General features: G+C 58.0%; 102 protein-coding genes, 3 tRNA genes, 1 pseudogene and 1 riboswitch (2 of these 107 only partly in view). Of the genes and pseudogenes, 36 read left to right on the top strand and 70 right to left on the bottom strand.

The annotated features are described in order from the left end of the window. From ACLIBF_RS14715 to hutI, 4 genes are all read right to left on the bottom strand, one after another. Positions 1-605: the 5' portion of an ABC transporter permease gene (locus ACLIBF_RS14715; RefSeq protein ID WP_279809404.1), read on the bottom strand. The gene continues 115 nt to the left of window position 1, outside the view; only the first 605 of its 720 coding nucleotides appear in the window; its start codon is at positions 603-605; its stop codon lies off the left edge, out of view. 12 nt (positions 606-617) lie between these two features. After that, positions 618-1,466 (bottom strand): transporter substrate-binding domain-containing protein, encoded by an 849-nt coding sequence (locus ACLIBF_RS14720; protein WP_069728076.1) that lies wholly within the window; start codon positions 1,464-1,466, stop codon positions 618-620. A 309-nt stretch (positions 1,467-1,775) separates the two neighbouring features. Beyond that, positions 1,776-2,564, bottom strand: a complete 789-nt coding sequence (gene hutG / locus ACLIBF_RS14725; protein WP_279809405.1) for an N-formylglutamate deformylase — start codon at positions 2,562-2,564, stop codon at positions 1,776-1,778. Beyond that, on the bottom strand, positions 2,561-3,778 hold the full coding sequence (hutI, locus tag ACLIBF_RS14730) for an imidazolonepropionase (protein WP_069728074.1): 1,218 nt from the start codon (positions 3,776-3,778) through the stop codon (positions 2,561-2,563). Before hutI ends, hutG begins: the two co-directional genes overlap by 4 nt. A gap of 81 nt (positions 3,779-3,859) precedes the next feature. On the opposite strand from hutI, the gene ACLIBF_RS14735 reads away from it, so the two are divergent. After that, entirely contained in the window at positions 3,860-5,215 is a 1,356-nt protein-coding gene (locus ACLIBF_RS14735) for a formimidoylglutamate deiminase (protein WP_279809406.1), read from the top strand. Continuing rightward, positions 5,212-5,754, top strand: coding sequence for a HutD/Ves family protein (locus ACLIBF_RS14740; protein ID WP_046288431.1), 543 nt, complete (start codon positions 5,212-5,214; stop codon positions 5,752-5,754). The genes ACLIBF_RS14735 and ACLIBF_RS14740 overlap by 4 nt, the downstream gene beginning before the upstream one ends. On the opposite strand, the gene hutC is transcribed toward ACLIBF_RS14740, so the two are convergent. Continuing rightward, a complete protein-coding gene (gene hutC, locus ACLIBF_RS14745; protein WP_031378058.1) occupies positions 5,738-6,493 on the bottom strand; it encodes a histidine utilization repressor in 756 nt (251 codons plus the stop codon). The two genes, ACLIBF_RS14740 and hutC, sit on opposite strands and share 17 nt — an antisense overlap. A 306-nt stretch (positions 6,494-6,799) precedes the next feature. Here hutC and hutH point away from each other — a divergent pair, with 306 nt between their 5' ends. The 3 genes from hutH to ACLIBF_RS14760 all read left to right on the top strand — a co-directional run bounded on the left by hutH (position 6,800) and on the right by ACLIBF_RS14760 (position 11,407). Beyond that, a complete protein-coding gene (hutH, locus tag ACLIBF_RS14750; RefSeq protein ID WP_046288432.1) occupies positions 6,800-8,359 on the top strand; it encodes a histidine ammonia-lyase in 1,560 nt (519 codons plus the stop codon). Between the two features lie 10 nt (positions 8,360-8,369). After that, complete coding sequence (gene hutU / locus ACLIBF_RS14755) at positions 8,370-10,058, top strand: urocanate hydratase (protein ID WP_069728072.1); 1,689 nt, start codon at positions 8,370-8,372, stop codon at positions 10,056-10,058. A gap of 191 nt (positions 10,059-10,249) precedes the next feature. Beyond that, positions 10,250-11,407, top strand: a complete 1,158-nt coding sequence (locus ACLIBF_RS14760; protein ID WP_031378060.1) for a M20 aminoacylase family protein — start codon at positions 10,250-10,252, stop codon at positions 11,405-11,407. A gap of 1 nt (position 11,408) precedes the next feature. Here ACLIBF_RS14760 and ybiB read toward each other — a convergent pair whose 3' ends face one another. From ybiB to ACLIBF_RS14780, 4 genes and pseudogenes are all read right to left on the bottom strand, one after another. Continuing rightward, positions 11,409-12,377, bottom strand: a complete 969-nt coding sequence (gene ybiB, locus ACLIBF_RS14765) for a DNA-binding protein YbiB (protein ID WP_046288433.1) — start codon at positions 12,375-12,377, stop codon at positions 11,409-11,411. Positions 12,378-12,406: 29 nt separating this feature from the next. Then, positions 12,407-14,575, bottom strand: coding sequence for an ATP-dependent DNA helicase DinG (gene dinG / locus ACLIBF_RS14770; protein WP_089561186.1), 2,169 nt, complete (start codon positions 14,573-14,575; stop codon positions 12,407-12,409). Positions 14,576-14,716: 141 nt separating this feature from the next. Continuing rightward, positions 14,717-15,234, bottom strand: a pseudogene (locus ACLIBF_RS14775) (GNAT family N-acetyltransferase). Next, positions 15,231-15,794 carry an XRE family transcriptional regulator gene (locus tag ACLIBF_RS14780; RefSeq protein WP_031377401.1) on the bottom strand — a complete coding sequence of 188 codons (564 nt, stop codon included), beginning with the start codon at positions 15,792-15,794 and terminating at the stop codon, positions 15,231-15,233. Before ACLIBF_RS14780 ends, ACLIBF_RS14775 begins: the two are co-directional and overlap by 4 nt. A 150-nt stretch (positions 15,795-15,944) precedes the next feature. Here ACLIBF_RS14780 and ACLIBF_RS14785 point away from each other — a divergent pair, with 150 nt between their 5' ends. Beyond that, positions 15,945-16,679: a MerR family transcriptional regulator gene (locus ACLIBF_RS14785; protein ID WP_031377402.1), complete on the top strand. Its 735-nt coding sequence runs from the start codon at positions 15,945-15,947 to the stop codon at positions 16,677-16,679. Positions 16,680-16,852: 173 nt separating this feature from the next. Here ACLIBF_RS14785 and ACLIBF_RS14790 read toward each other — a convergent pair whose 3' ends face one another. From ACLIBF_RS14790 to osmF, 4 genes are read right to left on the bottom strand one after another with little or no spacing between them, the layout of a single operon-like run. Beyond that, complete coding sequence (locus tag ACLIBF_RS14790) at positions 16,853-17,584, bottom strand: ABC transporter permease (protein WP_069728069.1); 732 nt, start codon at positions 17,582-17,584, stop codon at positions 16,853-16,855. Further along, entirely contained in the window at positions 17,572-18,519 is a 948-nt protein-coding gene (locus ACLIBF_RS14795) for an ABC transporter ATP-binding protein (protein ID WP_279809408.1), read from the bottom strand. The genes ACLIBF_RS14790 and ACLIBF_RS14795 overlap by 13 nt, the downstream gene beginning before the upstream one ends. Continuing rightward, positions 18,512-19,687 (bottom strand): ABC transporter permease, encoded by a 1,176-nt coding sequence (locus tag ACLIBF_RS14800; RefSeq protein WP_279809409.1) that lies wholly within the window; start codon positions 19,685-19,687, stop codon positions 18,512-18,514. Before ACLIBF_RS14800 ends, ACLIBF_RS14795 begins: the two co-directional genes overlap by 8 nt. 3 nt (positions 19,688-19,690) lie before the next feature. After that, positions 19,691-20,602 (bottom strand): glycine betaine ABC transporter substrate-binding protein OsmF, encoded by a 912-nt coding sequence (gene osmF, locus ACLIBF_RS14805; RefSeq protein WP_046288436.1) that lies wholly within the window; start codon positions 20,600-20,602, stop codon positions 19,691-19,693. 354 nt (positions 20,603-20,956) lie between these two features. On the opposite strand from osmF, the gene ACLIBF_RS14810 reads away from it, so the two are divergent. After that, the gene (locus tag ACLIBF_RS14810; protein WP_069728066.1) at positions 20,957-22,432 is read left to right on the top strand and encodes an MFS transporter; all 1,476 of its coding nucleotides are present in this window, start codon (positions 20,957-20,959) and stop codon (positions 22,430-22,432) included. Positions 22,433-22,629: 197 nt separating this feature from the next. Here the strand turns inward: ACLIBF_RS14810 and idi are convergent, their stop codons facing one another. The 5 genes from idi to bglX all read right to left on the bottom strand — a co-directional run bounded on the left by idi (position 22,630) and on the right by bglX (position 29,958). Next, positions 22,630-23,157, bottom strand: a complete 528-nt coding sequence (gene idi / locus ACLIBF_RS14815) for an isopentenyl-diphosphate Delta-isomerase (protein WP_031377405.1) — start codon at positions 23,155-23,157, stop codon at positions 22,630-22,632. A 148-nt stretch (positions 23,158-23,305) separates the two neighbouring features. Next, entirely contained in the window at positions 23,306-25,201 is a 1,896-nt protein-coding gene (locus ACLIBF_RS14820; RefSeq protein ID WP_279809410.1) for a methyl-accepting chemotaxis protein, read from the bottom strand. Between the two features lie 177 nt (positions 25,202-25,378). After that, the gene (locus ACLIBF_RS14825) at positions 25,379-26,488 is read right to left on the bottom strand and encodes a suppressor of fused domain protein (RefSeq protein ID WP_448310036.1); all 1,110 of its coding nucleotides are present in this window, start codon (positions 26,486-26,488) and stop codon (positions 25,379-25,381) included. Positions 26,489-26,703: 215 nt separating this feature from the next. Continuing rightward, entirely contained in the window at positions 26,704-27,579 is an 876-nt protein-coding gene (locus ACLIBF_RS14830; protein WP_031377407.1) for an oxygenase MpaB family protein, read from the bottom strand. Positions 27,580-27,660: 81 nt separating this feature from the next. Continuing rightward, a complete protein-coding gene (bglX, locus tag ACLIBF_RS14835; protein ID WP_448310038.1) occupies positions 27,661-29,958 on the bottom strand; it encodes a beta-glucosidase BglX in 2,298 nt (765 codons plus the stop codon). Between the two features lie 156 nt (positions 29,959-30,114). On the opposite strand from bglX, the gene dld reads away from it, so the two are divergent. The 3 genes from dld (at position 30,115) to ACLIBF_RS14850 (ending at position 36,242) form a co-directional block, all read left to right on the top strand. Continuing rightward, on the top strand, positions 30,115-31,818 hold the full coding sequence (dld, locus tag ACLIBF_RS14840; protein ID WP_279809414.1) for a D-lactate dehydrogenase: 1,704 nt from the start codon (positions 30,115-30,117) through the stop codon (positions 31,816-31,818). Positions 31,819-32,141: 323 nt separating this feature from the next. Continuing rightward, positions 32,142-33,539: a chitoporin ChiP gene (gene chiP / locus ACLIBF_RS14845; RefSeq protein WP_448310039.1), complete on the top strand. Its 1,398-nt coding sequence runs from the start codon at positions 32,142-32,144 to the stop codon at positions 33,537-33,539. A 51-nt stretch (positions 33,540-33,590) separates the two neighbouring features. After that, positions 33,591-36,242, top strand: coding sequence for a beta-N-acetylhexosaminidase (locus ACLIBF_RS14850; RefSeq protein WP_448310040.1), 2,652 nt, complete (start codon positions 33,591-33,593; stop codon positions 36,240-36,242). A gap of 121 nt (positions 36,243-36,363) precedes the next feature. Here ACLIBF_RS14850 and ACLIBF_RS14855 read toward each other — a convergent pair whose 3' ends face one another. The 3 genes from ACLIBF_RS14855 to ACLIBF_RS14865 all read right to left on the bottom strand — a co-directional run bounded on the left by ACLIBF_RS14855 (position 36,364) and on the right by ACLIBF_RS14865 (position 40,772). Then, a complete protein-coding gene (locus tag ACLIBF_RS14855; RefSeq protein ID WP_069728061.1) occupies positions 36,364-38,808 on the bottom strand; it encodes a DUF3772 domain-containing protein in 2,445 nt (814 codons plus the stop codon). A gap of 251 nt (positions 38,809-39,059) precedes the next feature. Next, positions 39,060-40,007 carry a D-alanyl-D-alanine endopeptidase gene (gene pbpG / locus ACLIBF_RS14860; RefSeq protein ID WP_448310041.1) on the bottom strand — a complete coding sequence of 316 codons (948 nt, stop codon included), beginning with the start codon at positions 40,005-40,007 and terminating at the stop codon, positions 39,060-39,062. Between the two features lie 177 nt (positions 40,008-40,184). Then, a complete protein-coding gene (locus tag ACLIBF_RS14865; RefSeq protein WP_448310042.1) occupies positions 40,185-40,772 on the bottom strand; it encodes a Yip1 family protein in 588 nt (195 codons plus the stop codon). A gap of 206 nt (positions 40,773-40,978) precedes the next feature. On the opposite strand from ACLIBF_RS14865, the gene ACLIBF_RS14870 reads away from it, so the two are divergent. After that, complete coding sequence (locus ACLIBF_RS14870) at positions 40,979-41,557, top strand: DedA family protein (protein WP_069728060.1); 579 nt, start codon at positions 40,979-40,981, stop codon at positions 41,555-41,557. On the opposite strand, the gene ACLIBF_RS14875 is transcribed toward ACLIBF_RS14870, so the two are convergent. After that, positions 41,551-42,324: an SDR family oxidoreductase gene (locus tag ACLIBF_RS14875; protein ID WP_031377414.1), complete on the bottom strand. Its 774-nt coding sequence runs from the start codon at positions 42,322-42,324 to the stop codon at positions 41,551-41,553. The genes ACLIBF_RS14870 and ACLIBF_RS14875 overlap by 7 nt on opposite strands. A gap of 186 nt (positions 42,325-42,510) precedes the next feature. On the opposite strand from ACLIBF_RS14875, the gene ACLIBF_RS14880 reads away from it, so the two are divergent. The 3 genes from ACLIBF_RS14880 to ACLIBF_RS14890 all read left to right on the top strand — a co-directional run bounded on the left by ACLIBF_RS14880 (position 42,511) and on the right by ACLIBF_RS14890 (position 47,446). Further along, positions 42,511-44,325: a glycoside hydrolase family 15 protein gene (locus ACLIBF_RS14880; protein ID WP_031377415.1), complete on the top strand. Its 1,815-nt coding sequence runs from the start codon at positions 42,511-42,513 to the stop codon at positions 44,323-44,325. Between the two features lie 196 nt (positions 44,326-44,521). Further along, on the top strand, positions 44,522-45,613 hold the full coding sequence (locus tag ACLIBF_RS14885) for a L,D-transpeptidase family protein (RefSeq protein WP_031377416.1): 1,092 nt from the start codon (positions 44,522-44,524) through the stop codon (positions 45,611-45,613). Between the two features lie 231 nt (positions 45,614-45,844). Beyond that, positions 45,845-47,446 carry an inorganic phosphate transporter gene (locus ACLIBF_RS14890; protein WP_031377417.1) on the top strand — a complete coding sequence of 534 codons (1,602 nt, stop codon included), beginning with the start codon at positions 45,845-45,847 and terminating at the stop codon, positions 47,444-47,446. Between the two features lie 21 nt (positions 47,447-47,467). On the opposite strand, the gene ACLIBF_RS14895 is transcribed toward ACLIBF_RS14890, so the two are convergent. From ACLIBF_RS14895 to ACLIBF_RS14910, 4 genes are all read right to left on the bottom strand, one after another. Next, positions 47,468-48,655 carry an MFS transporter gene (locus ACLIBF_RS14895; protein ID WP_046288440.1) on the bottom strand — a complete coding sequence of 396 codons (1,188 nt, stop codon included), beginning with the start codon at positions 48,653-48,655 and terminating at the stop codon, positions 47,468-47,470. A 72-nt stretch (positions 48,656-48,727) separates the two neighbouring features. Beyond that, positions 48,728-49,678, bottom strand: a complete 951-nt coding sequence (dusC, locus tag ACLIBF_RS14900) for a tRNA dihydrouridine(16) synthase DusC (protein WP_069728058.1) — start codon at positions 49,676-49,678, stop codon at positions 48,728-48,730. 2 nt (positions 49,679-49,680) lie between these two features. Then, positions 49,681-51,045, bottom strand: coding sequence for an ATP-dependent RNA helicase RhlE (gene rhlE / locus ACLIBF_RS14905; RefSeq protein WP_069728057.1), 1,365 nt, complete (start codon positions 51,043-51,045; stop codon positions 49,681-49,683). A gap of 250 nt (positions 51,046-51,295) precedes the next feature. Next, positions 51,296-51,688, bottom strand: a complete 393-nt coding sequence (locus tag ACLIBF_RS14910) for a YbhQ family protein (protein WP_069728056.1) — start codon at positions 51,686-51,688, stop codon at positions 51,296-51,298. Between the two features lie 179 nt (positions 51,689-51,867). On the opposite strand from ACLIBF_RS14910, the gene ACLIBF_RS14915 reads away from it, so the two are divergent. From ACLIBF_RS14915 to ACLIBF_RS14925, 3 genes are read left to right on the top strand one after another with little or no spacing between them, the layout of a single operon-like run. Continuing rightward, positions 51,868-52,629, top strand: coding sequence for an endonuclease/exonuclease/phosphatase family protein (locus ACLIBF_RS14915; RefSeq protein WP_031377420.1), 762 nt, complete (start codon positions 51,868-51,870; stop codon positions 52,627-52,629). Continuing rightward, positions 52,626-53,870, top strand: coding sequence for a cardiolipin synthase ClsB (clsB, locus tag ACLIBF_RS14920; protein WP_031377421.1), 1,245 nt, complete (start codon positions 52,626-52,628; stop codon positions 53,868-53,870). The genes ACLIBF_RS14915 and clsB overlap by 4 nt, the downstream gene beginning before the upstream one ends. After that, on the top strand, positions 53,870-54,838 hold the full coding sequence (locus ACLIBF_RS14925; RefSeq protein WP_031377422.1) for a lysylphosphatidylglycerol synthase domain-containing protein: 969 nt from the start codon (positions 53,870-53,872) through the stop codon (positions 54,836-54,838). Before clsB ends, ACLIBF_RS14925 begins: the two co-directional genes overlap by 1 nt. A 55-nt stretch (positions 54,839-54,893) precedes the next feature. Here ACLIBF_RS14925 and ACLIBF_RS14930 read toward each other — a convergent pair whose 3' ends face one another. Both ACLIBF_RS14930 and ACLIBF_RS14935 read right to left on the bottom strand, forming a co-directional pair. Then, positions 54,894-55,601, bottom strand: a complete 708-nt coding sequence (locus ACLIBF_RS14930; protein WP_448310045.1) for a Bax inhibitor-1/YccA family protein — start codon at positions 55,599-55,601, stop codon at positions 54,894-54,896. A 95-nt stretch (positions 55,602-55,696) separates the two neighbouring features. Then, complete coding sequence (locus ACLIBF_RS14935; protein WP_046288443.1) at positions 55,697-56,791, bottom strand: DUF1615 domain-containing protein; 1,095 nt, start codon at positions 56,789-56,791, stop codon at positions 55,697-55,699. Between the two features lie 109 nt (positions 56,792-56,900). On the opposite strand from ACLIBF_RS14935, the gene ACLIBF_RS14940 reads away from it, so the two are divergent. Next, entirely contained in the window at positions 56,901-57,686 is a 786-nt protein-coding gene (locus ACLIBF_RS14940; protein WP_279809421.1) for an OBAP family protein, read from the top strand. Here ACLIBF_RS14940 and moaE read toward each other — a convergent pair. From moaE to moaA, 5 genes are all read right to left on the bottom strand, one after another. Beyond that, positions 57,683-58,135, bottom strand: coding sequence for a molybdopterin synthase catalytic subunit MoaE (gene moaE / locus ACLIBF_RS14945; protein ID WP_031377425.1), 453 nt, complete (start codon positions 58,133-58,135; stop codon positions 57,683-57,685). The two genes, ACLIBF_RS14940 and moaE, sit on opposite strands and share 4 nt — an antisense overlap. 1 nt (position 58,136) lies before the next feature. Next, positions 58,137-58,382 (bottom strand): molybdopterin synthase sulfur carrier subunit, encoded by a 246-nt coding sequence (moaD, locus tag ACLIBF_RS14950; protein WP_031377426.1) that lies wholly within the window; start codon positions 58,380-58,382, stop codon positions 58,137-58,139. Then, positions 58,375-58,860: a cyclic pyranopterin monophosphate synthase MoaC gene (gene moaC, locus ACLIBF_RS14955; protein ID WP_159223744.1), complete on the bottom strand. Its 486-nt coding sequence runs from the start codon at positions 58,858-58,860 to the stop codon at positions 58,375-58,377. Before moaC ends, moaD begins: the two co-directional genes overlap by 8 nt. 2 nt (positions 58,861-58,862) lie before the next feature. Beyond that, entirely contained in the window at positions 58,863-59,378 is a 516-nt protein-coding gene (gene moaB, locus ACLIBF_RS14960) for a molybdenum cofactor biosynthesis protein B (protein ID WP_031377428.1), read from the bottom strand. A gap of 14 nt (positions 59,379-59,392) precedes the next feature. Further along, positions 59,393-60,379, bottom strand: a complete 987-nt coding sequence (moaA, locus tag ACLIBF_RS14965; protein WP_448310046.1) for a GTP 3',8-cyclase MoaA — start codon at positions 60,377-60,379, stop codon at positions 59,393-59,395. After that, positions 60,369-60,502, bottom strand: a riboswitch (molybdenum cofactor riboswitch). It overlaps the preceding gene by 11 nt. A gap of 205 nt (positions 60,503-60,707) precedes the next feature. On the opposite strand from moaA, the gene ACLIBF_RS14970 reads away from it, so the two are divergent. Beyond that, positions 60,708-61,613, top strand: a complete 906-nt coding sequence (locus ACLIBF_RS14970; RefSeq protein WP_031377430.1) for a gluconeogenesis factor YvcK family protein — start codon at positions 60,708-60,710, stop codon at positions 61,611-61,613. 1 nt (position 61,614) lies between these two features. Here ACLIBF_RS14970 and uvrB read toward each other — a convergent pair whose 3' ends face one another. Then, positions 61,615-63,636: an excinuclease ABC subunit UvrB gene (gene uvrB, locus ACLIBF_RS14975; protein ID WP_031377431.1), complete on the bottom strand. Its 2,022-nt coding sequence runs from the start codon at positions 63,634-63,636 to the stop codon at positions 61,615-61,617. A gap of 371 nt (positions 63,637-64,007) precedes the next feature. Beyond that, positions 64,008-64,343, bottom strand: coding sequence for a hypothetical protein (locus tag ACLIBF_RS14980; RefSeq protein ID WP_031377432.1), 336 nt, complete (start codon positions 64,341-64,343; stop codon positions 64,008-64,010). A 186-nt stretch (positions 64,344-64,529) separates the two neighbouring features. Between ACLIBF_RS14980 and ACLIBF_RS14985 the strand changes: the two genes are divergently transcribed. Then, on the top strand, positions 64,530-65,252 hold the full coding sequence (locus ACLIBF_RS14985) for an ABC transporter ATP-binding protein (RefSeq protein WP_031377433.1): 723 nt from the start codon (positions 64,530-64,532) through the stop codon (positions 65,250-65,252). A gap of 6 nt (positions 65,253-65,258) precedes the next feature. On the opposite strand, the gene bioD is transcribed toward ACLIBF_RS14985, so the two are convergent. Genes bioD through bioB form a run of 4 tightly spaced genes read right to left on the bottom strand, consistent with a single transcriptional unit; the run spans position 65,259 to position 68,848 of the window. After that, positions 65,259-65,930, bottom strand: a complete 672-nt coding sequence (bioD, locus tag ACLIBF_RS14990; RefSeq protein ID WP_046288444.1) for a dethiobiotin synthase — start codon at positions 65,928-65,930, stop codon at positions 65,259-65,261. Beyond that, positions 65,927-66,682 (bottom strand): malonyl-ACP O-methyltransferase BioC, encoded by a 756-nt coding sequence (gene bioC / locus ACLIBF_RS14995; RefSeq protein WP_046288445.1) that lies wholly within the window; start codon positions 66,680-66,682, stop codon positions 65,927-65,929. The genes bioD and bioC overlap by 4 nt, the downstream gene beginning before the upstream one ends. Beyond that, the gene (bioF, locus tag ACLIBF_RS15000) at positions 66,666-67,817 is read right to left on the bottom strand and encodes an 8-amino-7-oxononanoate synthase (protein WP_448310050.1); all 1,152 of its coding nucleotides are present in this window, start codon (positions 67,815-67,817) and stop codon (positions 66,666-66,668) included. The genes bioC and bioF overlap by 17 nt, the downstream gene beginning before the upstream one ends. Beyond that, a complete protein-coding gene (gene bioB, locus ACLIBF_RS15005; protein WP_448310051.1) occupies positions 67,817-68,848 on the bottom strand; it encodes a biotin synthase BioB in 1,032 nt (343 codons plus the stop codon). The genes bioF and bioB overlap by 1 nt, the downstream gene beginning before the upstream one ends. Positions 68,849-68,948: 100 nt before the next feature. Between bioB and bioA the strand changes: the two genes are divergently transcribed. After that, positions 68,949-70,241, top strand: a complete 1,293-nt coding sequence (bioA, locus tag ACLIBF_RS15010; RefSeq protein ID WP_448310053.1) for an adenosylmethionine--8-amino-7-oxononanoate transaminase — start codon at positions 68,949-68,951, stop codon at positions 70,239-70,241. A 75-nt stretch (positions 70,242-70,316) separates the two neighbouring features. Continuing rightward, positions 70,317-70,793 (top strand): kinase inhibitor, encoded by a 477-nt coding sequence (locus ACLIBF_RS15015; protein ID WP_031376860.1) that lies wholly within the window; start codon positions 70,317-70,319, stop codon positions 70,791-70,793. Positions 70,794-70,835: 42 nt separating this feature from the next. Here ACLIBF_RS15015 and pgl read toward each other — a convergent pair whose 3' ends face one another. After that, positions 70,836-71,831: a 6-phosphogluconolactonase gene (pgl, locus tag ACLIBF_RS15020; protein ID WP_279809426.1), complete on the bottom strand. Its 996-nt coding sequence runs from the start codon at positions 71,829-71,831 to the stop codon at positions 70,836-70,838. A gap of 151 nt (positions 71,832-71,982) precedes the next feature. On the opposite strand from pgl, the gene ACLIBF_RS15025 reads away from it, so the two are divergent. Next, on the top strand, positions 71,983-72,801 hold the full coding sequence (locus ACLIBF_RS15025; protein WP_069728050.1) for a pyridoxal phosphatase: 819 nt from the start codon (positions 71,983-71,985) through the stop codon (positions 72,799-72,801). 489 nt (positions 72,802-73,290) lie between these two features. Beyond that, positions 73,291-73,836 carry a hypothetical protein gene (locus ACLIBF_RS15030; RefSeq protein WP_031376844.1) on the top strand — a complete coding sequence of 182 codons (546 nt, stop codon included), beginning with the start codon at positions 73,291-73,293 and terminating at the stop codon, positions 73,834-73,836. Positions 73,837-74,291: 455 nt separating this feature from the next. Here the strand turns inward: ACLIBF_RS15030 and modC are convergent, their stop codons facing one another. The 4 genes from modC to ACLIBF_RS15050 form a co-directional block, all read right to left on the bottom strand. Next, positions 74,292-75,350 (bottom strand): molybdenum ABC transporter ATP-binding protein ModC, encoded by a 1,059-nt coding sequence (gene modC, locus ACLIBF_RS15035; protein WP_031376843.1) that lies wholly within the window; start codon positions 75,348-75,350, stop codon positions 74,292-74,294. Beyond that, on the bottom strand, positions 75,350-76,039 hold the full coding sequence (gene modB / locus ACLIBF_RS15040; protein ID WP_031376842.1) for a molybdate ABC transporter permease subunit: 690 nt from the start codon (positions 76,037-76,039) through the stop codon (positions 75,350-75,352). The genes modC and modB overlap by 1 nt, the downstream gene beginning before the upstream one ends. Continuing rightward, positions 76,036-76,809, bottom strand: coding sequence for a molybdate ABC transporter substrate-binding protein (modA, locus tag ACLIBF_RS15045; RefSeq protein ID WP_279809427.1), 774 nt, complete (start codon positions 76,807-76,809; stop codon positions 76,036-76,038). The genes modB and modA overlap by 4 nt, the downstream gene beginning before the upstream one ends. Positions 76,810-76,964: 155 nt before the next feature. Then, on the bottom strand, positions 76,965-77,120 hold the full coding sequence (locus tag ACLIBF_RS15050) for an AcrZ family multidrug efflux pump-associated protein (protein WP_031376840.1): 156 nt from the start codon (positions 77,118-77,120) through the stop codon (positions 76,965-76,967). A 139-nt stretch (positions 77,121-77,259) separates the two neighbouring features. Between ACLIBF_RS15050 and modE the strand changes: the two genes are divergently transcribed. The 6 genes from modE to gpmA all read left to right on the top strand — a co-directional run bounded on the left by modE (position 77,260) and on the right by gpmA (position 83,940). Beyond that, positions 77,260-78,042, top strand: coding sequence for a molybdenum-dependent transcriptional regulator (modE, locus tag ACLIBF_RS15055; RefSeq protein ID WP_159223750.1), 783 nt, complete (start codon positions 77,260-77,262; stop codon positions 78,040-78,042). A 76-nt stretch (positions 78,043-78,118) separates the two neighbouring features. After that, the gene (gene modF / locus ACLIBF_RS15060; RefSeq protein ID WP_069728047.1) at positions 78,119-79,591 is read left to right on the top strand and encodes a molybdate ABC transporter ATP-binding protein ModF; all 1,473 of its coding nucleotides are present in this window, start codon (positions 78,119-78,121) and stop codon (positions 79,589-79,591) included. A 225-nt stretch (positions 79,592-79,816) separates the two neighbouring features. Beyond that, entirely contained in the window at positions 79,817-80,860 is a 1,044-nt protein-coding gene (gene galT / locus ACLIBF_RS15065) for a galactose-1-phosphate uridylyltransferase (protein ID WP_031376837.1), read from the top strand. Beyond that, positions 80,860-82,008: a galactokinase gene (gene galK / locus ACLIBF_RS15070; protein ID WP_159223752.1), complete on the top strand. Its 1,149-nt coding sequence runs from the start codon at positions 80,860-80,862 to the stop codon at positions 82,006-82,008. Before galT ends, galK begins: the two co-directional genes overlap by 1 nt. Next, positions 82,002-83,036 carry a galactose-1-epimerase gene (galM, locus tag ACLIBF_RS15075; protein ID WP_031376835.1) on the top strand — a complete coding sequence of 345 codons (1,035 nt, stop codon included), beginning with the start codon at positions 82,002-82,004 and terminating at the stop codon, positions 83,034-83,036. The genes galK and galM overlap by 7 nt, the downstream gene beginning before the upstream one ends. 151 nt (positions 83,037-83,187) lie before the next feature. Then, positions 83,188-83,940, top strand: coding sequence for a 2,3-diphosphoglycerate-dependent phosphoglycerate mutase (gene gpmA / locus ACLIBF_RS15080; RefSeq protein ID WP_448310058.1), 753 nt, complete (start codon positions 83,188-83,190; stop codon positions 83,938-83,940). Between the two features lie 60 nt (positions 83,941-84,000). Here the strand turns inward: gpmA and aroG are convergent, their stop codons facing one another. Continuing rightward, a complete protein-coding gene (aroG, locus tag ACLIBF_RS15085; RefSeq protein ID WP_159223754.1) occupies positions 84,001-85,053 on the bottom strand; it encodes a 3-deoxy-7-phosphoheptulonate synthase AroG in 1,053 nt (350 codons plus the stop codon). Positions 85,054-85,342: 289 nt separating this feature from the next. On the opposite strand from aroG, the gene ACLIBF_RS15090 reads away from it, so the two are divergent. The 4 genes from ACLIBF_RS15090 (at position 85,343) to zitB (ending at position 90,388) form a co-directional block, all read left to right on the top strand. Beyond that, entirely contained in the window at positions 85,343-85,705 is a 363-nt protein-coding gene (locus ACLIBF_RS15090) for a YbgS-like family protein (RefSeq protein ID WP_069728045.1), read from the top strand. 99 nt (positions 85,706-85,804) lie between these two features. Then, positions 85,805-86,386, top strand: coding sequence for a response regulator transcription factor (locus tag ACLIBF_RS15095; RefSeq protein ID WP_031376831.1), 582 nt, complete (start codon positions 85,805-85,807; stop codon positions 86,384-86,386). Beyond that, entirely contained in the window at positions 86,368-89,442 is a 3,075-nt protein-coding gene (locus ACLIBF_RS15100) for a hybrid sensor histidine kinase/response regulator (protein WP_279809429.1), read from the top strand. Before ACLIBF_RS15095 ends, ACLIBF_RS15100 begins: the two co-directional genes overlap by 19 nt. Then, positions 89,420-90,388: a CDF family zinc transporter ZitB gene (zitB, locus tag ACLIBF_RS15105; RefSeq protein WP_069728043.1), complete on the top strand. Its 969-nt coding sequence runs from the start codon at positions 89,420-89,422 to the stop codon at positions 90,386-90,388. Before ACLIBF_RS15100 ends, zitB begins: the two co-directional genes overlap by 23 nt. On the opposite strand, the gene pnuC is transcribed toward zitB, so the two are convergent. The 3 genes from pnuC to ACLIBF_RS15120 all read right to left on the bottom strand — a co-directional run bounded on the left by pnuC (position 90,385) and on the right by ACLIBF_RS15120 (position 92,860). Then, complete coding sequence (gene pnuC, locus ACLIBF_RS15110) at positions 90,385-91,104, bottom strand: nicotinamide riboside transporter PnuC (protein WP_069728042.1); 720 nt, start codon at positions 91,102-91,104, stop codon at positions 90,385-90,387. The genes zitB and pnuC overlap by 4 nt on opposite strands. A 25-nt stretch (positions 91,105-91,129) precedes the next feature. Beyond that, positions 91,130-92,191: a quinolinate synthase NadA gene (gene nadA, locus ACLIBF_RS15115; RefSeq protein ID WP_448310060.1), complete on the bottom strand. Its 1,062-nt coding sequence runs from the start codon at positions 92,189-92,191 to the stop codon at positions 91,130-91,132. A 153-nt stretch (positions 92,192-92,344) separates the two neighbouring features. Continuing rightward, complete coding sequence (locus ACLIBF_RS15120) at positions 92,345-92,860, bottom strand: methylated-DNA--[protein]-cysteine S-methyltransferase (protein ID WP_031376826.1); 516 nt, start codon at positions 92,858-92,860, stop codon at positions 92,345-92,347. 159 nt (positions 92,861-93,019) lie between these two features. Here ACLIBF_RS15120 and ACLIBF_RS15125 point away from each other — a divergent pair, with 159 nt between their 5' ends. After that, positions 93,020-94,492, top strand: a complete 1,473-nt coding sequence (locus tag ACLIBF_RS15125) for an AlkA N-terminal domain-containing protein (protein ID WP_069728041.1) — start codon at positions 93,020-93,022, stop codon at positions 94,490-94,492. A gap of 400 nt (positions 94,493-94,892) precedes the next feature. Here ACLIBF_RS15125 and ACLIBF_RS15130 read toward each other — a convergent pair. From ACLIBF_RS15130 to sdhC, 22 genes are all read right to left on the bottom strand, one after another. Beyond that, positions 94,893-94,968: transfer RNA gene (locus ACLIBF_RS15130), tRNA-Lys, on the bottom strand. 46 nt (positions 94,969-95,014) lie between these two features. Continuing rightward, positions 95,015-95,090: transfer RNA gene (locus tag ACLIBF_RS15135), tRNA-Lys, on the bottom strand. 74 nt (positions 95,091-95,164) lie between these two features. Further along, positions 95,165-95,240 (bottom strand) — tRNA-Lys (locus ACLIBF_RS15140). A 164-nt stretch (positions 95,241-95,404) separates the two neighbouring features. Beyond that, positions 95,405-96,196 carry a cell division protein CpoB gene (gene cpoB / locus ACLIBF_RS15145; RefSeq protein ID WP_046288452.1) on the bottom strand — a complete coding sequence of 264 codons (792 nt, stop codon included), beginning with the start codon at positions 96,194-96,196 and terminating at the stop codon, positions 95,405-95,407. A gap of 9 nt (positions 96,197-96,205) precedes the next feature. Beyond that, on the bottom strand, positions 96,206-96,733 hold the full coding sequence (gene pal, locus ACLIBF_RS15150) for a peptidoglycan-associated lipoprotein Pal (protein WP_031374834.1): 528 nt from the start codon (positions 96,731-96,733) through the stop codon (positions 96,206-96,208). Positions 96,734-96,784: 51 nt separating this feature from the next. Beyond that, the gene (gene tolB / locus ACLIBF_RS15155) at positions 96,785-98,080 is read right to left on the bottom strand and encodes a Tol-Pal system beta propeller repeat protein TolB (RefSeq protein ID WP_031374833.1); all 1,296 of its coding nucleotides are present in this window, start codon (positions 98,078-98,080) and stop codon (positions 96,785-96,787) included. Positions 98,081-98,195: 115 nt separating this feature from the next. Then, positions 98,196-99,479 (bottom strand): cell envelope integrity protein TolA, encoded by a 1,284-nt coding sequence (tolA, locus tag ACLIBF_RS15160; RefSeq protein WP_031374832.1) that lies wholly within the window; start codon positions 99,477-99,479, stop codon positions 98,196-98,198. A gap of 27 nt (positions 99,480-99,506) precedes the next feature. Then, positions 99,507-99,935, bottom strand: a complete 429-nt coding sequence (gene tolR, locus ACLIBF_RS15165) for a colicin uptake protein TolR (RefSeq protein ID WP_010260764.1) — start codon at positions 99,933-99,935, stop codon at positions 99,507-99,509. Between the two features lie 13 nt (positions 99,936-99,948). After that, positions 99,949-100,635, bottom strand: coding sequence for a Tol-Pal system protein TolQ (gene tolQ / locus ACLIBF_RS15170; RefSeq protein WP_031374831.1), 687 nt, complete (start codon positions 100,633-100,635; stop codon positions 99,949-99,951). Continuing rightward, positions 100,632-101,036, bottom strand: a complete 405-nt coding sequence (gene ybgC / locus ACLIBF_RS15175; RefSeq protein ID WP_031374830.1) for a tol-pal system-associated acyl-CoA thioesterase — start codon at positions 101,034-101,036, stop codon at positions 100,632-100,634. The genes tolQ and ybgC overlap by 4 nt, the downstream gene beginning before the upstream one ends. A gap of 178 nt (positions 101,037-101,214) precedes the next feature. Next, positions 101,215-101,508, bottom strand: a complete 294-nt coding sequence (ybgE, locus tag ACLIBF_RS15180) for a cyd operon protein YbgE (RefSeq protein ID WP_031374829.1) — start codon at positions 101,506-101,508, stop codon at positions 101,215-101,217. Beyond that, positions 101,508-101,612, bottom strand: a complete 105-nt coding sequence (cydX, locus tag ACLIBF_RS15185; protein ID WP_069728038.1) for a cytochrome bd-I oxidase subunit CydX — start codon at positions 101,610-101,612, stop codon at positions 101,508-101,510. Before cydX ends, ybgE begins: the two co-directional genes overlap by 1 nt. Before the next feature lie 15 nt (positions 101,613-101,627). Further along, on the bottom strand, positions 101,628-102,767 hold the full coding sequence (cydB, locus tag ACLIBF_RS15190) for a cytochrome d ubiquinol oxidase subunit II (protein WP_069728037.1): 1,140 nt from the start codon (positions 102,765-102,767) through the stop codon (positions 101,628-101,630). 11 nt (positions 102,768-102,778) lie between these two features. Next, positions 102,779-104,350, bottom strand: a complete 1,572-nt coding sequence (gene cydA / locus ACLIBF_RS15195; protein WP_031374827.1) for a cytochrome ubiquinol oxidase subunit I — start codon at positions 104,348-104,350, stop codon at positions 102,779-102,781. Between the two features lie 572 nt (positions 104,351-104,922). Beyond that, a complete protein-coding gene (gene sucD / locus ACLIBF_RS15200) occupies positions 104,923-105,798 on the bottom strand; it encodes a succinate--CoA ligase subunit alpha (protein ID WP_021508535.1) in 876 nt (291 codons plus the stop codon). Beyond that, positions 105,798-106,964 (bottom strand): ADP-forming succinate--CoA ligase subunit beta, encoded by a 1,167-nt coding sequence (gene sucC / locus ACLIBF_RS15205; RefSeq protein ID WP_046288453.1) that lies wholly within the window; start codon positions 106,962-106,964, stop codon positions 105,798-105,800. Before sucC ends, sucD begins: the two co-directional genes overlap by 1 nt. A gap of 70 nt (positions 106,965-107,034) precedes the next feature. Beyond that, positions 107,035-108,258: a 2-oxoglutarate dehydrogenase complex dihydrolipoyllysine-residue succinyltransferase gene (gene odhB / locus ACLIBF_RS15210; RefSeq protein WP_031374826.1), complete on the bottom strand. Its 1,224-nt coding sequence runs from the start codon at positions 108,256-108,258 to the stop codon at positions 107,035-107,037. 15 nt (positions 108,259-108,273) lie between these two features. After that, positions 108,274-111,081 (bottom strand): 2-oxoglutarate dehydrogenase E1 component, encoded by a 2,808-nt coding sequence (gene sucA, locus ACLIBF_RS15215; RefSeq protein WP_031374825.1) that lies wholly within the window; start codon positions 111,079-111,081, stop codon positions 108,274-108,276. Between the two features lie 205 nt (positions 111,082-111,286). Then, positions 111,287-112,003 carry a succinate dehydrogenase iron-sulfur subunit gene (locus ACLIBF_RS15220; protein ID WP_031374824.1) on the bottom strand — a complete coding sequence of 239 codons (717 nt, stop codon included), beginning with the start codon at positions 112,001-112,003 and terminating at the stop codon, positions 111,287-111,289. Between the two features lie 14 nt (positions 112,004-112,017). After that, entirely contained in the window at positions 112,018-113,784 is a 1,767-nt protein-coding gene (sdhA, locus tag ACLIBF_RS15225; protein WP_031374823.1) for a succinate dehydrogenase flavoprotein subunit, read from the bottom strand. Continuing rightward, positions 113,785-114,132 (bottom strand): succinate dehydrogenase membrane anchor subunit, encoded by a 348-nt coding sequence (gene sdhD / locus ACLIBF_RS15230; protein ID WP_031374822.1) that lies wholly within the window; start codon positions 114,130-114,132, stop codon positions 113,785-113,787. Further along, a complete protein-coding gene (gene sdhC, locus ACLIBF_RS15235; RefSeq protein WP_046288454.1) occupies positions 114,126-114,515 on the bottom strand; it encodes a succinate dehydrogenase cytochrome b556 subunit in 390 nt (129 codons plus the stop codon). The genes sdhD and sdhC overlap by 7 nt, the downstream gene beginning before the upstream one ends. A 632-nt stretch (positions 114,516-115,147) precedes the next feature. Here sdhC and ACLIBF_RS15240 point away from each other — a divergent pair. Next, positions 115,148-115,343 carry the beginning of a citrate synthase gene (locus ACLIBF_RS15240; RefSeq protein ID WP_031374820.1) on the top strand. The gene runs 1,088 nt beyond the window's last position, so the window shows 196 of its 1,284 coding nt (coding positions 1-196); its start codon is at positions 115,148-115,150; the stop codon falls past the right edge of the window.

Genomic DNA, 115,343 nt, shown 5'->3' on the forward strand with positions numbered 1-115,343 from the left:
TAAAAGGTGAAGTAATCGCGGGTGGAACCGGCGGCGATCTGACTGGCGCGCATCAGCTCCACAATGCCGGTCACCGATACCAGCGCCGAATCTTTCAGGCTCATCTGCCAGACGTTTGACAGCCCCGGCAGCGCATAGCGCGCTACCTGTGGCAGCAGGATGCGCTGACGAATACGCCAGCGCGGCATGCCGATGGCAACCGCAGCTTCAATCTCTCCTTTCGCCAGCGCCAGACGGGCGGCACGGTAGACTTCTGCCTGATAAGATCCGGAGATCAGCCCGATAGCCAGCGCGCCGATCAGAAACGGTGGCGCTTCGATAAACCCGTCAGCGCCGAACAGCTGCCCGACCTGGGTGATCAATCCCGAACCGCCGAAATAGAACAGATAGATCACCAGCAGTTCCGGGATGCCGCGAAAGATCACCGAATAGCCTTCTCCCATCCAGCGCACGGCCCGGTGCGGCGACAGCTTCGCCGCCGCCACGCCGGAACCGACCACCGCGCCGACCAGCAGTGCGGCAAAGGAGAGCAGCACCGTGGTCAGCGTAGCGCTCAGGATTAAGCGCCCCCAACCGTCGGCACCAAAACTCAGCAGGCTCATCATGATTTACCTCACTCAGGGTGTAACGTCAGTTTTGAACCACTTCTCGCTCAGTTTTTTCACCGTGCCGTCGGCCAGTGCCGCCTTGATCGCCTGGTCGAGTCTGGCTTTCAGATCGTTATCCGCCATCCGCACGCCCATCGCTTCCCCCTCGCCCCAGATCGGACCGCCCAGTTGCGGGCCGCTAAAGCTGAGGTTGCTATTGTCGGGACGCGCCAGCATTGACTGTGCAAACGTCACGTCGTCAAACACGGCATCGATACGGCCCGCCTGTAAATCGAGAATCGCATCGGCGGAGCTGGTGTACTCGCGGACATCCGCGACATCTTTGAAATATTTATCGATGAACGGCGTGTATACCGTGCCGGAGGCGATACCGATGCTTTTCCCCTTCAGCGCTGCTTTCAACGAGGCAATGGCGGTTTCAATCTGTTGCGGGTCATCATGCAGCTTGACGATCTGCGTATCAGCAGGCAGCAAACTGCCCTTAACGCTGATAAAGGTGGCGGGCGTTGAGGCGTAAGGCACGGTGAAGTTCACCACCTTCTTGCGATCGGGGGTAATGACAATCGCGTCCATGATCACATCATATTTTCCGGCGTTGAGGCCGGCGATCATCCCGTCCCAGTTCTGCACCACCAGCTTGCACTGGATCGCCATACGCTGGCACAGGTCAGCCATCAGTTCCGGTTCAAACCCGCCCAGCTTGCCGCCTGGCAGCGTGAGGTTCCAGGGTTCGTAACTGCCTTCGGTAGCAATAGTGATCGATTTCCACTCTTTCGCCTGGGCAGTAACGCCACAGAGCAACAGGCTGGAAGCAAGGGTCGCGAGTGTTAAATGACGAAGGATCGGACGGTGTGTCATACGGTTCTCCTGAAAAGTAGCGGCCTGGTGATCGCCCTGGCAAGATTTAACAAAAATTTCACAGGATGATATGTCATGTATATACAAGTTAACGTGGCGCAGTTCATTGCCGTCTTTATCGTTTTGTGAGCCAGACAGGAATTATTCCGCGCGATTGTCAGCCGTTGCACTTGTACATACAACTTAGCAAAGCTTATGCCAGCTCTGGTTTTACGCTGGGAAAGGGTGCAACGGCGGACGACACGTCAGTCTGTGCCCGCCGTTGCACCGGATCAGCGCACCACTGCACCCGCTCAGTGCAGTCGGCTATCAGGCGCTGGCCTGAGCCAGCATGCGCTGAATCAGCGCTTTGAGAAGTTTTTGCAGCTGAGTTGCACGTGCCTGCTGCCAGGCGTAAGGCGGCGTTTCATCCATGTAGTTGAGCTGCGCCAGTTCCAGCTGTACCGCCTCAATCTGCTGCTGCGGCTGGCCGTAGGCGCGGGTGATATAGCCGCCCTTGAAGCGGCCATTGATCACCCAGCTGTAGTCACTTTGTGCAGCGCACACCGACTGAATCACCCCGATCAGCGCGGGACTGCAGCTGGCACCGTCGTTGGTCCCGATATTGAGATCGGGCAGTCGTCCCTCAAACAGGCGTGGGATAGAGCTGGCAATCGAGTGCGCATCAAACAGCAGCGCGTAACCGTGCTGCGCTTTAAGGCGCGCCAGTTCCTGCTGGATCTGCTGATGATAGGGATGCCAGATCTGGTCGATATAGCCCTGACGCTGGCCCGCATCCGGCGTTTTGCCTGGTGCAAAGGTGGGCGTCCCGTCAAACAGCGTCTCCGGGAACAGGCCGGTGGTGGCAGTGGTGTAGAGCGGCTGGTTATCCGGCGGCCGGTTGAGATCGATCACGTAACGGGAATAGTGACCAATCAGCACGCTGGCCCCGAGATCCCGCACGAAATCATACAGCAGCGGAATGTGCCAATCGGTGTCCGGCAGGCCGCGTGCAGCCTCGCTCAGCCCGGCTTCAACCTCCGGCGTCAGCTGGGTACCGGCATGCGGGATGCTGACCAGTAGCGGCAGCTTGCCCTGAGTAAAATGAAAAGCCTTCATTGACGTTCTCCACGATAGATAACGGTACAGGGCAGCTCGCCACCCAGCCAGTAAACCAGTTCCGCCGGACGTGCCAGCGGCCAGTGAACGAAGTTCGCCACTTTTCCCACTTCAAGCGAGCCGTGACTGCTGGCTAATCCCAGCGCCTGGGCACCGTATAACGTGACCCCGGCCAGCGCCTCTTCCGGCGTCATGCCAAACAGCGTACAGCCCATGTTCAGCATCAGGCGCAACGACAGTGCCGGCGAAGTGCCCGGATTCGCGTCACTGGCCAGCGCCATCGGTACGCCGTAGCGACGAAACAGCGCCACCGGTGGACGCTGGGTTTCACGCAGCAGATAGAATGCGCCGGGCAGCAATACCGCGACCGTGCCGTGCTGCGCCATCGCCTGCGCATCTGCTTCGGTAGCATATTCCAGATGATCGGCCGACAGGGCACCAAAGCTCGCCGCCAGTGTGGCTCCGCCCAGCGAAGAGAGCTGCTCGGCGTGCAGTTTCACCGGCAGGCCCAGCGCTTTTGCCCGTTCAAACACCCGCGTCACCTGCTGCGGTGAAAACGCCAGATGCTCGCAAAACGCATCAACCGCATCTGCCAGCCCCTGCGTTTTGACCTGCGGCAACAGGCGATCGCAGATGATATCGATCCAGCCCCCGGGATCGTGCCTGAACTCCGGCGGAAACGCATGGGCAGCCAGACAGGTCGCCAGCACATCGGCGGCGACGCTGTCACCGAGCCGGCGAATCGCGCGCAGCATGCGCAATTCACTCTCTTCATCAAGCCCGTAGCCGGACTTGATCTCCACGGTGGTGACCCCTTCCGCCAGCAGACGATCGAGCCGCCAGCGCGCCGACGCCACCAGCTGATCTTCGGTGGCGCTTCGGGTGGCGCGCACGGTAGAGAGAATGCCGCCGCCCTGAGCCGCAATTTCCGCATAGCTGACGCCATTCAGGCGCTGTTCGAACTCCTGGCTGCGATCGCCGCCAAACACCAGATGAGTATGACAATCCACCAGGCCCGGCGTAATAATGCCGCCGGCCAGGCGGTGATGCTGTTCAGCCTGGAACGCGGGCATCTCTGCCTGCGGCCCGACCCATACCAGCTTGCCCGCCCTGACGACCAGCGCGCCCTGCGGGATCAGATGGTACTTACCGCCGCGCATGGTCACCAGATCGGCACCGGTCCAGACACTCTCTACCTGCATATCCTCTGCCATCGCTGCCTCTTGCCTCCGCCGTTTACACTGTGCGTTAAAGTATGTATATGTATATACAACCACATCCGTTGAGGATCAACCATGGCGACTTTTTTTGCCCCGCGCGCAATGCTGGCTGAAGGCTGGCGACAACAGGTTCGTATCTCGGTCAATCCGGCCGGTTTTATCGAGGCTATTACGCCCGACAGCGATGCCGGAGAAGCGATCCGGCTGGATGGCGAGGTGATCCCGGCGATCGCCAATCTGCATTCGCACGCTTTTCAGCGCGCCATGGCAGGTCTGGCCGAAGTCGCAGGCGATCCGCAGGACAGTTTCTGGACCTGGCGCGATCTGATGTACCGGATGGTGCAGCGCCTGACGCCGGAACAGGTTGGCGATATTGCCGCCCTGCTCTACATCGAGATGTTGAAAGGCGGCTACAGCCAGGTGGCGGAATTTCACTATCTGCATCACGATCCTGACGGCATGCCCTACCCCGACGACGCGATGCTGCAACAGCTGATCCGCGCGGCCGAAGTGGCGGGTATTGGGCAGACTCTGCTGCCGGTGCTCTACAGCTACAGCGGGTTTGGTGCACAGCCGCCGACAACCGGGCAGAAACGCTTTATTCAGCAAACCGATCGCTATCTGCAGCAGCAGTCCCGCCTGCATCAGTTGCAACGCAACCGGCCGCTACTGAATGCGGGTCTCTGTTTTCATTCGCTGCGCGCGGTGAGTGAAAGCCAGATGCAGCAGGTGCTGGCGGCCAGTGACCCGACTCTGCCGGTGCATATTCACGTCGCGGAACAGCAAAAAGAGGTCAATGACTCGCTGGCGTGGAGCGGAGAGCGGCCGGTGTCGTGGCTGCTGAATCGCTTTGCGGTCGATAGCCGCTGGTGCCTGATTCACGCCACCCATCTCGATCAGAATGAGCTGTCGCGCCTCGCCGCCAGTGGTGCGGTGGCCGGGTTATGTCCGACCACCGAGGCCAATCTGGGCGACGGCATTTTTCCGGCGGTGGAGTATATCGCGCAGGGCGGACGCTGGGGCATTGGCTCCGACAGCCACGTTTCGCTGAGTATTAACGAAGAATTACGCTGGCTGGAGTATGCCCAGCGGCTGCGCGACCAGCGCCGCAATCGCATCACTCTGCCGGACCAGCCTTCGGTCGGCGATCTGCTGTGGCAGCAGGCCGCGGCAGGCGGCGCTCAGGCGTGCGGCATTCAGCAGGGTTCGCTGGCAGTGGGACAGCGGGCCGACTGGCTGGTGCTGCGCGACGAGGCGTGGCTCGGCAGTGTCGATCAGCGTTCGGTGCTGAATCGCTGGCTGTTCGCCGGTCAGCGCGATCAGATCCGTGACGTCTACGTCGCCGGCAATGCGGTGATCAAAGAGGGCTATCATCCGGCGCAGGCTGCCTGTGCGGCCCGGTTCAGCCAGGCGATGGCGGCACTGCGATGATTACCCGATTTGCTTATGCTGACTTAGCGGTCAGTCGCTGGCGTAACGGCGGCGGAGAGACCCGCGAGCTGATCGGTTATCCGCCCGGCGCGGCATCGTTTGAATGGCGCGCCAGCATCGCGACGCTGGCGCAGGATGGGCCGTTCTCCGCCTTTCCCGGCATTGATCGCATCATCACCCTGCTGCACGGTGACGCGGTCATACTGACCGGCCCCGGCGTGCAGCACCGCTTAACGCCGTTGCAGCCCTGGGCGTTTGCCGGTGAACTGGCGTTAGATGCCCGGCTGGAGGGAGGGATCAGTGAGGATTTTAATATCATGACCCGACGCGGGAAGTGGCAGGCAACGGTTGAGGTGGTGACCGATGCGGTCAGCAGCCCGCATGGCGTCGCCTGGGTGCTGGCGGGCCAATGGCAACTGGCGGACGGCGAGCGGCTGGAAGTGCAGCACGGGATCGGCTGGGCAGACCAGCTTACCGGGCTGCGCCCAATCGGAGCGGATGCCCGGCTGCTGCTGACCCGGCTTAGCCGTGTCCCTTAAACCGGCCCAGCAGTTTATAGCGTGAGCCGGGATAGAGCAGGCGCGCATAGGTAACGATTTTGTTGTCGCTCCAGGTCTGACGGCGGATCAGCAGACAAGGCTCATGTTCCTCCAGCGCCAGATGTTTACGCTGGCGCGCGTCGGGCAGCACCGCTTCAACAATGTGCTCGCCCGCGGTCAGCGGCGCGACCCGCATCAGATAGGTATAAGGCGTCTGGCTGTGGTAATCCTGGGTCAGATAATCGGGCGCGACCAGCGGATTAACCAGCCGATCCTCCAGCTGCACCGGCAGCTCATTTTCATAATGCACAATCAGCGAATGGTAGAGCGTCTGCCCGGTGGAGAGTCCCAGCACCGCCGCCTGCTCAGGATCGGCTTTATTCTGGCCGATGGCGAGAATTTTGCAGCTATGCTGATGCCCGCGCTGGGCGATCTCGTCGGCGATGTTATGCACCTCCAGCATCGCGGTGTAGCCTTTCATCTCGGCGACAAAAGTGCCGACGCCCTGCATCCGCACCAGAAACCCTTCGCTGGTCAGCTCACGCAGCGCCCGGTTAATCGTCATCCGGCTGACGCCCAGCTCATTCACCAGTTCACTTTCTGAGGGCACTCGCTGGTTAGCCTTCCAACGTCCCTCCCGAATCTGGCTGACAATTGCCTGCTTCACACGCTGATAAATCGGCGCGGGTTCATCGCTCATGGCCGCAGCCAGTTGTGCCAGTGCCGTATGCTCGACCATTTGCTGTTCCTTATCCTGATAATGCCTCAAGTTTACTGTCTCGCTGCGTGAATGTATATACATCCGTCACCGCCGGTTGCGCCTCATCAGTGCAGGCGACGCATCGGGCTGGTGCAGGCGCTGCGTCACAGTTTGCCGGTAACCCATGGCTGGCGGGTGATGCATTTTTGTGATCGGTCTGGCACGGCCCTTGCTACTTGTATAGACAAGAATAGACACTTATGCTTCACTCGCATTATCCCGCTGGATCAGGGCAATGAACATCCCTTAGCCACGCCAGCACACTTGTATAGACAGGAGTAGAGTATGTCAGGATCGTCGCAGCGATTACACCTGGTGCCAGGCGAGGTGGATCTCGCCACATTACGCGCTATCTATCAGGGTAACGTCACCCTTAGCCTTGATCACCAGGCGCGCCAGGCCATTGCAGACGCGCAGCAAACCGTCGAGGCGATTGTCGCCTCCGGCAAGGTGGTGTACGGCATTAACACCGGTTTCGGCAAACTGGCGCAGACGCAAATCCCGGCCGGCCGACTGGCCGATCTGCAGCGTAATCTGGTGCTGTCGCACAGCGTCGGCCTCGGCGAACTGCTGCCGGACAACGTGACCCGTCTGGTGGTCGCCACCAAAATTATCAGCCTGGCGCGCGGCCACTCCGGCGTGCGTATCGAACTGGTCGAGGCGCTGCTGGCGCTGTTTAACGCCGGCGTTATGCCCTGCATCCCGGAAAAAGGCTCGGTGGGCGCTTCCGGCGATCTGGCACCGCTGGCCCATATGTCGCTGATGCTGCTGGGTGAAGGTCAGGTGCGGCTCAACGGCGCGCTGATCCCGGCGACGGAAGGCCTGGCATCGGTAGGGCTGTCGCCGTTTGTGCTCGGCCCGAAAGAGGGCCTGGCGCTGCTCAACGGCACTCAGGTCTCGACCGCGCTGGCGCTGCGTGGCCTGTTTGAAGCTGAAAACCTGTTTGCCGCCGGACTGATGGCCGGTGCGCTGTCGCTGGAAGCGATCAAAGGCTCGCTGAAGCCGTACGACGCCCGCATTCATCAGGCGCGCGGTCAGCAGGGGCAGATTGCCGTGGCCGCCGCGGTCAGCGCCCTGATTGAAGGCAGTGAAATCCTCACCTCCCATGCCCACTGCGGCCGGGTGCAGGACCCCTACTCGATTCGCTGCGTACCGCAGGTGATGGGCGCCTGTCTCGATAACCTGTGCCACGCGGCGCGAATATTGCAGATTGAAGCCAACGCCGCCTCCGATAACCCGCTGGTGTTCAGCGACAGCGGCGATGTGATCTCCGGCGGTAACTTCCATGCTGAGCCGGTGGCCTTTGCCGCAGATATCCTGGCGCTGGCGATTGCTGAAGTCGGGGCGATATCTGAACGTCGCCTGGCACTGCTGCTGGATACCGGCTTATCCGGTCTGCCACCGTTCCTGGTGCGTGACGGCGGGGTGAACTCCGGCTTTATGATCGCCCAGGTCACTGCGGCGGCGCTGGCCTCCGAGAACAAATCACTGGCACATCCCGGCAGCGTAGACAGCCTGCCGACCTCCGCTAATCAGGAAGATCACGTGTCGATGGCGACCTACGCTGCCCGCCGCCTCGGCAGCATGTGTTTCAACAGCGCAGCGGTCGTTGGCATCGAAGCGATGGCAGCGGCGCAGGGCATTGAATTTAACCGACCGCTGAAAAGCTCGCCAACACTCGAGCAGGCGATTGACCTCATCCGCCAGCGGGTGGCCTTCCTGGAAGAGGATCGCCTGCTGGCACCCGATATCGACGCGATGCGTCAGTGGGCAAGTCGCGCTGACTGGCCTCAGGCTCTGACCGCGCTGCTGCCCAGCCTGCGCGCCCTCTCTTCTGCTGAATAAGGAATCTGTAATGAGCGAAACCCTGTCTCAGGCCGTGGCACGCGAGATTCGTGCTCCGCATGGCACCACCCTGCACTGCGCCAACTGGCTGATTGAAGCCGCTTACCGGATGATCCAGAACAACCTCGATCCTGACGTTGCCGAGCGGCCGGAAGATCTGGTGGTTTACGGCGGCATTGGCAAAGCGGCGCGTAACTGGGAATGCTTCGAGCAGATCCTGCGCTCACTCAGGGCGTTACAGCCTGATGAGACGCTGCTAATCCAGAGCGGCAAGCCGGTCGGGGTGTTCCGTACCCACGCCGACGCGCCCCGCGTGCTGCTGGCAAACTCCAATCTGGTGCCGCACTGGGCCACCTGGGATCACTTCCATGAGCTGGATAAGGCGGGCCTGATGATGTACGGCCAGATGACCGCCGGTTCGTGGATCTACATTGGCGCGCAGGGCATCGTCCAGGGCACCTATGAAACCTTCGTCGAAGCGGGACGTCAGCACTACAACAACGATCTGAGCGGACGCTGGATACTGACTGCCGGTCTGGGCGGGATGGGTGGTGCACAACCGCTGGCTGGCGTGCTGGCAGGTGCCTGCGTGCTGGCCATTGAGTGCCAGGAGTCGCGCATCGATTTTCGTCTGCGTACCCGCTACGTCGATCATAAAGCCACCTCGCTGGATGAGGCTCTGGCGCTGATTAACGAGGCAACCGCGGCGAAAAAAGCCATTTCGGTCGGGCTGCTGGGCAATGCCGCCGAGATCCTGCCGGAGCTGGTCAAACGTGCCAGAGCGGGCGGACCGAAACCGGACATCGTCACCGATCAGACCTCGGCCCACGATCCGATCAACGGCTATCTGCCGATTGGCTGGGATCTGGCGCGCTGGCAGCAGGAGAAGGTGTCACAGCCTAAAGCGGTAGAGAAAGCGGCGCGCGCCTCGATGGCAGTTCACGTGCAGGCGATGCTCGACTTCTGTTATATGGGCATTCCGACCGTCGACTACGGCAACAACATCCGTCAGGTGGCGCTGGATGAAGGGGTCGCCAACGCATTCGACTTCCCGGGCTTTGTCCCGGCCTACATCCGTCCCCTGTTCTGTGAGGGCAAAGGACCGTTCCGCTGGGTGGCGCTGTCGGGCGATCCGGAAGATATCTACAAAACCGACGCCAAATTAAAGCAGCTGTTTCCGCAGCATAAAACCCTGCATCGCTGGCTCGACATGGCACAGGAGCGCATCGCCTTCCAGGGATTGCCGGCCCGCATCTGCTGGCTCGGCCTCGGCGAACGTCATCTCGCTGGCCTGGCTTTCAACGAAATGGTGCGCAATGGCGAACTGAAAGCGCCGGTGGTGATTGGCCGCGATCATCTCGACTGCGGCTCGGTCGCTTCACCAAACCGTGAAACAGAAGCGATGAAAGATGGCTCGGATGCGGTGTCAGACTGGCCGTTGCTCAATGCGCTGCTTAACACCGCTGGCGGTGCGACCTGGGTCAGCCTGCATCACGGCGGCGGCGTGGGAATGGGCTTCTCACAGCACGCGGGGGTGGTGATTGTCTGCGACGGCAGCAAAGAGGCGGATGCGCGACTGGGTCGGGTATTGTGGAACGATCCGGCGACCGGCGTAATGCGCCACGCCGATGCTGGTTATCAACAGGCGCAGGCCTGTGCAGAGCAACACGGCCTGAATCTGCCGATGCTGCAGAAGTAACCTACCGTCGGGGTCAGCGCCAGGCTGGCCCCGCTTTTACCCGCTTCGCCCCGCCTCGTTGGCCACCGTTACTTATTAGTTATTCCATTTTGATTTAGCCTATAGCCAGATTTCGCCCTAACGGCAATAGACGCCGCGCGTCCCGACCACTAAAGTGAAATCTTCTCATTCTGTCAGGAGCACGTTTCTGCATGACCCTTTCCCCCGCCCTGCTTGAAGATGCCCTGCACTGGCGTCGCCAGCTCCATCGCCAGCCTGAATTAGGCTACCAGGAGCATCACACCAGTGATCTTATCGCCCGCGAACTTGAGCTGACCGGATTACAGGTGTTTCGTGGTCTGGCAGGTACCGCAGTGATTGGCACGCTGGAGAATGGTCCCGGCCCGGTTATCGGGCTGCGTGCCGACATGGATGCGCTGCCGATCACCGAAAAAGGTGAGGTCGAGTGGCGATCTGCGACGCCGGGCGTGATGCACGCCTGCGGTCACGATGGTCACAGTGCCATTCTGCTGGCCGCTGCCCGTCAGCTGGCGGCGACACGCCAGTTCAGCGGCACGGTGCACTTTATTTTTCAGCCCGCCGAGGAGAATCTGGGCGGTGCGCGCAAAATGGTTGAAGAGGGATTGTTCCAGCGATTCCCGATGGATGCGGTTTACGCCATGCATAACTGGCCGGGCCTGCCGCTCGGGTCGCTGGCGGTTAATCCCGGTGCGATGATGGCCTCGCTTGATTCGTTTGAAATCACCCTGCACGGCAAGAGTTGCCACGCGGCGATGCCGGAAAGCGGTGCCGATCCGATGGTGGTCGCGGCTGAGCTGATCCTGGCGCTACAGACCATTCCGTCACGCCGTCTGTCACCGCTTTCGTCTGCGGTGGTCAGCGTGACGCAGATCCACGGTGGTGAGGCGATCAACGTCATCCCGGAACAGATTGTGTTGCGCGGCACGGTACGCTGCCTGCAACCGGCAGTGCGCGATAAAGTGCGGGCACTGATCGATGAGTTTGTGGCGACCCTGCCCCGACCGTTTGGGGTGAGCGGCGAAACCAGCTGGCTACCCGGTTATCCGGTGACGGCCAACCATGCCGCGCCGGCAGAGCAGGTTCGCGCGGTGGCGCTGGCGACACTGGGAGAAGAGAATGTTCACTGGCAGGTCAATCCTTCGATGGCATCAGAAGATTTTGCCTGCATGATGGAAGCCTGTCCGGGAGCTTACTTCTGGCTCGGCGCCGACGGTGAAGAGCCTTCGGCGCCGCTGCACAATGCCCGCTATGATTTTAATGATGCGTTACTGCCGATCGGTATCCGCTTCTGGCAGAACCTGGTTGAACAGGCACTGCCGATCGCCTGAATCAGTAACCGGCGGCGCGCAGCCGCTGGTCGGCGGTCGCCAGCGAGTCGCATTCACCGCTGGCACGCAGGCAGCAGGCCAGCTGCAGCCGCAGCGCCTGCGGTACCGGTCGCTGCTGGTTAATCACCTGCTCAATCCAGGCTGCGGTGACCGCCGCTGATTTATCTGCCGGCAGCTCAACCTGGACCTCGGGCTGACGCTCAACCCACACTTCCGCCTCCGATCCCGCGCCGTGGATCACGCTGATCGCCGGACAACGTTGCGGATTAGCATAGACCTCGCCCTCGGTGCCATTCAGCAGCAGCGCAGGCGCATCAATATCGCTGAAGAATTTCGCCACCCGCGGCACATATTCCGGATGCGACACGCTCGACAGCCGCAACGCCTCGCGTTCGCCAAACGGCGTCGCCAGTTTTGCCAGCGTATGCGCACTGTTCCGCACCCCCATCCGCCAGCGCAGCGACAGCTGTTTCGCCATCGGCGGGCAGAGGTGATCGACGGTAATAAACACCAGCTCACCCGCGTCCAGCCGGGCCTGAGCCTGCTCAGCGGTGGTCACCGGCTGCACGCCCAGCGCGTCAAATACCGCTTCACTGGTGATGCGCGTCGCATCGTCGCTGACGCCGTGCACCAGCACCGGGAAACCGAGCCGGTTCAGCAACAGCGCCAGTAACGGCGTCAGGTTGCCCTGGCGGCGCGCGCCGTTATAGCTCGGGATTACCATCGGCATCGGCCGGTTGGCCGGGGCGTTCAGCTTCATCATCTGCGCCTGCATCGCCTGATAGAAGCCGCGCATTTCAGCTTCGCCTTCGCCCTTGATACGCAGCGCAATCAGGATGCCGCCCAGTTCCAGATCCGGCACCTGGCCAGCCAGCATCGCGCTGTAGAGGGCTTCGGCGGTGTCGAAATCGATGTCGCGGGCATGATTTTTTCCGCGGCCGATCTCTTTAATAATTTTATTCAGTTCCATCACTCGCTTCCGGTTAAGTGCGCGACGGCTTAGCGCCGCGTCGGACGTCGTTTACGCACGGTACGTGTGGCCACCGGGGCGGCCGGTATGGCGTCCGGCTCTGGGGTATCGGGTTGCTCAATCGGGAAGATCGGCAACGCCGCCAGCAGTCGGCTACCGTACGCTTTGCTCAGCAGACGGCGATCGTATATCACGATTTCACCGTAACACTGATGGCTGCGAATCAGGCGTCCGACCTGTTGAATCAGGGTAAACGAGGCGCTGGGTAAACTCTGCACCTCAAACGGATAACGCTTCAGGCTCTTCAGCCATTCGCCTTCGGTCAAAATTACCGGACTGTCTACCGGCGGAAAAGCAATTTTATGAATATGCACCTGACTCAGCAGATCGCCTTTTAAATCCAGCCCTTCAGCGAACGATTGCAGGCCAATCAGAATGCTGGTTTCGCCTTTGCTCACCCGCTGACGATGCAGATCGACCAGTCGGCTGCGCGGCTGATCGCCCTGCACCAGCATCGACAGTCGTAAATCGGGCAGGCAGGCGACAAACTGCTGCATCGCCCGGTTACTGGCGAACAGCACCAGCACCCCTTTGTGCTGCTTCAGCTTCATCTGCTGCCGGAAGAAGCCCGCCATCTCGGCGATGTGCTCCGCTTCGTGGGTCATCAGGGGTTCATAGCGCATTTGCGGGATCACCAGCTTGCCCTGCTCAACATGGTTGAACGGGGAATCGAGCGCCACAAAGCGGTCACCGGCTTTCTCGTTGAGACCGGACATCTCCTGCAGGCGGTTAAAACTGTTAAGCGAGCGCAGCGTGGCGGAGGTGACCACCACATGCGGAATCTTACGCCACAGCATCTTTTCCAGCTGATCGCTGACGCGAATCCCGGCGCAGTGGAACAGCAGGTGCGCCTGACCTTCGCGCAGTTCGCGGGTGATCCATTTCGACACCGGCGCGCCGGAAGCTTTTTCCATCGCCGCCAGTCGCCACAGCTTACTGACCGATTCAAACCAGCCGAACTGGCGGTTCAGCTGCAGCAGATTGCGGTGCAAGCGCACCACATCAACTTTGCCGGTCTGCTCGCTCAGGGCATTGATCAGGCCTTCGCTCAGGCCACGCAGCGCGTCGCTGAGTTTGAACAGCCGGGCGCAAAGGTCCAGCAGCTCCTGCGGTAACGCCCCGAGCACAAAGCGGTATTCGCCCGGCTGATTGTGCGGTGGCAACAGGGGATTGAGCGCCTGGCTGGTGATGGTCAGCAGCTCGCGCAGCTCCTCGCAGTGTGCTTTCAGCCGCTCCGGATTGGCCAGCGGCGGCGGGGATTTAGGCCGCATCTGGGTCATGATGCTGTCCACCAGCTTGATAAACAGATCCAGCTGCAGGCTGCTCCAGCCTGGGGTGATATCAGCGCTCATCTCCAGCGCATCGCGCGCCACTTCCGGCAGATGATGGCCTTCATCCAGCACCAGCATCAGGTTTTTAGCCGGCGGCAATACCGACTCATTCTCCATCGCCGCCATCACCAGCGCATGGTTGGCCACCACCACATCGACCTGCTCTATTTCACGCCGCGCCACGAAAAACGGGCATTCACGATACCAGCGACAGTGGGCGCCGAGGCAGCTGGCTTTATCGGTTGAGAGCCGCTGCCACAGGCTATCGCTGACGTTTTCCTCGCTGTGATCGCGTAGTCCGTCCCACTGATAGCGATCCAGCGCTTTCTGCAACCGGCCGCACTGCGTCTGCTCCTCTTTGGTGCTGCTGATGGCATCATCATCCAGATAGAGCAGCAGATCGCCCTGCTGATCGTCATCAGCCGCCAGCGCCGCCAGGTTGCGCGGACAGACGTAGCGCCCGCGACCAAAGGCGGCGGTAAAGGTGAGATCGGGGATGATTTTCTTCAGCAGCGGCAGATCTTTGGTGAAGATTTGATCCTGCAACGCCACGTTCGCGGTGCTGATCACCAGACGTTTTTCCTGGGCGCGGCTGGTCGCGATGCCGGGGATCAGATAAGAGAGGGTTTTGCCGACGCCGGTTGGCGCTTCGACCGCCAGATGGCGCGCATCATCGCCCGCCAGGCATTTTGCCACTTCAGCAATCATCTGCCGCTGGGCGGCGCGCGGGATAAAATCGGGCACCTGCTGCTGCAGCGCTTTATACCACTGCGCTATCTGGCTTTTTACTGCTGCTGTCAGGGCCATTTTGTTTGTTACCACACCGTAAAAATTGCCTGTATTTTTACACAGTATGCTGGCGGCGTCAGCTTTCAGGACAATTTTTTTCGTCTGCGGTTCCACAAGCGGCCACGGATGCCGCCCGGGGCTGGCGGCAGCCGGGACCGGCTAGCCCAGCAGTTTAAACATATAGGTCGTGGCATCCAGCTCACCGGTGGTGGATTCGGCGTAGAACGGAATAGAGCCGGCGACCTGCCAGTCGAGCGAGCGATAGAGATCGCTGGGGACATCACCGCTGCGCGTGTCCAGCACCAGCAGCGTTTTACCCTGCAGTCGCGCCTGCTGTTCCGCCTGCAGCATCAGCTGGCGGGCAATGCCCTGGCGGCGCGCCTGCGGATGCACCAGCAGTTTAGTGATCTCCGCCCGATGGCGGCCGTTGGGCATTGAGCTGCGGTTGATCATCACCGTCGCCACCACGCTGCCGTGCTGACGCGCCACCCACAATTCGGCATCGCCACTCGCCAGGCTGTAAATGCGATCCTGCCAGAAACGGCCAATCGCCTGATGGTCGGCGGCTCAATAAATCCGACGCTGGCCCCGTCTGCTACGCAGGCCTGCAACACCTCACACAGTTCGGGTAACGCCTGCTGTGCCTCGCTGGCACTGAGCACCTGATAATTAATCATGGTTTTGCCACCACCAGTAAATAGTGCGCGCCCTCGGTCAGGTGCGCTTCAAAGGCCGATTTTCCCGTCAGATGAAAGCGTAAACAGTCACCGGGACGTAAGCTCCAGCGTTGAGCTGCCATGCTGACGGTCAGGCCGCCTTCACGCAGCCAGATATGCTGTTCCATACCGTGAATCGGCGGCGCGTCGTAATCGATACGCGCGCCGGGGCGTAATTTGCCCTCCACCAATTCGCATCTAAAATGAGTAACAGGCGGTGACACATTTCGGCGGTGAAAGCCACTGGCCTCATCACTCCATACCGGCTGCTGGTCATACGGGATCAGCAGCTTTGCATCTTCCTCCACCTCACTCAGCAGGCGCGACATGGTTAATCCGTACGCCACGCACAGACGATTAAGCAGTGCGGCGGTAGGGCTGGTCTCGCTGCGCTCAATACGTGATAATGACGCACGGCTGATACCCGTTGCGATTGAAAGCTCATCCAGCGACCAGCCGCGTTGCAAGCGTAATTCCGCCAGCCGCGCAGCCAGGCGCTGTTCTGTATTCAGGTCCGGCATAGCATCTTCTCATAATTAGGAATAATTTCTCTTATATGAGATATAGCTGAGAAAAGGCGCAGCGGTCAAGTTGTACACTCAAAAATGTATTGTACAACTTAGTTTGCTTCGTTATGGTAATTCCACTCAGATCAGTCTAAAGAGGAATTTATGACCCTATACAGTATCGGTGACGTCGCCGAGCGCTGTGGCATAAACCCAGTGACCTTGCGCGCCTGGCAAAGACGTTATGGCTTACTGAAGCCGCAGCGTACCGAAGGTGGGCATCGTCAGTTTGATGAAGAAGATGTTCAGCGCATTGAAGAGATCATGCGCTGGATTGAAAGCGGCGTGCCGGTAGGTAAAGTCAAAGCGCTGCTGGAAGGCGGTGATGTTGATGCGCACGACGGCTGGACCACCCTGCAGGATGAACTCATCAGCGTGTTACGCCACGTCAGACCCTCCAAGCTGCGTAACAAGATCGCGGCCATCGGTCGTGAACATCCGATCGACGCATTGATCGATCACGTCTTTATGCCGGTGCGCCAGAAGCTCAGCCTCGACCAGAATACCGCCCGCACCATGTGCAGCCTGCTGGATGGCCTGCTGATTGATTATGTGGCGTTCTGCCTGACCGGCAGCCGCAAAAAAGCGGGCAAAGACGCGCTGATTATCGGCTGGGGCATTGAGGATCGTACCCGTATCTGGCTGGAAGGCTGGCGTCTGTCGCAACATGGCTGGCGCATCGATGTGCTGGCTGAGCCGCTCGACGTGCCGCGTCCGGAACTGTTTCCCGGCATGAATATGTTTGTATTTACCGGTAAAAAACTGACCCGTCGTCAGCAGGATCAACTGTCACACTGGCAGGAACAGGGTTACGCCGTGCGGTTGCACGAAACACCCTGATGACAAAAACGCACGCTGGGCACTTTGCCTGCTGCCTTGCGCGCGCTATCATTCCCGCCTCATATTCACGCGCTCAGGTTTTCCCATGAACTGGAAAAAAACATTCTTCGCTACGCTGTTTTTCATAATGGCGGCTGGCGGTACCAGCGGTCTGATGCTGGTCGGTTATTCACTCATCGTTCACTCACGCTGAGCCAGCGTTGCAGGCGCTCGAACAGGCGATCGCTGACAATCGCCAGCAGCGCCACCAGTAACGCCCCCTGAATCACATACGCCGTGTTAAACCCGCTTAAGCCGATGATCACCGGTGAACCGAGGCTTTTTGCCCCGACCGTTGAGGCGATAGCGGCGGTGCCAATGTTGATGATCACCGAGGTGCGGATCCCGGCGATAATCACCGGGGCGGCCAGCGCCAGCTCAATCTGCCACAGACGCTGCCATGCACTCATCCCGACCCCTTTGGCAATCTCCCGGCTGCTGGCGGGTACGCTGTCGAGACCGGCCAGCGTGCCCTGCAAGATCGGCAGCAAACCGTAGAGCAGCAGCGCCACCACGGCAGGCCAGGCACCAAATCCCATCACCGGCACCGCAATCGCTAATACCGCCACCGGCGGAATGGTTTGTCCGGCCGCCACCAGCGTTTCCATCAGCGGCCGGAACGCCCGACCGGCGCGCCGGGTCACTATCACCCCGCTGCCGACGCCGATAACCATTGCCAGCAGGCTGGCGGTGATGACCAGAAACAGGTGCGCCAGCGTCAGTTGCCAGAAGGTCTCCTGCTGATAAAGCGGCCGCGCCAGCTCGGGAAACCAGCGATGGAACAGCGGCCCGCTGTAGGGCATCAGCGTCAGCAGCGCGCCATACAGCAGCACCAGCCAGAGCAGCGGATCGGTCAGCCGGCGCATGCGGTCTCCTCACGCAGCGTCAGCAAATCATGAAAATAGAGCACGCCCAGCGGCTGCTGCTGTTCATCAATCACCGGCAGTTTGTCGGTTCGCCGGGTAATAAACTGCGACAGCGCTTCGCGTAGCGTCAGCCCGGCGGCAATCGGTTCGCCCGCCAGCCATTCACCGCGCCGCACGGCGTTGCCGACCTGTCCAAGCGACAGCAGGCGCACGCCCATTTCGCTGCGGCCAAAGAAATCACGTACAAACTCATTTTTCGGCTGGGTCAGCAGCTCAACCGGTTTACCCTGCTGGACGATCCCGCCGTTATCCATCAGCACGATGCGGTCGGCCAGCGTCAGCGCCTCATCGATGTCATGGGTTACCAGCACAATGGTGCGTCCCGACAGCCGGTGAATACGCAGCATCTCCTGTTGCAGCGCGCCACGGGTCACCGGGTCGAGCGCGCCAAACGGTTCATCCATCAGCAACACCTCCGGATCGGCCGCCAGCGCACGCGCCACGCCAACCCGCTGCTGCTGTCCGCCGGAAAGCTGATGCGGATAACGGTTCAGCAGCTGCACATCGAGGTTGAGCAGCGTCAGCAGCGCCTCTATCCGCTGCGTGACCTGCGGTTTTGACCAGCCGAGCAGCGCCGGCACCGTGGCGATATTTTTTTCTACCGTCCAGTGAGGAAACAGGCCGATCGACTGAATGGCATAGCCCATCCGCCGCCGCAGCGCGCGGGCATCAAGCTGACGAATCGACTCGCCGGCGAAACGGATCTCGCCGCTGTCGAACTCAACCAGCCGGTTAATCATCTTCAGGGTGGTCGACTTACCGGAACCGGAGGTGCCCAGCAGCACGCAGAACTCCCCTTCCGCCACCGTCAATGAGAGATCGCTGACCGCCGCTTTGCCGTTAAAAGCGCGCGAGACGCCGTTAAATTCAATCATCTTTTTTCTCCAGCAGTGAGATCAGCAGGCGGAACAGCGCATCTACGGTGACCGCCAGCGCAATCACCGGAATCACTCCGAGCAGCACCAGATCCAGCGCGCTGCTCAGCAGGCCCTGGAAAATAATCGCGCCAAAGCCGCCGGCACCAATCAGCGCCGCGACCACTGCCATGCCCAGAGTTTGTACCACCACCACCCGCAGACCCGCCAGCCATACCGGTAAGGCCAGCGGCACATCAACCGCGAAAAACTGTTGCCGGCCGCTCATCCCGACGCCGCGCGCGCTTTCACGCACCTCCTGCGGCACCTGTTGCAGACCGGCCACCACGCTGCGCACCAGCGGCAGTAAGGCGTAAAGCACCAGCGCAATCAGCGCCGGAGCCATGCCGATGCCACTGATACCCCAGGCACCCAGCCACGGAAAACGCTGTGCCAGGCCCGCCAGCGGTGCAATCAGCAGGCCAAACAGCGCCACCGAAGGCACTGTCTGAATCACATTCAATACGCCAAATACCCCGCTCTGCCAGCGTGGCTGTCGGAACAGCAGAATGCCCAGCGGCAGCGCGATGATCAGCGCTGGCAGCACGGTGCCGGTCAGCAACGTCAGATGGCGCACCAGCGCGGCGTCAAATACCGCCTGGCGATTGGCATATTCTTTCAGCAGGGAGAGATCGTTAAGCTGGCCGCTGAACAGCAGCAACAGCGGCAGCAGCCACACCTGCAGGTTAAGCAGCAGCTGTGCCAGCCGGTGACGGGTCAGCTGCCGCACCGTGTCGGTGATCAGCAACAGCAGCAGCGCCCCGCTGCACCACAGGCCGCTGGCAAAGCTGGTGCGAGCCAGTCGGCTACCGTGCTGGCTAAGCAGCGTCGCCTGATTGCCGCTCAGCCAGATCATCGCCGCCAGCAGCAGTTCGGCCGACAACAGCGCCAGGCTGAGGCTGACGCGCGACGGCGGACACCACAGCAGCAGCCATAATACCGCCAGCGGCGGCAGCACTACTGCCGACTGGCTGATCTGCCAGCCCATCAGCGGCGCGCCTGCCACCAGCCGGTTCGGCGCGAAGGTCAGAAAAGGCAGCGCCACCATCGCCAGGCTCAGCAGTGCCAGCAGCAGCAGTGCGACCGGCTGCTGACCGGGACGTCGTATCGCTTCCCGCGATATCTGCATCAGTTACAGCAGCTTCTGCTGTTGCAGCCACTCTTTCGCCACGCTGCTGGCGTCCTGGCCGTCCACCGCAATTCTGGCGTTCAGCTGCTGCAGCGTTTTCTCGTCCAGCGCGCTGAATACCGGTTTCAGCCAGTCGCCAATCTGCGGATAGGCTTTCAACACCGATTCACGGATCACCGGCGTCGGGGCGTAGATTGGCTGCACGCCTTTTGGATCGGTCAGCGTCTGTAATCCCAGCGCCGCCACTGGGCCGTCGGTGCCGTAGGCCATCGCCGCGTTAACGCCTGAAGTTTGCTGCGCCGCCGCGCTGATGGTAACGGCAGTATCACCGCCGGCCAGCGACAGCAGCTGATCCTGCTTAAGATCGAAACCGTAGGCTTTTTCAAAGGCCGGCAGCGCATCACTGCGTTCGATAAATTCTGCCGAGGCCGCCAGCTTGAAAGTGCCGCCCTTTTTCAGCCAGGCACTGAGGTCGGCCAGCGAGGTCAGCTGATTTTTCTCTGCCAGATCTTTACGCACCGCAATGGTCCAGGTGTTGTTGGCTGGCGCAGGCGTCAGCCACACCAGGTGATTTTTGTCGGCATCCAGTTTTTTGACTTTTTCGTAGCCCTGACGGGCATTTTTCCAGGCACTGTCTTTTTCGTCATTAAAGAAAAAAGCGCCGTTGCCGGTATATTCCGGGTAGATATCCAGTTCCCCGGCGGTGATAGCGCCGCGCACCACCTGAGTGGTACCCAACTGAATTTTATTGACGGTTTTGACGCCATGCTTCTCCAGCACCTGCAAAATCACGTTACCCAGCAGTGAACCTTCAGTATCAATTTTTGAACCGACCCGCACCGGATCGGCAGCGTGTGCGATGCCCAGACTGAGCAGCAACGCGCTCATTCCAATCCAACCCCGAACTTTGACCATGACCTGTTCCTTATCGCGTGTTATTGCCTGTTGTTATGACCTGTTGTTTTGATCTGTTGTTATCGATTCTTTTCACCCCGGTGATTCAGGTTCGCGCATCGCGGTGCCCAGCGCTGATCCGGTGATCCGGTGCAGCGGCAGCGCCGCAATGAATGCCGTCGCCTGACGCAGAGCGGTTTGGTTATCTGCCTTAAAAGCGTAGCCTGGCTGTGCCGGCTCGTAGATGACTTTATCGCAAATTAATAACGATTTGAGACTAAAAACTTATTATTCATAACTGAATTGAATTTACGTCTGGGCGTCTAAACGGCTATTCTCGATGGCCTGTTTTTATAATAAAAGACTCACAACATCATGACCGACCTGATCTCTTCAGCCCATGTGGCCACAACAGGGAGTGCGCCGAGCGGCGAAACGCAGTGGATCCGCAGCGCGGCGGATGTCTCCCGCCTGGTGAACAGCGGCGACAGCGCCCGTAACAACGCGCGCATTGTGGTCGCTATCGCGCTCGGTGGGGTATTTCTCGACGCCTACGATCTCGGCGCGCTGGCGTTTGGTATCAAAGACGTGGCGCGCGAATTTAATCTGACCCCGACCGGCACCGGGATGATCGCCTCGTCCATCACCTTCGGGGCGATCATCGGCGCGCTGATCGGCGGCTACCTGACCGATAAAATTGGCCGTTATCGGGTTTTCATGGCCGATATGTTTTTTTTCGTGGTGGCGGCAATCGCCTGTGCGTTTGCGCCAAACGAATATGTGTTAGGCGGAGCGCGTTTCGTGATGGGGCTCGGCGTCGGCATCGATCTGCCGGTGGCGATGGCCTTCCTGGCAGAGTTTTCGAAGCTGCGCGGTAAAGGCAATAAAGCGGCCAGCGTGGCGATGTGGTGCCCGACCTGGTACGCAGCGATCAGCATCTCCTATCTGCTGGTGCTGCTGCTCTACGCGGTGTTGCCGGAAAGCCATACCGACTGGCTCTGGCGGCTGATCCTTGGCTTTGGCGCGGTACCGGCCATCATCATCATCGCCATTCGCAGTCGTTACATGAGCGAGTCGCCGGTGTGGGCCGCTAATCAGGGCGATCTGCAGGCGGCCGCCTCAATCTTACGCAGCGCGTGGAATATCAACGCCCAGGTGGCACCGGATGCGGCGCTGACGCCCGCCCGACCGGCGCGACCAGCCAGCTGGCGTAACTACGGCGCGCTGTTGCAGGGTGTCTATCGACGCCGCACCGTGCTGGCGACCATCACCTCCATCGCCTCCTCGTTTGCCTATAACGCCGTGGCGTTTGGCCTGCCGGTGATTATCTCCAGCTTCTTTGCCCAGTCGATGCTGACCACCATTCTGGTGTCGCTGGCGCTGAATCTGCTGTTTGCGTTTGTCGGCGGCGTTCTGGCGGTACGGCTGGTGCCGCGTCTCGGAGCATGGAAGATGTCGGTGGCCGGTTATGCCTGTCAGTGCGTGGCACTGCTCGGACTGGCGCTGATTGGACGCCCGGACGGCGGTCAGGAAGCGGCCCTGGCGATTGGTATGCTGGCGCTGTTCCTGTTTGGTCAGGGCTTCGGTCCCGGCTCGCATACCATGACTTTTGCCTCACTCAGCTATCCGACCTCGCTGCGTGGCGTGGGGGTTGGCTTTAACCAGACGCTGATGCGTGGCAGTTCGACCCTGTCGCTGTTCCTGTTTCCGGTGCTGGTCGCGGCGCTGGGGACCGGGGTGTTCTGGGTCATTTTTCTGGCCCCGCTGGCGGGCCTGCTGGCCTTACTGGCGATCCGCTGGGAACCGTCAGGTTATGATGTGGATGCCGAGGATTTTGAGCTGCCGCGTTGATCCTGAATAGCTTCTCAGGATGTAGCGTTAACGGCTGCGGAAGATAAAGCGAGGGGAGCGTACGTCGCTAGCAAAGCAGCGCGAGCCGTGCATGGCCCGTGCTGAGCCTGCCTGAAACAGCGATTTTGCGAAGGAGGTATGCTGCCTGAGCCAACGCGTTATCGACGACCCGAACCGCACCTTAGCGTGCGGTTTTTTTATGCCGGAAACGCGTCGAGATGGGCCGGAATGCGCGGAAAAGTATGCAAAAACCACGGCGTGAACTGCTGCGGCTGCTGGCGCATCTGTTGTTCAATGGTCGCCAGTGAACGGTAATCAAAAGCGTCAGCCTCCTGCGGATTAAGCTGTGGCAGGCGATCACAAACCGCAAAGAAGACGTGACCATATTCGTGTTCGGTCAGGCCATTACTCAGCGGCAGGTTGTAGCTCAGCTCAAACATCGGCGTCAGGCTGACCTCCATTCCCATCTCTTCGCGCAGACGCCGTTCAGCGGCATCCTGGGTTGATTCATGGGGATAAGGATGACCGCAGCAGGTGTTACTCCACAAACCACCACAGTGATATTTATCGCTGGCGCGCCGCTGTAACAGCAGCTCCTGCCGGGAATTGAAGACGTAGACCGTCACCGCGCGGTGCAGTAATCCTTTTTCATGCACTTCCAGCTTTTCCATTTTGCCGGTGGGACGATCGAGGTGGTCAACGAGGATAACTTCAATAGCAGACATGGCGTTTCCTTGAGATTATTCCCAACTATTCTGGCACAAGATTGCCAGTTTGGGCGGTCACAACGCGGAATTTTTAACAGCAGCCAGTCTGGGATAGGCGGATGAGGCGGGAAGAAAATCAGGCCAGCAAGGCTGGCCTGAGGAGGGATTACAATCTGAAGCTCTGCACCACCCGTTCCAGCTGAGTGCTTTGTACTTCCATCGCCTGTGCCGCAGCCGATACCTGCTCCACCAGCACGGCGTTCTGCTGAGTGGTGCCGTCAAGCTGGGTGATCGCGACGTTAACCTGCTCAATCCCCATGCTCTGTTCGCGGCTGGCCGACATGATTTCGCTCATCAGTGTGGTGACGCTGCTGACGCCCTGCATCAGCTCATCCATGGTTTGTCCCGCCTGTTCCACCAGCGCGCTACCGGCATCAATGTTCGACACCGACTCTTCGATCAATTTTTTGATCTCACGCGCTGAATTAGCCGAGCGCTGTGCCAGGTTACGCACTTCCGACGCCACCACGGCAAACCCGCGCCCTTGCTCACCGGCCCGCGCCGCTTCCACCGCGGCGTTAAGCGCCAGGATATTGGTCTGGAAGGCGATGCTGTCGATCACGCTGATGATATCGACCACTTTACGCGAGGAGTGATGGATCTCGCCCATGGTGGTCACTACCTGACGTACCACTTCCGTCCCGCGCGCCGCCACCTGTGACGCATCGCCGGCCAGCTGGTTAGCGTGCGTGGCGTTGTCAGCATTCTGGCGCACCGTGCCGGTCAGCTGCTCCATCGAGGCCGCAGTTTCGACAATCGAACTGGCCTGATCTTCAGTACGTGACGAGAGGTTGGCGTTGCCGCTGGCAATCTCACGCGAGGCGGCGGTAATCGCCAGCGCGCTGTCGCCGACCTGCTGCATCAGCCCCTGCAGGTAGCTGATAAACTGGTTGAAGCTTTGCGCCACCGCGTTAAATTCCGGGCTGTTGCTGGCTGGCAGACGTTGAGTCAGATCCGCACCGCCGGTCGACAGGGCTTCGATATTGCTGTTGAGCACGCTGAGGCGTTTCATCATGGCACGCACAAAACCGAGCAGCACCAGCAGCAGGATCACCGCCAGCGGGATCTGCACCAGGCCCAGACGGGTCAGCATATTGTGAGACTGCGCTTTCAGCAGGCTGGTCGGCAGGCTACTGGCGAGATACCACGGGCTGCCCGGGATCGCCTGCACTAACAGCGTCTGCTCACCGTCGTTGCTGTCAAAGGTGGTCTCCAGCGGCTGATTACCGATGCCACTCAGCAGCAATTTCAGCGGCGCGGCCATCGGCAACGGCACGTCGGCCAGGTTTTCCAGTTTCGGTGCCGCGTTCACCAGCGCACCGTTACCGACCACTTTGCCGTCTGCTTCTACGATCAGCACGTTACCGTGAATCGCCTCGCCCATCTGTTTTGCCAGCTGGTTAAAGAAGCCGAGCGTGACGTCAATGGTCGCAACGCCCCAGACGGTCCCGTCGCGATAGATCGCCATGGCGCAGTTGGTGCGCGGCTGCGGACTGGCTGCATCCTGGTAAGCTTTGGCCCAGGCGCACTGCCCTTTCTCTGCTGCCATGCCATCTTTGTACCAGGACTGCTCCCAGTATTTGTCAGCCGCATCGGAGTTCCAGTAGGTGTTGACCTGCAGTTCGTTGCTGGCGTTGCGGGCAAAGAAGCTGCTGTTTTTCTCTTTTGCCGGATCGCGACGATTCGGCAGTGGCCAGATGCCGCCGCCAAACACGTTACTGTCCTGATACTGGTTCACCAGCGTCGGCAGTAAGGTGTCGATGGTGGCGCTATCCATCACAGACGCGGCCTCGGTGATAGCGCGCTGCTGCGCCTGAACCCGGTTCATCTGTTCAACGATGCCGGACGCCAGGGAATCAACCTGATAGCGAACCAGACGGCTTTCGCTGTCAATCAACTGTGGAGCGACAAACTGGTTAATCACCCAGACGGTGATCAACAGGAGTGCAACGAAGAAAGCGATGAGTGTTGCAGTGAAGCGGGACTGTGTTGTTTTTAACATCTTTGTTCCCCTGGACCTGGTGTGGCGCGATTGCCTTATCCGGGTTAACGGCGCGGCCCAGCGGAACTTGAGATGAGCAGGATCACAGATTTGAAAAATGGCTGATTAGCCTGAGAATTTAGTATTACGCCTGGCGACGTGTCGTCGCCAGGCGGCCGGAAGCGACCGGGTCGGGCACTACTCCGGCGAATCCACCACCTGCTGACGCGGCCGGAAGATATGGTTATTGCCGTCTGCCGTCAGCCGCTCGCGCAGCTGTTGTCCGCCGTGCTCATCAGCCTGGGCGAACTGGCGTTCCGCCTCGGTAATCGGGGTAGTCCACAGCAGCGTGGGTCGATCGCCGTCGCGCTTCGGAAGTTTGAACTGCGCGCTCTCGCTGGCCAGTTCACCCGCCAGTAAAAAGCTGTCAAAGCCGACCGGTGCCACTTCTGACGCCAGAGTGTGCCCTTCCCCCAGCCAGGTGAGGCGCGCCCACGGCAGATGCACAAACTCCGCCAGCGCGCTGGCCATCTGCACCGCATTGCCTTCAGTCATTACTTCACCGTCAACCGCCATGCCCAGTTCGATACGGCGATACTGCGGCGCCAGCTCATCAAACAGATAATCGACCTGCGGCATCGGCCGGATGCTCATGCCGAGCGTCAGGAAGTACCAGACGCCCTGGTGCCAGTGCTGGGAAATCGCCATCGGTGGCCAGCTGCCCTGATCGATGGCGTAATATTTCACCGACTCGCCAAAGCGGGCCTGATAGCAGGCCATTAAATCCTGCTGCACCTTATCCCACTCACTGCCGTCGTGCCATTCACGCCAGAACTGACGCTGCTGCTCGGCGCGGGCGTAATAATCATTGGTGGAAGCCGATCCGAGCGGCGCCGTCAGTCGGTTTTTTTTGATGCAGCCGGCAGAGAAGCTGACCTGCTTATCCTGATAAAGACTCCAGCCTGGGATCACCGCCAGCAACTGGCCGTAATACCACAAGGCCGCGCCATCATCACTCGGCTCCCACAGCACCTGCAGGCCAGCCGGATCGAGTTCCGGCTCGGCTTCCAGATTACGGCAATATTCGGCGCTGAGCAGCGGCGCTATGCCCTGCTCCATCGCTTCACGATCTTCCTGTGCCGGTGACGGCAGCAGATTACGTAACCAACAGCCGCGCACCGCGTACTGGCTGCGAAACAGATCGGTCGGCCAGATGTAAAAATAGGCGGTGCGCGCATCCTGCTCAACAATCGCGGTCAGGGTGCGTTGCTGATTGTGGACTTCAGCAATCAGGGATTTGTACGTCATAGTGCCTCGACAAAGCCTGGAGGAATCCATTTTCCCCGAGAATAGAGCAGGATCGTGACTGCCGCCATCTGAGACAAGGGTAATAGTCTCAAAGTGCGTCATCGAGTCGAGTATGGCGGAGTCAGATTCGGGCGGGAGGGGGGCGGCCGCAGAGGCGGATACGCTGCGTTTAGCCGGCTAAAAATGAAAGCGCACCGGCGCGAATCGGGCGGTCATCAGACCGGATGGCGGCCCATCCTGACCATCGCCCGATACCAGGCACCGCGCTGAATCGACCAGCGTAAACCGACGGCAATCGCCGCGATCTGCTGATCGATCACCGCCTGCTGCCAGCGGCCGATTTCACGACCCGACATCGCCTGCGCCCAGTCCGGCATCAGGCCAAAGCCTGACTTCAGCATCACTTTCATTACCGGTCTGGCCTGCCAGCTTGGGGCGGGCGCGTTCATCAGCAGGCGCGTCACTTCCGCCGTGCGCTGATCAAAACGCAGCTCCGAACGCATCTGTTGCAGGTAATCCGCAACATCGACGACACTTTTGGGTACCCGTTCCGCTCCCAGCGCTTCGGCAATCAGCGCGGCTTCCTGATAATAGCGATCCTGATCGGCGCGACTGAGGCGCGGATTTTTATAGCGCAGATGGGCAGCCAGAAAACGGCTGGTTTCCGCCACGTGTACCCAGGTCAGCAGATGTGGATCGCTGGCGGCATAAGGTTTGCCAGCGCTGTCGACGCCGCTGACTTTAAGGTGAATACGCTTCACCCGCTCAATCAGCGTATGTGCATCCTGGGTGTTACCAAAGGTGGTGACCGCAATGAACTGGCTGGTGCGCCGCAGGCGACCCATCATATCCTGACGAAAGTTAGAGTGATCCCAGACGCCAGCCAGCGCAGCCGGGTGCAGCATCTGTAGCAGCAGCGCACTGATGCCGCCGCACATCATTGAGGTAAAATCACCGTGTACCTGCCAGATGATGCTGTCCGGGCCAAACAGACCGGGATCGCCAGGCGGCTGAGAAATGTCGAATTCATTCAGCGACAGGCCGTTAAGACGAAACACCTGTTGCTGGATGCGGTCACGCAGATTAATCATGATGGCTCTGATAACAGAAAGAATGCGGCGCGCCGTAACGTCTGGCGCGCCGCATCTCCCTCAGGAAGCAAAGAGGGACGGTTATAAATAGTCGAACTGTGCGTGCTGGGTACGAACGGAATCCAGCCCGATCATCACATTGAATTTACCCGGTTCTGCCACCTGCTGCATCTGCTGGTTCCAGAACTTCAGCGCATCGACATCAATCTTAAAGGTCACGGTCTGCGACTCGCCCGCTTTCAGCATGATGCGCTTAAAGCCGCGCAGCTCCTGAACCGGCCGGCTGATGGAGGCAACCGGATCGTTCAGATACAGCTGCACCACCGTTGCACCGTCGCGCTTGCCGCTGTTGGTCACCGTGACGCTGGCTTCAATGCTGCCGTTACGCGGCATGGTCGGTGAGGATATTTTTACCGGCGACACGGTGAAAGTGGTATAGCTCAGGCCATAGCCAAATGGATAGAGTGGGCCGTTAGCCGCATCGTAATAGTGCGAGGTGTATTTGTTCGGCTTCTCCGGGTTATACGGACGGCCGGTCGGCAGATGGTTGTAGTAGATCGGAATCTGACCGACTGAACGCGGGAAGGAGACCGGCAGCTTGCCCGACGGATTGTAATCTCCGAACAGCACGTCAGCGATAGCATTGCCGCCTTCGGTGCCGCTGAACCAGGTTTCCAGCATCGCATCGGCCATCCGGTCTTCATTCACCAGCGCCAGCGGACGGCCATTCATCAGCACAATCACCAGCGGTTTGCCGGTAGCCTTCAGCGCGGCTAACAGCTTCTGCTGGCTGGCCGGGATCACCAGGTCGCTGCGGCTGGAGGCTTCATGCGCCATGCCCTGCGCTTCACCAACCGCCGCAACCACCACATCTGCCTGCTTCGCTTTGGCCACCGCATCATCAATCAGCTGCTGCGGCGAACGCGGATCGACCGACACCGCCTGCTCATACAGGTTGAGGAAATCCTGAATGCCTTTGCTATCGGTGATGTTGGCACCTTTTTCATACAGCAGCGTCGCTTTGCCGGCTGTGGCATTGCGCATTCCCTGCAGCAGCGAAATGGACTGCTTCGCTACTCCGGCCGCCGACCAACTGCCCATGATATCGCGCTGACTGTCCGCCAGCGGGCCAATCAGGGCAATGGTGCCCGACTTCTTCAGCGGCAAGGTCTCCAGCCGGTTTTTCAGCAGCACCATACTTTTGCGTGCGACATCGCGCGCTTCGGCCCGATGCAGGCGACTTTCGGCGTTGGTATCCTGCGGATCGCTCTCTTTCGGCCCCAGATGGCTGTACGGATCGTTAAACAGCCCCATGTCATATTTGACGTTGAGGACGTGACGCGCCGCATCGTCGATCTCCGCCATGCTGACCGCGCCGCTCTTCACCAGATCGGGCAGATATTTGCTGTAATATTCGTCGCTCATGCTCATATCGACGCCCGACTTCAGCGCAATACGCACCGCATCCTGTGGATCGCTGGCAACACCATGCTTAATCAGTTCTTTAATGGCACCGTGATCGCTGATGGTGATGCCTTTGAATTTCCACTTATCGCGCAGCAAATCTTTCAGCAGCCAGCTATCCGCCGTGGCCGGTACTCCATTGATTGAATTCAGCGCCACCATCACGCCGCCGCTGCCTGCATCCAGCGAGGCTTTATAGGGCGGCAGATAATCCTGGAACATCCGCTGCGGACTCATGTCGACTGTGTTGTAATCGCGTCCGCCTTCCACTGCGCCATACAGCGCGAAGTGTTTAACGCTGGTCATGATGTTATAGCGGTCAGCCGCGCTTTTGCCCTGCATCGACTGCACCATGCTGCGGCCCATTTCGCCGGTCAGGTAGGTATCTTCACCAAAGCCTTCTGAGCCACGGCCCCAGCGCGGTTCCCGGCTGACGTCCACCATCGGCGCCCAGGTCATGTTGAGGCCGTCGTCGGCGGCTTCATAGGCGGAAACCCGTCCCACCTCTTTTACCGCATCAAGATCCCAGCTGGCGGCCAGGCCGAGCGGGATCGGAAAAATAGTGCGCTGCCCGTGAACCACATCGTAGGCGAAGAACAGCGGAATTTTCAGCCGGCTGAGCTGCATCGCCTGATCCTGCATCGCGCGGATATCCTGACGGGTAACGGTATTGAAAATCGCGCCAACCTGACTTTTCTTGATCATCTCACGGATGACTTCTTTTGGATTATCAGGCCCGACGCTGATTAAACGCAGCTGGCCGATTTTCTCATCCAGCGTCATTTTGGTCAGCAGATCGTTGACGAACGCATCCCGCGCCTGTTCGGTCATCGGGTGGTTACCTGGCACTGTCTCAGCCAATGCCGGTTGCATCGCGAGGGAGACAGCGAGACTAACAGAGTAAATCCATTTCATCAGGGTGGGTTCTCTTAAGTAACTGCGCAATATCGAATAAACAGGCGGCAGTGTGCCACAAGAAGAGAATAGCAGGTAGCCTGCCGGTGTCACACTGCGTTGCAGTGAGTTGACGTGCTACAGTAATGACGCACTGATAAGACAAGGGAATTGCCCATGAAACAGACCTCTGCCCTGCTTTCTGACCTACGCCGCCTGGTCGGCCCCACTCACCTGCTCACCGAACCTGAACAGACCGCCCGCTATCGTAAAGGCTTTCGCTCCGGCGAAGGCGACGCGCTGGCGGTGGTGTTCCCTGCCACCCTGCTGGAGCTGTGGCGGGTGCTGCAGACGCTGGTGAATGCCGATGCCATTATTCTGATGCAGGCGGCCAATACCGGCCTGACGGAAGGCTCTACCCCGCACGGCGATGATTACGATCGCCCGCTGGTGATCATCAGCACCCTGCGGCTGGATAAGCTGCAGTTAATCGATGACGGTAAGCAAGTGCTGGCGTTCCCGGGCAGCACGCTCTATCAGCTGGAGAAAGTGCTTAAGCCGCTGGGACGCGAGCCGCATTCGGTCATTGGATCGTCGTGCATTGGCGCCTCGGTGCTGGGCGGGATTTGTAATAACTCCGGCGGATCGTTGATCAAACGCGGCCCGGCCTACAGCGAAATGGCGCTGTACGCGCAGATTGATGCGCAGGGAAAACTGCGGCTGGTTAACCACCTTGGCATCGATTTAGGCCAGTCGCCGGAAGAGATCCTCGGTCGGCTGGATGACGATCGCTGGCAGCAAACCGATATCCATCATGACGGTCGCCACGCCTCCGATCACGATTACGCCAGCCGGGTGCGTGAAGTCGATGCCGATACGCCAGCCCGCTATAACGCTGATGCCCGCCGCCTGTTTGAGGCATCGGGCTGTGCCGGGAAGCTGGCGGTGTTCGCCGTGCGTCTCGACACCTTTGCCACCGAGCCTCAGCAGCAGGTATTTTATATCGGTACCAACGATCCGAGCGTGCTGAGCGATATCCGTCGCCACATGCTGGCGCACTTCAGCAACCTGCCGGTGGCGGGCGAATATATGCACCGCGACATCTATGACATCGCTGAGGTCTACGGCAAAGACACCTTCCTGATGATCGACAAGCTGGGCACTGACAAGATGCCGCTGTTTTTCACCCTGAAAGGCCGCGTTGACGCCTGGCTGAGCAAACTGTCGTTTATTAAACCGCACTTCAGCGACCGGCTGCTGCAGCGTCTGAGCCGATTGTTCCCGGCCCATCTGCCGAAACGCATGAAGCAGTATCGCGACAAGTATGAACACTATCTGATGCTGAAGATGTCGGGCGATGGCGTTGCGGAAGCCCGCAACTATTTACGCGATTACTTCCGCGAAGGCGGCGGCGAATACTTTGAGTGTGAAGGCAAAGAAGGGGCTCACGCCTTTCTGCATCGCTTTGCCGCGGCGGGCGCGGCAGTTCGCTATCACGCGGTGCACGCGGATGAAGTGGAAGATATTCTGGCGCTGGATATCGCATTACGCCGCAACGATCCGGACTGGTTCGAAACCCTGCCTGAGGCGATAAAAGCCTCGCTCAGCCATCGTCTCTACTACGGCCACTTCTTCTGTCACGTGTTCCATCAGGATTACATCGTCCGGAAAGGGGTCGACGCGCATGCGCTGAAGGCACAGATGCTGGAGATTTTACAGGCGCGCGGTGCGGAATATCCGGCTGAGCACAACGTCGGACACCTCTATCAGGCCAAACCCCAACTGGCGGCGTTTTACCGGCAACTCGATCCCACCAACAGCTTCAATCCAGGCATCGGCAAAACCAGTAAACTGAAAGGCTGGGCGGTCAGACAGCCTTAAGCTGTCACCCGCTAGCGCATCTGCGACCCAGGCCTGCCACGCTGAGCAGGCTTTTTTAATGACCTGTTTTGGCTTAAATACATTTCGCCTCTGCACCGCACCTTTATTAACAATCTTTATTAGCTAAAAAAACATTCACAGCGATAAAAATTAATTATCAGTATTAAGTCGCAATTGCTTTATTTTCGTATTATTTCTTTCTGCACAATCTCTCACAAAAGATCGATCGCCCGATTGATAATTCGCGTCGCGAAAAATAGATTGGCTCCAGCACTTATTTATGACATCCCGCACCCTGGCGCTCTATTCAGCAAGGAATCGCAATGCGAAAATTTAATTACGCGTTAGCTTTAATGCAATTAGTTATTCTGGCCAGTACCGGATCCGCCTTATGGCTTCACCCGGTTAAGGCGGCTGGTTTTATTGACGATTCTTCACTGGGCGGTAATCTTTTTTACTGGCAACGTCAGCGTGATCGAAAAGAGATCGACCCAAACAGTGAACACAACGGTGAATATCGGGCTAACCTGCACCACACTACGCTTAACGCTAATCTCGACTTCCAGTCAGGGTACGCCGCCGACTGGCTAGGCCTAGATCTCGCCGTGTTCGGTGCAGCCGAACTGGCCCACAGCGGCCCGGCCGCACCGAATGAAATTGGCTTTAGCCGGGCACGTAATCGCTGGGATGAAGCGTGGCAGGGCGACACCAGCGGTGCCTCGCTGTATAAAGCGGCGCTGAAAGCCCGATATCAGGACTACTGGTTACGGGCGGGTTATATTCAGCCTGCCGGACAGACATTAGTTGCGCCACACTGGAGTTTTTTACCCGGCACCTATCGCGGCGCGGAAGCCGGTGCCATTTATGATTTCGGCCAGGCGGGCGAATTATCGTTTTCATATCTGTGGAGCGATAAATATAAAGCGCCCTGGTATCGTGATTTATATCATTTCCGACAGGCAGATGGCGTAACGGATATTCGTTACCTGCATGCTTTCGGCGTTAAATATGATTTCAAAAACAGTCTGGTGCTGGAAGGCGCTTTTGGTCAGTCAGCTGGCTATATCGATCAATATTTTGCTAAAGCGTCGTGGACAATTCCACTCACTGGCAACGATCTGCGAACCAGTTATCAATTTTACGGCGCGCAGGATAAACAACATGGCGGCGCGAGTAATGCCAGTGATGTTTATGACGGCCTCGCCTGGTTACAGGCGATCACCTTCGGCTATACCGTCGGCCCGGTCGATTTGCGGCTCGAGGGCAGCTGGGTCAAAGCAGAAGGCAATCAGGGCTTCTTCTTACAGCGCATGACCCCAGGCTACGCCAGCTCCAATGGCCGCCTGGATATCTGGTGGGATGCCCGCTCTGACTGGAACGCCAACGGTGAAAAAGCAATCTTTGCCGGTGCCCTGCTCGATTTAACGCCGTGGCAGCTGGCGGGATGGAAAGTGGGCGGTTCCTGGGTCTGGGGCTGGGATGCAAAGCCTTCCAGCCAACCCGCCTTCGATCAGCGCCAGCGGCTGACTGAATCAGCCTGGAACCTCGATCTGATCTACCAGATTCAGCAGGGTCGCGCCAAAGATACGCTGTTTAAGCTGCACTACACCCGCTACGACAATCACAGCAATCTGCCCAGCTACAGCGGCGGCTACGGCAACATTTTTCAGGATGAGAAGGATATCAAGCTGATGGTAATCGCGCCTTTCACCCTGTTCTGACCTTGCGGCTCTGACCCGGCTATCGCTTCTGCCGACATAAGGATAAAGAAAATGGTAAACCCACGTTTTTTCGCGCTCAGCCTGCTGAGCGTTGCTCTGGCCAGTCACGCCAGCCTGTCCGACCAGCAGATTGTTAATCAAATCAGCCAGTTCGGCGTCACTTATCAGGTGACCGATAATCTGGCTGCCCTGCATGGCACAAACTGCGCCGCACTGGGTGCCGACTGGTCTTCCTGTAACCGCGCCACCATTACCCTGACCAATCATGGCCCGGCGCTGACCAGCAAAAACTGGGCAATCACCATGAGCAACGTGCACCAGACGCTGCGGGTAGATAACGACCAGTTTAAGATGACGCACATTGTTGGCGATCTGACTCGCCTTGAGCCAACCGACAAGTTCACCGGTATTGGCGCGGGTGAATCGGTGACGATCCCAATCGTTAACGAGTACTGGCAGCTGTTTATCACCGATGTGATGCCGCGCTGGTATGTGACCGCCGGAGAAGCGACGCCAAAAATTATTGCCAGCACCGACAGTGAGGATCTGAGTCAGTTTGTGCTGCCCTTCGGCGATAACTGGCGACGCAGCGCCGACGACCAGAACATCCTGATGCAGCCGGTCAGCCGTTTTGATAAAAACAGCGATATCGCCACCCTGCCGGCCTCGGCGTTGCGCGGTCAGATCAGCCCGACGCCGCTTGAGGTCAAACTTCACCCGCACGATGCCACGCTCAGCGACGGCGTGAAGCTGTCGCTTAACGGGCTCAACACAGCCACTCGCCAGGTAGTCAGCCAGCACTTCGAACGACTGGGGGTTAAACAGAGTGCAGTGGGCTACGCGATCGCCAGCGAAATCCGGCCCGACCACTTCAGTGGCAAACTGGCGAAGTCCGGTGCCTACCAGCTGAATATCAACAGCCGCAGTGCCCGAGTGGTGGGCTACGATGCCGCGGGCGCTTTTTATGGCCTGATGTCGATTCTGTCGCTGGTACCCGCCGACGGCACAGCGCAGATCGCCACGCTGGAAGCGCGGGATACGCCGCGTTTTGCCTATCGCGCCGCCTTCCTTGATGTGGCGCGTAATTTCCACAGTAAGCAGGCGGTGCTGCGGTTGCTCGATCAGATGGCGGCCTGGAAGATGAACGTTTTCCACTTTCATCTCAGCGACGATGAGGGCTGGCGCATCGAAATCCCCGGCTTACCGGAATTAACCGGGGTGGGCAGCCAGCGCTGCCATGATGTCAGCGAGCAGCACTGCCTGCTGCCGCAGCTCGGCTCCGGGCCGTTTAGCGACAACAACGGCAGCGGTTACTTCAGCCGCGCCGACTACATTGAGATTGTGGAGTATGCTGCGGCCCGCCATATCACCGTGATGCCGGAGATCGATATGCCGGCCCACGCCCGCGCGACAGTAATTGCCATGGAGGCGCGCTATCAGCGGCTGATGCGCGCCGGGCAACCCGAACAGGCCAGCGCATATCGCCTGCGCGATCCGACCGACGATTCCAATACCACCTCGGTGCAGTTCTACGATCGTACCAGCTACCTCAACCCGTGCATTGATAGCTCTCTGCGCTTTGTCGACAAAGTGATCGGGGAGATGCAGGCGATGCACCGTCAGGCGGGACAGCCGTTAACCCGCTGGCAGTTCGGCGGTGATGAGGCGAAAAATATCCGTTTTGGTGCCGGCTATTCCGATCGCCAGCACCCTAAGCCCGGCACTGGCCTGCGTGACTGGCAACAGGAAGATCAGCCGTGGGCGAAATCGCAGGTCTGTCAGGCGCTGGTGAAAAGTGGCAAAGTCACCGACCTGACCCACCTGCCGAGCTATTTTGCGCTGGCGGTAAGCAAGACGGTTAACCGGCACGGTATTGGCAACATGCAGGCCTGGCAGGATGGTTTAAAGGACGCGCAGAACGCCCGCGCCTTCGCCACGCCGCGGGTGGCGGTCAATTTCTGGGATACCCTCTACTGGGGCGGTTTTGACAGCGCCGGCGACTGGGCGCAAAAAGGCTACGATGTGGTGATCACCAGCCCGGATTACCTCTATCTGGATTTCCCGTACGAAGTGAATCCACTTGAGCGCGGTTATTACTGGGGCACCCGCTTCAGCGATGAACGTAAAATATTTGCCTTCGCGCCGGACAACCTGCCGCAGAATGCCGAAACCTCGACCGATCGCGACGGTAAATATTTCACGGCTAAATCGGATAAGCCGTGGCGCGGTGCCTATGGCATCTCGGCTCAGCTGTGGAGTGAAACCGTGCGCACCGACCCACAGATGGAATATATGATTTATCCCCGCCTGTTCGCCGTGGCGGAACGCAGCTGGCATCGCGCCAGTTGGGAGCTGGACTATCAGGCCGGACGCGAATTTATCGGCGGCCAGACCCGTCTGGTCGATCGGCACGCACTGCAGCAGGACTGGCAACGCTTCGCCAATCTGCTGGGACAGCGTGAGCTGGCGAAGCTGGATAAATCCGGTATCGGCTACCGCCTGCCGCAGCCTGGTGCGAAAATTATCAACGGCGTGCTGACGATGAACGTGGCGCTACCGGGCGTGACGCTGGAGTACAGCCTCGATAAGGGTAGCCACTGGCTGCGATATAATGCCATCCGACCGCCGGCGGTAAGCGGTGCGGTGCAGATCCGCTCGGTGAGTGCTGATGGCGAGCGTCACAGCCGGGTTGAAACGCTGTAAGGCACAGTGGTAGTTGAAGCGGTCAGCCTGCTGCCGGATCGGTATAGACCCGGAGCAGTGCGCCGCGATGAAAGGCCGCTCGGCATGAGATAAAAAAGGCCGACATGCGTCGGCCTGATATTTATGACAGCAGTTGCTCGTCGGAGGAGGCTATTGCCGCCTGCGGGCGACGCTCGATGATCATGGTTTGCGGCGTAGAGAGCATAATGCCCTCTTTACGCAGGCGGGTCAGAATATCAAACAGCAGGTCGCTCTTCGCCCCGGAGATCTGGCGCTGCCCGGCTACGTTGCCGGTCACGCTCAGCACAATCCCCTGCTGGGTCAGATCCTTAAACGACACCGACGGCTCTGGCGTATCCAGAATGCGTTCGTTTTCGTTGTAGACCTCCAGCAGGATATCGCGAACTTTAGAAGGATCGATATCCAGCGGGAAGGTGAGCGTAATCGTTACCACACCCTGCGCATTACCCATGGTGGCGTTACGCACGTTCTGCGAGATGAACTGCGAGTTCGGCACGATAACGGTGGATTTATCACCTAGCTGGATCTCGGTGGCGCGCACGTTAATCCGGCGAATATCCCCTTCAATGCCGCTGATGGTCACCAGATCGCCCACTTTCACCGGACGCTCGGTTAACAGAATCAGCCCCGAGATGAAGTTCTTCACAATCTCCTGCAGACCAAAACCGATACCGACCGACAGCGCACTGACAATCCACGCCAGTTTGTTCCACTGCAGCCCCATGATCGACAGAGTCAGCAGGATAATCAGCACGTAGCCAATGTTGCTGAACAGCGTCACCAGCGACACTCGCATGCCAACATCCATGGTGGTTTTTGGCAGGAAATCATTGTCCAGCCAGCGGCGAATCGACCGCAGCACATAGATGCCGACCACCAGGCAGACCAGCGCATTGACCATATGCGCCGGAACAATATTCAGCGACTCCAGCCCTTTACCGCCCCAGAACTCAATCGCTTTTTGCAGCAGTTCAATTGGGGTCGAAGAGGCGAAAGTCCCGTTCAGCAGCGCCAGCACCACAAACAGCACCAGCACGGTTTTACCGAGGGCCGTCAGCAGGGTGGCGGTTTGTTGCAGATGGCGCTCGTTGATGTTCAGCGAGCTCTGGATGCGTCGTCCGGAGGAGTTACTGGTCGAAAACAGGCTTTCGCAGCCATCACTCAGCAGATGGCTGAGGAAATAGAACGAACCAAACAGCAGGCCGCACCAGATCACCTCATAACTCAGGAAGCGTGCCAGCGTTACGTAGCCAATAACCAGCGACAGCAGAATCGCCAGCGCCGTCAGGGTCAGGCCCATCTGAATCAGCCCGACCAGCGTCGATCGCGCTTCCGGCGGCGTGCCCGCCTGCGTCATGCGGCGGCGAACCCGGTTGGTGCGGATGCTGATCGCCAGCGCGGTGCTGCCAATCAGTAACGCCGTCAGGCCGTTAGCGAAGATAGTGGTGTTCAGGCTGGTGCCGACGCTGTAGTTAAACGCCTCCACCGTCTGGAAGATAAACACCAGTACGGCAGTGATCGGCGGGAAAGGCTTCAGCGCCATCGCCACTTCATTAGAGATAGTCGGCAGGCGCCAGCTTGGCCGGCGGGTAGACAGAAACGCGCGGCCCAGTCCGGCAATTAAACCGCAGAACACGCTAAGCTGAACCAGACGATCAACAAAATCCTGTACGTTATCTGACACGTCATCACGGCGGGTAAATGCCAGCGCGATAAAGTTGAAGGTCAGGACCACCGCCACCAGCGTGGTGATGGCAATCGCTGCCGCAAGGAAACTGCGACGCAACCGCCCTTCCGGCAATTTATGAATGCTGACCCAGGCAAGAAACTCTTCGCTGTAGCGGCGGCCAATCGTCATCACCAGCAGCGCTGCCAGTAGCCAGGCCACGCTGCCAAAACGCCAGCCCGGCTCCCACGACAGCGCCGCAGTATCCTGCAGCTCCTGCAGGAATTCGCTGATTTTCTCGCCGTCCAGATCCTGGCTGCTAAGCACCGGTGCCCAGAAACGCGGTCCGAGGATGCTGCCCGAGTTGAGCGCCAGCTGGCTCTTAAGCTGATCGCGACGCAGGTTAACGATTTGCGATGAGAGCATCAGCGCACCGTTTTTGATGCCCTCTGCCTGTTTGATCTGATCGTCAAGCTTGCTCTTCTGATTTTCCAGCGCATTACGCTTGCGCGTTACCTCCGGCGTCTCTTTCATGCCGCTGTCCGGCTTCGGTGCCGGTCCCAGCACCGCCAGTTGAGCATCAAGCTGCTGGCGATCGGGCAGCAGAGCCTGGCCCAGCGTGTCGGCGTTACCTGACAGCTCCAGCGCCATTTCATTCAGCTGTGTCAGCTTGCTTTCGCCGGTATCGCCCGAGATCTGGCTTTTGATTTTATCGAGGATCTTCTGCATTTTAGGCAGTTCAACCGCAGCATTGAGCTTTGGTGGAGCATCTTGTTCTTGTGCGGCACTCGCCGCATCATCCGCCGCCTGCGACCACGCCGGGGCAAACGCCACCAGAGCCAGCATTAACAGCGCAAAAAGGGATCGTAGCTTAAACATATCAGTGAGATTCCAGCAGCATAATCAGGCGATCTACCCTCGCCATTCGCGCGTAGTGTAGGGCTTTGCAAGCGATGAAACTATAGGAATAGCGGGCAATTATTGTTCCGTATTCAGGCTGTTCCGGCCGCAACGGAAACCACGGGCCTCCGTTGCGGCTGGCGGGCGGATCACGGCGGTTGCGGCCGTGTCGCCCTCTGGTGCAGCCCAGAACATCACCGGAGCGCCTGAGGCGCTACACCGGCGCGGGTCTACTCAACCCCGGCACTGCTGGCACCATTGCTGGCAACCTGACCTGATTTCTGTTTTTTGTAGGCCAGCGCGGCAGCAGGAACGGGTGCAGCCTTGCCGGTTTCGATCCAGTCGCGCAGGCGGTTGGCATCGGCGAAGTGGGTATATTTACCAAAGGCGTCCAGCACCACCAGCGCCACCGGGCGATTGTTGATCATGGTGCGCATCACCAGGCAGTGTCCCGCCTCGTCGGTGTAACCGGTTTTGGTCAGCTGAATACGCCAGTCATTTTTATAGACCAGATGGTTGGTATTACGGAACGGCAGCGCGTAGCTCGGATGGGTAAATACCGCAGTTTCTTCTTTGGTGGTGCTGAGTGCGCCAAGCAGCGGATATTCCCGCGTTGCCTTCAGCAATTTGATCAGATCTTCAGCATTCGAGACGTTTTGCGTCGATAAGCCCGTTGGCTCAACGTAACGGGTATGTTTCATGCCCAGCGCGCGCGCTTTGGCGTTCATCGCCTGGATAAAGGCGTTATAACCGCCCGGATAGGCATGCGCCAGGCTGGCAGCGGCGCGGTTCTCCGACGACATCAGCGCCAGTAACAGCATATTGCGGCGGCTGATCTGGCTGTTGAGTTTGACGCGAGAAAACACCCCACGCATTTCCGGCGTCTGGCTGACATCGACCGTCAGCATTTCATTCATCGGCAGGTGCGCGTCCAGTACCACCATCGCGGTCATCAACTTAGTGATCGAGGCAATCGGCCTGACGCGATCCGGATGGCTGGAGAACAGCACTTTATTGGTGGTGAGATCGACAATCATCGCGCTGCCAGAGGCAATCTGCGGTTGCGCAATCGGTGCCATTTGCGACAGTGAAGTTGCCGCGTGCGCGGGGAGTGCGATCCCCTGCCCGGAAACGAGCAGCGCCAGCGAGAACAGAGTGAAACGAATTTTTGCAGGCATCACAGAAAAAAGACCCGGTTGAAATTGTGCGCTGTGTCAGACACAGGCCGCCGGCGTCAAGGCAGTCAGAGCGCGGGCTGGCAGCAGCATCATACGCTGAAGGTTAAGAAATTTCCTGGTGAGATTGTTTCCGGGCGTTAAAAAGCAGGCTGCCGTCAGACCGGCGGCAGCCGCAGATCAGAACAGGCGTGGTCCGTAACCCCACAGAATCACGGTCATCGCCAGTAACACTTCAAATACCAGCACGCCAATTGCCAGCGTTGAGCCGGAAAAATGCAGGCTCTCTTCACGGTCAATATTGAGGAACAGCGGAATGCCGATATAGAGCAGATAGCCGGTATACACCAGCGCTAAGGCGCCCACCAGTACGCAGAGCCAGACCAGCGGATAGAGCGCCACCAGCCCGCTAAGAAACAGCGGCGTCGCAACGTAACCGGCAAACACGGTACAGCGCTGCACGCCTGGCCGTTGCGGATAATTACGGGCCATCCAGTGGATTACCCGGCCCATCACCGCGACGCCACCAAGAATAATCAGATAGAACAGAATACCCAGCCCGATCCCGGTCGCCAGATTCAGTTGCACAAACTGCCCCTCGCCCAGGTTCCAGCCCAGCTGGGTAGTGCCGATAAAGGCGCAGATAACCGGAACGGCCGCCATCAGCAGGACATGGTGGGTGTAATGGTGCGAGACGCTCTCATTCTCTTGCTTGATATGGCGCATTTCCTGATTCGGATGCGCCAGAAGTCCCCAGACATGGTTCATACAGTCACTCCTCTGATGCAAAGGGCTGCCCGGAACGGCAAGAGGGTCTCTGAGGGCAGCGACACTTCAAGTATAAACGGCAGTACAACTTTCGTGGCGGCTGGGCAAAAAAACAGCAAAAATAAGCGCAGTGGCGGTCGGCGGGCGGAAGCGAAGCCAAATCGCGTATAGACTTAAGCAAACAGCCATAAACAGGGAGTGCCATTTTGCATTTGGATATCAACGGATTAATTACCCAGTACGGGTATCTGGCGCTGCTGATTGGGTGTATCGCCGAAGGGGAAACCTTTACCCTGCTCGGCGGTGTCGCCGCACATGAGGGACTGCTGCACTATGCTGGCGTGGTGGTGGCCGCGATGGCCGGCGGCATCATCGGCGATCAGTTGCTCTACTGGATTGGTCGCCGCTACGGTGCGCGCATTCTGCGGCGGCTTAAAAAACATCAGGATAAGGTGGTCAAGGCTAACCGGCTGATCAAGCGCCGGCCGAGCCTGTTTGTGATTGGGGTGCGCTTTATGTATGGCTTCCGCCTGATTGGCCCGATCATCATCGGTGCCAGCCGCCTCAATCCGATGAAATTTTTCATTCTCAACGTGATTGGGGCGGCAATCTGGGCACTGATTTTCGTCACCCTCGGCTACTTTGCCGGCGGCATCATCGCTCCGTGGCTGCACAAACTGGATCAGCACCTTAAACATCTGCTGTGGCTGGTCGGTGCCATTGTGTTTGCCTTTGTGCTGCGCTGGGTGATCCGCCGCTGGCATAACCGTCGGGCCGATCAGTAACCTTTAAACTGCGGATTCGCCAGCATGAACCCGCCATCGATGATAAACGACTGGCCGGTGGTGTAGGTCGCCCACTCAGAGCAGAGCCAGGCCACCATGCTGGCAATTTCGTGGGTGTCACCGGGACGGCCAGCCGGAATTTCCGGCATCTTCACCTGGTGCGCATCCTCATCGGTCATCTTGTTCATCGGCGTGGCGATAGCGCCGGGTGCCACCGCATTGACCAGAATGTTGTGCGGCAACAGGCTCAGCGCCATCGATTTGGTCAGGCCGCCGGCCGCATGTTTTGCCGCCGTATAGGCTACCGAACCGGGCAGCGGCGTATGCTCATGCACCGAAGTGATATTGATAATGCGTCCGCCTTCGCCCTGCTCAACCATCTTGCGGGCAGCAATCTGGCCGCAGACAAACACGCCATCGACATCCACCGCGAAGGTTTTACGCCAGTCTTCATAGGTGACATCGAGGAAATCCGCTTTGAAATTGGCACCGGCATTGTTTACCAGCACATCGATCCGGCCAAACTTATCGATCAGCTGTTGCAGTGACTGACCGCCCCGTTCAGGGTCAGCCAAATCGAGCTGAATAATTTCGGCACGCCGGCCAATCTCCCGCACCCGCTGTGCGGTGCGCTGCGCGCCCTCTTCGTCTGAACGCCAGGTGATACCAATATCGAAGCCCTGTTCTGCCAGCATTTCGGCGCAGCGGCTGCCAATGCCTGAGTCTGATGCGGTGATAATAGCGACTTTGCTCTGGGATGTGGTCATAACGGCCTCCTTTAGGAAAGTGTCATCACCAGTATAACCGTCCTGAAAAATTCGCCCGCCGTCAGCGCCCCTTCGGTTAATCAGACGCTGATCCAATCGCTACGCTGAATTAACCCTCTGTGCCAGGCCGCCGCCGACGCTGCCGCCTCGACTATAGTTAGCAATGACACTAACAGGGAGACCAGGATGAGTAAGGTAAAACGCAAGATTGAGGACCACGGCGTGATTGGCGATTTGCGCACCTGCGCGCTGGTCGCCAATGACGGTACTATCGATTATCTCTGCTGGCCTGAACTCGACAGCCCTTCGGTCTTTTCCGCGCTGCTCGACAGTGATGACGCCGGGCTTTTCTCTCTGGCCCCGGACTGGCAGGACGTGCGCCGTCAGCAGCTCTACCTGCCCGATACCAACATTTTACAGACCCGCTGGCTGGGCGATGAGGGCGTGGCCGAAATTACCGATTACATGCCGATTTGCGATGATGATGCCAAACTGCCGCGGCTGATCCGGCGGGTAAAAATGGTGCGTGGTAAAGCGCGATTCACCATGCGTTGCTCACCCCGTCACGACTACGCCCGGGCGCAGACCCGCGCCGAAGTGCAGCGCGGCTGTATCGATTTTCATGCCGAAGGCCAGCCCTCGCTGCGCCTGGCCGCCACCGTGGTGATGACGCTGGAAGAGAACAGCGCCACCGCCAGTTTTATCCTGCAGGCCGGCGAGCATGCTGAATTTGAATTTGGCAGCGTCAACGATGCGCACATTGAAGCGCTCTCCACTGAACACTGTTTCGAACAGACGCTGAATTACTGGCGTCGCTGGAGCGCCCGCAGCACCTATCAGGGCCGCTGGCGCGAGATGGTACAGCGTTCCGCCCTGGCGCTTAAGCTGCTGACCTCGCATCGCCACGGTTCGATTGCCGCCGCCGCCACTTTTGGCCTGCCGGAAGAGCTGGGTGGCGAGCGCAACTGGGATTATCGCGCCTCGTGGATCCGCGACGCCTCATTCAGCATGTACGCTCTGATGCGTCTTGGTTACGTCGATGAAGCCAAACATTTTACCCAGTGGGTCGGACGCTGCGTCGAAAACAGCCATCACGATGAGATGCGCCTGCAGGTGATGTACCGGCTGGACAGCGGCACCGAACTGCATGAAATGGAGTTGCTCAATCTGTCGGGCTACGGTGATTCACGCCCGGTGCGGATCGGCAATGATGCGTGGCAGCAGACCCAGCTGGATATTTATGGCGAACTGATGGATGCGGTCTATCTCGCCAATAAATATGGCGAAGCTATTTCACAACGCGGCTGGCTGCACGTCACCCAAATGATCGACCGGCTGTGCGACAACTGGAATCAGCCGGATGCCGGTATCTGGGAGATGCGCGGCCAGCCGGAGCATTTTCTTCACTCACGGCTGATGTGCTGGGTGGCGATGGACCGCGCGCTGCGTCTCGGCATGAAGCGATCGTTACCGATGCCGTATGAGCGCTGGGATCGGGTGCGCCGCGAGATTCGCGAAGATATCTGGGCCAACTTCTGGAACAGCGAGCGCGGCCACTTCTCCTCTACCCGTCACGGCGATCATCTTGATGCGTCGATGCTGCTGATGCCGCTGGTGCGTTTTGTCGGCGCGACCGATCCCGACTGGATTGCCACGCTGGATGCCATCAAAGCCAATCTGGTCAGCGACGGCATGGTGCGGCGCTACAACATTGATGAAACGCCGGCTGACGGTCTGCAAGGATCGGAAGGCTCGTTTGGCGCCTGCTCCTTCTGGTATGTCGAATGCCTGGCGCGCGCTGGCCGGATTCAGGAGGCGCATTTCGAATTTGAAAAGCTGCTGAGCTACGCCAGTCCGCTTGGACTCTACGCCGAAGAGTTCGACAGCCGCGGACACGCTTTGGGCAATACGCCGCAGGCGCTGACCCATCTGGCGTTAATCAGTGCCGCCTTTTTTCTGAACCGTAAACTCAGTGGCGAGGTGACGTTGTGGCAGCCGTGAGTCCGGCTTTTTACGGCGGTAAGCGGCTGAAAAATGCCGATATAACACGGTAAGTTACGTAAAGTATTTCAGGCAGGTTAAAATCCTGATTCACATCGTCAGATTAATGAACATATAATGCGCAGCAGGTCACATTGGCCAGCATGGGTTCGACACATTGACAAGCCTGAAACATGGCGATAAAGACTTGTAAAATATGAAAATGAGCATTCGCGCGTTCGCTTCAATCGCATTGGCTTTGGCGGCGTTTAGCCAGTCAGCCTTTGCTGTGGTTTACCCGTTACCGCCGGCCAACAGCCGATTGATCGGGGAAAATATCGAGATTACTGTTCCTGAGGACAGCAAGTTGCCGCTGGAAGCCTTTGCGGCGCAGTACCAGATGGGCCTCAGCAACATGCTGGAAGCCAATCCGGGGGTTGACGTTTATCTGCCAAAGGCTGGCAGTAAAATGATCATCCCACAGCAGCTGATCCTGCCTGACGCACCGCGCGAAGGTATTGTGATTAACAGCGCTGAGATGCGTCTCTATTACTACCCGAAAGGCAGCAAAACCGTGGTGGTGTTGCCGATTGGTATCGGTGAACTGGGTAAAGATACCCCGATCAACTGGACCACAACGGTAGAACGTAAGAAAGATGGCCCGACCTGGACGCCAACCAAAGCGATGCACGCAGAATATGCGGCGCGCGGCGAGAATCTGCCTGCGGTGTTCCCGGCCGGTCCGGACAACCCGATGGGGCTGTATGCGCTCTATATCGGCCGTCTGTACGCGATTCACGGTACCAATGCCAACTTCGGTATTGGTCTGCGTGTCAGCCACGGTTGTGTGCGTCTGCGTGCCGAGGACATCAAATGGCTGTACCAGAATGTGCCGGTCGGGACACGCGTACAGTTCGTTGATCAGCCGGTCAAAGCCACCGTTGAGCCAGACGGATCGCGTTATGTTGAAGTACATAACCCGCTGTCGACCACCGAAGAGCAGTTCAACTCACGTGAACTGGTGCCGATTACGCTGACGCAGGCTGTCAGCAAAGTGCTGGTAGACGCCAGTGTCAATCAGGACCAGGTGAACGGTGCCATTCAGGGCCGTACCGGTATGCCGGTAAAAGTGAACGGTGTGGAGAACAACATCCAGACCGCGCCGGTTGACGTGCCAGAGAACCCGCAGGCTGCGCCACAGGAGCAGCCGATGACGCCGGTGACTTCGCAAGGGGCTAACACCGACGCCGCGCAGCCACAGCAGCCCGCCGCTGCCCCTGCGCCAGCCACGGCCGATAACCCGTCGTAATCGCCGTTACGCTCACCGAAGCCAGCGCCTGTCGCTGGCTTTTTTATTGCCTGCGTTAGCGGTTTTTTTCGTTGCTCTCCTTCCCCGCCTCCCGATTACCCACCGCCCGCTGAGCCTGTCGCCGCGCCCGATCGCCCGCCAGTCCGTCATGTTACTGTCATACAAAGCGCGTATCACACTGCGTTGTACCGGTGCAAATCAGCATCCGGCATCAGCAACTCGAGGTACACCATGAGCGAAAACAGTCTCTCTTCTTCCTCATCGACCCGGCGCCCTGATTTCAACGGCAAAAGCAGCCGCTTTAGCAAGCCGCTGTTTTTCATTCTGCTGGTGGCCGGGCTGGCCTTTGCTGGCCTGAATCTGGTCAATGATGTTGAACAAACCAACATGCCGGTGACCAGCTATCTGCCGTTCTTTTTGCTGGGACTGGCGCTGCTGATCGCGCTGGGCTTTGAGTTCGTCAACGGCTTTCACGATACCGCCAACGCCGTCGCCACGGTGATCTATACCCATTCACTGACCCCAGGCACCGCAGTGATCTGGTCCGGCATCTGTAATTTCCTTGGCGTGCTGCTCTCCAGTGGCGTGGTCGCTTTTGGCATCATTTCCCTGCTGCCGGTCGAGCTGATTCTGCAGGCCAGCAGCGGCAACGGCTTTGCCATGGTTTACGCCCTGCTGTTCTCGGCGATTATCTGGAACCTTGGCACCTGGTATTTCGGTCTGCCCTCTTCCTCTTCGCATACCCTGATTGGTTCTATTATCGGCGTCGGCGTAGCGAATGCGATGCTGCACGGCCGCAGCGGCCTGAGCGGGGTCGACTGGGATCAGGCGCTGAAGGTCGGCTATGCGCTGCTGCTGTCGCCGGTGGTCGGGTTTGTCTGCGCCGGGCTGCTGCTGTGGGCGATGAAGCTGTTTATCCGCAATCGCCAGCTCTATAGCGCGCCGCAAAACGACCAGCCACCGCCGGTCTGGATCCGCGGCCTGCTGATCCTGACCTGTACCGGCGTCTCCTTTGCGCACGGTTCAAACGACGGTCAGAAAGGAATGGGGTTGATTATGTTGATCCTGGTCGGCACCATGCCGATCGCTTACGCCCTCAACCGATCGCTGCCCGCCGATCAGATCCCGCGCGTCGCGGCATTAACCGAAGTCACCGAACATCAGCTGCTGCAACTGCAGCCGGCCGCGCCTCAGCCGCCGGCCGCCCGCGACGTGCTGATCGGGTTTGTTGGCAGCAGTCAGTTCAATCCCAACGTGTTACCGGCGCTGGCGATGACGCTCAGCGAGATTGGTGACCAGATCCGCCGCTACGGATCGATGGAAAATATCCCGGCACAGTCGGTAGCCAACACCCGTAACCAGATGTACCTGGCGTCGGAGTCGATCAAGCACCTGCAAAGTGCCGAAGTGAAGCTGCCGGAGGAGACCGAACGTAACCTGAAAGCGGTCAAAACCGAGCTGGACAGCGCCACCCGCTTTATTCCGATGTGGGTAAAAGTGGTGGTGGCGATTGCGCTGGGGCTGGGTACCATGGTCGGCTGGCGACGGATTGTGGTGACGGTGGGCGAACGGATTGGTAAAACCCACCTCAGCTATGCTCAGGGGGCCAGCGCCGAGCTGGTGGCGATGGCGACCATTGGCGCTGCAGATGCCTTTGGCCTGCCGGTTTCCACCACCCACGTGCTGTCGTCGGGCGTGGCCGGTACCATGGCGGCCAACCGTTCCGGTTTGCAGCTATCGACGCTGCGTAATCTGGCTATCGCCTGGGTGCTGACGTTGCCGGTGTCAATTATGCTCTCCGCCCTGCTCTATTGGCTGTTTATTCATCTCTGACAGCCTGACACCGGCTGGCGCTTAGCCTGCCCGCCGGTTTTGCCAGTAAAGCCGCAGCGTAATCAACAGCGCACCCAGCACCATTAGCGCTGCCGCCAGATAAACCGACTGCATTCCCCAGTGACCAATGAACAGTCCGGCCACCGGACCGGTCAGCCCGAGGCCCAAATCAAGAAAGGCGGAATAAGTGCCCAGTGCCGATCCCTGATCCTGACGCTCGACCCGTTTGACCGCCTCGACGCCGAGCGCCGGAAACACCAGCGAGAAGCCGCAGCCGGTGAGAAAGGCGCCCGCCCCGACCAGCCAGGCACTGTCGGCCTGCCAGATGATGAGCAGCCCCAGACACTCCAGCAGAAAAGAGAACAGCGAAACCTGCAGCCCGCCAAACTGGGTGATAAACCGGCCAAAGCCGAGGCGCACCAGCACAAAGCCGAGACTAAACACCGACAGCGCGTAGGCCGCACCCTGCCAGTCACGGCTGGCAAAATAGAGGGTAATAAAGGTGGCGATGACACCGAAACCGATGGTGCCACAGCCGAGCGCCAGGCCATACAGCCAGACGCGGGAGAAGACCCGGTGAAACGGAATTCGTTCGCCAACGCTGACGGTGACCGCCGGTTTGCGGCTGGCCATCAGGTAGCCGCCTATCCCCATCAGCGCAATCAGTCCGGCAAAGCCGCTCATGCCAAATCCGCTGTTGAGCATCACCCCAAGCGGCGCGCCAATCGCCATGGCCAGATAGGTGGCGACGCCGTTCCACGAGATGACGCGTGCGGTCTGCAGCGGGCCAACGATATTCATGCCCCACAGGGTTGAGCCGGTGCTGCTGAAGCTTTCGCCGACGCCGAGAAACAGCCGACCCAGCGCCAGCAGCGCCAGACTCAGCCACGGCCATTCGCTCAGCAGCGCAGCAATAATGGTCAGTACGCCGCTCATGCCGCAGCAGAGTAATCCCAGCATCACCACCCGTTTTGGACCAAGGCGATCGGCCAGCCGGCCCGACTGCGGACGACTGAGTAAGGTGGCAAAATATTGAATGCTGATGATCAGCCCGGCGACAAACGAACTGAACCCGAGGTGATTTTTGACAAAGCCTGGCAGTACCGCCAGCGGTAGTCCAACGGAGAGATAGCAGAAGAAGGTGAAAACAATGACGGAGAGGATACGTTTATTGAGCTGGCTGTTGCTCAATACGGCGACATCAGACATAGCAGGCTTGTAAGGTAGAGGAAATTTTCCCCACTATACCGTCAGGCTGCTAACGGGTCGCCTGATTTTTTATCACAAACCATGAACAACAGCGTGACAATCGATGGCGCGGGCAATCGTATCTGAGGATTTTAACGCGCGGATTTCACTGAATAAACCCTCGGCTTCGCCGTAGGCTTTGCGCAGATAACCGAGCCACTGTTTGATGCGCGCAACGTGATACAAGCCGGTATCACCCTGCTTTTCGAGACGGGTATATTTTTGCAGTAATTTCACTACCTCAGGCCAGGCCATCGGCGGTTCATTATATTTTACTACCCGACTGAGATTGGGGATGTTCAGGGCACCACGGCCCAGCATCACCGCATCACAACCGGTAATACGCAGACAGTCCTGTGCGCTTTGCCAGTCAAAAATCTCGCCGTTGGCGATCACCGGAATCCGCAGCCGCTGGCGAATATCACCAATCGCCTGCCAGTTGATGGCGTCCGCACGGTAGCCATCTTCTTTGGTCCGGCCGTGTACCACCAGTTCGCTGGCTCCCGCCTGCTGAACCGCGTCGGCAATCTCCAGACTGCGGGCGCTGGAATCCCAGCCAAGCCGCACTTTGACCGTCACCGGTAACGCTGCCGGTACCGCTGCACGCATTGCTTTCGCACCGCGATAAATCAGATCGGGATCTTTGAGCAGGGTCGCCCCGCCGCCGCTGCCGTTGACCAGCTTTGAGGGACAGCCGCAGTTGAGGTCGACACCCCACGAGCCGAGTTCCACCGCACGAGCGGCGTTCTCTGCTAACCATTCGGGATGCTGCCCCAGCAGCTGCAGACGCACCCGCGTGCCGGATGGCGTGCGGCTGCCATGATGCAGCTCGGGGCAGAGACGGTAGAAGGATTTTACCGGCAGCAGTTGATCGACCACGCGCAAAAACTCGGTAATGCAGAGATCGTAGTCGTTCACTTCCGATAACAGCTGGCGCACCAGCGAATCAAGCACGCCCTCCATCGGCGCCAGTAAAACCCTCATACTCAGACGTTTCCGGTACGCTTCGCTGCCGGACGACGCGGACGGGCAGCAGGCCGGTCACCCTGTGGAGCAGGCTGGCTCTGACGACGCGCCTGAGGACGCTTTTCGCCGGATGAACGTGGCGCACCGGCACCTTGTCCACCCTGACCACGACCCCGACCGCCGCCGCCGGCACCGCCACGCGACTGCTGCTGACGACCGTTGATGATCGGCTCAGCTTTAATGCTGGGATCGGGCTCGTAACCGGCAATCGCCAGGCGTGGGATCTCACGCTTCAGCAGACGCTCGATGTCACGCAGCAGTTTATGCTCGTCAACGCAGACCAGCGATAACGCCACACCGGTAGCCGCGGCCCGACCGGTACGACCGATACGGTGGACATAATCTTCGGCGACGTTAGGCAGCTCGTAGTTCACTACGTGCGGCAGCTCTTCAATATCAAGGCCACGCGCTGCGATGTCGGTCGCAACCAGCACACGAATGCCGCCGGACTTAAAGTCGGCCAGCGCACGGGTACGGGCACCCTGACTTTTATTGCCGTGGATAGCGGCGGCGGTGATGCCATCTTTACCCAGCTGCTCAGCAAGGTGGTTTGCGCCGTGCTTGGTACGGGTAAAGACCAGCACCTGCTGCCAGTTACCTTCGCCGATCAGCTGCGACAGCAGTTCCCGCTTACGCTTCTTATCCACGAAGTGAACCTGTTGCGCCACCTGCTCTGAAGCGGTGTTGCGACGTGCCACTTCCACCAGCTCCGGATTGGTCAGCAGTTTCTCGGCCAGCCCTTTGATCTCGTCAGAGAAGGTGGCGGAGAACAGCAGGTTCTGGCGTTTGGCCGGCAGACGCGCCAGCACGCGACGGATATCGTGGATGAAGCCCATATCGAGCATGCGATCCGCTTCATCCAGCACCAGCACTTCGACCTGAGACAGGTCAACCGCGTTCTGTTGCGCCAGATCCAGCAGACGACCCGGGGTCGCAACCAGAATATCGACGCCGCCACGCAGTTTAAGCATCTGCGGATTGATGCTGACGCCGCCGAACACCACCAGCGAACGCAGCGGCAGATACTTGCTGTATTCACTGACGTTCTCGCCCACCTGCGCCGCCAGTTCACGGGTCGGGGTGAGGATCAACGCCCGTACCGGACGACGACCGCGCACCGCGCCCGCGTTGGCAGAGAGTTTTTGTAATAACGGTAAGGTAAAGCCGGCCGTTTTGCCGGTGCCGGTCTGGGCACTCGCCAGCAGATCGCGGCCTGCCAGCACCACAGGAATCGCCTGGCGCTGGATAGGTGTAGGTTCGCTGTAGCCTTGTTCGGCAACAGCGCGCAAAATATCGGCACTCAGGCCGAGAGAGTCAAAAGACATTAAGTGTTTTACTCCGGTCCGCTCTGGCCGTGATTCACGGTGTAGTTTTCAGAGGGATAGTGACGCCAGCTGGGGCTAACGCGTGAAAAGGGCACAAACTACGATGCGTAAGCGGGCGAGTGTAACAGCTTTAACCGCAGTGTGCGAGATAGCTCACATTTCCTGACATAACTTATCTCGATGAGAAACAGCAGGACCGGCCTGAATGCGGAGTCATAAACAGGAAGGCCACCTTGCGGTGGCCTTCAACTTAGCTACGTTTTTTCTCAATGCGCCGCGGCGGCTCTTTCGCCAGCAGCGACACCAGCGCCGGACCCAGCAACATCACTACGCCAAGCGAGGCCAGCAGCAGGTTGTTGTGGAATATCCGCGACACCAGAAACAGTGTCATCATGGCCGCGCCAAAGTAGTAAGTGGTGGTCGCTTCTTCAAGATAATCACCGAGAGTACGTAAACGGGCAGTGCGTTGCGTAACCAGCATGGCGATAAACACCAGCGCATACGTGGCCACCAGCGTGCTGCAGACATCGACCAGTGCTTTATGTTTCCAGCCCCAGATCAGCGCAGCAATCACCAGTAAATGCATCGCAATGTGCACATACGTCTGACCCGTGATGATTTGAATACGATTAGACCATTTCATTCAATTCTCCTGGCAGACCCAACAGGTCGCCCAAGTGCTACCGGCACAAGCCGGAAACGGTTTCCTCAATGTAAAACAATTTTCGGATAACGCCTTAATTATCGCCCTTCCTCACCACCCATTTGTGACAAAGACTACACTTTGATTCTATTGATGATGAAAAGGAGTGCGTCGCGAGTATGCCACAAAACCAGCAAGGATTTTCAATTAAAGTCCTGACGATCAATACACACAAGGGTTTCGCCCCTTTTAATCGCCGCTTCATCCTGCCGGAATTGCGTGACGCTGTACGCGCCACTTCGGCGGATGTGGTATTTCTGCAGGAGGTGATGGGCACCCACGCCATCCATCCTCTGCACCATGAAAACTGGCCTGACTCACCACACTATGAGTTTCTCGCCGACACCATGTGGAACGATTACGCCTACGGACGCAACGCGGTCTATCCGGAGGGCCACCACGGCAATGCCGTGCTGTCGCGCTTTCCGATCAGCGAATATGAAAACCGGGATATTTCGGTCGCGGGCAGTGAAAACCGCGGCATGCTGCATTGTCAGATCGCCCTGCCTGAGCCCCATGGCACCCTGCATGTGATCTGCGTGCATCTGGGACTGAAAGAGTCGCATCGCCATGCACAGATGAAAATGCTGTGCGATATGGTCTCTTCGCTGCCGGCCGATGCGCCGGTGGTGGTGGCCGGCGATTTCAACGACTGGCAGCGACGCGCCAACCAGATTTTAAAGCAGGGTGCAGGTCTGAAAGAGGTATTTAGCATGAAAACCGGACGCCCGGCGCGCACTTTCCCGGCGCGCTTTCCGATTCTGCGGCTCGACCGCATCTATGTCCGCAACGCCACGGTCAGTCATCCGTGGACGCTGCCGCGTAAACCCTGGTCGCATCTCTCCGATCATGCGCCGCTGGCCGTGGAGATTCACCTATGAATTTTCACTGGCAAGAAGGTAACAAGCTGCGCCTGCTGGAGAATGGCGAAGAGTTTTTCCCGCGGGTCTTCGGGGCGATTCAGCGCGCCGAACGCACCGTGCTGCTGGAAACGTTCATTCTGTTTGAAGATGAGGTCGGTAACGCGCTGCATCGCGAACTGCTGGCCGCAGCACAGCGCGGTGTGCGGGTAGAAGTGATGGTTGACGGCTACGGCTCGCCCGATCTCTCCGATAAGTTCGTCAACAGCCTGACCGGCGCCGGGGTGCGTTTTATCTATTACGATCCGCGCCCGCTGGTGATGGGAATGCGCACCAACGTTTTCCGCCGCCTGCATCGTAAAACCGTGGTGGTGGATGAGGTGGTCGCCTTCGTTGGCGGGATCAACTTCTCGGCTGAGCACAACAGTGACTATGGTCCGGAAGCCAAGCAGGATTACGCGGTGCAGGTCAAAGGTCCGGTGGTCGGTGATATTGCCCGCTATCTGCAACAGGCGATCGGCAGCGAACAGGCTACCCGCCGCTGGTGGGGATCGCGATCGCATCGCCCGGCGGTCAACGCCACGCCGGGCGACGCTCAGGTGCTGTATGTCTATCGCGATAACGACGACCACCGTGACGACATCGAAATGCACTATCTGGAGATGCTGCGCGAGGCCAAACGGGATGTGATTATCGCCAACGCCTACTTCTTCCCCGGCTACCGGTTGCTGCGTGAAATGCGCAATGCGGCCCAGCGCGGGGTGCGCGTCAGGCTGATTGTGCAGGGCGAACCCGATATGCCGATTGTTAAAGTCGGGGCTGAACTGCTCTACAACTATCTGGTCGATGCCGGGGTGGAGGTCTACGAATATTGCCGTCGTCCGCTGCACGGCAAGGTGGCGGTGAAGGACGATCACTGGGCGACCGTCGGCTCCAGTAATCTCGATCCGCTCAGCCTGTCGCTTAACCTCGAAGCTAACCTGATTATCCACGACCGCCAGTTTAACCAGACCTTACGCGACAACCTTGAAGCGTTGCTGGCCAGAGATTGCCAGCGGGTACAGGACGACCGCCTGCCGCCGCGTAACTGGTGGCAACTGAGTAAGAGCGTGGTGGTGTTCCACTTCCTGCGTCACTTCCCGGCCATCGCGGGCTGGTTACCTGCCCACACGCCGCTGCTGGCGCAGGTCGATCCGCCAGTTCAACCGGAAATGGAGACACAAGATCGCGTTGAAGCCGATAACGAAGGAGCGAAACCCTGATGGCGAAAAAGCATCCACGCTGGCAACTGGCGAAAAAAATCCTCACCGTGCTGTTCTTCATTGCGGTCATTGTGCTGCTGGTGGTCTATGCGCGGAAGGTGAACTGGGAAGATGTCTATGATGTGATCGTCAACTACAACCGGTTTGTGGTGCTGACCGCCGCCGCCCTGGTGGTGATCAGTTACCTGGTTTATGGCTGTTACGATTTGATTGGCCGCGCCTACTGCGGCCACAAGCTGGCGAAACGTCAGGTAATGCTGGTCTCATTTATCTGTTACGCCTTCAACCTGACGCTAAGTACCTGGGTCGGCGGCGTGGCGATGCGTTACCGGCTCTATTCACGCCTGGGCCTCGACAGCGGCACCATAACCCGCATCTTTTCGCTGAGTATTGCCACCAACTGGCTGGGTTACATCCTGCTGGCTGGCGTGGTATTCAGCGCCGGCATGGTGTCGATCCCCAGCGGCTGGTTTATTGGTGAAACCACCCTGCGGCTGATTGGCGTGCTGTTGCTGGTGCTGGTGGCGGTCTTCCTGTGGGCCTGCGCCTTCTCAAAACGTCGCCGCTGGACGGTGAAAGGTCAGACGCTACAGCTGCCTTCGCTGCGAATGGCGCTGTTTCAGTTTGCCGTTTCCTGCGCCAACTGGATGGTGATGGGCACGATTATCTGGCTGTTGCTGGGACGCGACGTCGGCTATCCGATGGTGCTGGGGGTGTTGCTGATCAGCAGTATCGCCGGGGTGATTATTCATATTCCGGCCGGGATTGGGGTACTGGAAGCGGTGTTCCTGGCGCTGCTCAGCGGACAGCATACGTCGCACGGCGCCATTATTGCCGCCCTGCTGGCCTATCGCGTGCTCTACTTTATTTTACCGCTGCTGCTGGCGCTGGTGCTCTATCTGGTACTGGAGAGTCGGGCCAAACATCTGCGGCATAAAAACGAGCAGAAGCTTCAGAAGTCCCAGTGAAATGAAACAGGGAAAGGCGCAACCTGAGCGCCTTTCCCTGCTTTCAGAGATAACCTTAACGACGGTTGCCGAAAATCCGCAGCAGCATCAGGAACAGGTTAATAAAGTCCAGATAGAGGGTTAATGCCCCCATAATCGAGTAACGACGCAGGTTCTCTGTATCGCGCGCGTCAATCTGCTCGCCAATATTCTTCAGCTTCTGGGTGTCATAAGCGGTTAAGCCGACAAACACCACCACGCCGATATAGGTAATGGCCCACATCAGCGCCGGACTTTTCAGCCAGAAATTCACCAGCGACGCCAGCACGATGCCGATCAGCGCCATAAACAGCAGGCTGCCAAAGCGGCTCAGGTCACGTTTGGTGGTATAGCCATAAAAACTCATCGCACCAAACATACCGGCGGTGACGAAGAAGGTGCTGGCAATCGACGAATAGGTGTAGACCAGAAAAATACTCGCCATGGTGACGCCAGTCAGCGCCGAATAGAGCATAAACAACCCGGTGGCGACCGCGCCGCTCAGGCGATGTACCATGCCGGAGAGGAAGAAGACCAGCGCCAGCTGCGCGATAATCAGCCCAAAGAAGGTGATACGGTAAGCAAACACCAGCTCCATTACCGCTGGAGTCCGCGCGGCAAACCAGGAGACAAACGCTGTCAGTAACAGACCGCAGGTCATCCAGCCATACACCTGGGACATATAGGCTTGCAGCCCACGTGACGCAGGTTGAACAATTGAGTCATTTTGTGGATATCGGTCCATGATGCACCTCTTGTTGAACGGATTAGGACGAGCTCCGCGCACGGAGCCTGACTAAGTGTGGCACAGCCCGACTCAACTGCGCCACAACATCACCGCTAACGACGTGACAGACACTGCTGATAGCGGCTATCGACCCGCTGAGCGAACCAGGCGGTGGTCAGATTGCGGGTAATTTTCGGGCTTTCCAGCTTGATGCCCGGCAGCATTTCACGCGGCAGTCGGCGACCCGCCATTTTATCGGCCAGGGTGAATACCTGCCGCCACAGCGTGCTGTCGCTGAACTCCGCCTTCTCCCCTTTCTCAAGATCGCGGCGGATCTCGCTGTCGCTCATATCAATCTGCTTCGCCAGGGTGCGTACCGCCAGCTCGGTGCTGCCCGCCTTCTCGCTGCCGTAAAGAATCAGATCGCCATCCAGCGTCAGCTTCATGCCGGTCGCCCGCGCCACTGCGGCCTGGAATGCGGCATTGCGGCTGGCATACCAGCCGGCGTTGAAGTCGGCAAAACGGTAAAGCGGCTGGCTGTAATCGGCCGGATAGCCCAGCAGATGCAGGGTTCCGAAGTAGATCCCGCCGTGACGGGTAAAGACTTCGCGGCGGATTGAGCCATCAATCGGCCACGGATAGCCTTTGGCATGGGCTTCCGCAAAGGCGATGCTGACCTGCATCGGCCCGCCGGTATGGATCGGATTAAGATTGCCAAACAGCGTCTGTCCCATCGGCACCATATCGATTAAGTCATCAAAAATATCGCTCAGTTCCTTCTCGCTGCGCACCTTATCCAGACGGGCGGCGTAGCTTTCGCCGTTCGATGATTTAATCATCAGCGCGGTACGTACCACAAATGCCGGCACGTGTACCTTCGCTGCCCGGCGATTAATCTCGCCCCAGGCAATTTTGGGCAGGCCCGGCACGGCGGCTTCGGCGCTGAAATTGGTCTCCTGATCCGCCACCGCAATCACCGCACACAGGTTGCTGGTGCTCGGGTCGAGCTGCTGGGTGCGAAAAGAGGTGTAGATGTCGTCAGCCCAGTCCGCTTTATTGCTGACGTGGGCCGGCAACAGCCGCTGGATTTGCGCTTTGACATCGGCGGGCTGCCGGACCGGCGCCTCGGGCGTTTTCTTGCTGCTACAACCTGCCAGCACCAGCGCGGCGGCCAGCGTCAGACGTTGCAGACTTGGGGTAAATGACATACCTGTCCTCGGAATCAATCAAAGCTCTACTCTACCATTGCCGCCATTTTACAGGCAGGTCTGATTTTCTGAACTAAGGTTACCTTTTTTACCGTTAAAGGAATTTACGATGTTAAAACTCTGGCCGGTCGCGGCGCTCAGCCTGCTGTTAGCGGGATGCGGTGCCAATAACTCCCCTGCAAAAGTACAGTCGCCTGGCGCGCCCACCTCCTCGTCACTTAAGCTGCTGGAAACCGGCGCCAGCGTGATGCAGTCCCGTCCTCCGATCGACGCCATCAATACCTATCTCGACGGCTTCCATTTTTATAACGGCGATCAGAACGGTCAGATGGAGGCGCACCACTATGTGACGGTGCTGAATGAGGATGTGATGCAGGCGGTGATTTATGACGGCAATACCCGCGATGCGCGCCTGATGGGCGTGGAGTACATTATCAGCGAGCGGCTGTATAAAACCCTGCCGCCGGAAGAGAAAAAGCTGTGGCACAGCCATCAGTACGAAGTGAAATCAGGCACGCTGATCGCGCCCGGCTTACCGGAAGCCGCCGATCACGCGCTGATGAAGCGCATCGTTAATACCTACGGCAAGACCTGGCACACCTGGCATACCGATCGCGACAAGACCCTGCCAATCGGCATTCCGGCCCTGATGATGGGCTTTACCGCTGACGGGCAGATGGATTCACGCCTGCTGGCCGATCGCGACCGGCGCTTTGATGTCGACAGTAAGAAAATTCGTGCTCAGCGGGCGGATATTGTGGCGCATCCGGCCGAACCGGGGGCCAATGCCTGGCAACAGGGCGAGGTGATTCAGCTGCAGCGCACCCACGGCGGCGGTGAACACAGCCACGGCCAGACCCATTTCGGCCCGGCCGAGCAGTTAAAACAGCCTTAATCCCAGCGCTGCGCCGCCTGGCGATCGCTGTCGCGGGCATCGACCCAGCGATCGCCGTCGGCGGTCGCTTCGCGCTTCCAGAACGGCGCGCGGGTTTTCAGGTAATCCATAATGAACTCCGCGGCAGAAAATGCGCTGCCGCGGTGTGCGCTGGTGACGCCCACCAGCACAATTTCATCACCAGGAAACAGTTCGCCGGTGCGGTGGATCACCGTGACGCGCTGCAGCGGCCAGCGCTGGCGGGCGGCATCAACAATCTCCTGCAATGCTTTTTCGGTCATGCCAGGATAGTGTTCCAGCGTCAGTGCCGCGACGTGCGCGCCGAGGTTATGGTTACGCACTTTGCCGGTAAAAGTCACCACCGCGCCATCTTCGTCACAGGCGGCCAGCCAGCGATAAGCTTCAGCCATATCAAACGGCGCCGGGCCGACACGAATCTGCGTCTCCATCTTAGCCTCCGGTCACTGGCGGGAAAAAGGCCACTTCATCGCCGTCACGCAGCGGATGACTCATCGGCACCAGCGTCTGATTGACCGCCGCCAGCAGCTTGCCGGACTCGAGCGCTAACGCCCAGCGATCGCCCTGCCCGGCCAGCGCAGCACGCAGGGCAGCCACATCCGGATAGGCGGTAGCGATCTCCAGCGAGGCGCTGCCGACCAGCTCACGTACCTGGGCAAAAAACAGCACCTTAATCATCGGACACCGCCTGGAAATCACCGCTTTTGCCGCCGCTTTTGCTGATTAAGCGCAACTGGTCGATGACGATATCTTTCTGTACCGCTTTGCACATGTCGTAGATGGTCAGGGCCGCCACCGAGGCCGCCGTCAGCGCTTCCATCTCAACGCCGGTTTTGCCGGTCAGACGGCACAGCGAGGTGATGCGTACCCGATTGTGTTCCGGCTCGGCCAGCAGATTCACTTCCACTTTGCTCAGCATCAGCGGATGGCAGAGTGGGATCAGTTCCCAGGTCCGTTTGGCGGCCTGGATACCGGCAATGCGCGCCGTGGCGAACACATCGCCTTTGTGGTGACTGCCGTCGATGATCATCTGCAGCGTGTCAGGCTGCATCAGCACCAGCACCTCCGCCCGCGCTTCGCGTACGGTTTCCGCTTTGGCGGAGACATCCACCATATGCGCTTCGCCAGCAGCATTAATGTGTGTGAGTTGCGACATACTTACCGTTTCTTCAGATGTGAGACAAAGTTGCAGGGACGGGTGCGCGCATCCAGCTGATCGGCAATAATCCGCTCCCAGGCGCTGCGGCAGGCATTGGTGGAGCCCGGCACCGCAAAAATTAAGGTCTGGTTCGCCATCCCGGCGATGGCGCGCGACTGCAAGGTCGAGCCGCCAATCTCCTCATAGGAGATCATCCGGAACAGTTCGCCAAAGCCGGCGATCTCGCGATCAAACAGCGGCAGCAGGGCTTCCGGCGTGCTGTTTTTCAGGTTAAATCCGGTACCGCCGTTAATGATCACGACCTGCACATCGTCACTGGCGATCCAGCGCGATACGGTGGCGCGAATGCGATAGAGATTATCCGGCACGATGGCGTGATCAACCACCTCGTGCCCCGCCTCAAGGGCGGCACCGCGCAGATAGTCGCCGGAGCTATCCTCGCTGGCATCGCGGCGATCTGACACGGTCATTACCGCAATCTGTAACGCCTGAAATTCGCTGACTGGTTTGCCCATAACGCCTCCTGAAATTAACCGCCAATGTAAGAAAGATTTTGCGTGATACCGGTGTTGCCCTGATGCAGAAAATGGGTCTGCTTTTTCTGCCCGAGGCTACTGGCAATGCGCGCCTGCAGTTCCGCTTGCTGATCGTCAGAGGCCAGCAGATCCCGCAGCGGTACGCCACCGTCGCCAAACAGGCAGAGATGCAGATTGCCCTGCGCCGAGACGCGCAGACGGTTGCAGCTGGCACAAAAATCTTTGGCATAGGGCATTATCAGGCCGATCTCACCGACATAATCGGGATGGTAAAACACCTGGGCCGGACCGTCGCTGCGGCCGCTCTCCCGCCGCTGCCAGCCCAGCGCAATCAGCTGGTCACGGATCACCGTGCCGGAGACGTGCTGCTGGCGAAACAGCGTTCCGCCGTCACCGGTTTCCATCAGTTCGATGAAGCGCAGCTGAATCGGTCGGGTACGGATCCAGTCGAGGAAGGTCGCCAGATTACGGCTATTGAGATCGCGCATCAGCACGCTGTTGACTTTCACCTGCTGAAATCCGGCGTCAAAGGCAGCGTCGATGCCCGCCATCACCTGATGGAATTTATCCTGACCGGTAATGGCGTGGAACTGACGGGCATCGAGGCTATCAACGCTGACGTTGAGCGCGGTTAATCCCGCCTCGCGCCACTGCTTCACGTCGCGAGCCAGCCGGTAACCGTTGGTGGTGACGGCGATATGGCGCACCGAGGGGTTCTCACGCACCGCCGCGATGATGTCGGTAAAATCGCGGCGCAGCGATGGCTCACCGCCGGTCAGCCGCACTTTTTCCGTGCCCGCTGCGGCGAAAGCCCGCGTGACACGACGGATTTCATCCAGAGAGAGAAAGCTTTTGTTGCGAATGCCGTGCGGCTTGTAGCCATCGGGCAGACAGTAGGTACAGCGGAAGTTACACACATCCGTGACCGACAGGCGCAGGTAATAGAACTTACGCGCGTATGCATCAGTAAATTGTGACACCAGAACACCTTTCCAGATTGGGAGATGCAGTCATTTCTTTCTGCACCCTGGTAGCTCAATGGCTACGGCCTGACTCCCCTATCCGCAGACGTAGGCAATCAGGCTAGAGTGTACGCTGACCCGTTGATCAGCGCGGTTAATCAAGATGGTAGCGCGATTTCCGCGACTCTTCCATTCGCTGTTTTCGCTATATATTCTAATACATATCGAATTTTCACCGCATTTTAGCGACAGGATACGTTAAAATGCGCTTCAGATTTTGACGCAAGTCATCCGCGCGGGTTTAGCGTTTAGAGCGACGTCACGCGAGACGATGTTAAGGAGAAGTATGAATCGCACACTGGCCGATCTCGATCGCGTGGTGGCCCTGGGTGGCGGACATGGCTTAGGCCGCGTGATGTCTGCCCTGTCGCCGCTCGGCTCACGCCTTACCGGCATTGTAACCACCACCGATAACGGCGGTTCAACCGGCCGCATTCGCCGCTCAGAAGGCGGCATCGCCTGGGGCGATATGCGCAACTGCCTCAACCAGCTGATCGCCGAACCGAGCGTGGCCTCAGCGATGTTTGAGTATCGCTTTGCCGGTAACGGGGAGCTGGCTGGACACAACCTCGGCAACCTGATGCTGAAAGCGCTCGATCACCTGAGCGTGCGTCCGCTGGAAGCGATCAACATCATTCGTAACCTGCTGAAGGTCGATGCCTTTTTGATTCCGATGTCGGAGCAACCGGTGGATCTGGTGGCGCTCGATGTGGAAGGCAATATGGTCTACGGTGAAACTGCAATTGATGAGATGAAGCAGCCGCCGCAGGAGATGATGTTGCATCCCAACGTCCAGCCGACGCGGGAAGCGCTGGATGCGATTGGCGAAGCGGATTTAATCCTGATCGGGCCAGGCAGTTTTTACACCAGCCTGATGCCGATTCTGCTGATGGAGGAGATGGCGCAGGCGCTGCGTCGGACGCCCGCCACCATGGTCTTTATCGGCAATCTGGGTCGCGAACTCAGCCCGGCAGCAGCCAGCCTGACGGTCGCCGATAAACTGGCAATGATGGAGCGCTACATTGGCAAACGGGTGATTGACGCGATTGTGGTCAGTCCCTCCGCCGACATCAGCCAGGTCGATAACCGGCTGATTGTGCGTGAGCCGCTGGAGGCCGCCGATATCAAATATCGTCACGACCGCCAGCTGCTGCGGGTCGCGCTGGAACACGCCATTCAGGGCTTTAGCTGAGTTACGAGGTGGCAATAAACAGCGTGCGCAGCTCATGCAGCTGATCGCGCACGCTGGCCGCCTGTTCGAACTCCAGGTTCTGCGCATGCTGCTGCATCTGCCCTTCCAGCTCGTGGATCTTTTTCTGCAGGGCCTGCGGCGACAGCGCCAGGTAATCCGCTTCAGCTTCGGCCGCGCCGCGACGTGCCGGTTTGGCTTTGCCACGGGTTTTCACCACGTTGTTGCCCAGTTCCAGAATATCGGTAATTTTCTTATTCAGGCCCTGCGGCACAATGCCGTTCTCTTCATTGTACTGCTGCTGCTTCTCGCGGCGGCGTTCAGTCTCTTCAATCGCCCGCGCCATTGACGGGGTAATTTTATCGCCGTAGAGAATCGCCTTGCCGTTAATGTTACGCGCCGCACGACCGATGGTCTGAATCAGTGAGCGTTCGGAACGCAGGAAACCCTCTTTATCCGCGTCCAGAATGGCCACCAGCGATACTTCCGGCATATCCAGCCCCTCACGCAGTAAGTTAATGCCCACCAGCACATCAAACTCACCCAGACGTAAATCGCGGATAATTTCCATGCGTTCAACGGTATCAATATCGGAGTGCAGGTAACGCACCTTCTCACCGTGCTCTTCCAGATATTCGGTCAGATCTTCCGCCATACGCTTGGTCAGCACCGTCACCAGCACACGTTCGTTGATCGCCACCCGCTGACGGATTTCCGACAGCAGATCGTCGACCTGGGTCGCCACCGGACGCACTTCGAGGATCGGGTCGAGCAGACCGGTAGGACGCACCACCTGGTCGATCACTTCGCTGCCCGATTTTTCCAGCTCATATTTACCCGGCGTGGCTGACACATAGATAGTCTGGGGTGCAAGCGCCTCAAACTCTTCAAACTTCATCGGACGGTTATCCAGTGCCGACGGCAAACGGAAACCGTACTCTACCAGCGTCTCTTTACGCGCCCGGTCGCCTTTATACATCCCGCCAATCTGCGGGATGGTGACGTGCGATTCGTCGACCACCAGCAAGCCATCGGCTGGCAGATAGTCAAACAGCGTCGGTGGCGCTTCACCCGGTCCGCGCCCGGAAAGATAGCGCGAATAGTTTTCGATGCCGGAGCAGTAGCCCAGCTCGCCCATCATCTCCAGATCGAACTGAGTACGCTGGGTAATACGCTGCTCTTCCAGCAGCTTATTATTTTCCAGCAGTACCCTGCGGCGATCCGCCAGTTCCACCTTGATATCTTCCATCGCCTGCAGAATGCGCTCACGCGGCGTCACGTAGTGCGTTTTCGGGTAGATGGTAAAGCGCGGCACTACCGAGTCGATCTGGCCGGTAAGCGGGTCAAACAGCGACAGGCGCTCTACCTCTTCGTCGAACAGCTCAACGCGCAGGGCGATATCGTCCGATTCGGCCGGGAAGATGTCGATCACTTCGCCGCGCACCCGGAACGTACCGCGCTGGAACGCCTGATCGTTGCGGGTGTACTGCAGCTCTGACAGACGGCGCAGAATGCTGCGCTGGTCGATAATCATGCCGCGGGTCAGGTGCAGCATCATTTTCAGGTAGAGATCGGGATCGCCCAGACCGTAGATCGCCGAGACCGAGGCGACCACAATCACGTCACGCCGCTCCAGCAGCGCTTTGGTCGCCGACAAACGCATCTGCTCAATGTGTTCGTTAACCGAGGCGTCCTTTTCGATAAAGGTGTCGGAACTCGGCACATAGGCTTCCGGCTGGTAATAGTCGTAGTAAGAGACGAAAAACTCAACCGCGTTATCCGGGAAGAACTCCTTCATTTCACCGTACAACTGCGCCGCCAGCGTTTTGTTGGGCGCCAGTACCATGGTTGGACGGTTGAGATCGGCAATCACGTTGGCGACGGTGAAGGTTTTCCCCGAGCCGGTTACGCCTAATAAGGTCTGGTGGGCCAGTCCATCTTCCAGCCCCTCTTCCAGACGACGAATCGCCTCTGGCTGATCGCCAGAAGGTTTGAAAGCGGAATTCAATTTAAAGGCTTTACTCATGAATGCAGTTCCTGCTGAAGAAGTCGGCGGGCAGGCCACTATTTTACTCTGCTATGGTGATTTTGCCAGAAAATAATACTGGATATAAAAACAGTATTAAGGCAGAGTAATCGTCACTGTCGGGATACTTTTTCGCCGTCGATTGCCGCTTGCTTTATCGCGCAGGTTGTTGCGCAAGGTTATCCCCAGGCGGAGATCGGATTTAACATTTGTCAATAGACCGTCACAAAATTACAGTTCGATGAACTGACAGATAATTCGCAGGCTTGTTTTTTATTAACCAATTGATTTTACTGGCTTATGCCCAAAAGCCCAGATTCTCGACATTATGTAACCAGGCCGCGTATTTCCTCGCTTCCAACCTGTTTTCATTACCTAATGCACAAGGTTATCCACAGGAATGGTGGATAAGTGATGGCAGCCCCGCCGCCATCGGCTGTGTATAATTTTTCCCTGCCGCTCGGTTTCGCTAAAAATAATTTTTTTTCCGCTAATTTTAGCTGCCGTGGCTGACCCATTGTTCTGCTTTTTTTACCGGTTGCCTTCTTTAACCCGCGTCTTTGCCGCATCTGTTGCCCATTCCTAATCAGAATCGCTGCCTCATCATTGTACGTCTGCACCAGAAACGCCGCCCGCTGGCACTGCAAAAGTGCAGTAATGTTATCACCGGCAGAAATTGATAAGCATTGCTCATCTTTTAGCGCCACAGACCCGCGCTGCTGGCTGAAAAATGGTTGCTGCGGAATCTGGCCTGGGAATTGCAAGAATCCGTGGCGTCAACGCGCAACGCGCGCACTGTACTGCAATGGGGAGCGTGCCATTGCTGATAACTTGTTTGCCAGACGACACAGAGCGGAAGCATTCAGGCTAATGATCGGGAAGGAGAGTGTCAGATGCTGAGTTTACGTTCGGTAAATCAATTTTACGGTCAAAATCATATTCTGTGGGATGTCGATCTCGATCTGTCGCCTGGCACCTGCACCGGCGTTCTCGGCCGGCCCGGGATGGGGAAAACCACCCTGGTGAACTGCATCATGGGCAGACTGCCGATTAACAGCGGATCGATCTCCTGGAAAGAGGATGGCTCACCGCCCGCCGACCTGCTGCTACAGCCGGCGGAGCAGCGGGCGCAGATGGGTATTGGCTACGTGCCGCAGGGCCGCCATATTTTTACCCAGATGAGCGTGGAAGATAATTTGCTGATCGCCCTGCTGGCCGGAGCAAATCAGGCTGACCGCCACCGCGCCATCCCCGAAATGGTGTTTGACCTGTTCCCGGCGCTCTATTCGTTACGGCAGCAGCGCAGCGGCGATCTGCCCATCGATCAGCAACAGCAGCTGGCCCTGGCGCGGGCGCTGGTGTTACAGCCTAAGCTGCTGATTCTGGATGAGCCAACCGACGGTATGTCACCGTGGCTGGAGGAGGAGATGGGCAATCTGATTCGCCGCCTGAATCTCGACTACGGCCTGACCATCCTGCTGCTGGAGCAGCGACTGTCGCTGATACGCCGCGTGGCCGACTATTTTCTGCTGTTGCATCGCGGGCGTAACGTGGCGCAGGGCAAAATGGCGCAGCTGGATGACCACACCGTCAACAAATGGCTAACGGTGGCCTGAGGTTTGTTAGTCCGGTAAGGTCAGATACTGGCCGCAGCTGTCCTGCTGCGCCGCTTCGGTCAGATACGGAATGGTGCCGAGACAGGGCGCGGGCAGTCGCTGCTGCAGGCTGGTGAGATATTCCTGATAACGGTTACCGGGCGGCACCACGGTGTTGGCGATCCAGCCAGCCAGTCGCAGCCCACGCGCCCGTACCGCATCCGCGGTCAGCATGGCGTGATTGATGCAGCCCAGCTTGACGCCAACCACTAAAATGACCGGCAGCTGTTCACTGCTGACCCAGTCGGCGTAGGTGTGCGTGGCGGATAACGGGGTGTACCAGCCGCCCGCCCCTTCGACCAGAATCCAGTCAGCCAGCGGCTCCAGCGCCGCCAGTCCCGATGACATGGTCAGCGAAGTGATCGGCCTGCCCTCTTCGGCACTGACGATGTGCGGCGACGTGGGTTCGAGGAACGCCAGCGGATTGACCTGCTGATAGTCTAACGGCACGCTGCTGTAACGCTGCAGCGCCAGCGCGTCACTGTTGCGCAGCCCCTGCGCTGTCATCTCACAGCCGGAGGCGACAGGCTTGTAGCCGGCGCAGCGATAACCCGCGGCCCGGGCCGCCTGTAACAGCGCGCCACTGGCGACCGTTTTACCGACTTCGGTGTCGGTGCCGGTGATAAACCAGCGCTTCATGATGAACTTACTCCATAGATTAAATGATAACTGAGGCGGAAACCGTGCCGATCGCGCGGCCAGTGCGCTTCCAGCTGTGCCAGCCGTTGCCGGGTCAGCAGCGGACCGTCACGCCCCTGATGCAGATGAGTGGCGCCAATCCCTTTCAGGGAACGCATAGCGCTGAGCGCATCGGGAAAATGCAGGGTAATCAGCGCTGACTCACAGCTCAGCCGGTGGGCTGCGCAGGCTGACGCGATCTGCTGTTCGCTGAGAAACCGGTTGGCGTGAGGATGTTCGTCAAGATACGACCAGGCCTGATGCACTTCCTGCAATGAACCGGCGCTCAGGGTCGAGAACAGCAGCGTGCCGTCGGGACGCAGCACCCGTCTGAACTGGCTCAGCGCCTGCGACAGATCGTCGCTCCACTGCACCGCCAGGTTGCTCCATACCAGATCAAAACCGGCATCCGCCAGCGGCAGAGCATCGATATCCCCGGCCAGATAGTGCTGCGCCGCATCATTGGCGCGCGCCTGTTGCAGCATCTGCGGTGAAAGATCCAGTGCCGTCACCTGCTTACCACGCGCCCGCCATTGCTTGCTGTACCAGCCGGTGCCGCAACCGGCATCGAGCAGCTGCGGACCACTGTGCGCGGGGGCGCGAGCCAGCAGCGCGTCACCGCTCAGCCGCTGCAGGGCAGCATGTGCATCATAATGCCCGGCCGCCCGGCCAAAGGCCCGCGCCACGGCGCGCTTATCAACCTGCAGCGTCATGCAGCGCCTCCAGCAGATTGTCGATGTCGTCCGGCTGATGCGCCGCCGTCAGGGTAATACGCAGCCGGGCGGTGCCTGGCGGGACGGTTGGCGGCCGGATCGCACTGACCCAGCAGCCAGCGTCCGCCAGCCGGGCTGAGAGCGCCATCGCTTCCGCATTGCCGCCAACAATTAATGGCTGAATCGCGCTGGCGGAATCCATCAGTTGCCAGGGCAGCGTAGCCGCGCCGCGCCGGAAGCGCTGAATATTTTGCTGCAACCGCTGACGCAACTCATCGCCCTGCCGGACCTGACCGAGGGACGCCTGCAGCGCCGACGCCTGGGCGGCGGGCATGGCGGTCGAGTAGATCAGATGACGGCTGAACTGCAGGAAATAGTCGGCGGTTTGTGCGTCGCACAGCAGCGCGGCTCCGCTGACGCCAAAGGCTTTGCCAAAGGTGACCACCAGCAACTCAGGCTTGATTCCCTGCTGCCAGCAACTGCCGCGCCCCTGTTCGCCCACCACGCCGATACCGTGCGCATCGTCTACCAGCAGCCAGGCCCCGGCCTGCCGGGTCTGGGTCGCTATCGCCGCCAGCGGCGCACTGTCGCCATCCATGCTGAAAATGCCTTCGGTTACCACCAGCGTTTCACCGCTGCAGGGCGAGGACAGCCGCGCCGCCAGACTCGCCGGACTGTTGTGCGTGAAACGGCGCAGCTGCGCCGGACTGTGGCTGGCGGCATCCAGCAGCGAAGCGTGGGTTAACTTATCCGCCAGGATGCGATCGTCAGCCTCTGCCAGCAGATGGATCACCGCCTGGTTCGCCGCAAAACCAGAGATAAACAGCAGCGCCCGGTCATAGCCGAGCCAGTCAGCCAGCTGCGCTTCCAGCTCCGCATGCTGCCGGTGATAACCGGTGACGTGACCGGATGCACCGGCCCCGGCTCCCGCCTGCTCTGCGCCGCGCTGCCAGCCGGCAATCACCGCCGGATGCTGCGTTAAACCGAGGTAGTCGTTGCTGGAAAAATGGCGATAGGTCCGTCCGCCACTCTGCAACGTGCGGGTGGTCTGGTGATCGATCACCGGTCGCTGCCGCCAGCCATCGGCCGCCCGCCGCTGCACGAGCGCCTGCTGCAGTCGTTGCTGCCAGCTCATTACAGCGCCGCGTTATAGAACTGTTCAGTGTCAGCGTGCATCAGCTGCTCGCTGAGCTGCTGCTGCTGTTGCTGATCGCCGTGGTCGGTATGGCTGTGCTGCGGATTCAGGCCCAGCTTACGGAACAGCACCCGATCTTTATCCTCTTCCGGGTTCGGCGTAGTCAGCAGTTTGCAGCCGTAGAAAATCGAGTTAGCACCGGCCATAAAGCACATCGCCTGGGTCTGCTCGCTCATCTGCTCACGGCCCGCCGACAGCCGGACGTGCGAGGTCGGCATCATGATGCGCGCCACCGCGATGGTGCGGATAAAATCGAACGGCTCCACGTCATCGTTATCCGCCAGCGGCGTCCCTTTGACCTTCACCAGCATGTTGATCGGCACGCTTTCCGGCGGCGTCGGCAGATTGGCTAACTGCACCAGCAGTCCGGCGCGATCGTTGACCGTTTCCCCCAGTCCGACAATGCCGCCAGAGCAGACTTTAATGCCGGCGTCACGCACTTTGCCCAGCGTATCAAGCCGTTCCTGATAGCTGCGGGTGGTGATGATACTGCCGTAAAATTCCGGCGAGGTATCGAGGTTGTGGTTATAAAAATCGAGGCCCGCGCTGGCCAGTCGCTGCGCCTGCTGGTCGCTGAGCGTACCCAGCGTCATACAGGTTTCCATCCCCATCGCCTTGACCCCTTCAACCATTTTTTCCAGGTAAGGCATGTCGCGGTCATGCGGGTTTTTCCAGGCGGCGCCCATGCAGAAACGACTCGACCCGGCCGCTTTGGCCTGCCGGGCCGAGGCCAGTACCTCTTCGACCTCCATCAGACGTTCCGATTCCAGACCGGTTTTGTAGCGCGCACTCTGCGGGCAGTATTTGCAGTCTTCCGGGCAGGCACCGGTTTTGATCGACAACAGGGTGCTGACCTGCACCTGGCGCGGATCGAAGTGCTGACGGTGCACCCGCTGCGCTTCAAACATCAGTTCAAGAAAAGGTTGATCAAACAGGGCCTGTGCCTGTGCGACTGTCCAGCGTTGTGCCATTGCGTGCTCCAAAAAAAGGGTGTCATCCCGACGATTAACGTGGTTATACTTGTAAACTATATTTTTTTATTTTGGTTTACAACTCCGGTTTACGATGCCCATGTTCACGCCTGAAGACGCCCGCTTTGATCGCCAGCACATCTGGCATCCCTACACCTCAATGCAGGACCCCCTGCCCTGTTACCCGGTGGTTGCCGCACACGGTTTCCAGCTGCAACTGGCCGATGGCCGTGAGCTGATCGACGGCATGTCCTCGTGGTGGGCGGCGATCCACGGCTATAACCATCCGCGACTGAACCGGGCGCTGACCCAGCAGTTGACGCAGATGTCCCACGTGATGTTTGGCGGCATAACCCATCCCGCTGCCGTGGCGCTCTGCCGTCAGCTACTGACCATGACGCCCGCGGCGCTGGAGTGCGTATTCCTCGCCGATTCCGGCTCGGTCGCAGTGGAAGTGTCGATGAAGATGGCGCTGCAATACTGGCTGGGGCGCGGAGAGGTCCGTCAGCAATTCCTGACGCTGAAACGCGGCTATCACGGCGATACGTTTGCGGCGATGTCGGTGTGCGATCCGGATAATTCGATGCACAGCCTGTGGCGCGGTTACCTGCCTGAACATCACTTTGCCGAGGCTCCGGCCTGTGGTTTTGACGACCGATGGGATGAGCGCGACTTCGACGATTTTGCCCGCCTGCTGGAGCAACATCATCAGCAGCTGGCCGCGGTGATTCTGGAGCCAATAGTTCAGGGCGCAGGCGGGATGCGTTTCTACCATCCGCGCTATCTGCAGCGGGTGCGTGAAGCGTGCGATCGCTACGGCCTGTTACTGATTGCCGATGAGATCGCCAGCGGCTTTGGCCGCACCGGCAAACTGTTTGCCTGTGAACATGCCGCTATCACGCCCGATATTATGTGCGTTGGCAAAGCGCTGACCGGCGGGACCCTGACGCTGGCGGCCACCCTGACCACCCGTGAGGTGGCGGACACCATCAGCCGCAGTCCGGCCGGCTGTTTTATGCACGGCCCGACCTTTATGGGCAATCCGCTGGCCTGCGCAGTGGCGGTCGAAAGCCTGACGATGCTGGCTGAAGGCGAGTGGCAAGGTCAGGTGGCCGCTATCGAACAGCAGTTGCGGGCGGAGCTGTTGCCGCTGCGCAGTGCGCCGCAGGTAGCGGATGTGCGGGTGCTGGGCGCGATTGGCGTGGTCGAGACCCATCAGGCGGTCAACATGGCGGCGCTGCAGCAGTTCTTCGTCGAGCAGGGCGTGTGGATCCGCCCGTTTGGCCGGCTGATCTATCTGATGCCGCCGTACATCATCACGCCGCAGGCGCTGAGCAAACTGGTGCAGGCGATTGGGGCAGCGCTTGAGCATTCTTCACATTTTGCCGACTGAAGCGGGCTAAGCGCTGGAACTGCCTGCGCGTTTGGTTATGATGACAGGCTATTCATCGACACGTGAGGAGAGGCAATGCGCGTTTATAGTCAGGATTTTAACGACGGCGATAAGATGCCTGAGAAGCATGTTTTCAACGGCATGGGCTATCAGGGCGAGAACATCTCTCCCCATCTGGCCTGGGAAGCGGCCCCGGAAGGCACCAAAAGTTTTGTGGTGACCTGCTACGATCCCGACGCGCCAACCGGCTCCGGCTGGTGGCACTGGCTGGTTGCCAATATTCCGGCCAGCACTACCTCTCTGCCGCAGGGCGCGGGTTCCGGCAAAGCCGAACTGCCATCAGGAGCGCTACAGACCCGCACTGATTTTGGTCAGGCTGGCTATGGCGGCGCGGCACCGCCGCAGGGCGAAACCCATCGCTACATTTTCACCGTGCATGCGCTGGATGTGGAAAAGATTGAGGTGGATGAGGGCGCGAGTGGCGCAATGGTTGGCTTTAACGTCCATTTTCACGCGCTGGCGAGCGCGTCACTGACCGTGAACTATCAGTAATCCCGCCACGCCTCCCCGTCCGGGGAGGCGTGCGAAACTGCGTTATGCCTGCAGCTGATGCACAACAACCCACATCGGTCCCTGTCCAACCGCATAACGTCCCAGCGGTTGTAACAGCCCTTGCGGTTCCGTAATGCGATAGACCTCGATGTGATGAGACTTCTGCCCCGCCGCCACCAGATACTGCCCGCTGTGATCGATATTAAAGCCGCGCGGCTGGGTCTCGGTCGGCTGGAAACCTTGCAGAGTCAGCTGGTCACCCTGTTCGCTGACGCTGAACACCGCCAGCGTGCTGCTGGTGCGGTCACAGGCGTAGAGGAAACGGCCATCCGGCGTCAGATGAATATCTGCTGCCCAGCGGGTACCGCTGAAATCAGGTGGCATCATATCCAGCGTCTGCACGCTTGCCACGTTGCCCTCATTTAACGCCCAGACTTCGACCGTGCTGTCGAGTTCATTCACACAGTAGGCGTAACGACCGTTCGGATGGAACTGCATGTGGCGCGGACCGGCGCCTTCGACGGTGGTGACCTGCGCCTGCGGACGCGGCGTCAGCTGGCCATCATCGCCCAGCGCAAACAGGCAAATGCGGTCCTGCTTCAGGGCCGGCACGTAGAGCGTCTGATTGTGGTTATCAATATTGGCTGAGTGGCACCCTTCCAGCCCGTGGATCACCTGCAGCGGTGCCTGTGGCACGCCATCCTCACCAATCGGGCTGACGCTGACGCAGGCGTCATTGTAGGAGCCGCAGAACAGGAATTTACCGCTGCGATCGGTGGAGATATGGGTCGGGCTGCCGGGCAGCGGCGCCTGTCCGGCTTCGGTCAGGGTGCCATCAGCCGCGATGCGAAACGCCAGCACGCGAAAATTGGGGCGCACGCCGACATAGAGAAAATCGCGGTTCGGACTCACCACCATTGGCTGAACCTGGCCAGCGACATCGGTCACCTGAAGCAACGTCAGCGCACCCTCTTCATTCATCTGCCAGACATGGATCTGCTGGCTCTCGGGACTGGCGGTGTAGACAACTTGTTTCATGCATTCTCCTTTTTGGCTGCCTGATGATGATCTGTGAGTCACTGTAGCGCGTTTTAGCCATGCTGGAATCATTTGTGCCCGGTTTTTTGTCTCACAAGGGGAGTCAGGTGTAGACTTGAGGCTTCGCTAACCTACCCCAACGGAAGGATTAATGAGCTACCGTGTCATTGCCCTCGATCTCGACGGCACGCTGTTAACACCCGCAAAAACCATTCTGCCGCAGTCGGTCGAGGCGCTGAAGAAGGCGCGTCAGGCGGGCATTCACGTCGCTATCGTGACCGGACGCCATCACTGCGCCATCCATCCTTTTTATCAGGCGTTAGAACTCGATACGCCAGCTATCTGCTGTAACGGTACCTATTTGTATGATTATCAGAACAAAAAGGTGCTGGCGGCCGATCCGCTTGATAGCCAACTGGCGCTGAAGGTGATTGAGATGCTGGATCAGCAGGGGATTCATGGGCTGCTGTATGTCGATGATGCCATGCTGTATCAGACCCCGACCGGCCATGTTACCCGCACCCTCAACTGGGCCGAATCGCTGCCACCGCACCAGCGTCCGCTGTTCAGACAGGTGCCTGATTTAGCCGACGCAGCGCGCGAAGCGGGCGCCATCTGGAAATTCGCCCTGTCGCATCCCAACATTCCTGAGTTGCAGCAGTTTGCCAGCCGGGTCGAGGCGGAACTGGGCCTGGCCTGCGAATGGTCGTGGCACGATCAGGTCGATATCGCTAAAGGCGGCAACAGCAAAGGCAAGCGTCTGGCGCAGTGGGTCGACTCGCTGGGACTGAGCATGTCAGATGTGATCGCATTCGGGGATAACTACAACGACCTCAGCATGCTGGAAACCGCCGGTCTGGGTGTGGCGATGGGCAATGCCGATGAGGCGATTAAAGCGCGCGCCAAAAAAGTGATCGGCACCAACCTCGAAACCGGCATTGCTGAGACGCTCTATCAGTACGTGCTGTAATCAGGGCGTGACCGAGACGCTTTTAATCTAGGCATAGAGCCACTGATCCGGCCGAATGCCCAGTTCATCACGCGCCCACGGCGTAATGCGCGCCCGGCATTGACCCGATGAAGAGGGTCTGTTTCATTTAATGCGTTGAGAAGCAAAAAACAAATTTTAACGCAGGGATAAAACACTAGATAACGCAACATGACTCTGAGGAGGGTCTGTATACATTAAAGCCTTTTTTAATCTTTTATAAAATGAGCGCTGCACTTTATTATTCATTCTTAACTTTTCAAAACCTGGCATTGATATAAACCAATATGACATAAACAATCATTAAAGCTGACTCCAGCATTGATGACGGAAAAGATATCAAAAAAACAGTGCTGCCATAAGAGTGATATAAAGCTATTTGATATCAGGCCGCTCACCATTTTCAATCAAACAACGCTAAAGCTTATCTTTCACCTGCCGATAACCCTTATTTATCTGTAGGTATGAGATATGTTTAAAAAAATATTCAACAAGGCTCTGCTTTTATTATCATTGATGCTCACGGGTTGTACATCGTTACAGGTTGGTCATTTAACCCGCTATGCCAGTGATGTGCATTATTATTCTTTCCTGGATGGCTCAATCGTTGCTCCCTACGCACCTAAAGTTTACCCCATGAAAGTTCCGGACGACCTCTCCTTTGTACAATTTGTCGTTGACCTGGGCTACGACTATGTTGCGCTTCCCTTTATCTATACAGATAGTCGAATCACGGAAAACACCGCCCCCTTTTATGAATTTCTGGAGTGGTCTAAACAACCCTTTATTCAGCGTCAGGAAACAAAGCAAAAGGTCATTGGTGGACGTTACAACGATATTCTGGAATACGGTGAAGAGAATGATCTGAAAACACAAGAGCCAGTATTTTTAGTCGTGCGTCATTTTGGATATTTCTTCCGTGATGCCGTATTTGCACTGACCGTACCTGAAGTCGAAAATCTTTTATCAGAAGTATATAGTGTTAAATACTGCAAAGAACATGGATTGAAGTTATAGCCGATTCTGGAACATATAGCGCTATTGACCACGCTGCTCTGCCACCCGAATCAAACGCTTCTTTGATTGATGCATAGTGATGTCATCCAGGCCAGCTAAACAGAAGCACGGTGAAAGCCATTTTATAGGGCGTTGCCCTGAACCACAGAAAGTGTTGCAGAATCCCTCTGGTAACGGTTCAGGGCCACCAACAGGCTTCACATTTTAATTTTGCTTAAATTTCTGGGAGATATCACCCTTCCTGACAGGGAATTGAATATCAATACTCATCAGATTATTGATGTCGGCTTTCCACTTCTTCTCTTCACGACAACCAGTGACGAAAGCAAGAACCCACGCTCTCTGTTCAGAGGTGTCAGAAGCCTACTCAATAAAACATTCGAAACAAGGCAGAAAAAAAGAGACTCATTAAATAATTTCATTAAAAAATAACGCATTATCAGGACCTTTAGTCATCAGGGCGTGACCGAGACGCTTTTAATCTGGGCATAGAGCCACTGGTCCGGCCGAATGCCCAGCTCATCACGCGCCCACGGCGTAATGCGCGCCCACAGTTCACTGATGCCGATGCGTAGCTTCACTTCCACCTGATCCCCGACCTCCACCAGCTCCACCACCTGCGCAGGCAGGATATTGCGGATAGAGGTGTTGTGCGGCGGTTGCAGCGCCAGCGAGACATCGGCCGAAGCAATACGGATCCGCAGTGGCGTTTTAAGCGGCTGATTAACCCGGCTGACCCAGATGTGCTGGTCACCCAGCGACAGCGCGGTCATTGGATAGTCGGGATGCTGCTCCAGCACCTGTACCCGCAGCACGCTGCTCAGCTCACTGACCGGCAGCCACGGCCGCATCGCGCTGCTGCTCCAGACCCGCTCCAGCGGACCAAACGCTTTGACTTTACCGCTATCCAGCACCAGCACGTTATCCGCCAGATGCAGGATCTCCTCGAGGCTGTGCGAAACATAGAGCATCGGGATATCCACCTGCTTCGCCAGCTTTTGCAGGTAAGGCATCAGCTCGCGTTTGCGCGGTAAATCCAGCGAGGCCAGCGGCTCATCCAGCAACAGCATATCCGGCGCGGTCAGTAATGCCCGGCCAATGGCCACCCGCTGCTTTTCCCCGCCCGACAGCGACAGCGGAAAACGCGACAACAATCCTTCAAGACCCAGCAGGGAGACCAGGGTATCGAACTGGGTTTTCATCTCAGGCGCCATGCCATATTGCAGGTTGCCGCGCACCCGATAGTGCGGGAACAGCCGGGCATCCTGAAAGACATAGCCAATCCGACGCTTTTCCGGCGGCAGGGAAATCTGCTGCTCTGCGTCAAACAGCAGACGATCGTGCAACTGAATCCGGCCACGCTGTGGCTGCGTCAGTCCACTGATGGCGTTGATCAGCGAGGTTTTACCGGCACCGGAGACGCCGAAAATAGCGGTGATCCCTTTGGCCGGTATCTGCAGGTCGATCGCCAGCTGATGATCACCCTGTTGCTGGACAAAATTGAGTGACAGCATCAGGCCCCCATTCGCTTACGACCGAGACGGGCCAGCCATTCTGACGCCAGCAGCGACGCCAGCGCCAGCACAATGGCAATCACACACAGCCGGGCGGCCGCGCCTTCCGCACCGGGCGTTTCAATCAGGCTGTACATTGCCAGCGGAATGGTACGCGTCTCGCCGGGAATATTAGAAACAAAGGTAATGGTGGCACCGAACTCCCCCAGCGAGCGGGCGAAGGCCAGCACGGTACCGACGATCACGCCCGGCAGAGTCAGCGGCAGCGTAATGGTGAAGAATACCCGCCAGCGACCCGCCCCCAGAGTGCGGGCGGCCTGTTCCAGCCGGATATCAACCGCCTCCAGCGCCAGCCGGATGGCGCGCACCATCAGCGGAAACGCGATCACCGCCGACGCCAGCGCCGCGCCGCGCCAGCTAAAAGCGAAGCTGAAGCCGAACCAGTCGTAGAGCTTTTCACCGATGATGCCGCGCCGTCCCAGGCCGATCAGCAGCAGATAGCCGACCACCACCGGCGGCAGCACCAGCGGCAGATGAATCAGGCTGTCGAGCAGCGCTTTGCCAGGAAAGCGGCAGCGCACCAGAATCCAGGCCATCAGGATGCCGAAAGGCAGACTGCCAGCTACGGCAATGCCAGAGACTTTCAGGCTAAGCAGAACCGCCTGCCATTCGGGATCGCTGAGTATCATTTGGTTGGTGTGAATCCGTAATGTTTAAACACGACCGCCGCTTGCGGCCCTTTCAGGTAATCATAAAAAGCGTTAACGGCGGCATTATCGCGATCTTTAACGATCGCCATCGGATATTCCACCGGTTTGTGGCTGGAGGCCGGGAACCGTCCCACCACCTGCACCCGCTCACTGGCGACCGCATCTGAACCGTAAACAATGCCATACGGCGTTTCGTTGCGCTCCACCAGCGCCAGCGCGGCCCGCACATTATTTGCCGCAGCCAGCGACGGTTCAACCGTCTGCCAGGCACCCAGCTTCTGTAGCGCCTCTTTGGCGTAAATGCCGGCCGGGACGTGATCCGGATCGCCAACCGCCAGACGTTCACCGTGCAGCAGCGTTTTCCAGTCAGTCTGCGGGTTCAGTTCGACCCGCTTTGCCGATGCGCTGCGCGGCGCGACCAGCACCAAATCGTTACCCAGCAGGGTATAACGGCTGCGGTCGATGACGCTTTTTTTCGCCACCGCCTCATCCATCCACTGCTGATCGGCGGAGATAAACAGGTCGGCCGGTGCGCCCTGCTCAATCTGCCGTGCCAGCGTCGAGGAAGAAGCGAACGAAGCGACTACCGTCACCCCTTTTTCCTGCTGATAACGGCTGCCGATTTCCTGCAGAGCGTTGGTCAGTGACGCCGCCGCAAAGACCGTAATTTTATCCGCTGCCACCGCCTGGCCTGCCAGGGAAGCTGTCACCAGCGCAGCTATTCCCCAACGATAGTGTGTTAAAGACATGATGTTCTCCGGTTATTCGTTGTGTAGCGAATGATACAACGCCCTTTCCGGCAGTGTCAGAAAATTATCGGCAGTTTTAGCAGAAGGATGAGCAGAAGTTTGCGCAGCGGCAGAAAGCACCACGCCCGCCTGATTAGCGAGCGTGGTCGGGGGGATTAGTTATGCGAACGGGCTGACGATTTTTCGCGATGGCCAAATTTTGAGATGACGTTAAAGACTTCACCCAGGCCATAGATCAGACCCAGCATGATTGCCATCACGATAGGGACCATAATGATAGCCACGGCGAGGCTTTTAAGTAATTCCAGCATGGAGCGTCTCACTCTGTGAACAAAAAAGTGATTGTAACGGGTCAGCAAAAATTTGCGCAGCCCTTTTCGTGCTTTTACTTTGGCCCCGAAACGCCGCTATCATCGCGCAGATACGCCTTAACCCTTTGCCGGAGTCGCCATGCAAGCCGAACTTTCCCTCCATATTCGTTTACAGCAAAAACTGTTTGCCGATCCACGTCGTATCGAACTGCTGAAACGGGTACAGCAAACCGGCTCTATCAGTCAGGGCGCAAAGCTGGCGGGCATCAGTTACAAAAGCGCCTGGGATGCGATCAATGAGATGAACCAGCTGGCTGATGAGACGCTGGTGGCGCGCGCGACCGGCGGCAAAGGCGGCGGCGGTGCCACCCTGACGCGATACGGCGAGCGACTGATTCAGCTGTTTCACCTGATGGAGCAGATCCAGCAAAAAGCGTTTGATGCGCTGCAGCAGGACGCTCTGCCGCTCGACAGCCTGCTGGCCGCCATCGCCCGCTTTTCTTTACAGACCAGCGCCCGCAACCAGCTGTTTGGTACGGTGATCAGTAACGATTCGCAGCCGGTACTGCAACACCTGCAGGTGCTACTGGCTGACGGGGTGACCCAGCTTAAGGTCGCGCTGACGCAGCGCAGCGCCGATCGGCTGCAGCTGGCCGCCGGCAAAGAGGTGCTGGTGTTAATCAAAGCGCCATGGATTCAGGTGCGCCGTGACGCCGCAGACCACGATAATCAGCTGGCCGCCACCGTCAGCGCGATAGAACCCGGCGAGACGTTCAGCGAACTGTTAATGCAGTTGCCCAGCGGTGAAACCCTGTGCGCCACCCTGAGCAACGACGCGATACACCAGCAGGCGCTGCAGCCGGGCGACGCGGTGATAGCCAGTTTTAATGCTGACCATGCGATCGTCGCGACCTTATTGTGATTTACCCCGCCTGATTTGACTTCATCGCGTCCAGTGGTTACAACTCAGTAACACGATGCAAAAAATGGAACAGATCATGGCTTCATTGCAGATTTCGCAAGGCACGTTTCGTCTTAGCGATACCCGGGTCCTGACCCTGAATCAGGTTGAGCTTCAGCGTGGCGAAAGCTGGGCTTTTGTCGGTGCCAACGGTAGCGGCAAGTCGTCGCTGGCCCGCGCCCTCTCCGGCGAACTTGCGCCGCTTGCCGGCTCGGTCAGCAGTGATTTTCAGCGTCCGACGCGGCTGTCGCTTGAGCAGTTGCAAAAGCTGGTGGCCGATGAGTGGCAGCGCAACAACACTGACCTGCTCAGCGAAGGTGAAGAGGATACCGGCCTGACCGTGGCAGAGGTGATTCAGGCGGAGGTGCAGCAGCCCGCACGCTGTGAGCAACTGGCCAGCCAGTTCGGCATCGATCACCTGCTGTCGCGCCGCTTTAAATACCTCTCTACCGGCGAAAGCCGCAAGACTCTGCTCTGTCAGGCGCTGATGCAGCAGCCGGATCTGTTGATTCTGGATGAGCCGTTTGACGGGCTGGATGTGGCGTCACGCGCCAGCCTGACCGAAACCTTACGCAGCCTGCAGCAGCCCGAATTTACCCTGGTGCTGGTGCTCAACCGGTTTGATGATATCCCTGACTATATTCAGCAAATCGGGGTGCTGGCAGAGTGTACCCTGACCCATATTGGCCCACGGCAGGCGATTTTAGCCGAAGCGCTGGTGGCGCAGCTGGCGCACAGTGAACAACTGCTGGGCATGGCGCTGCCGGAAGCCGATGCGCCGGACCAGCTGCCGTCGCTGGCCGATGATGCGCCGCGCGTGATACTGCGCAACGGCGTCGTCTCTTATCACGATCGGCCGGTGATCGACGGTCTTAGCTGGCAGGTGAATGCCGGCGAGCACTGGCAGATTATCGGTCCGAACGGGGCGGGCAAATCAACCCTGCTCAGCCTGGTGACCGGTGACCATCCGCAAGGCTACAGCAACGATCTGACGCTGTTTGGCCGCCGGCGCGGCAGCGGTGAAACCATCTGGGAGATCAAGCAGCATATCGGCTATGTCAGCAGCAGCCTGCATCTCGACTATCGCGTCAGCGTCAATGTGCTTACGGTGATCCTGTCAGGCTTCTTCGATTCGATTGGTCTCTATCAGCCAGCGTCTGACCGACAGAAGTCGCTGGCCCGGCAGTGGCTGGCGCTGCTCGGCATGACCCCTGCGCAGGCCGATGCCCCCTTCCACAGCCTCTCCTGGGGACAGCAGCGGCTGGTGTTAATTGCCCGCGCGCTGGTGAAACACCCGACGCTGCTGATTCTTGATGAGCCGCTGCAGGGACTTGATCCGATCAACCGCCAGCTGGTGCGGCGCTTTGTCGATGTGCTGATCGGCGAAGGCCGTACTCAGCTGCTGTTTGTTTCGCACCACGCCGAGGATGCGCCGCAGTGCATCACGCACCGTCTGAGCTTTGTTGCCAGCGACGGCCGTTACCACTACCAGCAGCAACAGCTCGGGTAATCCCGCCAGACGCCGGTCAGCCGGCGTCTGCTTTGCCTTCAGGTGTAACCGCTACCATTCCCTTCGCCCTTTTCTGCCAGCCCTGCCGACACAATGCCACTAAATGAGAATATTCAGCTTGTGTAAACGATACCATTTATCCAGACTTGATCACGCTTTCGGGCGCGCTGATGTGCTACTTTTTACCGATGCCTTTCTGGCTTTTGACGCTTACCAGGATTCAACATGGAAAAATTTAACCCGGTCGATCACCCGCATCGCCGTTACAATCCACTGATTGATCAATGGATTTTAGTTTCACCTCATCGTGCCAAACGCCCATGGCAAGGCGCGCAGGAGACGCCGGCGGTTAATACCTTACCGGCGCACGATCCTGACTGCTTCCTGTGTGCCGGCAATACCCGCATTACCGGTGACAAAAACCCTGACTATACCGGCACTTATGTCTTTACCAATGACTTTGCTGCGCTGATGACCGACACGCCAGACGCGCCAGAGAGCGACGATCTGCTGATGCGCTGTGAAAGCGCACGCGGCACCAGTCGGGTGATCTGCTTTTCACCGGATCACAGTAAAACCCTGCCGGAGATGTCGCTGAGCGCGCTGGAAGAAGTGGTTCGCACCTGGCAGCAGCAGACGGCCGATCTGGGTCAGCACTACCCGTGGGTGCAGGTGTTTGAAAACAAAGGCGCGGCGATGGGCTGTTCTAACCCACATCCGCACGGTCAGATTTGGGCCAACAGCTTCCTGCCCAATGAAGCACAGCGCGAAGACGACCATCAGCGTGCTTACTTTGACCGACACGGTTCGCCGATGCTGGTCGATTATCTCGCGCGTGAACAGCAGGATGGCAGTCGCACCGTGGTCGAGACCGATCACTGGCTGGCCGTGGTGCCGTGGTGGGCGGCGTGGCCGTTCGAAACCCTGCTGCTGCCCAAAGCGCATATTAAACGCCTGACCGATCTTAATCAGGCGCAGCGCAGCGATCTGGCGAAAGCGATCAAGCTGCTGACCAGCCGCTACGACAATCTGTTCCAGTGCTCTTTCCCCTACTCGATGGGCTGGCACGGCGCGCCGTTCAACGGTGAAGCCAACGATCACTGGCAGTTGCATGCACACTTCTATCCGCCGCTGCTGCGTTCAGCAACGGTGCGTAAATTCATGGTTGGCTATGAAATGCTGGCCGAAACCCAACGCGATTTAACGGCGGAACAGGCGGCGGAACGTCTGCGTTCTGTCAGCGACGTTCACTTCCGTGAGGCACAATAATGAGCTTAAAAACCATCACGCAGCAGGTCTTCTCTGAGACCTTCGGCTATGCGCCTACCCACACCATTCAGGCTCCGGGTCGCGTTAATCTGATTGGCGAACATACCGACTACAACGATGGCTTTGTGCTGCCGTGCGCCATCGACTATCAGACCGTAATCGCCTGCGCCCGTCGTGACGATCGTCAGATTCGGGTCGTCGCGGTCGATTACGACAATGCCGAAGACAGCTTCTCGCTGGATGAAGAGATCGTCAGCCTTGAGCAGCCGATGTGGGCCAACTATGTGCGCGGCGTGGTGAAACACCTGCAACAGCGCCACGCCGATTTCGGCGGTATCGATATGGTGATCAGTGGCAATGTGCCGCAGGGCGCAGGCCTGAGTTCCTCTGCCTCGCTGGAAGTGGCGGTCGGCACCGTGGTGCAGCAGCTCTACCATCTGCCGCTGGACGGCGCGGCAATTGCGGTCAACGGTCAGGAAGCTGAGAACCAGTTCGTCGGCTGTAACTGCGGCATCATGGACCAGCTGATTTCGGCGCTCGGTCAGAAAGATCACGCCATGCTGCTCGATTGCCGCACGCTGGGTACCCGTCCGGTCTCGATGCCGGAAGACATTGCGGTAGTGATCATCAACTCTAACTTCCGCCGTACCCTGGTCGGCAGCGAGTACAACACCCGCCGCCAGCAGTGTGAAACCGGCGCGCGCTTCTTCAACAAGCCTGCGCTGCGTGACGTTGAACTGGCTGAATTTGAGGCGGCGCAGTCGCAACTCGATCCGCAGGTAGCGAAGCGCGTTCGTCACGTGCTGACGGAAAATGCCCGCACGCTGGAAGCAGCAGATGCGCTGACCCGCGGTGACCTGACGCGTATGGGCCAGCTGATGGCGGAATCTCACGCCTCAATGCGTGATGATTTTGAGATCACCGTTCCACCGATCGATACGCTGGTAGAGATTGTTAAAGCCCAAATCGGCGAGCGCGGCGGCGTGCGCATGACCGGCGGCGGCTTTGGCGGCTGTATCGTGGCGCTGATGCCGCTCGATCTGGTCGATCAGGTGAAAGCTGCGGTGGCGGAGCAGTATGAAGCGCAGACCGGCATCAAAGAGACCTTCTACGTCTGTAAAGCCTCAGCGGGAGCCGGCCCATGTTAAACGACGTCAATTCTCATGCGCCGGACGGCCAGCCGTGGCGCATCACCGTGTTGCGTAATGCGAACGGCATGCTGGTGACATTTATGGACTGGGGCGCAACCTGGCTGTCGGCCCGTGTTCCGATGCAGGATGGCACGGTGCGTGAGGCGCTGCTCGGCTGCGCCACGCCGTCAGATTACCTGCATCAGGATGCCTATCTGGGTGCCACGGTCGGACGCTACGCCAACCGTATTGCCGGCGCGAAGCTGAATAAACTTAACCGGCAGCTGGCGGCTAATCAGGGCCCGCATCAGCTGCACGGTGGCCCGCAAGGTTTTGATAAGCGCCGCTGGCAGATCGTCAGTCAGTCGGAAACCGAGGTGCACTATCGGCTGGATTCGCCCGATGGCGACCAGGGCTATCCGGGCAACCTGATTGCCGATCTACGCTATCAGCTGGATGACGATAACTGCCTGAGCATTCAGTATGAAGCGCGCTGCGATCAGGCCTGTCCGGTCAACCTGACCAACCATGCTTACTTTAACCTTGATGCGCATCATGGCGACGCGCGTCAGCATCGCTTACAACTGCACGCCGACAGTTATCTGCCGGTCGACAGCGAGGGTATTCCGAATGCGCCGCTGAAAGCGGTGGCGGGCACCAGTTTCGATTTTCGTCAGGCCAAACCAGTGGCGCAGGATTTCCTCGCCGACGACGATCAGCGTGCGGTGAAGGGTTATGACCACGCGTTCCTGCTGAACAGCGCCGGGGACGCCAGTCAGCCCGCGGCAGAACTCTGGTCAGAAGATGGCAAACTGCAGCTCAGTGTCACCACCTCGGCACCGGCGTTGCAGTTCTATTCGGCTAACTATCTGGCAGGCACCCGTGCTCGTGAGCAGGAGAGCTATACTGCTTTTCAGGGCATTGCGCTGGAGAGCGAGTTTTTGCCGGACTCGCCTAATCATGCTGAATGGCCGCAGGCCGATTGCTGGCTGCAGCCGGGAGATCGCTGGGAATCGGTGACGCGTTATCGCTTCACGCCGCGCTGAGTCACCGGCTGAAAAACGCGCAGTGCGTTACCGACAGGCTTACGCGCTGCCCGCTTTTCCGTTATGGTATGGCGCAATTGGCTCGTTGAACGGGCTGGCAGCAGCAGGTTTCCATTCTCACAGAAACATCACAGTATTAAGGAGTTAAGCTATGGCTGTAACTAAGCTGGTTCTGGTGCGACACGGCGAAAGCCAGTGGAACAACGAAAACCGCTTTACCGGTTGGTATGATGTTGACCTTTCTGAAAAAGGTCGTGGCGAAGCCAAATCAGCAGGTCAACTGCTGAAGAAAGAAGGCTTTGTTTTTGATTTTGCTTACACCTCAGTACTGAAGCGTGCTATCCACACCCTGTGGAACGTGCTGGATGAGCTGGATCAGGCCTGGCTGCCGGTCGAAAAAACCTGGCGTCTGAACGAGCGTCACTACGGTGCGCTGCAGGGTCTGGATAAAGCAGAAACCGCCGCCAAGTATGGTGATGAGCAGGTTAAGCAGTGGCGTCGCGGCTTTGCCGTTACTCCACCAGAACTGGACCGTGCTGATGAGCGTTTCCCTGGCCACGATCCACGCTATGCGTCACTGACCCCTGAGCAGCTGCCGACCACTGAGAGCCTGGCGCTGACCATCGAGCGCGTGATCCCTTACTGGAATGACACCATTCTGCCGCGCATCAAAAGCGGTGAGAAAGTGATTATCGCCGCCCACGGTAACTCACTGCGTGCGCTGGTAAAATATCTGGATAACCTGAGCGAAGATGAGATCCTCGAACTGAACATCCCAACCGGCGTGCCGCTGGTGTATGAGTTCGATGAAAACTTCAAACCGCTGAAACGTTACTACCTGGGTGATGCCGACGAGATCGCAGCGAAAGCCGCGGCCGTCGCTAACCAGGGTAAAGCCAAATAATTCTGCGCTAAAACGCAAAAAGGCCAGACGTGAGTCTGGCCTTTTTTATGCGCGCTGCCTTCAGCCGCGACGCTGTTTTACCGCTGCCGCTAACTGGCGTAACACTTTATCGGTGTCATCCCAGCCGATGCAGGCGTCAGTGACGCTCTGGCCGTAGACCAGCGGCTCACCGCTCTCGAGGCTCTGATTGCCTTCCACCAGATGACTCTCAATCATCACGCCGACAATTGCCCGCTCGCCGTTGATCATCTGCTGCGCCACATCGTCCGCCACCAGCATCTGCTTCTGGAACTGCTTGCTGCTGTTAGCGTGGCTGAAGTCGATCATCACCTGCTGCGGCAGACCGGCTTTCGCCAGACCGGTTTTGACCTCGCTGACGTGCTGCGCACTGTAGTTTGGCTCTTTGCCGCCGCGCAGAATGATGTGGCAATCGGCATTACCGCTGGTTTCGACAATCGCCGAATGGCCATATTTGGTCACCGACAGGAAGCAGTGCGGTGAACCGGCGGCGTTGATGGCGTCGATAGCCACCTTGATGGTGCCGTCAGTGCCATTTTTAAAGCCCACCGGACAAGAGAGGCCTGACGCCAGCTCACGGTGAACCTGTGACTCGGTGGTGCGGGCACCAATCGCCCCCCAGCTCATCAGATCGGCCACGTACTGTGGGGTGATCATATCCAGGAACTCGCCCGCCGCCGGTAAGCCGCTGTCGTTGATATCCAGCAGCAGTTTACGCGCCAGACGCAGTCCGTCGTTCAGCTGGAAGCTGCCGTCCATGTAGGGATCGTTGATCAGCCCTTTCCAGCCCACCGTGGTACGCGGCTTTTCAAAATAGACCCGCATCACGATTTCCAGCTCGCCTTTCAGTTCGTTGCGCAGCGTCAGCAGGCGAGCGGCGTACTCTTTTGCTGCTTCGGTGTCATGAATCGAGCACGGCCCGATCACCACCAGCAGACGATCGTCCTGTCCCTGTAAAATCTGATGAATCGCCTGACGCGCCTGAGAAACGGTTTCTGCCGCGCGATCGGTCGCCGGGAATTTTTCAAGCAGTGCTACCGGCGGTAACAGCTCTTTGATCTCTTTAATGCGTAAATCATCGTTCTGGTAATTCATACTGATTCCATATTATTTCTGGCCCAGCGCGCGCCGGGCACAACCCGACCAATGTAGCCCGAAGCGTCAGGGGTGTAAATTCCCGCTGCGGGTTAAATGTGCGGGTGATATTTGCATTAATCGGGTAAGCGTCTAGACTTTTTAATGGTAAGCACTGAGGAATGGACTGCTTACCCGATTAAATCACCCTGTTTAAGCCAACCGGCGAATTTTATTTCGTCAGGGATTCTTTTATCCAAACTGCACCTCTGGGCTTGAAGCAGCAACTTCATTAATTAACGGGAGCATAATGATGAAAAAGTTTGCCTTACTCTTTTTAACAGCAGCGATGACACTGAGCAGCGGCGCGGCAATGGCGGCGAGCAGCAACAACGGTACGGCTAACCAGGCTGCCGATGCGGGCGCAGCGGCGGGCGGTGCAAAAGAGAACCTGCCGCCAAATAAAGTGGATAACAGCAATATTAATAATACCGGCACCAACACCAATCCGGCCGCCGCGGGCAGTAACACCAGCAGCGGTAATATGTCTGCAAATGAAATTGACCAGAATAGTCAATGTAAAGACGGCAAATGCCCGAACATTAATAAGAAAGTGCAGACTAAAGAAGGTGGCGGTGACGTTAATACCAAAACCGACGGCACGTCGCAGTAATTCTGTCCGATCAGGAGAGCGCCTGCTCTCCTGTCTTTTTCTCCCCTCCTCTCTTCTCTTCCGCTATGCTGAGCCGGTGAAATTAACAGGGAAACGTTCATGGCCGCATTGCTTCTGATTGATGATCATCCACTGGTCGAAGTCGCCCTTGAGGCTGCACTGACCCAATCGCCGATTCCGATTACGCTCTACCCGGCCAGCAGCGAAAAAGCGGCGCGCCCCTTTCTGTCCTTGCCGCTGGATATTATCGTGCTGGATATTGGCCTGCCGGATGGTGACGGGCTGGAAATTCTGCGTCGCCTGAAAATTCATCTGCCGGATTGTCCGGTGCTGATCTACTCGGCCCAGCAAACCCAGCACACCATGCGACGTGCGCAGGCGCTGGGTGCAGCAGGTTACGTAGTGAAAAGTCAGCGGATGGAGCAGTTACTCAGCGCCATTCTGGCGGTGCTGGGCGGCCATACCGCCTTTCCCGTCATTGAAGATGGCCCGGAGCTGCCGCTGACGCAAAAAGAGCGTCAGGTGCTGGCCTTGCTGGCCAGCGGCTTATCGAACCTGCAAATCGCCGAACAACTGCACATCAGCAACAAAACCGTCAGCACCCATAAAAAGAATATTCTGGAAAAAACCGGCGCCCGTTCGGTGGTGGAACTGGCCGACCTGTGGAAGGCGCAGCAGTGAGATACGCGTTGCTGATTTTGCTGTTGCTGTGGGGCGGAGCCCGGGCAGACGTTCGTCCGGTCAGCAGCGTTAACCTGCCAATGATGCTGCCGGTGAATCGCGCCGAAACCATGCAGGGCCGGATGCTGCGCGTCGGCCTGCTGGAAGAGAATAACGCGCCGTGGGCGATGCGCATCGGCAACGATCTGTACGGTATCAATGCCGATTATCTCTCGGCGCTGCGCCAGCTGACCGGTGCCCAGTTCAGCCTGACGCTGTATGCCGATCAGGCGCATCTGTTACAGGCGCTGAACGACGGCCAGATCGATTTTGCCCTCGGTATGCTGGCCGCCCCTTTGCCGGACGGCATCCTCAGCAGTGATAACTGGTTCAGCAGCCCGCTGCGCATCTACCGTAATCAGCAAAATCAGCGTGCGGTGATGTTTAACAGCCAGAATGCCCAACTGGCGATCAGTGACACAACGCTGGCACAGCTGCCGCCGGCGCTGGCGGCGCGTCATCACTGGCGGCGATACAGCAGCGATTTGCAGGCCCTTTACACCCTGCTTAATCAGCAGAACGATTATGTGGTGGCGGATGAGACCAGCGCCGGCTTTCTGTTGAGCCAGCTGCAGCAGGGTCAGATTTATCAGATCGCCTCGCGGATAGAAGCCGGACAGGTCAATCTGCGTGCGGTCAGCCGCGATCCGCAACTGATTGGCTGGATTAATCAGAGCCTGCGTCAGCTGCCTGCCGAACTGATGAATACTCTTCAGGCGCGCTGGAGCAGCATTCTGCCGCGCTATCAGGATACCCAGACCCTGATGCTCAGCCCGGATGAGCGGGCGTGGATTGCTGCCCATCCGCGCGTGCGTTACACCGCCGAGCCGGATAACTATCCGTGGAGCTATCGCGACAGCACCGGTACGGCGCGCGGCTATGGGGTGGAACTGCTGAAAGTGATTGCCCAGAGTACCGGGCTGCAATTTGAGCCGGTGTGGGTCAGCAATCCCCGCCAGGCCGCCACGCTGCTCGGTCAGCAGCAGGCGATGCTGCAGCTGATGCAACCGCTTAACGGTGATGCCATGCAGAGCACCTCGCTGCCGGTATGGCGCGCGCTGTGGGGCATCTACAGCATCCAGCCCGACACCCTGACGCACTGGCGCGATCTGCGCGGTAAACGCGTCGGAGTGTTGCAGGACGATCTGGCGCAGCGGCTGCTGCCTGACGATCTGCAGCCGCAACGCTTTACCGATCGCAACAGCCTGTACGATGCGCTGGCTAAAGGACAAATCGATGCGCTGGTCGATAATGTGCTGTCGGCCCGCTGGCGCATCGCCAGCCGCAACGACGTCCGTATCCATCTTGCCTTTGCCGCCAGCGACATCGCCTGGCCGATCGCGCTGGGCGTCACGTCCGACCAGCCGGTGCTGCGCGCGCTGCTGGATCGGGCACTACAGCAGATCCCGGCAGAAACCCAGAGCCAGATGCGGGACAGCTGGTCGACGCCACCGCAGCCGGGCAGCGTGATGGTGATGCGCTCCTTACCGATGATGGTGCTGGCGATTGCCGGGGCGGCGATCGCCTTGCTGTTGCTGTTACTGGCCCGCCGTTACTGGCAGCAGCGCCGTGAACGCCAGCAGCGTGAGCAGGCGGAGCGCGCCAATGCGATGAAAAGTCAGTTTCTGGCGACCGTCAGCCATGAGCTGCGCACCCCGATGCAGGCGATCCTCGGGCTGCTGGAACTGGAAAAGCAGCAGCACAGTAGCCAGAATCTGACGCTGCTGCACAGCAGCGCGCAGTCGTTGCTGACCCTGCTTAATGACCTGCAGGATCACGCGCGAATTGAGAGCAACAGCTTCACCCTGTCACCGCGTCCGCTGGCTCTGCCGCAGTGGCTCGAACAGCAGCAGCATTTTTACCATCCGTTAATGCGCGCTGACGGACCGCGGCTGCTGGTTGACGCACTGACGCCATTGCCTGAGGCGATCCTGATCGATGCCGATCGGTTGCAGCAGGTAGTGAATAATCTGATGACCAATGCGCTGAAGTTTACCCGCCACGGTGAGATCCGCCTGACCCTGGCGGCCCGGCAGCAGCTGGAGCTGACGGTCAGCGACAGCGGCAGCGGTATTCCAGCCGATGAGCAGCAGAAGCTGTTCGATCCCTGGTATCAGGCGCCGTCCGGTCGATCGGTTTCGGTGCAGGGCAGCGGTCTTGGGCTGTTTATCTGCCGTGAAATGGTGCTGCGCATGGGAGGCGATATCCGGCTCAGCTCTCAGCCCGGCCACGGTACTCAGGTCACCGTCACACTGCCGCTGCAACCCTGCGAACCGGTCAGCCACAGCAGCGAGTCCACCCTGCCCGGTTATCCTCAGCTGCGCGTGGCGATTGTGGATGATCATCCCACCAATCTGCTGGTGATGCAGCAGCAGCTGGCGCGCTTTGCTATCCAGGCTGACATCTTCGAACAGGGACGCGATCTGTTGCGGGCCGATGCGCAACAGCCGTATGACCTGTTGTTTATCGATCAGATGATGCCGCGCCCTGACGGTACGCTGCTGCTGCGGCTGTTGCGCCGTCGTGACCGCCAGCGTGGCCGTCAGGCGATGCGGGTGCTCTGTTCAGCCGACGCCCAACTGCTGGCACAGCCGCTGGCGGCGGGCGAGCGGGTGCTGATCAAACCGGTGCAGTTATCCGACCTCAGTGCGCTGCTGGCCGAGTGGCAGGCCGATCCGCTGGCGGCGCTGGATGACAATCTGTTGCGGCTGGCGCAGCACAACGACAAGTTTCTCGGCCGCCTGAGCCAGACGCTGCGCGACACGGTGAGCCAGGATCTGGCGCGGCTCACCACGGCGCGCGAGCAGTCGGACCCGCACGGATTAGCGGAAGCCGCTCACCGGATGAAAGGCAGCTGGTTACTGGTGGGACTGGAGAAAGGCGCGCAGCTCAGCCAGCAGCTGGCGGAACAGGCAAAACAGCATCAGGACACGTCTGAAACGTGGCGATTACTGATATTATTGACTAACAGGTTACTGAAAAAACTGGATTCTTATGGCACACACCCACACTCATAGCGGGCAGGATAGTAATCGCACCCGTCTGGCGGCCGCGTTTGGCGTCACCACCCTGTTTATGGTCGCCGAAGTGATTGGCGGCTGGTTGTCTGGCTCGCTGGCGCTGCTGGCCGACGCCGGTCATATGCTGACCGATGCCGCCGCGCTGCTGATGGCGCTGCTGGCAGTGCAGTTTGCTCGCCGCAAACCCAATGCCCGCCATACCTTTGGCCTGCTTCGCCTGACCACGCTGGCCGCGTTTGTCAATGCGCTGGCCCTGCTGGCGATTACCGCGTTGATCGTCTGGGAGGCGCTGCGTCGCTTTGCCGATCCGCAACCGGTGACCGGCGGACTGATGCTGGGTATCGCGATCGCGGGTCTGCTGGCCAATATCCTGTCGTTCTGGTTGCTGCATCACGGCAGCGGAGAGAAGAATCTGAACGTGCGCGCCGCGGCGCTGCATGTGATGGGCGATCTGCTGGGATCGGTGGGTGCTATCGTGGCGGCGGTGATTATTATGCTGACCGGCTGGACGCCGATTGACCCAATCCTGTCGCTGCTGGTATCGCTGCTGGTGCTGCGCAGCGCCTGGGCGTTGTTGCGCGAAAGCCTGCAGGAGTTACTGGAAGGTGCGCCGCGTTCGCTGGATGTCACCCGACTGATCCGCGATCTGACGCTCAATATTGCCGAAGTGCGTAACGTGCATCATGTACATCTGTGGCAGGTCGGCGAGAAACCGCTGCTGACGCTGCACGTGCAGGTGATCCCGCCTTACGATCATGACGCGCTGCTGCACCGTATTCATGATTATCTGCAGCAGCACTATCAGATTGCGCACGCCACCGTGCAGATGGAGTACCAGCCGTGTGCCGGTGCCGAGTGCGAACTCGGCATGAACAGTGGCTCAGCGGCCGGTCACGTCCATCATGACCACAGTCACGCGCCGGGTGAGCATCACGCTCACTAAGACGATAGCGCGCGGGAACCCTGTTGCCGCGCGCTGCGAATCCACATCCGCGAACCGTTCAGCGCAATCAGCGTCAGAATCACATATTCCAGCGACATCGCATACACGCCCTGACGCGCAAAAATCATTACGCTAATCACGTTGATGATTACCCACAGCAGCCAGTTCTCAACATATTTGCGCGTCATCAGGATCATCGCCGCAATCGACAGCACCATCATGCAGGAATCCCAGAACGGGAACGCATCCGGTTGCAGCGCTGGCATCGCCACCGCCAGTCCGAGACCGTTCATCAGCGTTACCGCCGCCCGCGTCAGCAGCGCAAACACCGGATCGATATAGCGCGTCATCAGCGCAATCGCGATGATGCAGCCGGCTGCCCAGGCCAGTGCTTTGGGTAACGGCAGCCAGCGAATCTTCAGCGCCGCCTGATGGTCATCCGTCTGCCGACTCCAGGCGTACCAGCCATAGAGATTGGCGACGAAAAAGAACAGCTGCAACAGCAGGCTGGCATAGAGCTGGATTTGAAAGAAGATCACCGCAAACAGCGTGACGTTAATCAGGCCAAACGGATAATTGACGATCTTTTCCAGGCTGGCGAGCCAGATACAGAGTAAACCCGCCAGGGTGCCAATCGCTTCAATCCACGAGAGGTCGTAACCGCCCGCACCGAGCGGAATATGCACCAGAATATTGTGCGTGCTGAAGAAATCCATGGCTGGCACCTGTCAAAGAAACGCCTCAGGCGTTTCCTTTCACGTTGAGTTTAAGATCTGCTGCAAAGGATAGCATGCGATTAAGCGGCAGCAATGCGGCCTCTCGCAGGTCATCGGCAACCTGAACCTGATGATCTGCCCTACCCGACTCCAGCGCCTCTGCAATCGCCCTGAGGCCGTTCATCGCCATCCACGGGCAATGTGCGCAGCTGCGACAGGTTGCTCCTTCTCCGGCGGTCGGCGCTTCCAGCAGCTCTTTTACCGGAACCGCCTGCTGCATTTTATAAAAGATGCCGCGATCGGTCGCGACGATCATTTGCGGATGCGGCAGCGATTTCGCCGCCTGAATCAGCTGGCTGGTAGACCCCACCGCGTCGGCCAGATCGACAATCGCCTGCGGCGACTCGGGATGCACCAGCACCGCCGCCTCAGGATAGAGCGCTTTCATCCGCTGCAACGCCTGGGTTTTAAACTCGTCATGTACGATGCAGGCACCCTGCCAGCACAGCACATCCGCGCCCGATTTTTGCGTCACGTAGCGGCCAAGATGGCGATCCGGTGCCCAGATGATTTTCTGGCCGAGGCTGTCGAGATGTTCAATCAGTTCAACCGCGATGCTGGAGGTCACCACCCAGTCGGCGCGCGCTTTCACCGCCGCAGAAGTATTGGCGTAGACCACCACGGTACGATCGGGATGGGCATCGCAGAAGGCGTTGAACTCCTCAATCGGGCAGCCCAGATCGAGGGAACATTCGGCCTGCAGCGTCGGCATCAGCACGGTTTTCTCCGGGCTGAGGATTTTGGCGGTTTCTCCCATGAAGCGTACGCCTGCCACCAGCAGGGTCGTCGCCGGATGGTTACTGCCGAAGCGCGCCATCTCCAGCGAGTCGGAGACACAGCCGCCGGTCTCTTCCGCCAGCGCCTGAATTTCCGGGTCGGTGTAGTAGTGCGCCACCATCACGGCATTGCGTGCTTTCAGTAACGCTTTGATTTTCTCACGATAGGCCGCCTTTTCATCATCAGTCAGTCGGGCAGGCTTGGGCGGGAAAGGGTAAACGGCGCTCTCGGGATCGAACATCACACTCATGACACAGCTCTCGTTTTATCTAATTAACGAAAATGGCCTGTTAAGGCGACATATGGCGTTGTTCCCGCCATCGTGTTTTATATGCTAAACACGATAGCGGAAATGTGTCGGTGTGTCGTGGAGTTTTTGTCTGCAACCGCACGCTATTGCGCTTCAGCCCGGCTGCTTTTCCTCTGCCAGCGTCAGCGCGGCCTGAGGTGCTTCCAGCGCCAGCAAAAAGGCTTTAATCTCCAGCCCTCCCGCGAAGCCGGTCAGTTTACCGTTGGCACCGATTACCCGATGGCACGGTGCGATAATCGAAAGCGGATTACGGCCATTGGCAGCCCCAACTGCACGCACCGCCAGCGGATGACCGATCTCGCGAGCAATCTGGCTGTAGCTGCGGGTTTCGCCAAACGGAATCGTCACCAGCGCCTGCCAGACTTTTTTCTGAAAATCGGTACCGACAAAGTCGAGCGGCAATTCGAAAAAGCGCCGTTCGCCGGCAAAATATTCCATCAACTGTCTGGCCGTTTCCTGTAACACCGGGTGTTCATCGTGACGGGTTTGCGGCAAAAACCGGGTACGTTTCGGATCGTCGTTTTCCCACAAAATACCGACCAGACCGCGATCGCTGGCGACCAGCTTGAGTTCACCGACAACGGTGACGATAGGTTTGAAGTAATACATGCTGATTCTCCGCTCACATATTCAGCAGCGATTATCGCACTTTTTATCGGCCGCGCTGGCTGTTTTCGGTCATGGCGATAAACTGTTGTGCTGTCCGAAAACAGCCAGTCTGCAGGTTCATTCCGGCGTAGGCTGCGCATTATTTGCCGGAGAAACGCCATGCTCGATCCCGAAATTGCCTACCAGGCGCTGACCTCACGTGATACCCGTTTTGATGGGGTGTTCTTCGTCGGCGTGACCTCAACCGGTATCTATTGCCGCCCGATCTGCCCGGTGAAAGCGCCGATGCAGAAAAACTGTCTGTTCTTCGGCAGCGCCGAAGCCGCTGAAAAAGCCCGATTCCGGCCCTGCCTGCGCTGCCGCCCGGAGCTGGCACCCGGAAATGCGCCGGTTGATCATGCCCATCGCATCGCCGATCGGCTGGTGCAGCGCATTGAGGAAGGTGTGCTGGAGCAGCATGAAGGGCTGGATGAGATTGCGGCAGAGTTCGGTATCAGCGCACGTCAGCTGCGGCGGATTGTGCAGCAGGAGCTGGGCGTCTCGCCGCTCGAGCTGAAGCAGACGCGTCGGATGTTGCTGGCAAAGCAGCTGCTGACCGAGACCCGGCTGCCGATTATTGACGTGGCCTATGCCAGCGGCTTTGGCAGTCTGCGGCGCTTTAATGATGTATTCCAGGCCCGTTACCGCATGACGCCCGGTGCCTTGCGTAAGGAGACGCTGCCGGCGGCGCAGCTGCAGCCTGGCGATACCATGCGGCTGCGGCTCAGTTATCGTCCCCCTTATGACTGGCAGGCGATGCTCAGCTTTTTGCAGCTCCGCCTGATGAAAGAGATTGAGGCGGTTGAAGATGGCTGCTACCGGCGCACCGTGGCGCTGGGCGACTACCGCGGCTGGGTCAGCGTGTCGCATCTGCCGGCAAAACAGGCGTTGCAGGTTGAGTTCACCAGCAGCTTAACGCCGGTGTTGCCGGCCCTGCTGCGTCGGCTGCGCGATCTGTTCGATCTCAATGCGCAGCCACAGCGAATTGCGGCGCATCTGCAGCAGGACCCGCTGCTGGCGCAGAGTCTGGCTGATTATCCCGGCCTGCGGGTACCCGGTGCCTTTGACGGGTTTGAGATGGGCGTGCGGGCGATACTCGGTCAGCAGATTACGGTGAAAGCCGCGACCACGCTGAGCAGCCGTTTTGCCCAGGCGTTTGGTGAAGCCTGCGTGACACCGTTCGCCGATCTGTCACGCTACTCAGCCCGCCCGGCGACGATCGCGCAGACCTCACTGGATGAGATTGCCCGCCTCGGGATAGTCAGCGCCCGCGCCAGGGCGATTCAGGCCTTTGCCAGCGCCTGTGCTGCGGGTGAGCTACGGTTCAATGCCACCCTGTCGCCTGAGGCGATGATGGCGCGGCTGATGAGCTTACCGGGCATCGGACCATGGACCGCTCACTATATTGCGATGCGCGCCCTGCGCTGGCCGGATGCCTTTCCTAAAGAAGACATTGCGGTACGCAATAATCTGGGTGGCCTGACGGCCGCCGAAGCGGAGGCGCGATCGCAGTCGTGGCGGCCGTGGCGCAGCTACGCGGTAATGCATATCTGGAAGAGTCTGTCGGTGGCGAAAGCGCAGAAAAAACCGTGACGGACAGGATGGGGGATAAATCTGCTCGCAACCAATTAGTTCAACGCGCAGGGAATACGGTCAGAAGAGGATGGCGCGGGCAGTCCGGATAAAAACGCGAAGCGTTGGCCCGGCAACGCACGCCCGCCCTGCGGCTGATGCTGCGGCAGGTTCTCATCCGGCAGGTTTAACTCTGTGCCGCAGAAACGAAAAAAGCGCCTTGAAGGCGCTTTCTTCTTAATCGGTGGGTCGTGCAGGATAAGCCGTGCCCATCCGGGGCCACGCCCTGCGGGCGATGCTGGCGCATCAGCCTGAATCGCTCCCGGCGATTCAGTCGATGCTGCGGCAGGTTCTCATCCGGCAGGTTTAACTCTGTGCCGCAGAAACGAAAAAAGCGCCTTAAAGGCGCTTTCTTCTTAATTGGTGGGTCGTGCAGGATTCGAACCTGCGACCAATTGATTAAAAGTCAACTGCTCTACCAACTGAGCTAACGACCCGCTGGGGGCTTACAACCCTTCACTGCGCCAGGCGCCCGAAGTAAGATGGTGGGTCGTGCAGGATTCGAACCTGCGACCAATTGATTAAAAGTCAACTGCTCTACCAACTGAGCTAACGACCCATCTTAGGTTGTGAAGCAATGCTGAAGCGGTATCCTGAAAGGGCACGCAAACAAAACGCGCGTCTGACCGGAGATGGTGGGTCGTGCAGGATTCGAACCTGCGACCAATTGATTAAAAGTCAACTGCTCTACCAACTGAGCTAACGACCCATCTTCAGGCTTGCCAGAAAGTTTGCAATGTGTCCCGGCAACGGCGGCATATATTACTGATTTACTGAGGTAGCGCAACCCTTATTTCTGCTAAAAGCTTCAATTGCTTACCTTTCATACGGCAAGACCAGAAATCACACGATATCCGGTCTGAACCGTACAGATTACATACTTGCCAGACGTTTTTGCGCCTGTTTGGCAGAATCGGTATTGGGATAAAGTTTAATCACCTGCTGGTAAACCGCTTTGGCTTTCGCCGTGTCGTTTTTCTCCTGCATGATGACGCCCACTTTCAATAACGCCTCTGCGGCTTTCGGCGACTTCGGATAGTTTTTCACCACCGTGGCATAATAATAGGCCGCGTCGTCCTTTTTGCCTTTGTTGTAATTCAGCTGTCCCAGCCAGTAATTGGCGTTCGGCTGATAGGTCGAATCAGGGTAACGTTTTACCCATGCCTGAAGCGCACTGATCGCCTGGTCGTACTGTTTCTTCTCCAGAATCAGCGCAACAGCCGCATTGTAGTCGCTGTTCGCATCGCCGGTCTGGGCCGGTGCGCTGCCCGTCGCTGCCGCCGCACCCGCGCCTGCTGCTGCGCCTGCATCGGCTGAAGCATCGCCGCTGGCCGCCTGCTGACCGCCGCTGTTGCTGCTGCTCAGGCTGTCAATCTGCTGGTAGAGCTGCTTCTGACGCTCAACCACCTGATTCAGCTGATACGAGTTTTGCTGGATTTGCCCACGCAGCGAGTCGATATCACGTTGGTTATCGCTCATCTGCTGTTGCAGTTGTTGCAGCAGCTGTGCCTGGGCATTAGAGATTCGTTCAAGAGTGGTGACACGGTCTTCGACCGAGCCGGAGCCAACGCTACTGATTGACGCTTGGGCATTAGCGGCCCAGGGGGCCGCTACGCCAATCAGTAACGACAGACTCAACAGGTGATGTCTGAAGTTACTAACCATGTGATTCTCTTAGTAGACCAGTACGGCACGACGGTTTTTAGAATACGCTGCTTCGTCATGACCCAGAACGGCTGGCTTCTCTTTACCGTAAGAAACGATAGACATCTGATCGGCCGAAACACCTTTGCCTTGCAGATACATTTTAACCGCGCTGGCGCGACGTTCGCCCAGGGCGATGTTGTATTCCGGCGTACCGCGCTCATCCGCGTGACCTTCGATAGTCACTTTGTAAGATGGGTTGCTACGCAGGAAAGCAGCATGCTGATCCAGCATCTGAGCGTAATCAGACTGAACGTCATATTTGTCCAGACCGAAGTAGACGATGTTGTTCTGCTGCAGCTGTTGCATCTGCAGACGCGCCTGCTCGTCAGAAGACATGTTGCCGCCGTTGCCGTTCATGCCAGAATTTGCACCGTAAGCGCCATCAGCACCCATGCCAGTCTGGTCATTGTTGTTGTTTTTGTGTGAGCTACAAGCCGCTACTGCCAGAACCGGCAGAGCCAGCATCAAACCCTTCAGCACTTTGTTCAGTTGCATTTCAAAAATCCCATTATTGTTTATTGTTTGTGATGTCTGTTAAGTCAGACATTACAGATACGGCGACCAGGCAGGAAATTTTACCTGTCCATCAGTTGCCGGAAGACGCGCTTTGAAACGGCCGTCGGTTGAAACCAGCTGCAGCACGGAACCCATCCCCTGAGTAGAGCTATAGATTACCATTGTGCCGTTCGGTGCCAGGCTCGGCGTTTCATCCAGGAACGTGTCCGTTAACGTTTGAACGGCTCCCGTTTCCAGATCCTGTTTGGCGACGTGTTGCGCACCGCCACTGGTGCTAATCATCACCATTGATTTTCCATCGGTGGCAACGTCCGCATCCTGGTTCTGACCGCCTTCCCAGGTAATGCGTTGTGGCGCGCCGCCGTTGATACCTACTTTATAAATCTGAGGCGCACCGGCCTGATCCGAGGTGTAAGCCAGCGTCTGGCTGTCCGGGAACCAGGTCGGTTCAGTGCTGTTATAGCGGCCATCGGTGACCTGACGGGTCTGACCTGACGCCAGATCCATCACGTAGAGGTTAAGGCTGCCGGTTTTAGACAGGGCAAAAGCCAGCTTCGAACCATCCGGCGAGAAGGCCGGAGCACCGTTGTGACGTGGATAAGAAGCAACCTGACGGATAGCACCGTTAGACAGCGTCTGTACCACCAGCGCTGACTTGCCGCTTTCAAAGGTGACGTAGGCCACTTTGCTGCCGTCTGGCGACCAGGCCGGTGACATCAGCGGCTGCGGTGAACGGTGAACCACAAACTGGTTGTAGCCATCGTAATCCGCGACGCGCAGTTCATACGGGAACTGACCGCCGTTGGTCTGCACCACATAGGCGATGCGGGTGCGGAACGCCCCTTTAATGCCGGTCAGTTTCTCAAAGGTTTCATCACTGGCGGTGTGCGCAGCATAGCGCAGCCACTGTTTAGTCACCTTATAGGAGTTCTGTGCCAGTACTGTGCCTGGCGCAGCGCCGGTATCGACTAACTGGTAAGAAACCTGGTAACTGCCGTCCGGGTTGGACTGCACCTGACCCACCACCACGGCATCAATGCCGAGCGCGCTCCAGGCAGCAGGCTGTACTTCCTGCGCGCTGGTTGGCTGCTGTGGCAGACGTGAGCGATCCAGCGGGTTGAATTTACCGCTGTTGCGCAGGTCAGCCGCCACGATGCCGCCGATATCTTCTGGCGCAGCGCCAGCACCGGCCCATTTAAACGGCACCACGCCAATCGGACGTGCAGTATTCACGCCCTGGGTGATCTCAATTCGAACTTCTGCATGCAGCACGGCTGCCCACAGCAGGATAAAAAAGCCTAACGTAACGCGAAGAGCTTGCTTCATTTTATCTCCCTTATCTGAACCTCAGTCCACGATAATTGGCACTGTTCCTGGAAACCACGAGTACGACTTAAATACGGCAAGCTAACCTTAGATCAACTTGCCGTCAGTTACTGCATTATTGCGGTCTGAAACGCATTGGTGCGTTTTTAAACACTTCATACACAGCCTGTGAAGGCGGCTTCGGAATACGTGCCTGTTTGGCAGCGGCGATCGCTGCCTGACAGAGTGCGGGGTCGCCGCCTTCTGACTTAACATCAATCAACAATCCGTCAGGCGCAAGTTTAATCCGTAAATCACAACTTTTTCCGCGATACAGATCCGCATCATAGAATCGGCTTTGAATCGCACTGGTAATCTGACCAAGATAGGAGTTGATCTCCGCACCGGACGCACCGGCTTTCTTCTGATTACCCTGCCCTGCCGCGCCACCCGAGGTGCCGCTTTTCGGCGCATTTTTGCCGGAAGCCAGTCCGCCTAACAGGTCATCAACATCGCTGTCATTGGCTGCATCAGCGGCGGCTTTGGCCTTTGCATCGGCTTTAGCTTTCGCGGCGGCGTCGGCTTTCGCTTTGGCTGCCGCATCGGCTTTGGCTTTCGCAGCGGCTTCAGCTTTCTCTTTGGCCGCTTCTGCTTTGGCTTTGGCGGCGGCTTCAGCCTTCTCTTTGGCGGCTTCTGCTTTGGCTTTGGCTGCTTCTGCCGCTTTCTCTTTGGCTTCTTCAGCTGCTTTAGCTTTCGCATCGGCCGCGGCTTTGGCTTCTGCTGCGGCTTTCGCCTCGGCGTCAGATTTCGCTTTGGCTTCGGCTACGGCTTTCTCTTTTGCTGCCGCGGCCGCCGCAGCTTTGGCCTGCTGATCGGCCTGTTTCTTCGCCTCAGCGGCCGCCTGCTTCGCCTGTTCGGCGGCGGCTTTGGCCTGCGCATCGGCTTCGGCTTTGGCATCTGCTTTCGCTTTAGCGGCGGCAGCTTCGGCAGTTTTTTGCTGCTCCTGCGCTTGCTTAGCGGCCTCTTCTGCCGCTTTCTGCTGCTCAGCTTGCTGCTTCACCTGCTGTTTAGCGGTTTCCTGCGCTTCGAGACGCTCTTTCTCCAGCGCTTTCAGTCGCTGTTGTTCGGCCGCCTGTTTTTGTTGCAGCTCTTCAGCCTGCTGTTGCGCCTGCTTTTTACGCTGCTGCTCGGCGCGCTGGCTGTCGCTCTGCTGGTTCTGCTGACGGTTGTATTGACTCACTACCGCACCGGGATCGACCATCACAGCATCTATATCGCTGCCGCCGCCGCCGGCACTGCTGGCATCAATGTGCTCATTAAACGAGCTCCATATCAGCAGCGCGATCAGCACAATGTGCAGAATCACCGAAATGATTATCGCGCGCTTTAACTTCTCGTTTTGCTCGGTTGCCTTCGACACACTCGGTTCCCAAAAAACGGTTCGATTTTAAATCGGCTGCGTCATCAAACCGACAGATTTAACACCCGCCTGGTGCAGCAGGTTGAGCGCTTTAATAATTTCGTCGTAAGGCACTTCTTTCGCGCCTCCGATCAAAAAGACGGTCTTTGGATTGGCTTCCAGTCGACGCTGCGCTTCGCTGATCACCTGCTCAGGAGGCAGCTGATCCATACGATCGTGATCCACCACCAGACTGTACTGACCCACGCCCGCCACTTCGACAATCACCGGCGGGTTATCGTCACTGGCGACGGTTTTTGAATCGGTCGCATCAGGCAGGTCCACTTCCACACTCTGGGTAATAATGGGTGCCGTCGCCATGAAGATCAGCAACAGCACCAACAGGACGTCCAGTAGCGGAACGATGTTGATTTCCGACTTCAGGTCGCGGCGTTTGCGACCACGTACTCTGGCCATCATTAACCTCTATTTACTTAGCGCTATCGCTGGAGAAAGCCTGGCGATGCAGAATGGCGGTGAACTCTTCCATGAAGTTGTCGTAGCCCTGCTCCAGTTTATTCACGCGCTGGTTCAGACGGTTGTACGCCATAACCGCCGGGATCGCTGCAAACAGGCCGATTGCCGTGGCAATCAACGCTTCCGCAATACCCGGTGCAACCATCTGCAGGGTCGCCTGCTTCACCGCGCCCAGCGCGATAAAGGCGTGCATAATCCCCCAGACGGTACCGAACAGACCGATATATGGACTGATGGAGCCGACGGTGCCGAGGAAAGGAATGTGGTTTTCCAGCGCCTCCAGTTCACGGTTCATCGAGATACGCATCGCCCGGCTCGCGCCCTCGATCACCGCTTCCGGTGCGTGGTTATTGGCCCGGTGCAGACGGGCAAACTCTTTGAAACCCGAGTAGAAAATCTGCTCCGATCCAGCGAGTTCGTCACGACGACCCTGGCTTTCCTGATAGAGACGGGAGAGTTCGATACCGGACCAGAATTTGTCTTCAAACGCCTCCGCTTCGCGCCCCGCCGCGTTAAGGATACGCGTACGCTGAATAATGATCGCCCAGGAGGCAATCGAAAAGCCGATCAAAATCAACATGATAAGTTTGACCAGAAGGCTCGCCTTCAGGAACAAATCAAGAATGTTCATGTCAGTCACTGCTTGAACTCCGCGACAATAGACTTGGGAAGCGCAATCGGCTTCATCAGATGTGGGTTAATGCAGGCAATCAGGACTTCTGCCTCATTGAGCACTTTGCCTTCAGCATTCACGATACGCTGGGTAAACGTCATGGTAGCCCGGGTCATTGATGTCACTTCACTCTGGATCTCCAGAAGGTCATCAAGACGCGCCGCCGCCAGATAGTCCACCGTCATACGCCGCACCACAAAAGCGACCTGCTGTTCTAACAGCGTCTGCTGATTGAAATGGTGCTGACGCAACATTTCGGTACGTGCTCGTTCATAAAAAGCGATATAGCTGGCGTGATAAACCACGCCACCGGCATCAGTGTCTTCGTAGTAGACCCGAACCGGCCAGCGAAACAGCGTTGTACTCACTCTACATCCCGGCCTCGTTTTAAACGTTGCTACTATACGCAAGACAAATCGGGTTTGGAATGGGTCGCCAGAGCCAGGCGAAAATAATTATCGCTCCGTAACAAACGGAACGATTTCAGGGAGATTTCTTGACCGGACGCTGACAAAAACTCACTCACAGCGTCGATATGGCGGGAGGTTAAGCGTAAAAGCGGTAAAGCGCGATAAACAGCACCCCCATTGCCGGTAAGGGCGAAAACAGCGCCTGCCATCGGGTTTGCTGTGGCCGGAAACCCACGCCGTGGATCACCGCACTACAGATGGCCCAGATGAGCAGCAGCGCCTGCAGAGCCGGCAGTCTGCCGGTGTGATCGGCAAAGCGCGTCGGGTCCCACAGCACGCCGCCGGCCGTGACCAGCGCCAGCAGCAGTGAAAGGGCCCGTAACGGGCCCTTGTCCATCAGACGATACAGCATCTGAATCGGTGTGCGCATCAGTGCGACTCATCCTGCGCATCGATATGCTCAATCGCCAGCGCGGTGACGATACCAAAGGCACAGGCCAGCAAGGTGCCAAGAATCCAGGCAAAATACCACATGCGTCGTCTCCTTAATCAGTAGAGTGAGTGACTGTTGCTTTCGATGTGCTCTTTGGTGATACGGCCAAACATCTTCCAGTAACACCAACTGGTGTAAGCCAGAATGATCGGCACGAAGATCACCGCAGCGACGGTCATAATTTTCAGCGTCAGCAGGCTGGAGGTGGCATCCCACATCGTCAGGCTGATGCCCGGCACCGTGCTGGAAGGCATGATGAACGGGAACATTGCGATACCCGCCGTCATGATGACGCAGGCCAGAGTCAGTGAGGAGAACAGGAACGCCCAGGCGCCCTTCTCAAGCCGGGAGCAGATCACCGTCAGCAGTGGCAGCAGCACGCCGAGCAGCGGGAACAGCCACAGCACCGGCTGGTTCTGGAAGTTCACCAACCAGGCACCCGCTTCCCGCACCACGGTTTTACCCAGCGGATTCGAGGCGGCGAAGTGATCGAGGGTGCTGGTGACGACGTAGCCATCAATACCATATTTCACCCAGACGCCCGCCAGCACGAAGCAGACCATCATCACCAGCGCGGCAATCTGTGCGACCGCGCGTGAACGCAGATGCAGTTCGCCGCTGGTGCGCATCTGCAGATAGGTCGCGCCCTGCGCCAGAATCATCGCCACGCTGACTACGCCCGCCAGCAGGCCAAACGGATTCAGCAGCTGGAAGAAGTTACCGGTATAGAACAGGCGCAGATATTCATCGGCATGGAAGGGAACGCCCTGCAACAGGTTGCCGAACGCCACGCCAATCACCAGTGGTGGCACAAAGCTGCCAATGAAAATGCCCCAGTCCCAGGCACCGCGCCAGCGGTTATCTTCAATCTTGGAGCGGTAATCAAAGCCGACCGGCCGGAAGAACAGCGAGGCCAGCACCAGAATCATCGCCACATAGAAGCCTGAAAAGGCCGCAGCATAGACCATCGGCCAGGCGGCAAACAGCGCCCCGCCAGCGGTGATCAGCCATACCTGATTGCCATCCCAGTGCGGGGCGATGGTGTTAATCATGATGCGGCGTTCGGTATCGTTGCGGCCCAGAATGCGCGTCAGCATGCCGACGCCCATATCAAAACCATCTGCCACGGCGAAACCGATCAGCAGTACGCCTATCAGCAACCACCAGATAAAGCGCAGAACTTCATAATCAAACATGGTCGCTCTCCTTATCCCTGTACCGGCTGAGTCATCGCCGTGATCTGTTCATGATGGTAACGCCCGGTTTTCAGGCTGCTCGGCCCAAGGCGGGCAAATTTGAACATCAGGTACATCTCAGCCACCAGGAACAGGGTGTAGAGACCGCAGATCAGGATCATTGAGAACAGCAGATCGCCCACCGTCAGCGACGAGTTAGCGACTGCAGTCGGCAACACTTCACCGATGGCCCACGGCTGGCGACCGTATTCCGCCACAAACCAGCCTGACTCGATGGCAATCCACGGCAGTGGAATACCGAACAGGGCCGCTTTCAGTAACCAGCGGTTCTTGCCAATGCGGTTACGAATAACACTCCAGAAGGACAGCGTAATCACGCCCAGCAGCAGCACGCCACACAGCACCATGATGCGGAACGCGAAATAGAGCGGTGCCACGCGCGGAATTGAATCCTGTGTCGCCTGCTGGATTTGCGCTTCGGTGGCGTCAGAGACGTTAGCGGTATAGCGTTTCAGCAGCAGACCATAGCCGAGATCCTGCTTGTGGCTGTTGAAGGCTTCGCGTACCGCCGGGTCCTGGCTGCCGCCACGCAGTTCATTCAGCAAGGCGTAGGCTTTCATGCCGTTGCGGATGCGGACTTCATGCTGCGCCATCAGATCTTTCAGCCCGGTAACCGGTGTGTCGGTGGATCGGGTAGCGATCAGACCAAGCAGCCACGGAATTTGAATGGCATATTTGTTTTCGCGGGTCTCCTGATCCGGCAGGCCAAACAGAGTAAACGACGCCGGAGCGGGCTGGGTTTCCCATTCAGCTTCAATCGCTGCCAGCTTGGTTTTCTGCACGTCACCCATTTCGTAACCGGACTCATCGCCCAGTACGATCACCGACAGCACCGCCGCCATGCCGAAGCTTGCCGCAATGGCGAACGAGCGTTTAGCAAAGGCGATATCGCGTCCTTTCAGCAGATACCAGGCGCTGATGCCGAGAATAAACATCGCACCGGTGGTGTAGCCTGCCGCCACGGTATGGACGAATTTGACCTGGGCAACCGGGTTGAGTACCAGCTCGGAGAAGCTGACCATCTCCATGCGCATGGTTTCGAAGTTGAACTCAGAGGCGATCGGATTTTGCATCCAGCCATTCGCCACCAGGATCCACAGCGCCGACATGTTTGAGCCCAGCGCCACCAGCCAGGTGACGGCCAGATGCTGCACTTTACCCAGCCGATCCCAGCCAAAAAAGAACAGGCCGACAAAGGTGGATTCGAGGAAGAACGCCATCAGCCCTTCAATGGCGAGCGGCGCACCAAAGATATCGCCGACGTAGTGAGAGTAATATGACCAGTTGGTCCCGAACTGAAATTCCATGGTCAGGCCGGTAGCCACGCCGAGCGCGAAGTTAATACCGAATAACTTGCCCCAGAATTTCGTCATATCTTTATAAATCTGTTTGCCGCTCAGGACGTATACCGTCTCCATGATCGCCAGCAAAAACGCCATACCCAGCGTTAAAGGCACGAACAGAAAATGGTACATCGCCGTTAAGGCAAACTGTAACCGCGACAGCTCGACGATATCTAACATAATGACTCCTTGCTCCTCGCATTATCCCGTTACGCGCATCACAGAGGCGCGCGTAATCTGAGTCAGGAACGACTGTTTATTAATTCCAGTTTTTTATACCCAGCAGAACAGAGTGATGAGCTGCCCGTAGCTGGTGAATAACGGGTAAAGCAGCCCTGACTGTCAATGCAGCGCTAATCTCAACGTATGCAAAAACAACAGAAAAGCGGGTATCACCCCGGGTAGAGCAAACGTTTGAAAGTTTGTGTGAAAGGCTGAATTGATGTAGCGCAATTTACGCCTTTAGCGTTACGCTTTGCCAGCGGAATAGTTGGTTATAACTCGCGAATAATTGATCTGGAATAACGTAATAAATTTCCAGATAGGGTCAGGTAGGTTTCTTGTTATCAGGATGTCATCGTCGGGCTGAATATTATTTAAAAAATATTACCTTTGCTGCTTTTAATTAACTCCAGGCATTTTTCTGGCGGTTATTCTGCTGCGCCGTCGATTCAACAGCGCGGCCGGGTACCGGCAATAGAAGGCATAAAAAAAGCCACCCGCAGGTGGCTTTGATGTTCGATCTGTTTGGCTTATTTCGCCGGCAGGACAGCTTTCACCGCATCACCGATGTCAGCCAGGCTGCGAACGGTTTTCACGCCGGCCGCTTCCAGTGCCGCAAACTTCTCGTCTGCTGTGCCTTTACCACCGGCAATGATGGCGCCCGCATGGCCCATACGCTTGCCTTTTGGCGCCGTCACACCCGCGATATAACCCACCACAGGCTTGGTGACATGCTCTTTGATGAACGCCGCAGCTTCTTCTTCCGCGCTGCCACCGATCTCACCGATCATCACGATCGCTTCGGTCTGTGGATCGTCCTGGAACATTTTCAGGATGTCGATGAAGTTAGAACCTGGGATCGGGTCACCGCCGATGCCGACACAGGTCGACTGGCCGTAGCCGATGTCGGTGGTCTGCTTAACGGCTTCATAGGTCAGCGTACCTGAACGTGAGACGATGCCGACGCGGCCCGGCTGGTGAATGTGACCCGGCATGATGCCGATTTTGCATTCGCCTGGGGTGATCACGCCTGGGCAGTTTGGACCAATCATCCGCACGCCTGCTTCATCCAGCTTCACTTTCACGGTCAGCATATCCAGCGTCGGGATGCCTTCGGTGATGGTGATGATCAGTTTGATGCCTGCATCGATCGCTTCAAGGATGCCATCTTTACAGAACGGAGCCGGCACGTAGATCACGGTGGCGGTTGCGCCGGTCGCTTCTACGGCTTCACGCACGGTGTTGAACACCGGCAGGCCCAGATGGGTGGTGCCGCCTTTGCCTGGCGTGACGCCGCCAACCAGTTGGGTGCCGTAGGCCAGCGCCTGCTCAGAATGGAAAGTCCCCTGGCCACCGGTGAAACCTTGGCAAATGACTTTGGTGTTTTTGTCGATCAGAATGGACATTATTTACCCTCCGCGGCAGCAACAACACGCTGTGCGGCGTCTGTCAGGCTGGTTGCTGCAATGATGTTCAGACCGCTGTCCGCCAGTTTCTGGGCGCCCAGCTCGGCGTTGTTACCTTCCAGACGTACCACCACTGGCACGTTCACACCCACTTCAGCCACTGCGCCGATGATGCCGTCGGCAATCAGGTCACAGCGTACGATACCGCCGAAGATGTTAACGAATACCGCTTTCACTGCATCGTCAGACAGGATGATTTTGAAGGCTTCTGTGACGCGCTCTTTGGTTGCGCCGCCGCCAACATCAAGGAAGTTCGCCGGTTGACCGCCGTGGTGCTTAACGATGTCCATGGTACCCATCGCCAGACCTGCGCCGTTCACCATACAGCCGATGTTGCCTTCCAGGGCGACATAGTTCAGTTCCCACTGTGTAGCATGGGCTTCACGTGGATCTTCCTGGCTTGGATCGCGCATTTCGCGCAGCTCTGGCTGACGGAACAACGCATTGCCATCGGCACCCAGTTTGCCATCCAGGCAGATCAGATCGCCCTGCTTAGTGATCACCAGCGGGTTGATCTCAACCATCGCCAGATCGCGCTCGAGGAACAGTGTCGCCAGACCCATGAAGATCTTGGTGAACTGACCGACCAGCTTGCCGGACAGGCCCAGTTTGAATGCCAGCTCACGGCCCTGATAAGGCTGTGGACCGGTCAGCGGATCGAGCGCCATTTTATGAATCAGGTGCGGGGTTTCTTCCGCCACTTTTTCGATTTCTACGCCGCCTTCAGTTGATGCCATGAAGATCACGCGACGCGTTGCACGATCGACCACCGCGCCCAGGTAAAGCTCCTGGTCGATGTCGGTTGCGGCTTCAACCAGAATCTGGTTTACCGGCTGGCCGTTCGCATCTGTCTGATAGGTTACCAGGCGTTTGCCCAGCCAGTTTTCAGCAAAGGCGCGAATCTCTTCTTTGCTGTTAACCACTTTCACACCGCCCGCTTTACCGCGGCCACCGGCATGAACCTGACATTTTACTACCCACGGGCCTGCGCCAATTTTCGAGGCAGCTTCTTCCGCTTCACGTGGTGTAGTACAGGCGTAACCGGTTGGTGCCGGCATGCCATACCGTGCAAACAGTTGTTTCGCCTGGTATTCGTGTAAGTTCATGATGTTCTATCCATTCAGGTCTGAAAAGAGTAAAGAGGTTGGGCGCGCGGCGAGGCGCGCCCGATGAAAATCAGACATCCAGCAGCAGGCGCGCCGGGTCTTCCAGCATCTCTTTCACCGCAACCAGGTAGCCGACAGATTCACGGCCATCGATCAGACGGTGATCGTAGGAGAGCGCCAGATACATCATTGGCAGCACCACGACCTGACCATTGACCGCCATAGGACGATCTTTGATGGCGTGCATGCCGAGGATGGCACTCTGTGGCGGGTTGATGATCGGGGTCGACATCAGCGAGCCGAAGACGCCACCATTGGTGATGGTGAAGTTACCGCCGGTCAGATCGTCAACCGTCAGCTTGCCGTCACGACCTTTCACCGCCAGTTCTTTAATTTTCTTCTCGATATCAGCCATGCTCAGCGCATCGACATCGCGCAGCACCGGCGTCACCAGGCCGCGTGGCGTGGAGACCGCAATGCTGACGTCAAAGTAGTTGTGATAAACCACATCTTCGCCATCGATAGAAGCATTCACTTCCGGATAGCGTTTCAGCGCTTCAACTACCGCTTTGATGTAGAAGGACATGAAGCCCAGACGCACGCCGTGACGCTTCTCGAAAGCCTCGCCGTACTGCTTACGCAGATCCATGATCGGCTTCATGTTGATTTCGTTGAAGGTGGTCAGCATCGCGGTGCTGTTCTTCGCTTCCAGCAGACGTTCGGCAACACGTTTACGCAGACGGGTCATCGGCACGCGTTTTTCGCTGCGGTTAGCGACCGCAGGCTGTGGCGCACTGTCAGCGGCTGGCGCAGCGGCGGCTTTCGGCGCAGCAGGCTTGTTGGCCAGATGTTTTTCAACATCTTCACGGGTCAGACGACCACCCACACCGCTGCCTTTGATCTGCGAGGCATCGAGGTTATGTTCCGCAATCAGGCGGCGAATTGCCGGGCTGAGCGCATCGTTGCTCTCTTCTTCCAGTGAGGCAGTCTGACGCTGAGCCGGAGTCGACTCTTTGCTTTCAGACTTCGCGCTGCTCTCTTTACCGCCGCTGTTGCCCTCTTTCAGACGACCGAGGACCTGGCGTGAAGTGACGGTTGCGCCCTCATCTTCCAGCACGGCTTCTAAAATGCCGTCAGCGGATGCAGGCACTTCCAGCACCACTTTGTCAGTTTCAATTTCGACCAGCACTTCATCGCGAGTGACTGCATCGCCTGGTTTTTTGTGCCAGGTTGCCACGGAGGCATCGGCAACCGATTCAGGCAGGTCGGGAACGAGAATATCTACGCTACTCATTATCTTTCCTTTTAATTAATCAACGTTCAGCGCGTCATTAACCAGGTCTTGCTGCTGTTTTTGGTGTACGGACATGTAACCCACGGCCGGTGAAGCGGATGCCGGGCGGCCTGCATAACGTAAGGTGGCACCAAATGGCACAACTTCACGGAAATGATGCTGGCTGCAGTACCAGGCACCCTGATTCAGGGGTTCTTCCTGACACCAGACAAAATCCTGCACATGGGAATACGCTTTTAAAGCTTCCTGTACCGCTTGATGCGGGAACGGATAGAGCTGCTCGATACGCACGATAGCGACATCGGTCTGCTCGTTTTTACGGCGCTGTTCCAGCAGGTCGTAATAGACTTTACCGGAGCAAAGCACGACGCGTTTAACGCCCTGCGGATCGAGATCGTCGACTTCGCCAATCGCCGGTTTGAAGCTGCCGTTAGCCAGCTCATCCAGCGTGGAGATCGCCAGCGGATGACGCAGCAGCGATTTCGGCGACATCACAATCAGTGGACGCCGCATTCCGCGCAGCGCCTGACGACGCAGCATGTGATAAACCTGCGCCGGCGTAGACGGCACGCAGACCTGCATGTTCTGCTCAGCGCAGAGTTGCAGATAGCGCTCAAGGCGCGCTGAGGAGTGCTCAGGACCCTGACCTTCGTAGCCGTGCGGCAGCAGCATGACCAGGCCACACATCCGGCCCCATTTCTGCTCGCCGGAGCTGATGAACTGGTCGATCACCACCTGAGCACCGTTGGCGAAGTCACCGAACTGCGCTTCCCAGATGGTCAGAATGCGTGGCTCTGCGGTGGCATAACCATATTCAAACGCCAGTACCGCCTCTTCTGATAGCACGGAATCCCAGACTTTGAACTGGCCCTGGCCGCTGTGCACGTGATGCAGCGGAGTATAGGTCGAGCCGTTCGCCTGGTTATGGATTACCGCATGACGGTGGAAGAAGGTACCGCGACCGGTATCTTCGCCCGACAGGCGAACCGGAATGCCTTCATCAACCAGCGTGGCGTACGCCAGGTTTTCAGCACCGCCCCAGTCAAAGGCTTTCTCGCCTTCGGCCATCAGACGGCGATCGTTGTAGATCTTGGCGACGCGTGACTGAACTTCTACCTCTTCCGGGACCTGGCTGATACGCAGCGCCAGTTCCTTCAGACGTTTCATGTCGACCTGGGCCGGATACGGCTCGTCCCACTCGTGATTGAGGTAAGGCGACCAGGTAAAGGAGTGCAGGCTCATCGGCCGCCACTCTGGCACCACGCATTCGCCGGCATCCAGCGCATCGCGGTAGAGATTGACCATTTCGGTCGCATCTTCCTGGGTCGCTACCCCTTCACTTTCCAGACGGTCAGCATAGATTTTACGCGGCGTCGGGTGCTTTTTGATTTTCTGGTACATCAACGGCTGGGTCGCACTCGGCTCATCGGCTTCGTTGTGACCATGACGGCGATAGCAGACCAGATCGATAAACACATCACGTTTGAAGGTGTTGCGATAATCGAGCGCCAGACGGGTAACAAACGCCACCGCTTCCGGGTCATCTGCATTGACGTGGAAAATAGGGGCCAGCACCATTTTGCCGATGTCGGTGCAGTACGGCGTTGAACGCGCATCTTTCGGGTTGGAGGTGGTGAAACCTACCTGGTTGTTGATCACGATGCGAACGGTACCGCCCACTTCGTAACCGCGTGCCTGAGACATGTTCAGGGTTTCCTGCACCACGCCCTGGCCGATTACCGCGGCATCACCATGAATGGTGATCGGTAAAACTTTGTTGCTGCTTGGCTCTTCCAGACGGTCAAGACGGGCGCGTACCGATCCCATCACCACCGGGCTGACGATCTCCAGATGCGACGGGTTAAACGCCAGCGCCAGGTGAACCAGGCCGCCTTCGGTTTCAACGTCAGACGAGAAGCCCATGTGGTACTTCACGTCACCGGTGCCGAGGTGCTCTTTATGCTTACCGGCGAACTCGTCGAACAGATCCTGCGGCTTTTTACCCAGCACGTTGATCAGCACGTTGAGACGGCCACGGTGCGCCATGCCGAGCACGACTTCGCGGGTGCCGCTTTTACCGGCATGACGGATCATTTCGCGCAGCATCGGAACCAGCGCATCGCCCCCTTCGAGGGAGAAGCGTTTGGCGCCCGGGAATTTAGCCCCGAGATATTTTTCCAGCCCTTCTGCCGCGGTCAGCTCTTTCAGGAAACCTTTTTTCTCTTCGCGGCTGAATGACGCATGGCCCACCACCGATTCCAGACGCTGCTGAATCCAGCGTTTCTCGTCGGTGTTATTGATGTGCATATATTCTGCACCAATTGAGCCACAGTAAGTCTGGGTCAGCGCCTCGAACAGATCGGCCAGCTTCATGGTCTCTTTGCCGATGGCAAAAGAGCCGACGTTAAAGCTTTCCTGAAAATCGGCGTCGGTCAGATCGTGAAAAGCCGGGTCCAGATCGGCAACCCGATCCTGCTTCCACAGGCCGAGCGGATCGAGATTGGCGTGCTGATGGCCGCGGAAACGAAACGCGTTAATCAGCTGCAGCACTTTCACTTGCTTCGAGTTGGTTTCTGGATCGGAGACGGATGAGGTGTAACGAGATGCATCTTTCGCCAGGCGACGGAAGTACTCACGTGTGGTGGAGTGAAACTGCTCAGGTTTCATTCCGGTGCCCGGTAACTGTTGGAACATCGAGCGCCACACTGCATCGACAGAGTCAGGATCGGTCAGGAAATCCTCATAGAGTTGCTCTATGTAAGACTGGTTCGCGCCGGCCAGCCAGGAGGAGTCCAGCCAGGGCTTCATCGCGCTGTTCTGCATTGTGATCCCTTAAGCATTGCTATGCTTTTTTGAGGTTTCATTTGTTGCCGCTTTCGCGGTTTGCCGTAGTGAGTTCAGCGATACGAGCACTGTGCGCAGCGCGCGCGTGGCCCGTAAGGGAACCTTTGTAAACGTGGTACCAGACCGCGCTTACAGAGGCTTCCGTAAACCACCGGGAACCTGAGGTTCCCGGATGGTGTGGTGCTTATGCCCCGCGTTGCAGCAGCATCGACTTAATATGGCCGATGGCGCGCGTCGGGTTTAGCCCTTTCGGGCATACGCTCACACAGTTCATGATGCTGTGACAGCGGAATACACTGAAAGCGTCGTTCAGATTGTCGAGACGCGCATCGGTTTCGGTGTCGCGGCTGTCGATCAGGAAGCGGTACGCGGCCAGCAGGCCGGCAGGCCCGATAAACTTCTCCGGGTTCCACCAGAATGACGGGCATGAGGTTGAACAGCAGGCACAGAGAATACATTCGTATAATCCATCCAGATGTTCGCGCTCATCCGGCGACTGCAGATGCTCACGTGCTGGCGGATTTTCCCCATTATTCAACAGGAAAGGCTTAATTTTCTCATATTGTGCATAAAACTGGCTCATGTCTACTACCAGGTCACGCACCACCGGTAAACCCGGCAGCGGACGGATAACGATTTTCTGTTTACCGTTGCCCAGCGCAGAGACCGGCGTGATGCAGGCCAGTCCGTTTTTACCGTTCATGTTGAGGCCGTCGGAGCCACAGACGCCTTCACGGCACGAGCGACGAAACGCCAGCGTCGGATCTTTCTCTTTCAGACGAATCAGCGCGTCCAGCAACATCATGTCGCGACCATCTTCCGCTTCCAGGCTGTAATCCTGCATCCGCGGTTTGTCGTCGACCTCTGGATTGTAGCGATAAATTGAAAACTCGAGTCTCATGATCGTCTCCGAAATTAGTAGGTACGCACTTTCGGCGGGAAGGCCGCGCGCAGTTTCGGCTGCATGTTCACCTCACGGCGCGTCATGCTCTCGGTTTCCGGGACATAAAGACTGTGGCACAGCCAGTTCTCATCATCACGATCCGGGAAGTCGAAGCGACTATGTGCACCGCGGCTCTCGGTGCGATAGTTAGCCGCCACCGCCGTGGCAAACGCCGTCTCCATCAGGTTGTCCAGTTCCAGACATTCAATACGCTGCGTGTTGAAGTCCGGCGAGCGGTCATCCAGACGCGCCGATTTCAGGCGTTCGCGGATCACTTTCAGCTCTTCCAGGCCCTGCGCCATTGCATCGCCTTCACGGAATACCGAGAAGTTATTCTGCATGCAACGTTGCAGCGCTTTGCGAATCTCAACCGGGTCTTCACCGGTGGTGTTATTTTCCCAACGGTTAAAGCGCGCCATCGCCGCATCAATCTCATCTTCAGAAGCATCACGCAGTTCGCCCTGCTCCTGAATGCTTTCCAGCAGATGCAGACCCGCAGCGCGGCCAAACACCACCAGGTCGAGCAGCGAGTTGCCGCCCAGACGGTTGGCACCGTGAACCGATACGCAGGCGATTTCGCCCACTGCAAACAGCCCAGGAATCACCACGTCTTCGCCCTGCTCATTCACCCGCAGCGCCTGACCGGTCACTTTGGTCGGAATGCCGCCCATCATGTAGTGACAGGTCGGAATCACCGGAATCGGTTCTTTAATCGGGTCGGCATGGGCAAAGGTGCGTGACAGCTCAAGAATGCCAGGCAGACGTGACTCAAGCACCTCTTTACCGAGGTGATCGAGTTTCAGTTTAATGTGCGGGCCCCACGGGCCATCGCAGCCGCGACCTTCGCGAATTTCGATCATCATCGAGCGCGCAACCACGTCACGGCCCGCCAGATCTTTCGCATTCGGCGCGTAGCGTTCCATGAAGCGCTCGCCATGTTTATTCAGCAGATAACCGCCTTCACCACGGCAGCCTTCGGTCACCAGCACGCCCGCGCCGGCGATGCCGGTTGGGTGGAATTGCCACATCTCCATGTCCTGCACCGGTACGCCTGCGCGCAGCGCCATACCCACGCCGTCACCGGTGTTGATGTGTGCATTGGTGGTGGACTGGTAAATACGGCCTGCCCCGCCGGTCGCCAGTACGGTGGCTTTGGCTTTAAAGTAGACGGTCTCACCGGTTTCGATACAAATCGCGGTACAGCCGACAATTGCGCCGTCGGCATTTTTCACCAGATCCAGCGCGTACCACTCAGAAAAGATAGTGGTCTTATTTTTCAGGTTCTGTTGGTACAGCGTATGCAGCAGGGCGTGACCGGTACGGTCGGCTGCCGCCGCGGTACGTGCCGCCTGCTCGCCACCGAAATTCTTCGACTGGCCGCCGAACGGACGCTGATAGACACGACCATCATCCAGACGCGAGAACGGCAGGCCCATGTGTTCCAGCTCCAGAATCGCTTCCGGTCCGGTTTTACACATATATTCAATCGCGTCCTGGTCACCGATATAGTCGGAGCCTTTGACGGTGTCGTACATGTGCCATTCCCAGTTATCTTCATGGGTATTACCCAGCGCAACGGTAATACCGCCCTGCGCAGATACGGTGTGGGAACGGGTCGGGAAAACTTTAGATAACAGGGCGCAGCTCTGGCCGGCCTGGGAGATTTGCAGTGCGGCTCGCATTCCTGCGCCACCTGCGCCGATCACCACGGCATCGAACTCTCTGATTGGCAAACTCATTTACACACCCCACACCACAACAAATCCATAAATCGCATACCACAACAGCGCCACCACAATCACAAACTGCAACACCAGACGGGTTGGCAGCGATTTGACGTAGTCTGTTAACACCTGCCACATGCCAATCCAGCCGTGGATCAGAATCGAGAACAGCGTCAGCAGGGTGAACACTTTAGTGAATGCGGAAGCGAAGAAGCCACGCCACAACTCATAGGTCAGCGTGTCAGTCATCACCACAAAACCGAGGATGTAGACGATGTAGAGCGTAATCAGAATTGCGGTTGCCCGCAGCAGCAGCCAGTCCTGGATACCGTTGCGACCCAACGCGGATGCATTGCTTACCATACGAGGACTCCCGCCAGAATTGCCAGCACGACAGTGATTACAAAAGTCATATAAGCTGAACGCTTACCCACCTGCAGGGTTTCAGCCAGATAACCAAAATCCATCAACATATGACGAATCCCGCTCACCGCGTGATAGGCCAGCGCCGTTAAAATGCCCCACATGATAAACTTCGCGAAGAAGCCATCCATGATGGTTGCAGCGTGCTGGAAACCTTCCGGAGAGGAGAGTGAGAGACCGAGTAGCCACAGCAGGATGCCAAGAGCAACCAATGTGATTACGCCGGAGACGCGGTGAAGAATGGACGATATTGCAGTAACGGGAAACCGGATCGTCGAGAGATCCAAGTTGACAGGTCTTTGTTTTTTCACGGTTTTGCCCACACAGCTCTTTTTTATTTTGCTTCCTCCGGACCTGAGGCGGAGTCTAATCACAACGCGTGGCAGACTTTAACCGTCACCAAAAAAGCAACATCCAGTGTTAATTGACGCGGTAGAAACGCTGGGTGGCTCCTGGTGTCAGGGTGTTCCGGAGACCTGGCAGGAGTATAGGAGGATCACATTCTGATTACAATTCCCCTACAAACTCTTTGGTAAATTTTAGATGGAACAGTGATCCTACTCACGATTTTCACAATTGATACAATTTTAATTATCTGATTTGACAATAGTTCAACAATTCAGTTACAAACTAACGCTACAAATTCCTATGATGCACAAAAGTTATGGGGATACACTTTCCCCTAAGCGCAAGTTATGTAACATTGCGAACGTAAGCATTAAAAAGCATCAGGTTATTGGTTACCAAGAAGTTATGTCCTGACCGGATCTTTAACAACCGCGATATGCAGCATGTCCATGGCTCTACGGTTCCTGCTGGGAACGCGCCTCTCACTCTGTACCCTGCACCAGCCATAAGACAGCAGAGTGATGCTGTGAAGTTTTGCCAACCGCAACATGAACGCGTTTCAGGTGTCTAAAGATCTTTACCTGCCTAAGGCGCTATGGAGACGAAAATGACAGATAAAAAAGTGACGCTAACCCTACAAGATGAAACGTCCGTTGAACTGGATGTGCTGCAAGGCACGCTGGGCCAGGATGTGGTTGATGTCCGCGCCCTCGGCTCCAGTGGACTGTTTACCTTCGATCCGGGTTTCACGTCCACCGCATCCTGCGAGTCAAAAATCACCTTTATTGATGGTGATGAAGGTA

This window comes from Pantoea sp. PGP6, from assembly GCF_053474785.1.

Bases quoted from the DNA above. Each gene is read 5' to 3' on its own strand.
- galT (WP_031376837.1), top strand. From the start codon at position 79,817: ATGGAAAAATTTAACCCGGTCGATCACCCGCATCGCCGTTACAATCCA.
- ACLIBF_RS14910 (WP_069728056.1), bottom strand. From the start codon at position 51,688: ATGAAATGGTCTAATCGTATTCAAATCATCACGGGTCAGACGTATGTG.
- bioA (WP_448310053.1), top strand. From the start codon at position 68,949: ATGTTCACGCCTGAAGACGCCCGCTTTGATCGCCAGCACATCTGGCAT.
- osmF (WP_046288436.1), bottom strand. From the start codon at position 20,602: ATGGTCAAAGTTCGGGGTTGGATTGGAATGAGCGCGTTGCTGCTCAGT.
- sdhA (WP_031374823.1), bottom strand. From the start codon at position 113,784: ATGAGTTTGCCAATCAGAGAGTTCGATGCCGTGGTGATCGGCGCAGGT.
- idi (WP_031377405.1), bottom strand. From the start codon at position 23,157: ATGTCTGCTATTGAAGTTATCCTCGTTGACCACCTCGATCGTCCCACC.
- modA (WP_279809427.1), bottom strand. From the start codon at position 76,809: ATGTCTTTAACACACTATCGTTGGGGAATAGCTGCGCTGGTGACAGCT.
- ACLIBF_RS14825 (WP_448310036.1), bottom strand. From the start codon at position 26,488: ATGACGTACAAATCCCTGATTGCTGAAGTCCACAATCAGCAACGCACC.
- ACLIBF_RS14850 (WP_448310040.1), top strand. From the start codon at position 33,591: ATGGTAAACCCACGTTTTTTCGCGCTCAGCCTGCTGAGCGTTGCTCTG.
- ACLIBF_RS14855 (WP_069728061.1), bottom strand. From the start codon at position 38,808: ATGTTTAAGCTACGATCCCTTTTTGCGCTGTTAATGCTGGCTCTGGTG.
- ACLIBF_RS15050 (WP_031376840.1), bottom strand. From the start codon at position 77,120: ATGCTGGAATTACTTAAAAGCCTCGCCGTGGCTATCATTATGGTCCCT.
- ACLIBF_RS14800 (WP_279809409.1), bottom strand. From the start codon at position 19,687: ATGCAGATATCGCGGGAAGCGATACGACGTCCCGGTCAGCAGCCGGTC.
- ACLIBF_RS14935 (WP_046288443.1), bottom strand. From the start codon at position 56,791: ATGTCATTTACCCCAAGTCTGCAACGTCTGACGCTGGCCGCCGCGCTG.
- bioB (WP_448310051.1), bottom strand. From the start codon at position 68,848: ATGGCACAACGCTGGACAGTCGCACAGGCACAGGCCCTGTTTGATCAA.
- ACLIBF_RS14810 (WP_069728066.1), top strand. From the start codon at position 20,957: ATGACCGACCTGATCTCTTCAGCCCATGTGGCCACAACAGGGAGTGCG.
- ACLIBF_RS14720 (WP_069728076.1), bottom strand. From the start codon at position 1,466: ATGACACACCGTCCGATCCTTCGTCATTTAACACTCGCGACCCTTGCT.
- ACLIBF_RS14930 (WP_448310045.1), bottom strand. From the start codon at position 55,601: ATGGACCGATATCCACAAAATGACTCAATTGTTCAACCTGCGTCACGT.
- hutH (WP_046288432.1), top strand. From the start codon at position 6,800: ATGTCAGGATCGTCGCAGCGATTACACCTGGTGCCAGGCGAGGTGGAT.
- zitB (WP_069728043.1), top strand. From the start codon at position 89,420: ATGGCACACACCCACACTCATAGCGGGCAGGATAGTAATCGCACCCGT.
- rhlE (WP_069728057.1), bottom strand. From the start codon at position 51,045: ATGTCTTTTGACTCTCTCGGCCTGAGTGCCGATATTTTGCGCGCTGTT.
- galK (WP_159223752.1), top strand. From the start codon at position 80,860: ATGAGCTTAAAAACCATCACGCAGCAGGTCTTCTCTGAGACCTTCGGC.
- ybgE (WP_031374829.1), bottom strand. From the start codon at position 101,508: ATGCGCACACCGATTCAGATGCTGTATCGTCTGATGGACAAGGGCCCG.
- ACLIBF_RS15125 (WP_069728041.1), top strand. From the start codon at position 93,020: ATGCTCGATCCCGAAATTGCCTACCAGGCGCTGACCTCACGTGATACC.
- ACLIBF_RS15030 (WP_031376844.1), top strand. From the start codon at position 73,291: ATGTTTAAAAAAATATTCAACAAGGCTCTGCTTTTATTATCATTGATG.
- pgl (WP_279809426.1), bottom strand. From the start codon at position 71,831: ATGAAACAAGTTGTCTACACCGCCAGTCCCGAGAGCCAGCAGATCCAT.
- chiP (WP_448310039.1), top strand. From the start codon at position 32,142: ATGCGAAAATTTAATTACGCGTTAGCTTTAATGCAATTAGTTATTCTG.
- ACLIBF_RS14970 (WP_031377430.1), top strand. From the start codon at position 60,708: ATGAATCGCACACTGGCCGATCTCGATCGCGTGGTGGCCCTGGGTGGC.
- ACLIBF_RS14735 (WP_279809406.1), top strand. From the start codon at position 3,860: ATGGCGACTTTTTTTGCCCCGCGCGCAATGCTGGCTGAAGGCTGGCGA.
- moaE (WP_031377425.1), bottom strand. From the start codon at position 58,135: ATGGAGACGCAGATTCGTGTCGGCCCGGCGCCGTTTGATATGGCTGAA.
- modB (WP_031376842.1), bottom strand. From the start codon at position 76,039: ATGATACTCAGCGATCCCGAATGGCAGGCGGTTCTGCTTAGCCTGAAA.
- ACLIBF_RS14760 (WP_031378060.1), top strand. From the start codon at position 10,250: ATGACCCTTTCCCCCGCCCTGCTTGAAGATGCCCTGCACTGGCGTCGC.
- cpoB (WP_046288452.1), bottom strand. From the start codon at position 96,196: ATGGTTAGTAACTTCAGACATCACCTGTTGAGTCTGTCGTTACTGATT.
- bioD (WP_046288444.1), bottom strand. From the start codon at position 65,930: ATGAAGCGCTGGTTTATCACCGGCACCGACACCGAAGTCGGTAAAACG.
- ACLIBF_RS14940 (WP_279809421.1), top strand. From the start codon at position 56,901: ATGTTAAAACTCTGGCCGGTCGCGGCGCTCAGCCTGCTGTTAGCGGGA.
- clsB (WP_031377421.1), top strand. From the start codon at position 52,626: ATGAATTTTCACTGGCAAGAAGGTAACAAGCTGCGCCTGCTGGAGAAT.
- ACLIBF_RS14885 (WP_031377416.1), top strand. From the start codon at position 44,522: ATGAAAATGAGCATTCGCGCGTTCGCTTCAATCGCATTGGCTTTGGCG.
- pbpG (WP_448310041.1), bottom strand. From the start codon at position 40,007: ATGCCTGCAAAAATTCGTTTCACTCTGTTCTCGCTGGCGCTGCTCGTT.
- ACLIBF_RS15220 (WP_031374824.1), bottom strand. From the start codon at position 112,003: ATGAGACTCGAGTTTTCAATTTATCGCTACAATCCAGAGGTCGACGAC.
- sucC (WP_046288453.1), bottom strand. From the start codon at position 106,964: ATGAACTTACACGAATACCAGGCGAAACAACTGTTTGCACGGTATGGC.
- gpmA (WP_448310058.1), top strand. From the start codon at position 83,188: ATGGCTGTAACTAAGCTGGTTCTGGTGCGACACGGCGAAAGCCAGTGG.
- sucA (WP_031374825.1), bottom strand. From the start codon at position 111,081: ATGCAGAACAGCGCGATGAAGCCCTGGCTGGACTCCTCCTGGCTGGCC.
- hutU (WP_069728072.1), top strand. From the start codon at position 8,370: ATGAGCGAAACCCTGTCTCAGGCCGTGGCACGCGAGATTCGTGCTCCG.
- ACLIBF_RS14985 (WP_031377433.1), top strand. From the start codon at position 64,530: ATGCTGAGTTTACGTTCGGTAAATCAATTTTACGGTCAAAATCATATT.
- cydX (WP_069728038.1), bottom strand. From the start codon at position 101,612: ATGTGGTATTTTGCCTGGATTCTTGGCACCTTGCTGGCCTGTGCCTTT.
- ACLIBF_RS14785 (WP_031377402.1), top strand. From the start codon at position 15,945: ATGACCCTATACAGTATCGGTGACGTCGCCGAGCGCTGTGGCATAAAC.
- cydA (WP_031374827.1), bottom strand. From the start codon at position 104,350: ATGTTAGATATCGTCGAGCTGTCGCGGTTACAGTTTGCCTTAACGGCG.
- uvrB (WP_031377431.1), bottom strand. From the start codon at position 63,636: ATGAGTAAAGCCTTTAAATTGAATTCCGCTTTCAAACCTTCTGGCGAT.
- ACLIBF_RS14865 (WP_448310042.1), bottom strand. From the start codon at position 40,772: ATGAACCATGTCTGGGGACTTCTGGCGCATCCGAATCAGGAAATGCGC.
- ACLIBF_RS14875 (WP_031377414.1), bottom strand. From the start codon at position 42,324: ATGACCACATCCCAGAGCAAAGTCGCTATTATCACCGCATCAGACTCA.
- bglX (WP_448310038.1), bottom strand. From the start codon at position 29,958: ATGAAATGGATTTACTCTGTTAGTCTCGCTGTCTCCCTCGCGATGCAA.
- modE (WP_159223750.1), top strand. From the start codon at position 77,260: ATGCAAGCCGAACTTTCCCTCCATATTCGTTTACAGCAAAAACTGTTT.
- tolB (WP_031374833.1), bottom strand. From the start codon at position 98,080: ATGAAGCAAGCTCTTCGCGTTACGTTAGGCTTTTTTATCCTGCTGTGG.
- dinG (WP_089561186.1), bottom strand. From the start codon at position 14,575: ATGGCCCTGACAGCAGCAGTAAAAAGCCAGATAGCGCAGTGGTATAAA.
- moaC (WP_159223744.1), bottom strand. From the start codon at position 58,860: ATGTCGCAACTCACACACATTAATGCTGCTGGCGAAGCGCATATGGTG.
- nadA (WP_448310060.1), bottom strand. From the start codon at position 92,191: ATGAGTGTGATGTTCGATCCCGAGAGCGCCGTTTACCCTTTCCCGCCC.
- cydB (WP_069728037.1), bottom strand. From the start codon at position 102,767: ATGTTTGATTATGAAGTTCTGCGCTTTATCTGGTGGTTGCTGATAGGC.
- galM (WP_031376835.1), top strand. From the start codon at position 82,002: ATGTTAAACGACGTCAATTCTCATGCGCCGGACGGCCAGCCGTGGCGC.
- ACLIBF_RS14790 (WP_069728069.1), bottom strand. From the start codon at position 17,584: ATGCGCCGGCTGACCGATCCGCTGCTCTGGCTGGTGCTGCTGTATGGC.
- hutG (WP_279809405.1), bottom strand. From the start codon at position 2,564: ATGAAGGCTTTTCATTTTACTCAGGGCAAGCTGCCGCTACTGGTCAGC.
- hutI (WP_069728074.1), bottom strand. From the start codon at position 3,778: ATGGCAGAGGATATGCAGGTAGAGAGTGTCTGGACCGGTGCCGATCTG.
- ACLIBF_RS14740 (WP_046288431.1), top strand. From the start codon at position 5,212: ATGATTACCCGATTTGCTTATGCTGACTTAGCGGTCAGTCGCTGGCGT.
- bioC (WP_046288445.1), bottom strand. From the start codon at position 66,682: ATGACGCTGCAGGTTGATAAGCGCGCCGTGGCGCGGGCCTTTGGCCGG.
- ACLIBF_RS14830 (WP_031377407.1), bottom strand. From the start codon at position 27,579: ATGATTAATCTGCGTGACCGCATCCAGCAACAGGTGTTTCGTCTTAAC.
- modC (WP_031376843.1), bottom strand. From the start codon at position 75,350: ATGCTGTCACTCAATTTTGTCCAGCAACAGGGTGATCATCAGCTGGCG.
- ACLIBF_RS14890 (WP_031377417.1), top strand. From the start codon at position 45,845: ATGAGCGAAAACAGTCTCTCTTCTTCCTCATCGACCCGGCGCCCTGAT.
- pal (WP_031374834.1), bottom strand. From the start codon at position 96,733: ATGCAACTGAACAAAGTGCTGAAGGGTTTGATGCTGGCTCTGCCGGTT.
- sdhD (WP_031374822.1), bottom strand. From the start codon at position 114,132: ATGGTAAGCAATGCATCCGCGTTGGGTCGCAACGGTATCCAGGACTGG.
- ACLIBF_RS15015 (WP_031376860.1), top strand. From the start codon at position 70,317: ATGCGCGTTTATAGTCAGGATTTTAACGACGGCGATAAGATGCCTGAG.
- ACLIBF_RS14895 (WP_046288440.1), bottom strand. From the start codon at position 48,655: ATGTCTGATGTCGCCGTATTGAGCAACAGCCAGCTCAATAAACGTATC.
- hutC (WP_031378058.1), bottom strand. From the start codon at position 6,493: ATGGTCGAGCATACGGCACTGGCACAACTGGCTGCGGCCATGAGCGAT.
- moaB (WP_031377428.1), bottom strand. From the start codon at position 59,378: ATGGGCAAACCAGTCAGCGAATTTCAGGCGTTACAGATTGCGGTAATG.
- pnuC (WP_069728042.1), bottom strand. From the start codon at position 91,104: ATGGATTTCTTCAGCACGCACAATATTCTGGTGCATATTCCGCTCGGT.
- ACLIBF_RS14915 (WP_031377420.1), top strand. From the start codon at position 51,868: ATGCCACAAAACCAGCAAGGATTTTCAATTAAAGTCCTGACGATCAAT.
- ACLIBF_RS15025 (WP_069728050.1), top strand. From the start codon at position 71,983: ATGAGCTACCGTGTCATTGCCCTCGATCTCGACGGCACGCTGTTAACA.
- ACLIBF_RS14925 (WP_031377422.1), top strand. From the start codon at position 53,870: ATGGCGAAAAAGCATCCACGCTGGCAACTGGCGAAAAAAATCCTCACC.
- dld (WP_279809414.1), top strand. From the start codon at position 30,115: ATGAAACAGACCTCTGCCCTGCTTTCTGACCTACGCCGCCTGGTCGGC.
- ACLIBF_RS14780 (WP_031377401.1), bottom strand. From the start codon at position 15,794: ATGCCGGACCTGAATACAGAACAGCGCCTGGCTGCGCGGCTGGCGGAA.
- ACLIBF_RS15090 (WP_069728045.1), top strand. From the start codon at position 85,343: ATGATGAAAAAGTTTGCCTTACTCTTTTTAACAGCAGCGATGACACTG.
- moaD (WP_031377426.1), bottom strand. From the start codon at position 58,382: ATGATTAAGGTGCTGTTTTTTGCCCAGGTACGTGAGCTGGTCGGCAGC.
- ACLIBF_RS14880 (WP_031377415.1), top strand. From the start codon at position 42,511: ATGAGTAAGGTAAAACGCAAGATTGAGGACCACGGCGTGATTGGCGAT.
- ACLIBF_RS15095 (WP_031376831.1), top strand. From the start codon at position 85,805: ATGGCCGCATTGCTTCTGATTGATGATCATCCACTGGTCGAAGTCGCC.
- tolR (WP_010260764.1), bottom strand. From the start codon at position 99,935: ATGGCCAGAGTACGTGGTCGCAAACGCCGCGACCTGAAGTCGGAAATC.
- odhB (WP_031374826.1), bottom strand. From the start codon at position 108,258: ATGAGTAGCGTAGATATTCTCGTTCCCGACCTGCCTGAATCGGTTGCC.
- ybiB (WP_046288433.1), bottom strand. From the start codon at position 12,377: ATGGAACTGAATAAAATTATTAAAGAGATCGGCCGCGGAAAAAATCAT.
- dusC (WP_069728058.1), bottom strand. From the start codon at position 49,678: ATGAGGGTTTTACTGGCGCCGATGGAGGGCGTGCTTGATTCGCTGGTG.
- aroG (WP_159223754.1), bottom strand. From the start codon at position 85,053: ATGAATTACCAGAACGATGATTTACGCATTAAAGAGATCAAAGAGCTG.
- ACLIBF_RS15120 (WP_031376826.1), bottom strand. From the start codon at position 92,860: ATGTATTACTTCAAACCTATCGTCACCGTTGTCGGTGAACTCAAGCTG.
- bioF (WP_448310050.1), bottom strand. From the start codon at position 67,817: ATGAGCTGGCAGCAACGACTGCAGCAGGCGCTCGTGCAGCGGCGGGCG.
- modF (WP_069728047.1), top strand. From the start codon at position 78,119: ATGGCTTCATTGCAGATTTCGCAAGGCACGTTTCGTCTTAGCGATACC.
- sucD (WP_021508535.1), bottom strand. From the start codon at position 105,798: ATGTCCATTCTGATCGACAAAAACACCAAAGTCATTTGCCAAGGTTTC.
- ACLIBF_RS14820 (WP_279809410.1), bottom strand. From the start codon at position 25,201: ATGTTAAAAACAACACAGTCCCGCTTCACTGCAACACTCATCGCTTTC.
- ACLIBF_RS14795 (WP_279809408.1), bottom strand. From the start codon at position 18,519: ATGATTGAATTTAACGGCGTCTCGCGCGCTTTTAACGGCAAAGCGGCG.